The 115,343-nt window shown below is 35.8% G+C and carries 70 protein-coding genes, 2 tRNA genes and 2 pseudogenes (1 of these 74 running past the window's edge); 40 read left to right on the forward strand and 34 right to left on the reverse strand.

The window, feature by feature from the left end; all coding sequences use genetic code 11:
- Positions 1-388 precede the first annotated feature (388 nt).
- The 5 genes from mnmG to rho all read left to right on the forward strand — a co-directional run bounded on the left by mnmG (position 389) and on the right by rho (position 8,901).
- Positions 389-2,290 carry a tRNA uridine-5-carboxymethylaminomethyl(34) synthesis enzyme MnmG gene (gene mnmG / locus ERCIKOCA2762_RS00005; RefSeq protein WP_157988197.1) on the forward strand — a complete coding sequence of 634 codons (1,902 nt, stop codon included), beginning with the start codon at positions 389-391 and terminating at the stop codon, positions 2,288-2,290.
- Positions 2,291-3,433: 1,143 nt separating this feature from the next.
- The gene (locus tag ERCIKOCA2762_RS00010; protein WP_157988198.1) at positions 3,434-5,086 is read left to right on the forward strand and encodes a CTP synthase; all 1,653 of its coding nucleotides are present in this window, start codon (positions 3,434-3,436) and stop codon (positions 5,084-5,086) included.
- Positions 5,087-5,171: 85 nt separating this feature from the next.
- The gene (gene eno, locus ERCIKOCA2762_RS00015; RefSeq protein ID WP_157988199.1) at positions 5,172-6,467 is read left to right on the forward strand and encodes a phosphopyruvate hydratase; all 1,296 of its coding nucleotides are present in this window, start codon (positions 5,172-5,174) and stop codon (positions 6,465-6,467) included.
- Between the two features lie 434 nt (positions 6,468-6,901).
- Positions 6,902-7,219: a thioredoxin TrxA gene (trxA, locus tag ERCIKOCA2762_RS00020; RefSeq protein ID WP_157988200.1), complete on the forward strand. Its 318-nt coding sequence runs from the start codon at positions 6,902-6,904 to the stop codon at positions 7,217-7,219.
- A gap of 422 nt (positions 7,220-7,641) precedes the next feature.
- Complete coding sequence (rho, locus tag ERCIKOCA2762_RS00025) at positions 7,642-8,901, forward strand: transcription termination factor Rho (RefSeq protein WP_157988201.1); 1,260 nt, start codon at positions 7,642-7,644, stop codon at positions 8,899-8,901.
- A gap of 1,021 nt (positions 8,902-9,922) precedes the next feature.
- Here the strand turns inward: rho and apaH are convergent.
- The 7 genes from apaH to tadA form a co-directional block, all read right to left on the reverse strand.
- A complete protein-coding gene (apaH, locus tag ERCIKOCA2762_RS00030; RefSeq protein ID WP_157988202.1) occupies positions 9,923-10,741 on the reverse strand; it encodes a bis(5'-nucleosyl)-tetraphosphatase (symmetrical) ApaH in 819 nt (272 codons plus the stop codon).
- 839 nt (positions 10,742-11,580) lie between these two features.
- Positions 11,581-11,925, reverse strand: a complete 345-nt coding sequence (gene rplS / locus ERCIKOCA2762_RS00035) for a 50S ribosomal protein L19 (RefSeq protein WP_157988203.1) — start codon at positions 11,923-11,925, stop codon at positions 11,581-11,583.
- A gap of 44 nt (positions 11,926-11,969) precedes the next feature.
- Positions 11,970-12,731, reverse strand: coding sequence for a tRNA (guanosine(37)-N1)-methyltransferase TrmD (trmD, locus tag ERCIKOCA2762_RS00040; RefSeq protein WP_157988204.1), 762 nt, complete (start codon positions 12,729-12,731; stop codon positions 11,970-11,972).
- A gap of 58 nt (positions 12,732-12,789) precedes the next feature.
- On the reverse strand, positions 12,790-13,338 hold the full coding sequence (rimM, locus tag ERCIKOCA2762_RS00045; RefSeq protein WP_157988205.1) for a ribosome maturation factor RimM: 549 nt from the start codon (positions 13,336-13,338) through the stop codon (positions 12,790-12,792).
- Positions 13,335-13,604 (reverse strand): 30S ribosomal protein S16, encoded by a 270-nt coding sequence (gene rpsP, locus ERCIKOCA2762_RS00050; protein WP_157988206.1) that lies wholly within the window; start codon positions 13,602-13,604, stop codon positions 13,335-13,337. The genes rimM and rpsP overlap by 4 nt, the downstream gene beginning before the upstream one ends.
- A 259-nt stretch (positions 13,605-13,863) precedes the next feature.
- A complete protein-coding gene (gene purL / locus ERCIKOCA2762_RS00055) occupies positions 13,864-17,751 on the reverse strand; it encodes a phosphoribosylformylglycinamidine synthase (RefSeq protein ID WP_232043111.1) in 3,888 nt (1,295 codons plus the stop codon).
- Between the two features lie 1,803 nt (positions 17,752-19,554).
- Positions 19,555-20,031 (reverse strand): tRNA adenosine(34) deaminase TadA, encoded by a 477-nt coding sequence (tadA, locus tag ERCIKOCA2762_RS00060; protein ID WP_157988207.1) that lies wholly within the window; start codon positions 20,029-20,031, stop codon positions 19,555-19,557.
- Between the two features lie 1,222 nt (positions 20,032-21,253).
- On the opposite strand from tadA, the gene rpiA reads away from it, so the two are divergent.
- From rpiA to purN, 5 genes are all read left to right on the forward strand, one after another.
- Positions 21,254-21,952, forward strand: coding sequence for a ribose-5-phosphate isomerase RpiA (rpiA, locus tag ERCIKOCA2762_RS00065; RefSeq protein WP_157988208.1), 699 nt, complete (start codon positions 21,254-21,256; stop codon positions 21,950-21,952).
- 208 nt (positions 21,953-22,160) lie between these two features.
- The gene (gene lgt / locus ERCIKOCA2762_RS00070) at positions 22,161-23,027 is read left to right on the forward strand and encodes a prolipoprotein diacylglyceryl transferase (protein WP_157988209.1); all 867 of its coding nucleotides are present in this window, start codon (positions 22,161-22,163) and stop codon (positions 23,025-23,027) included.
- A 1,047-nt stretch (positions 23,028-24,074) separates the two neighbouring features.
- A complete protein-coding gene (polA, locus tag ERCIKOCA2762_RS00075; protein WP_462804102.1) occupies positions 24,075-26,873 on the forward strand; it encodes a DNA polymerase I in 2,799 nt (932 codons plus the stop codon).
- Between the two features lie 252 nt (positions 26,874-27,125).
- Positions 27,126-28,163 (forward strand): phosphoribosylformylglycinamidine cyclo-ligase, encoded by a 1,038-nt coding sequence (purM, locus tag ERCIKOCA2762_RS00080; protein ID WP_415017146.1) that lies wholly within the window; start codon positions 27,126-27,128, stop codon positions 28,161-28,163.
- Positions 28,163-28,807, forward strand: coding sequence for a phosphoribosylglycinamide formyltransferase (gene purN, locus ERCIKOCA2762_RS00085; protein ID WP_157988211.1), 645 nt, complete (start codon positions 28,163-28,165; stop codon positions 28,805-28,807). Before purM ends, purN begins: the two co-directional genes overlap by 1 nt.
- 747 nt (positions 28,808-29,554) lie before the next feature.
- Here the strand turns inward: purN and tcdA are convergent.
- Both tcdA and ERCIKOCA2762_RS00095 read right to left on the reverse strand, forming a co-directional pair.
- A complete protein-coding gene (gene tcdA / locus ERCIKOCA2762_RS00090; protein ID WP_157988212.1) occupies positions 29,555-30,349 on the reverse strand; it encodes a tRNA cyclic N6-threonylcarbamoyladenosine(37) synthase TcdA in 795 nt (264 codons plus the stop codon).
- A 1,844-nt stretch (positions 30,350-32,193) separates the two neighbouring features.
- Positions 32,194-32,270: transfer RNA gene (locus ERCIKOCA2762_RS00095), tRNA-Met, on the reverse strand.
- Positions 32,271-33,020: 750 nt separating this feature from the next.
- On the opposite strand from ERCIKOCA2762_RS00095, the gene sppA reads away from it, so the two are divergent.
- Both sppA and ansA read left to right on the forward strand, forming a co-directional pair.
- Positions 33,021-34,883, forward strand: coding sequence for a signal peptide peptidase SppA (sppA, locus tag ERCIKOCA2762_RS00100; RefSeq protein WP_157988213.1), 1,863 nt, complete (start codon positions 33,021-33,023; stop codon positions 34,881-34,883).
- 127 nt (positions 34,884-35,010) lie between these two features.
- Positions 35,011-36,033 carry an asparaginase gene (gene ansA, locus ERCIKOCA2762_RS00105; protein ID WP_157988214.1) on the forward strand — a complete coding sequence of 341 codons (1,023 nt, stop codon included), beginning with the start codon at positions 35,011-35,013 and terminating at the stop codon, positions 36,031-36,033.
- A 4,749-nt stretch (positions 36,034-40,782) separates the two neighbouring features.
- On the opposite strand, the gene ERCIKOCA2762_RS00110 is transcribed toward ansA, so the two are convergent.
- From ERCIKOCA2762_RS00110 to atpB, 8 genes are all read right to left on the reverse strand, one after another.
- Positions 40,783-41,196, reverse strand: coding sequence for a F0F1 ATP synthase subunit epsilon (locus ERCIKOCA2762_RS00110; RefSeq protein WP_157988215.1), 414 nt, complete (start codon positions 41,194-41,196; stop codon positions 40,783-40,785).
- 76 nt (positions 41,197-41,272) lie between these two features.
- Entirely contained in the window at positions 41,273-42,658 is a 1,386-nt protein-coding gene (gene atpD / locus ERCIKOCA2762_RS00115) for a F0F1 ATP synthase subunit beta (protein WP_157988216.1), read from the reverse strand.
- A 168-nt stretch (positions 42,659-42,826) separates the two neighbouring features.
- Entirely contained in the window at positions 42,827-43,696 is an 870-nt protein-coding gene (gene atpG, locus ERCIKOCA2762_RS00120; RefSeq protein WP_157988217.1) for a F0F1 ATP synthase subunit gamma, read from the reverse strand.
- Positions 43,697-43,755: 59 nt separating this feature from the next.
- A complete protein-coding gene (atpA, locus tag ERCIKOCA2762_RS00125; RefSeq protein ID WP_157988218.1) occupies positions 43,756-45,297 on the reverse strand; it encodes a F0F1 ATP synthase subunit alpha in 1,542 nt (513 codons plus the stop codon).
- A gap of 12 nt (positions 45,298-45,309) precedes the next feature.
- Positions 45,310-45,843, reverse strand: a complete 534-nt coding sequence (locus ERCIKOCA2762_RS00130) for a F0F1 ATP synthase subunit delta (RefSeq protein WP_157988219.1) — start codon at positions 45,841-45,843, stop codon at positions 45,310-45,312.
- The gene (gene atpF, locus ERCIKOCA2762_RS00135) at positions 45,843-46,328 is read right to left on the reverse strand and encodes a F0F1 ATP synthase subunit B (RefSeq protein ID WP_157988220.1); all 486 of its coding nucleotides are present in this window, start codon (positions 46,326-46,328) and stop codon (positions 45,843-45,845) included. Before atpF ends, ERCIKOCA2762_RS00130 begins: the two co-directional genes overlap by 1 nt.
- A 114-nt stretch (positions 46,329-46,442) precedes the next feature.
- Entirely contained in the window at positions 46,443-46,685 is a 243-nt protein-coding gene (gene atpE / locus ERCIKOCA2762_RS00140; protein WP_157988749.1) for a F0F1 ATP synthase subunit C, read from the reverse strand.
- Between the two features lie 101 nt (positions 46,686-46,786).
- Positions 46,787-47,608 carry a F0F1 ATP synthase subunit A gene (atpB, locus tag ERCIKOCA2762_RS00145; protein WP_157988221.1) on the reverse strand — a complete coding sequence of 274 codons (822 nt, stop codon included), beginning with the start codon at positions 47,606-47,608 and terminating at the stop codon, positions 46,787-46,789.
- 550 nt (positions 47,609-48,158) lie between these two features.
- Here atpB and gntK point away from each other — a divergent pair.
- The gene (gntK, locus tag ERCIKOCA2762_RS00150) at positions 48,159-48,707 is read left to right on the forward strand and encodes a gluconokinase (protein WP_157988750.1); all 549 of its coding nucleotides are present in this window, start codon (positions 48,159-48,161) and stop codon (positions 48,705-48,707) included.
- Positions 48,704-50,041: a gluconate transporter gene (gene gntU / locus ERCIKOCA2762_RS00155; RefSeq protein ID WP_157988222.1), complete on the forward strand. Its 1,338-nt coding sequence runs from the start codon at positions 48,704-48,706 to the stop codon at positions 50,039-50,041. Before gntK ends, gntU begins: the two co-directional genes overlap by 4 nt.
- A 546-nt stretch (positions 50,042-50,587) precedes the next feature.
- On the opposite strand, the gene rsxG is transcribed toward gntU, so the two are convergent.
- The 5 genes and pseudogenes from rsxG to rsxA form a co-directional block, all read right to left on the reverse strand.
- On the reverse strand, positions 50,588-51,220 hold the full coding sequence (gene rsxG, locus ERCIKOCA2762_RS00160; protein WP_157988223.1) for an electron transport complex subunit RsxG: 633 nt from the start codon (positions 51,218-51,220) through the stop codon (positions 50,588-50,590).
- On the reverse strand, positions 51,220-52,290 hold the full coding sequence (rsxD, locus tag ERCIKOCA2762_RS00165; RefSeq protein ID WP_157988224.1) for an electron transport complex subunit RsxD: 1,071 nt from the start codon (positions 52,288-52,290) through the stop codon (positions 51,220-51,222). Before rsxD ends, rsxG begins: the two co-directional genes overlap by 1 nt.
- Positions 52,291-52,735: 445 nt before the next feature.
- Positions 52,736-54,148 (reverse strand): annotated as a pseudogene (rsxC, locus tag ERCIKOCA2762_RS00170) (electron transport complex subunit RsxC); the annotation flags it as partial.
- Positions 54,142-54,720 carry an electron transport complex subunit RsxB gene (gene rsxB / locus ERCIKOCA2762_RS00175; protein ID WP_157988751.1) on the reverse strand — a complete coding sequence of 193 codons (579 nt, stop codon included), beginning with the start codon at positions 54,718-54,720 and terminating at the stop codon, positions 54,142-54,144. The gene rsxB and the pseudogene rsxC, both read right to left, overlap by 7 nt.
- Positions 54,720-55,301, reverse strand: coding sequence for an electron transport complex subunit RsxA (rsxA, locus tag ERCIKOCA2762_RS00180; protein ID WP_157988226.1), 582 nt, complete (start codon positions 55,299-55,301; stop codon positions 54,720-54,722). The genes rsxB and rsxA overlap by 1 nt, the downstream gene beginning before the upstream one ends.
- Before the next feature lie 1,669 nt (positions 55,302-56,970).
- Between rsxA and prmB the strand changes: the two genes are divergently transcribed.
- On the forward strand, positions 56,971-57,876 hold the full coding sequence (prmB, locus tag ERCIKOCA2762_RS00185) for a 50S ribosomal protein L3 N(5)-glutamine methyltransferase (protein WP_157988752.1): 906 nt from the start codon (positions 56,971-56,973) through the stop codon (positions 57,874-57,876).
- 793 nt (positions 57,877-58,669) lie between these two features.
- Here prmB and ERCIKOCA2762_RS00190 read toward each other — a convergent pair.
- From ERCIKOCA2762_RS00190 to ERCIKOCA2762_RS00205, 4 genes are all read right to left on the reverse strand, one after another.
- Positions 58,670-59,995, reverse strand: coding sequence for a basic amino acid/polyamine antiporter (locus ERCIKOCA2762_RS00190; RefSeq protein WP_157988227.1), 1,326 nt, complete (start codon positions 59,993-59,995; stop codon positions 58,670-58,672).
- Positions 59,996-61,334: 1,339 nt separating this feature from the next.
- On the reverse strand, positions 61,335-62,783 hold the full coding sequence (gene sbcB, locus ERCIKOCA2762_RS00195) for an exodeoxyribonuclease I (RefSeq protein WP_157988228.1): 1,449 nt from the start codon (positions 62,781-62,783) through the stop codon (positions 61,335-61,337).
- A 1,312-nt stretch (positions 62,784-64,095) separates the two neighbouring features.
- Positions 64,096-65,097 carry a zinc-binding alcohol dehydrogenase family protein gene (locus ERCIKOCA2762_RS00200; protein WP_157988229.1) on the reverse strand — a complete coding sequence of 334 codons (1,002 nt, stop codon included), beginning with the start codon at positions 65,095-65,097 and terminating at the stop codon, positions 64,096-64,098.
- Positions 65,098-65,424: 327 nt separating this feature from the next.
- Positions 65,425-66,441 (reverse strand): AI-2E family transporter, encoded by a 1,017-nt coding sequence (locus ERCIKOCA2762_RS00205; protein WP_157988230.1) that lies wholly within the window; start codon positions 66,439-66,441, stop codon positions 65,425-65,427.
- 1,223 nt (positions 66,442-67,664) lie between these two features.
- On the opposite strand from ERCIKOCA2762_RS00205, the gene ERCIKOCA2762_RS00210 reads away from it, so the two are divergent.
- Positions 67,665-69,368: a potassium/proton antiporter gene (locus ERCIKOCA2762_RS00210; protein WP_415017147.1), complete on the forward strand. Its 1,704-nt coding sequence runs from the start codon at positions 67,665-67,667 to the stop codon at positions 69,366-69,368.
- Between the two features lie 700 nt (positions 69,369-70,068).
- On the opposite strand, the gene dut is transcribed toward ERCIKOCA2762_RS00210, so the two are convergent.
- The 3 genes from dut to ERCIKOCA2762_RS00225 all read right to left on the reverse strand — a co-directional run bounded on the left by dut (position 70,069) and on the right by ERCIKOCA2762_RS00225 (position 73,867).
- A complete protein-coding gene (gene dut, locus ERCIKOCA2762_RS00215) occupies positions 70,069-70,527 on the reverse strand; it encodes a dUTP diphosphatase (RefSeq protein WP_157988232.1) in 459 nt (152 codons plus the stop codon).
- A 221-nt stretch (positions 70,528-70,748) separates the two neighbouring features.
- A complete protein-coding gene (locus ERCIKOCA2762_RS00220) occupies positions 70,749-73,604 on the reverse strand; it encodes a valine--tRNA ligase (protein ID WP_157988233.1) in 2,856 nt (951 codons plus the stop codon).
- Between the two features lie 178 nt (positions 73,605-73,782).
- A tRNA-Leu gene (locus ERCIKOCA2762_RS00225) sits at positions 73,783-73,867 on the reverse strand.
- Between the two features lie 2,068 nt (positions 73,868-75,935).
- On the opposite strand from ERCIKOCA2762_RS00225, the gene fieF reads away from it, so the two are divergent.
- Both fieF and pfkA read left to right on the forward strand, forming a co-directional pair.
- A complete protein-coding gene (gene fieF, locus ERCIKOCA2762_RS00230; protein ID WP_157988234.1) occupies positions 75,936-76,820 on the forward strand; it encodes a CDF family cation-efflux transporter FieF in 885 nt (294 codons plus the stop codon).
- Positions 76,821-77,243: 423 nt separating this feature from the next.
- Positions 77,244-78,206: a 6-phosphofructokinase gene (gene pfkA / locus ERCIKOCA2762_RS00235; protein ID WP_157988235.1), complete on the forward strand. Its 963-nt coding sequence runs from the start codon at positions 77,244-77,246 to the stop codon at positions 78,204-78,206.
- A 1,148-nt stretch (positions 78,207-79,354) separates the two neighbouring features.
- Here pfkA and cysE read toward each other — a convergent pair.
- The 4 genes from cysE to tusA all read right to left on the reverse strand — a co-directional run bounded on the left by cysE (position 79,355) and on the right by tusA (position 83,786).
- Positions 79,355-80,179 (reverse strand): serine O-acetyltransferase, encoded by an 825-nt coding sequence (gene cysE / locus ERCIKOCA2762_RS00240; protein ID WP_157988753.1) that lies wholly within the window; start codon positions 80,177-80,179, stop codon positions 79,355-79,357.
- A 49-nt stretch (positions 80,180-80,228) separates the two neighbouring features.
- On the reverse strand, positions 80,229-81,263 hold the full coding sequence (gene gpsA / locus ERCIKOCA2762_RS00245) for an NAD(P)H-dependent glycerol-3-phosphate dehydrogenase (RefSeq protein WP_157988236.1): 1,035 nt from the start codon (positions 81,261-81,263) through the stop codon (positions 80,229-80,231).
- Entirely contained in the window at positions 81,264-81,725 is a 462-nt protein-coding gene (gene secB, locus ERCIKOCA2762_RS00250; RefSeq protein ID WP_157988237.1) for a protein-export chaperone SecB, read from the reverse strand.
- 1,815 nt (positions 81,726-83,540) lie between these two features.
- Complete coding sequence (gene tusA, locus ERCIKOCA2762_RS00255; protein WP_157988238.1) at positions 83,541-83,786, reverse strand: sulfurtransferase TusA; 246 nt, start codon at positions 83,784-83,786, stop codon at positions 83,541-83,543.
- Between the two features lie 161 nt (positions 83,787-83,947).
- Between tusA and bamE the strand changes: the two genes are divergently transcribed.
- The 18 genes and pseudogenes from bamE (at position 83,948) to nuoN (ending at position 107,421) form a co-directional block, all read left to right on the forward strand.
- Positions 83,948-84,310: an outer membrane protein assembly factor BamE gene (bamE, locus tag ERCIKOCA2762_RS00260; RefSeq protein ID WP_415017148.1), complete on the forward strand. Its 363-nt coding sequence runs from the start codon at positions 83,948-83,950 to the stop codon at positions 84,308-84,310.
- 543 nt (positions 84,311-84,853) lie between these two features.
- Complete coding sequence (gene dapA, locus ERCIKOCA2762_RS00265) at positions 84,854-85,762, forward strand: 4-hydroxy-tetrahydrodipicolinate synthase (protein ID WP_157988239.1); 909 nt, start codon at positions 84,854-84,856, stop codon at positions 85,760-85,762.
- Positions 85,755-86,795, forward strand: a complete 1,041-nt coding sequence (bamC, locus tag ERCIKOCA2762_RS00270) for an outer membrane protein assembly factor BamC (protein ID WP_157988240.1) — start codon at positions 85,755-85,757, stop codon at positions 86,793-86,795. The genes dapA and bamC overlap by 8 nt, the downstream gene beginning before the upstream one ends.
- Positions 86,796-87,727: 932 nt before the next feature.
- Positions 87,728-88,441: a phosphoribosylaminoimidazolesuccinocarboxamide synthase gene (gene purC / locus ERCIKOCA2762_RS00275; RefSeq protein WP_157988241.1), complete on the forward strand. Its 714-nt coding sequence runs from the start codon at positions 87,728-87,730 to the stop codon at positions 88,439-88,441.
- Positions 88,442-89,670: 1,229 nt separating this feature from the next.
- Positions 89,671-91,017, forward strand: a complete 1,347-nt coding sequence (gene lysC, locus ERCIKOCA2762_RS00280) for a lysine-sensitive aspartokinase 3 (protein WP_157988242.1) — start codon at positions 89,671-89,673, stop codon at positions 91,015-91,017.
- A 1,235-nt stretch (positions 91,018-92,252) separates the two neighbouring features.
- On the forward strand, positions 92,253-92,660 hold the full coding sequence (ndhC, locus tag ERCIKOCA2762_RS00285; protein WP_232043099.1) for an NADH-quinone oxidoreductase subunit A: 408 nt from the start codon (positions 92,253-92,255) through the stop codon (positions 92,658-92,660).
- Between the two features lie 25 nt (positions 92,661-92,685).
- Complete coding sequence (locus tag ERCIKOCA2762_RS00290; protein WP_157988244.1) at positions 92,686-93,363, forward strand: NuoB/complex I 20 kDa subunit family protein; 678 nt, start codon at positions 92,686-92,688, stop codon at positions 93,361-93,363.
- Positions 93,364-93,517: 154 nt separating this feature from the next.
- Positions 93,518-95,317: an NADH-quinone oxidoreductase subunit C/D gene (gene nuoC / locus ERCIKOCA2762_RS00295; RefSeq protein WP_157988245.1), complete on the forward strand. Its 1,800-nt coding sequence runs from the start codon at positions 93,518-93,520 to the stop codon at positions 95,315-95,317.
- Positions 95,318-95,319: 2 nt separating this feature from the next.
- The gene (gene nuoE / locus ERCIKOCA2762_RS00300) at positions 95,320-95,835 is read left to right on the forward strand and encodes an NADH-quinone oxidoreductase subunit NuoE (RefSeq protein ID WP_157988246.1); all 516 of its coding nucleotides are present in this window, start codon (positions 95,320-95,322) and stop codon (positions 95,833-95,835) included.
- Positions 95,832-97,100, forward strand: a pseudogene (gene nuoF, locus ERCIKOCA2762_RS00305) (NADH-quinone oxidoreductase subunit NuoF); the annotation flags it as partial. The gene nuoE and the pseudogene nuoF, both read left to right, overlap by 4 nt.
- Before the next feature lie 149 nt (positions 97,101-97,249).
- Positions 97,250-99,982 (forward strand): NADH-quinone oxidoreductase subunit NuoG, encoded by a 2,733-nt coding sequence (nuoG, locus tag ERCIKOCA2762_RS00310; protein ID WP_415017149.1) that lies wholly within the window; start codon positions 97,250-97,252, stop codon positions 99,980-99,982.
- Entirely contained in the window at positions 99,979-100,953 is a 975-nt protein-coding gene (gene nuoH, locus ERCIKOCA2762_RS00315) for an NADH-quinone oxidoreductase subunit NuoH (RefSeq protein WP_157988248.1), read from the forward strand. Before nuoG ends, nuoH begins: the two co-directional genes overlap by 4 nt.
- A gap of 19 nt (positions 100,954-100,972) precedes the next feature.
- A complete protein-coding gene (nuoI, locus tag ERCIKOCA2762_RS00320; protein WP_157988756.1) occupies positions 100,973-101,515 on the forward strand; it encodes an NADH-quinone oxidoreductase subunit NuoI in 543 nt (180 codons plus the stop codon).
- 14 nt (positions 101,516-101,529) lie between these two features.
- Positions 101,530-102,087 (forward strand): NADH-quinone oxidoreductase subunit J, encoded by a 558-nt coding sequence (gene nuoJ / locus ERCIKOCA2762_RS00325; RefSeq protein ID WP_157988249.1) that lies wholly within the window; start codon positions 101,530-101,532, stop codon positions 102,085-102,087.
- Positions 102,084-102,386 carry an NADH-quinone oxidoreductase subunit NuoK gene (gene nuoK / locus ERCIKOCA2762_RS00330; protein ID WP_157988250.1) on the forward strand — a complete coding sequence of 101 codons (303 nt, stop codon included), beginning with the start codon at positions 102,084-102,086 and terminating at the stop codon, positions 102,384-102,386. The genes nuoJ and nuoK overlap by 4 nt, the downstream gene beginning before the upstream one ends.
- The gene (gene nuoL, locus ERCIKOCA2762_RS00335; protein ID WP_157988251.1) at positions 102,383-104,227 is read left to right on the forward strand and encodes an NADH-quinone oxidoreductase subunit L; all 1,845 of its coding nucleotides are present in this window, start codon (positions 102,383-102,385) and stop codon (positions 104,225-104,227) included. Before nuoK ends, nuoL begins: the two co-directional genes overlap by 4 nt.
- 203 nt (positions 104,228-104,430) lie before the next feature.
- Positions 104,431-105,951: an NADH-quinone oxidoreductase subunit M gene (gene nuoM, locus ERCIKOCA2762_RS00340; RefSeq protein ID WP_157988252.1), complete on the forward strand. Its 1,521-nt coding sequence runs from the start codon at positions 104,431-104,433 to the stop codon at positions 105,949-105,951.
- 6 nt (positions 105,952-105,957) lie between these two features.
- Positions 105,958-107,421, forward strand: coding sequence for an NADH-quinone oxidoreductase subunit NuoN (gene nuoN / locus ERCIKOCA2762_RS00345; RefSeq protein ID WP_157988253.1), 1,464 nt, complete (start codon positions 105,958-105,960; stop codon positions 107,419-107,421).
- A 100-nt stretch (positions 107,422-107,521) separates the two neighbouring features.
- On the opposite strand, the gene ERCIKOCA2762_RS00350 is transcribed toward nuoN, so the two are convergent.
- Positions 107,522-108,661 (reverse strand): IscS subfamily cysteine desulfurase, encoded by a 1,140-nt coding sequence (locus ERCIKOCA2762_RS00350; RefSeq protein WP_157988254.1) that lies wholly within the window; start codon positions 108,659-108,661, stop codon positions 107,522-107,524.
- A 1,898-nt stretch (positions 108,662-110,559) separates the two neighbouring features.
- Between ERCIKOCA2762_RS00350 and coaE the strand changes: the two genes are divergently transcribed.
- The 4 genes from coaE to rnc all read left to right on the forward strand — a co-directional run.
- Positions 110,560-111,165 carry a dephospho-CoA kinase gene (coaE, locus tag ERCIKOCA2762_RS00355; RefSeq protein ID WP_157988255.1) on the forward strand — a complete coding sequence of 202 codons (606 nt, stop codon included), beginning with the start codon at positions 110,560-110,562 and terminating at the stop codon, positions 111,163-111,165.
- Between the two features lie 903 nt (positions 111,166-112,068).
- Positions 112,069-113,868, forward strand: a complete 1,800-nt coding sequence (gene lepA / locus ERCIKOCA2762_RS00360; RefSeq protein WP_157988256.1) for a translation elongation factor 4 — start codon at positions 112,069-112,071, stop codon at positions 113,866-113,868.
- Between the two features lie 27 nt (positions 113,869-113,895).
- Positions 113,896-114,852, forward strand: a complete 957-nt coding sequence (gene lepB, locus ERCIKOCA2762_RS00365; protein ID WP_157988257.1) for a signal peptidase I — start codon at positions 113,896-113,898, stop codon at positions 114,850-114,852.
- A 181-nt stretch (positions 114,853-115,033) separates the two neighbouring features.
- Positions 115,034-115,343 carry the 5' end (the start) of a ribonuclease III gene (rnc, locus tag ERCIKOCA2762_RS00370; RefSeq protein WP_415017155.1) on the forward strand. Its footprint extends 359 nt past the window's final position, so only the first 310 of its 669 coding nucleotides appear in the window; the start codon lies at positions 115,034-115,036; the stop codon falls past the right edge of the window.

Genomic DNA, 115,343 nt, shown 5'->3' on the forward strand with positions numbered 1-115,343 from the left:
TTATCCACAGAAAACCAATCACTAATTATTATAATAATATCTCTATTTTATTATAGTTACCATTAGTTACCATTAGTTACCATTAGTTACCATTAGTTACCATTAGTTACCATTAGTTACCATTAGTTACCATTAGTTACCATTAGTTACCATTAGTTACCATTAGTTACCATTAGTTACCATTAGTTACCATTAGTTACCATTAGTTACCATTAGTTACCATTAGTTATTATGTTAGCGATGTTTGTGGTAGTATTTATTATAGTACTTTAAGCTATAGTATGACCGAAGGGTCATGTGGATATTGACCCCCCTTTATGTCGGCGCACGAATTATACCTTTTAGGAAAATATAGTAATACTACTTTGGCTTACGAGATTAGAGTGTTATGTTTTATTCGGAGTTTTTTGATATAATTGTGGTAGGTGGTGGTCACGCTGGGATTGAAGCCTCTATGGCTTCAGCTCGTATGGGTAGAAAAACGTTATTAGTCACTCATAGTATTGATACATTAGGACAACTATCTTGTAATCCAGCTATTGGTGGAATTGGTAAAGGTCATCTAGTGAAAGAAATAGATGCGCTAGGTGGTTTGATAGGAGTGGTCACCGATCAATCCGGCATTCAATTTAGAACTCTGAACGCTAGTAAAGGACCTGCTGTCCGTGCTACTCGAGCGCAAGCTGATCGTGTATTGTACCGTCAAGCAGTACGCGAGTTGTTAAAAAATCAAAAAAATTTATTAATCTTGCAGCAGGTAGTGGAAGATGTATTAATTGAGAATTGTTGTGTGATTGGCGTATTGACTAAAATGGGAGTGAAATTTCGTGCTAACGCAGTTGTGCTGACTGCTGGAACTTTTTTGGATGGTAAAATTTATGTTGGTATGCAAAGTTATGCTGGAGGTCGTGAAGGCTCTCCTGCATCTATTGCACTTTCCCATCGTTTACGCGAATTACCGTTGCAAGTTGGTCGTCTTAAAACTGGGACTCCGCCACGTATTGATGCTAAAAGTATTGCTTTGCATACATTAATTCCGCAATTTGGGTGTGTTCCTCTACCTGTATTTTCATTTTTAGGAGATATACAGCAGCATCCCGAACAAATATGCTGTTATATTACACATACGAATGAGAAAACTCATCAAATTATTCGTGATAATCTTCATTACAGTCCGATGTACAATGGATCTCTTGAGAGCATTGGACCGCGGTATTGTCCATCTATAGAAGATAAAGTCATGCGTTTTTCTGATCGTAAAGCGCATCAGGTCTTCTTAGAGCCAGAAGGGTTGACAAGTAGTGAAATGTATCCGAATGGAATCTCTACCAGTTTACCTTTTAACATACAAATTGAAATTGTACGTTCTATACATGGTATGCATAACGCGACTATTACTCGCCCAGGTTATGCTGTTGAATACGATTTTTTTGATCCATGTGGTTTAAAGAAGACCCTAGAAAGCAAGTATATAACGGGATTGTTTTTTGCTGGACAGATTAATGGTACTACTGGTTATGAGGAAGCTGCTGCACAAGGTTTATTAGCGGGCCTCAATGCCGGCAGATTTGTAAGCGGTAAAGATGGCTGGGTCCCCAGGCGTGATCAAGCTTATTTAGGTGTTTTAGTGGATGATTTATGTACTAGGGGTATTACTGAACCTTATCGTATGTTTACAGCACGAGCTGAGCACCGTCTTATTTTACGTGAAGATAATGCTGACTTGCGATTAACAGCCATGGGCCGTCAACTAGGTTTAGTGAGTGATGCACGTTGGTGGCGTTTAAATGAAAAATTAGAAAATATTGAAAAAGAGCGTCAGAGGTTGCGGAGTCTTCGAGTGCACCCTAATTCATCTTATTTATCTAAAACTGCTGTTTTGACGTGCTCTTTATTCAGCCAGGAGAGCGGGTGTAAAGAGTTATTACAAAATCCAGACTTCGCGCATAAAAAACTAATGAATTTAGATACATGTGGTTCTAGATTTCCTGATACTGAAGCTTTAGAGCAAGTAGAGATCGAGATAAAGTACGAGGGTTATATTGCTCGTCAACAGAAAGAAATTGCTAAGCATATTCAAAATGAAAATACGTTGCTTCCTGTTAATCTTGACTACAATCAAGTTCGAGGTTTATCTAATGAAGCGTTAGTTAAGCTTAAATATCATAAACCGGAATCTATTGGTCAAGCATCACGTATATCTGGTGTTACACCTGCAGCAATTTCTGTTTTGATCATTTTTTTGAAAAAAAGAGGTCTTTTAAAATCTTTTAACGTTTTTAATGTTTAACTTATTACATCTATTCGATAATAATATCGATATTTTATTCTCATATCATTAGTAATGATTCTTTTAGAGATAATGTGATAATGGTAGTAATAGTATTACTTAATAAAAATTATAGTATTACTGCAGTAAAATGGTGATCATAGAAAGTCTTTTTTATTTTTTTATTTTTAGTATTTGCTTATTTTCGATTAAACATAGTTCATCGCGCAAGATTCAAAAATTCATTATGATTCATATTTGTTATGATGATACATATATGAAATCATGAATATGATTGGTGGAGCTGACAGAATATTTTTTTATTTTGATTCTACTTGATGATTTTTAATATTTATTTATTATTTTGCATTACATTTTCTAATGTAGTGTGATGAAGTGGATCGCCTATGTTTTTTGTAAAATTTAATACTTCAATTAATAAACATATTAGATTGAATTCACTCCTCTCGTATTTTACACAAGATCGTGATTCTTTAGAAAATAATTGGATTTGATGAGATCGATTAACCGAGCGTGCAAATGTATGCGGGCTTTTTTAATCAAGAAAGGTGCTTATTATAATCCATTATAATAAATGTAAATATCTCATAAGTTGTTTATTTGTTTACTTGTTTATTTGTTTACTTGTTTATTTGTTTACTTTTTTATCATGAGTCGTGTTATTTTATATTTTTTTAGTGTGGGTGGTAATTGGTTAATTTTTAATAGAAAGATGGTGTTTCCTAATATGGATTCTCATTCACCAAGGGGAATCTTAGATTATACGAGATAGAGTCATAAGGCTGGAGATATATGGAAGATTTCTATTTTGATTTTGATGTATACATTAAAAAAACTTTCTAATGCATTTTTAATATATTCTGCATTATTAGTACATTATGTTAAATCAAAAAGCATATTGTATATGTAGGTTATTTTTATGGTAGTAGTGATATAGAATTTGTGACTCAAAGTCTTTTTCAGAATACATCATTACGCCTAGTTTATAAGATCTATTTACTATCATTTAGAGTAGAGTATTAAGATCATCGTCTCAATTGGATCGAATTAAATCTATTCAGGAGTCATGGATATTCTTAATAATTTTTAGATATACTGTTATTCTTTTTCGATATAGATCGTATTATTATTCTTAGGTTAAGTATGACAACACATTATATATTTATAACTGGTGGAGTGGTTTCCTCTTTAGGAAAGGGTATTGTTGCAGGTTCTTTAGCTGCCATCCTTGAAGCGCGTGGTTTACGAGTCACTATTATAAAATTAGATCCGTATATTAATGTTGATCCAGGAACTATGAGTCCGACACAGCACGGTGAAGTGTTTGTCACAGGTGACGGTGCGGAAACTGATTTAGATCTTGGGCATTACGAGCGTTTCATTCGTACACGAATGGGTCGTCGTAATAATTGTACTACTGGTCGTATTTACTCAGGTGTTTTACATAAAGAAAGACGCGGGGAATATCACGGTGCTACCGTACAGGTAATTCCACATATTACGAATGCTATTAAAGAGCAGATTATTGAAGGCGGTGACGGATATGGTATAGTGCTAGTAGAAATTGGAGGAACGGTGGGTGATATTGAGTCACTACCGTTCTTAGAGGCCATTCGACAAATAGCAGTAGATGTGGATCGTTCGAATACTATGTATATTCACTTAACTTTAGTGCCGTATATGGCTGCGGCAGGTGAAGTAAAAACAAAACCGACACAACATTCAGTCAAAGAACTGTTATCAATTGGCATTCAACCAGATGTGCTGATTTGTCGTTCTAGCTTTACGGTACCCGTAAATGAACGTGCTAAAATTGCACTGTTTTGCAATGTATCTGAAAAAGCCGTAATTTCTCTCAAAGACGTGAATTCTATTTATAAAATCCCAGGTATGTTACAATCACAGGGATTAGATGATTATATTTGTAAACGTTTTCATTTAGACGTACCAGAAGCTAATCTATCAGAGTGGGAGCAAGTTGTTTATCAAGAGGCTAATCCGAGCGGTGAATTGCGCATCGGTATGGTAGGAAAATATGTTGAATTACCAGATGCCTATAAATCAGTAATTGAAGCTCTTAAGCATGCCGGGTTAAAAATTCGTATGAGGGTCAATATTAAGCTCATCGATTCACAGGATATTGCATTTCATGGTATTACTCTCTTAAAAGATTTGGATGCGATTTTAATTCCTGGTGGTTTTGGTTACCGCGGAGTAGAAGGTAAATTAATTACAGCACGATATGCTCGTGAACATCAGGTACCTTATTTAGGTATTTGCTTAGGAATGCAAGTAGCGTTAATTGAGTTTGCACGTAATGTGCTCTATATGAAAGACGCTAATTCCACAGAATTTGTACCTGATTGTCGATACCCAGTAGTTGACCTTATTGCTTCATGGCGCGATTCGAAAGGCAATATTGTACATCGTACTGAACAGAGTGATTTAGGTGGAACAATGCGACTAGGTAGTCAACGGTGTCAATTAGCAAATAATAGCTTAGTACGTCGTCTTTATGGTTCGGAGATGATTATTGAGCGTCACCGTCATAGGTATGAAGTGAATAAGATGTTTTTAAAACAAATTGAAGCAGCTGGATTGCATGTCACGGGGCATTCTGGAGAGAATCAGTTAGTGGAGGTTATTGAGATTCCTTCCCACCCCTGGTTTGTTGCGTGCCAATTTCATCCAGAATTTACTTCTACGCCAAGGGAAGGGCATCCACTATTTATTGGCTTTGTAAAAGCTGCCATGTTATATCAGCAACATAATAAAAATAATACTTTGCAGAGGTAGCTGAACACATTGTAAAGATTGTATGATATGTTGTATAGTTCACATGCGTTGTCACTGATGTTCTTATGTACATACAGGTGTAATAATGTCTAAAATAATTAAAGTCCTTTCCAGAGAAATCATCGATTCTCGAGGATATCCGACAGTAGAAGCCGAGGTGCATTTGGAGGGTGGTTTTGTGGGGCTTGCAGCCGTACCTTCGGGTGCTTCTATTGGTGTACACGAAGCATTAGAATTACGTGACGGAGATATGTCGCGTTTTTTAGGCAAAGGTGTCAAGAAAGCTGTTGATACCATTAACGTGCTTATTGCTAAGGCTATTAAAGGCCACGATGCTAAAGATCAATCTTATATCGATCATATAATGATCGATTTAGATGGAACGGAAAATAAATCTAGACTAGGAACCAATGCAATTCTTGCTGTTTCCTTAGCAACGGCTAAAGCTGCTTCTGCTTCTAAGGGAATGCCATTTTATGAGCATATATCAGAATTAAATGGTACATCAGGAAAATTCTCCATGCCTTTACCAATGATTAATATTATAAACGGGGGAAAGCACGCCGATAATAACTTGGATATACAGGAGTTTATGATTCAACCTGTTAGCGCAAAAACACTAAAAGAAGCAGTGCGTATGGGTGCTGAGGTATTTCATGCATTAGGAAAAGTTCTACGTTTAAAGCACATGAGCACTACAGTGGGAGATGAAGGTGGTTACGCGCCCCGCATGCAAACTGCTTGTCATGTATTAGATATTATTGCTGAAGCAGTAGAGGTCGCAGGTTATAAATTAGGTCGTGATATCGCTTTCGCGATAGATTGTGCAGCCTCTGAGTTGTATGAAAATGGTAAATATATATTACATGGGGAGAATGATAAATCTTTGTCTTCAGCTGAGTTTACACATTTTCTTACGGACCTGACTAGAAAGTATCCTATTATTTCTATTGAGGATGGTCTGGGTGAATCTGATTGGTCTGGTTTTTTATACCAGACACAAGTGTTAGGAAGTAAAATTCAATTAGTTGGCGATGATATTTTTGTAACTAACACAAAGCTTTTACAGGAAGGAATTAAGAAAGGTATTGCTAATTCTATTTTAATTAAATTTAACCAGATTGGTTCGCTTACTGAAACATTAGCAGCAATTAAAATGGCAAAAGATGCAGGTTATACTACTATTATTTCTCATCGTTCTGGTGAAACTGAAGATGTAACAATTGCGGATCTTGCAGTTGGTACCTCTGCAGGTCAAATTAAAACTGGTTCTATGAGTCGATCGGACCGTGTGTCTAAATATAATCAACTGATTCGTATTGAAGAAGTGTTAGGTAAGCGCGCACCTTTTTATGGGATAAAAGAAGTTAAAAATCAATGATTAATTTGTGAGAAGCGTGATCCTTATCTATTAGACGCGAAATAGATAGTGTTTGTACATGTACGATATAAGTTTAAAAGGTATGTATGGTGCGCATTGATAGTGATCAATGTACAGGTAATACTAGGTGTAGTAATATACCGTATAGAGTAGATGTTTTTGTTCAGTTACGTATGTTGATTATCTAATACACAGACATCTTACTGAATATGCGTCAATTTTGATATCTACTGTATAGTAGATTTACTGATATATCTAAATACCTACTAACATTGTAATGATATTAAAATAACTATGCTTTTATAATATTTTTATATACGTGTAAATTTATCTTTTAAGGAACATGTATGTCATAATATAGCACTTTGCTTTATGTGACTTATATGATATATGATTGAGATGCACAGATATCTTTCAGGCTATAGGAGCGTAAAATGACTGACTTAACTGACTTGAATTTTGATAAAGTAGTTCTGCAAGCAGAGGGATTGATATTAGTAGATTTTTGGGCAGAATGGTGTAATCCATGCAAAATGCTTGCTCCTGTGCTGGATGAATTGGCTATCGAATATAAGGAAAAGGTAGTAGTGGTAAAATTGAATATTGATCAAAATTCTGAGGTGACATCAAAGTATAGCATTCGTAGTGTTCCTACTTTATTATTATTTAAGAATGGTCATGTAATTGCTACTAAGGTTGGTATTGCATCTAAAGGCCAACTGAAGGAATTTCTAAACGCATATTGCGGGTAAAATATTAATTGTATTGAAAAAATCTAATGACCTGATAAATTTTTCTCTGGCCGCTAGACGGTCAGGATGAACCGTGTTATTGTTACTTACACCATACATCGTACGGTGTAAGATGTACGATATTAACTGTTTAGCCTTGATCTAAACTTCACATTATATAACAAGCTCTGGATTCAGAGGGTGTCAATTTTAATTTTGACTAACATTCAGAAACCTGACGGTTGGAATGCGCTATCTTTACTTTAATTTTCTGACCACATCTCATTATTTAGATATGTACTTTTCTATACGCTATCGTTGAGCGGACTTCAAACTAGGAACTCATAGTCATACAGTACATAGGCGTAGATTTTTTTAATCTTGCTGCTAATGACTAATTACTCGATATATACCCCAAGCTTAAGAAACAAGAATCCACCATTATGAATCTTACCAACTTAAAAAATACTCTGGTTTCTGACTTAATTGTTCTTGGTGAGAATATGGGTCTCGAAAATTTGGCCCGCATTCGAAAACAGGATATTATTTTCTCTATACTCAAACAGCATGCAAAAAGCGGCGAAGATATCTTTGGGAACGGGGTTCTAGAGATATTACAGGATGGATTTGGTTTTTTACGTTCTAGCGACAGCTCGTATCTTGCTGGCCCGGATGATATTTATGTTTCCCCTAGCCAAATTCGACGATTTAATCTTCGCACTGGTGATACGATCTCCGGTAAGATTCGTCCGCCAAAAGAGGGTGAGCGCTACTTTGCATTGTTAAAGGTTAACGAAGTTAACTATGATAAACCGGAAAACGCACGTAATAAAATTCTTTTTGAAAATTTAACACCATTACATGCAAATTCGCGTTTGCGTATGGAGCGCGGTAATGGGTCTACTGAAGATTTAACAGCGCGTGTACTAGATTTAGCTGCGCCTATTGGCCGTGGACAACGTGGTTTAATTGTTGCTCCGCCTAAGGCAGGTAAAACGATATTACTGCAAAATATTGCGCAAAGTATTGCCTATAACCATCCCGAGTGTGTGTTAATGGTGCTATTAATTGATGAACGCCCCGAGGAAGTCACTGAAATGCAGCGTTTAGTTAAAGGTGAGGTTATTGCATCTACTTTTGATGAGCCTGCTTCACGTCATGTGCAAGTTGCGGAAATGGTGATTGAAAAAGCTAAACGTTTAGTAGAACATAAAAAAGATGTGATTATTTTATTAGATTCTATCACGCGCCTAGCACGTGCATACAATACTGTTGTACCTGCTTCAGGTAAGGTTTTGACTGGAGGTGTTGATGCTAATGCTTTGCATCGCCCTAAGCGTTTTTTTGGTGCGGCACGAAATGTAGAAGAAGGTGGTAGTCTAACTATCATTGCTACTGCGTTAGTAGATACTGGTTCTAAAATGGATGAAGTTATTTATGAAGAATTCAAGGGCACAGGTAATATGGAATTGCATTTAGCGCGTAAAATTTCTGAGAAACGCGTTTTTCCTGCTATTGATTATAATCGTTCTGGCACTCGTAAAGAAGAATTACTCACGTTTCCGGAAGAATTACAAAAGATGTGGATATTGCGTAAAATCATTCATCCTATGAGTGAAATTGATGCTATGGAATTTCTTATGAATAAATTATCTATGAGTAAGACTAACGATGAGTTTTTTAATATGATGAAAAGGTCATGATCAATCATCACTAGCATTCTTCAGTATAAAAAGAAAGATTTGGGTTATCTGTAGTTATGTTTTTACTTTCATATAGTAATATGCTCCTTTCGTAAAACATGTCAGGTATTTCTAGATGATGAGATGATCAGAATATTGTATAACAAATACATATATGATTTCCTCATGATGCATATTTTATATCAATATATTGTAAATATGTACTTAACAACTGAATAGTACTGGATGTTGTTAAGAGAACAATTCTTTTAATCATGTGATACTAAAATTTTTAGTGAAAAGGTATATTAATTTAAAAATGAATTACGATAGTGCAGATATTTTCTTTAAAAGACTGAGTCAAGCATGACTGATTTTATAGGAGGGTATATGTATAGAATTTTCTATCAAACATGATTGCTGTTGTTTTGTGTTACCGGACAGTTACTTCTATATGCTATTTCATACAGTGAGTTAACTAACTTTATATATATGTGTGTATTCAACGCATTTTTTTAAAGAATAATGATATATTTCATGTGGTACATAGGATGATCAAGTTTATATTTTAAATACAAAAGCAGAAGATTTTCGTACTAAAAATAAAACACAATTGCATTTCGTGATGCTTACATTGGTTGTTTTAAACCAAATACACAGTGATACATTTATGACCAATTGATAATTTTATGATAGATTATGTATCAATAAAAATTCATTTTAGTGTTAAAGTTCAGAGTAATGACTTATCGACAGTAAAGAGAATGGCGTTCTAATCTAGAAAAAATACTCAAAGATTACGAAATATTGTAGTCTAATAAAATTAGATACGGAGTCTGTATAATACATTGATGTAAGTACCAGTTATTTGATTGGATAATTATAAAAATTTATCTTCAACGTATAAAGCTTAATGCAAATTATAAATCCATTTGATACGTCGAAACATATTTAATCTGAGGTCTTTTATACCACATTATCAAGATATTGTATAAGGTATAGGTATATAGAGACGTAGTAAAATAACTGTCACAGGCATTTGTTATCTTTTGTTTAGAGAGGCTTGCACGAATATTTTTTTATCTTCCCAGCGTAATATTGTTAGATGCCCCCCCCAACAACAGCCTGTATCTAACCCAATAACGCCTTGCGGAAGGCCTTTTCCGGCTAAGGCTGCCCAATGACCAAATATGATAGTATAATCTCTTGTAATTAAACTAGGCATATTAAACCAAGGTTGAAGAGGAAATGGAGCACGGTCTGGTGGTGTTTTGGCAACCATATCTATATGGCCATCAGGAAAACAATACCTCATGCGTGTTAAAGCATTAGAACTAAAGCGTAAACGTTCGAAGCCAGCTAAGTCTTGCGACCAAAAATTTGGAGTATCCCCATACATAGATTCCAGAAATTTTACATAGGACTTGCTAATTAATACTTCTTCTACCTCACGCGCACACATACGTACTGTTTCCATATCCCATTGAGGTGTGATGCCTGCATGAGACATAATAATCTTGTTCTTTTCGTCGACTTGAAGTAGAGGTTGATGTCTTAGCCAATTGAGTAATAATTGTACGTCATGAGCTTTTAGTAAATTTTTGAGAGGGGCTTTTGGTTTCTTATAGCTTTTTCCAGCATACATAGCTAATAAATTTAGATCATGATTACCTAATACCATTTTAATGCAATGCTTAAAGGCATACAATAAACGTAAGACTTCAAGAGAATGTGGACCACGACCCACTACATCACCTGTTATCCATAATTTGTCTTCACCAGGATTAAACTGTATCTGCGAAAGTAATAACTGTAATTCATGATAACATCCATGGATATCACCAATCAAGTACGTGCTCATTGATAAACCACTAGAGACAAAATAGACAAGAAGAGATAGATAACATATCTACCAGATGCACATAATGTATGAAAACTATAGTATCTGCTTCTTATATGTTTTTTTGATAAAAGCAGTCATTATATGTTATAGATGGCAGCTTATTATTTTATTTATATCATTATACATAATATATTAATGTATGGAGTGTATCTAGATATATCTGATCTTATTTGTGTCATATTCCAATATCTATTCACAGAAATCATAAATTATAAAAATTTTATGCAAGTGCATAGTAGAAATACGTTAAGTAGTTCATGGTAGCCGTCATGATGCATGTATCGTAAAATACCTGACATGTAGTATCGAATATTAATTTATAACGTTAATAATAAAAATTATTTTTGTAATCGAGCTCAGAGCCCATATCGTTTTTATTCTAATTTTTACACCTTATAATTCACAGAGAATAATTTTAAAGTTATTTGATGAAGAATGAATATCTTGGTATATGCGTTAAGAGCACATAGAGCTTTGCTATATCAATGCAAGTGTCAACATACAGATGTTTGTGCGATAGTTACATAATAAATTAGATTATCGTGCTGATGCTCAATATAATATTGACATGGTAAATCAGTGGTTAATATATTTATTAAAGCATACAAATATTACACTATGTCGTATATGAATATGTATTTTATATTTTCTATAGTATTTTATGCGCTTTTTTAGAGATGGTGTAAATATTTTTATCGGTGTCCTATCTTATATTTTTAACTACAGATCTTTATCTTACACGATCAAATGGTGTACATATGCCTTGTCATGTAATGCGTAGTACGCGCAGCGTCTTATTACAGACGCTCTTTGATCCGCGCAGCCTTACCAGTACGTGTACGTAGGTAGTATAACTTAGCTTTTCGTACTGCCCCGTGACGTTTAACTGTCATACTATTAATCATGGGTGAATGTGTTTGAAAAACACGCTCTAATCCCTCTCCGTTAGAGATTTTACGTAGTGTAAACGCAGAGTTTAACCCTCTGTTACGAATAGCAATCACCACACCATCAAAAGTTTGTAAGCGTTTCTTGATACCTTCAAAAACCCATACTACTACTTCTAGTGAATCGCCAACACGGAATACAGGGACGTCTCGTTTTAGTTGTTCCTCTTCAATCTTTTTAATTATATCACTCATGATTGTATCTCTAATAGTAGATAAGTGAACGCCATAAGGAATTTTTAATCCTTTGACAATTGGTTAATATTATGATTCTCAGCCTGAAACTCAGTCAGTAATATTTTTTGTTCTTCTGTTAAAAATAATTTTTTTAGTAGTTCTGGTCGACGCAGCCAAGTACGACCAATGGATTGTTTCAGGCGCCAACGACGAATTTTCTCATGATGTCCTGACAACAACACAGAGGGGACCTGAGCTCCTTCTAACTCTTCTGGTTGAGTGTAGTGTGGATAATCGAGTAAACCATTACAAAATGAATCTTGCATGGCGGAATCGTGTTTGCCGAGTACACCGGGCAATAATCTAGAAATGGCATCAATAAGTATCATAGCTGGTAACTCTCCTCCACTTAGTACATAATCACCGATAGACCATTCTTCATCAATATCATTTTGAATCAGTCGTTCATCGATTCCTTCATAGCGACCACATACTAAAGTCAGGTTGAGATTTTTGGCTAATTCAGATACACCATTGTGATCGAGTGTACGCCCTTGAGGTGAGAGGTAGATGACCTTATGGTGTACACCTGATGCATTTTGAGCGGCACGAATAGCATCGCGTAACGGTTGTAGCATCATCAGCATTCCGGGACCTCCACCATATGTATGTCCATCGACGGTGCGATGTTTATCACATGTAAAATCACGCGGATTCCAGATGTGCAGTTTTATTAAACCGTTCTGTATTGCTCGTCTAGTGACTCCATGGTTAGTAATGGCACAAAACATTTGAGGAAATAGACTAATCACACCGATCCACATATTTGTCTCTAGATCATAATATTTATATTAGCTAATCGAATCATGATTTTTAGAAATCTTAATCCCAATCAACATAAATCATACGAGTTTTCAAGTTTATATTTTTGATCACCTTTTGATGAAGAAACGGGATTAACCGTTCTTTTATCTTATCACGAACTGTAAAATTAGTATGTACGATAAGTACATCATTGGAACCAGTTTCGATAATTTGAATTACCACGCCTAGCACAGTATCTTGAGTATTTATAACTTGACACCCTATAAGGTCTTTCCAGTAATATTCTCCTTCTAAAAGAAGAGGAAGCTGGTTATTGTGTATAATTATTTTTTGGTTAGTTAATTGTTCTTTGGCGATCTCAGGATGATTTATGCCCTTAATTTTTACAATTATTTGATGATGGTGCAGTGTCCATCTTTCAATCTCTACAATACTCCATTTCCCTGCTTTATGTATAAACCAGGGCTGATAAGTAAAAATATTAGTTTGAACTTCAGTGGAAGAAAAAACTTTCAGCCAACCATAAGTACCATGAGGAGAACCAATTGTCCCGATAATTAATGCATGAATGGGGTGCTGTTGGAGTTCAGAGAGCACTGTGTTCATTTAACGGTTTGTAGGTTATGATTCTGTTTTTTTGCTCTTTTAATTAGCGTGTGGACACGATTAGATACATTAGCGCCCTTACTTGTCCAAATATCAATGCGGTCTAAATTTAGATGTAGTGCTGTTGCATGGTTAGAAGAGATGGGGTTAAAAAATCCAATTCGTTCAATAAAGCGACCATCGCGTGGATTACGATTGTCTGTGACGATGACTTGATAAAACGGACGTTTTTTTGCGCCATGACGCGCTAAGCGAATTTTTACCATAAAACCCTCTTTAATAAGTTAAAATTAATTATCTTTATCACATAATAAGATTCTGTGTGAAGCAGAAAACCCATTGTTCAATAACATATTCTGTGATGTGTTATTATGTTCAGTCGTCAGCAGTCTATATCTCTGTGATTATGAAGTGAATGGGATAGCATCTATTATCACTGATAATTATGAGTAATATCAGACTTTTATATGTGTCTTTATCACAATAGGTTAATAAACTTTGCTCAGCTTGCTATGTATAGCACACTTAGCCTAATTGTTTACGGGCGTTACGAAATATACGCATCCATGGGCCATCTACCCCCCATTTTTCTGGATGCCATGAATGAGTAATTGTACGATATACTCTCTCTGGGTGTGGCATCATAATCGTCACGCGTCCGTTTTCACTAGTTACTGCTGCAATTCCTCGCGGAGAGCCGTTTGGATTAGCTGGATACTGTTCAGTGATATTACCAAAATTATCTATAAAGCGTATCGCTACTAATTGTTTTTTTTCTAATTGTGTTAGTTGTGTGTCGTGACGAACTTCCGCGTAACCTTCTCCATGTGATACTGCGATAGGCATTCGCGAACCAATCATTCCCTCCAGTAAAAGAGATGAGCTGTTGGATATTTCAACAAGACTAAATCGACTTTCAAAGCACTCTGATTTATTATGGACAAAGCGAGGCCAGTCTTGGCTGCCTGGGATGAGTGCTCTTAAATTAGATAGCATTTGACACCCGTTACACACACCCAGTGTTAAAGTCTGTGGGTGTTGGAAGAATTGTGAAAACTCATCATGTAGGCGATGATTAAGTAAAATAGACTTGGCCCACCCTTCACCCGCTCCTAGTACATCCCCATAAGAAAATCCTCCACAGGCCGCTAGAACGTGGATTCCTCTTAGGCTCCGAGACCCCGATATGAGATCACTCATATGTATATCGATAGCTTCAAAACCAGCTTCGTGGAAAGCAGCGGCCATTTCAACGTGAGAATTAACACCTTGTTCACGTAATACGGCTACTTTTGGTCGCGATCTACTTGTTATAAATGGTGCTGCAATATCTTCTTGCGGGTCAAAGGTAAGGAGAGCATGAAGTCCTGGATCTTGGTTATTCATCTTACTGATATGCTCTTGATCTGCACAGATTGGATTATCTCGAATGCGTTGTATTTGCCAAGTCGTTTCTGCCCACCAGGTACGTAGAGCGATGCGACTCTCGCGATATATGACGGATTGACCCTGCGATATGCTAAAGATATCACCTGGAGTAGCTTTTCCAAGTATATGCACACACGGCATGAGATGAGAGTCTTCGAGCACTTTCTTGACTGCTGTTAGGTCGATAGATTTTACCTGAATTACTGCACCTAGTTCTTCATTAAATAATACTGAAATGACGTGATTGCTCATTGTTGTAATATCCACATCAACACCGCAGTGACCAGCAAAAGCCATTTCTGCTAATGTGATGAAAAGCCCGCCATCTGAACGATCATGATAAGCTAGTATATAATTCTTAGAAAGTAATGTTTGCATGGCTTTCCAAAAATTTGCTAGTTGTGTTACATCTCGTATATCTGCTGGTTTATCTCCTAACTGACGATAGACTTGTGCTAATGCTGTAGCACCCATGGCATTACAACCATTACCCAGGTCAATTAGTAATAGGGTATTATCACAGATCTTGAGTTGCGGTGTGACAGTTTTGCGAATATCTTCTACGCGTGCAAATGCAGTAATTATTAGGGACACAGGAGCGGTTATTATGTGTTCTTCGTTGTTATCATTCCAGCGTGTTTGCATAGACAAAGAATCTTTACCGACTGGAATGGTAATACCTAGTTTGGGACATAACTCATTGCTCACTGCTTGAACTACTTCGTATAAACCAGCATCTTCACCCGGATAAGAGGTGGCGGCCATCCAGTTTGCTGATAGTTTTACACGAGTGATTGGACCAATCTGTGTTGCCACAATATTAGTGAGAGCTTCACCTACCGCTAAGCGACCAGAAGCGGCATAATCTAATAAAGAGACTGGAGCTCGCTCTCCAATTGCAATAGCTTCACCACAATAGCAATCGCGTTCTAAACTAGCGCTGGTGACCGCACAGTCAGCAACAGGTAGTTGCCATGGCCCAACCATTTGGTCACGCACAACCATTCCTCCAATAGAACGATCGCAAATTGTAACTAAGAATGTTTTTTCTGCCACTGCAGGTAAATGCAATATACGATATACCGCGTCAGCAAGAGAGATGCCCTCAGATATTAGCGGTGTGCTGGTCCTTTTTAATGTGGAGACGTTACGCGTAAGTTTGAGCGTGTGGTTAAATAGGACATCGATGGGAATATCAATGACAGTGGTGTCAAAATGATTGTCAAAAAGCGATAGATTTTTATCTGTAGTAGCTTCTCCAATCACGGAATATGGTGTACGTTCACGTTGACATATTGTATCGAAGAGTGGTAATTGTTCACTAGAGATAGCTATCAAATATCTCTCTTGTGATTCATTACACCATATTTCTAATGGACTCATACCGGGTTCATTACTTAAGATGTGACGCAAATTAAACATACCACCACACTGACTATGATGCAGCATTTCTGGTAAAGCATTGGAAATGCCACCAGCACCTATATCATGAATAGATAAAATTGGGTTTTGGTTCTTTAATTGCCAACAACGGTCAATGACTTCCTGGCATCGACGTTCCATTTCGGGGTTATCACGTTGTACGGATGCAAAATCATTATCTGCATTGGACTGCCCGGAGGTTACTGAAGAAGCTGTGCCTCCACCTAAACCAATTTTCATTGCCGGACCACCTAAAATAATAATTTTGTCGCCCATTTTAATTTTGCATTTCTTTACATGATCCGCACGAATATTACCAATACCCCCGACAAGCATGATTGGTTTATGATAGCCACGTATTTCAAAACCATGATGACTTTGAATGCGTTCTTCATAAGTACGAAAGTATCCGCTCAGCATCGGCCGACCAAATTCATTATTAAATGCAGCTCCACCAAGGGATCCTTCAATGATGATATCGAGTGCATTACTAATATTATTTGGCTTTCCAAAGTGCTCTTCCCATGGTTGTTGAAACCCTGGGATGCATAGGTTAGATACAGAAAAGCCTGATAATCCCGCTTTAGGTTTGGCTCCACGTCCAGTTGCGCCTTCATCACGAATTTCACCACCTGCACCAGTGGCAGCTCCCGGCCACGGGGAAATAGCTGTTGGATGATTATGTGTTTCTACCTTCATGACAATATGTGTGATTTCCGGATGAAATTCATAGCAACCCTGTTGATTAGCATAAAATCGACCAATTCTAGATCCTTCCATAACTGCTGCGTTATCTCTATAAGCTGACAGAATGTAATCTGGAGTTTTTGTGAAGGTATGTTGAATCAGCGCAAAGAGTGATTTATTTTTTTTCTTACCATTAATAATCCAATGAGAATTAAAGATTTTATGACGACAGTGCTCAGAATTCATCTGTGCAAACATATAAAGCTCAACATCTGTTGGGTTGCGTTGCAGGTGGTTGAACACTGCCATAAGGTAATCAATTTCACCTTCCGAAAGTGCTAGATTGAGCATTTCGTTAGTTTGTACTAGTATTTCTCTTCCTTGATGTAGTGTGTCAATATATTCAAGAGAGCATGGAGAGTGATGTATAAATAAAGATTTCGCGTCGTGCAGGTCGGTTAAGATGCTCTCTGTCATGGGATCATACAGTAATTTTCCTATCTCTTGCCACTGAGTGGCGGTCAAGGATGATGGTGCGATATAGAAGGTTTTTCCACGCTCTATACGTTGGATTGCAGTTAATGAGCAGTGGTGTGCAATCTCAGTGGCTTTTGAAGACCACGTCGAAAGAGTGCCGGGTCGTGGAGTTACAATTAATATTTGACCTTCCGGCACACACTGATCTCGAGTAGGGCCATATTGTAAGAGATGCTGTAAAATGGTCTGTTGGTGTTGGTTGAGAGGTGCGCTCATGTGTACAAAATGGGTGTATTCCGCATAAATCTTACTCACCGGAAGATTTTTTTTCTGAAAGCAGTTTAGTAATTTTTTAATCTTGCTGACGGATAGTGCGGGTGGACCTGGCAGAATTTCTATCATCATGAAAGGTCTCTTAAATTTTCAAAACTCATAGGTGGCTATATTTACTAGATCTTAGGAAGACGCATTGTTATTAAGATGGCTAGTGTATTTAAAATCTGTTTATGTAATCGCTGATTTATATAGATTGTGGAAGACAGACACAAAAACAGTAGAACATTGGACAGATCAAGAAGTTGAAAAACTTGGATTAGAAATCAAATTCTCTCTATTGTAAAATGACCAAGAGGTTGTGACAGAGATACCTTTAGGGTAATTCTACGAGAGACATCTCATTTAGATATTATCACGTGTACTAACCAAGATTGTTATTGGATCAATATAAATTCATGCTGTTAGTTATTAGTGGTTATAGTAGTCATCGTAGAGGTGATTTAACTAATCTTTTTTGATTTCAAGGAAATTTTGTCTTTTTTTGAGAACCCCAGTGTTTTAAATAAGTATAACTATAAATCACGGTTGGTGATTTTTGCGGTTATTGTGGATCAGCTAGCATCACTTCAAAAATATTATCTTTCTCTGGCTAGTAAAATATTGTCGTTTTAAAATAAGTACTGTGTATTTTATTGCAATAGAATGCACTACATGATTTAACTTAAGAGTCTTCCTCATAATAGGAATAGCCTGTATAATAAATATTATATAAGATGCTGTGTGTTTAATGGTTGGTGAGCTTAATGGTGACTTAATGAATACCAGATTAAATATTAATAACTGTATGTGGAGAGACCTACAATAAACAATATTTTTCTCATATATTTATCTATATACACGCGTCACTTTATGTGAGATAAAAAGCGAGTATGCATGTTATTCTTAAGATTGTCATATGGTTATTAAAGACGGACTCTTAGCATATAGTATAATACTTGTTCGTAATATTGTATAGGGGGTATTAACTCTCTAGAGAACTATTATCTAGGAAACGAACGGACTCTCTACTCATAGCGTTTGGTTAACTACAGTAATTAAAGCTGTTGCAAAAATGCATTTTTTTCATAATTTTATAGCAGAACTATTTTCAGTATAGTCGCACTCTATTTTAATTACTACAATATGATCTATTTTCATCTTGTATATATTATAAATATTTTTATTATTTTATTAAGACAAGCGAGTGAAAAATTCAGGTGTTATGATATACGAAACAGTATACTATAAAAAATAGTATATGACTATCGATGTTATACTTAGATATAAATTTGCTTTTTAAAGGAATATGCTAAAGTTTTTGTGTACAAAAACAATATGATCTATATTATGGGGTATTTAATCAATCTATATAAATATAAATCAATATTTTGAGAATTTTATTATAAAAATTCTGCTGAGGAATGCAAAGGGCATTCTACATCATAAAATGTATTTACTAAACATAGATCGCATATATATCGTTAGGAATAATTGATTTCATCATCACAAATACTGCAAATCTAAACAACATGCATATATAAAATATATGTGTTCAACTTTTATGCATAACCATATTCGTATATACGGATACTTAGGCATGACATGAGGATGTATGACAAGTTGCTATGTTGCTATATAAAATAGTATATTGTAGTAATGCTTTTACCTGATGTCTCTGAGGGGATATGAATAATATTCATTAGTGATTAATAGATATTGTGTATCTATATTAACTAATTCTATATATAAGAATATCATTATTTTGATTTTTCATCTTAAATAGTTATCCTAGAATAGGGAATGTTGTTCTAATTAGATATAAATCTATAGATGCACACATAAAGCATTGAGTCAGATCAGATGAATGTTACTGATATTAAGGTGGCATTATTTATCCGTTAGTTTTTTTTGTGTTCGTTTTTGATAAAAAAAGTGAGTGAGAAGATTAGAGCACTCTTTGTGTAGTATACAACACTGGACCTGTACACGATGATTCATTTCTGCAGACCCTAATATATTTAGACAGGAACTTGTTGCACCAGTTTTAAAATTATGGGCCCCGTATACTAGTCGACTTACGCGACTATAAACTATTGCACCAGCACACATAGCACAAGGCTCAAGAGTGACGTATAGAGTAGTTTCTGTTAGACGGTAGTTACGTAGTATTTGTCCACCTTGGCGTAATGCTATTATTTCAGCATGCGCAGTGGGATCATGGGATTGAATCGGTTGGTTCCAACCTGTACCAATTATTTTGTTTTTTAGTACTAAGATGGCTCCAATGGGAATTTCGCCCTGATTTTGAGCATAATTTGCAAGTAGGATAGCGTGATGCATCCAGTGCTCGTCATTATCATACATCCATGCAAAACCTCGAGTAATATAGATAGTTTAAATATGTTTCTATGTAGTTATTTATAGAGTCATTTTATGAAGTAATAAAATTTTATAGCAATTTAGCATTATTTTCAGATTTTATATGCTTAGTATCGCTACATGTATCAGAGAAGGAAATCAATGATAAATTGTTTTTTTTCAAAATATTGTCTAGTAGGTTTTTTGTGGTCTTTGCGTTAAACAAGGTAGATTGTGGCTATGTGCTATAAAACGAAATGTACTCCATAAGGAGTATATAGGTGCATTTTTTATAAGTACAATATTGTGATATAATCATAGTATATAGTCTCTGACTGAGAGAATGTTCATTCTATTAGATATATAGGTGTTTTTTGAGGTTTGTTTTTTAGGATGTCAATATGGAAGTAAAGAGATGTCTATCAACATCAACATCGTGGACAAAACATACAGATAACTATAATAAAGGATGGATATATTATCCGCGCTGAATAATGCCGAATCTATTCGTAATAGATGTTTGATCAATAGAGAAAAATTATTATTGTCGATGTCTTATTTTTACTTAATGAATTTTATGCGCATGATGTGAGAGATAATGTAACTTGCGATATTTTGTGTTTTTGTTTATTAGAGCACAGGCGTACCTGGTGTTTGTAATCACAAAGTGTGATACACCGTTATCTACGGTTTTAACTACTCATGTCCGTTGCAAGGTTGTCTATGGTTTATAAGTGTAGATGCATAGTAGTGATTTTCTAATGAGGACATAGGACAAAAATGTAGGCGTGGTGATATTCTAGTAAGAAATATCATAGAAGTATAATGATGATAGTTTCATTTTCTATCGATACGAATATACTAAGAACTATTTTCTTATTATAGATGCTTCAGTTATTTATAGTGTTAGTGAGTAGTGATAGGTATCTTATCATTCAATAAACATATAACATAAGCAGAGACTTTTATGTTATTTTTTGGTTTGTTTTCTTTTTTTTCTGCTATTTTACGATATTGTGTCGATTGGATAAAACCAGGAGTGCGTGTTGATTTTAGAGGTGGGGATATTAGAAATATGTTTGGTTTTATATTTAGCAATATAAGGTGTTTTTTATTTAGTGTCAATGGCTTTCCAGACACTTTATTGTATGTCTCCAATGTGCTTAGCTCCCTTTAATATGATATTCACAATTAAGTATAAGCAATATGCAGTTGGAAATCTATCACGATGCATGATGAGCTAAAAAAGAAAGCTGGCTGGGCTGCACTAAAATACGTTACGTCAGGCACTATTATTGGTGTAGGCACTGGTTCCACTATTTCATATTTTATTGATGCCTTGGCTTCCATGAAGCATGAGATTATCGGTGCAGTATCTAGTTCGGAGACATCAAGCGCTAGACTACAAGCATATGGTATTCCTGTTATGGATCTCAATGATGTGAATATTCTATCTCTTTATGTTGATGGTGCTGATGAAATCAACAAGCAGTTACAAATGATTAAGGGAGGTGGGGCAGCGTTAACTCGAGAGAAGATCATTGCAGCCGTTTCTGATTGTTTTGTGTGTGTTGTCGATTCTTCTAAGCAGGTTGATACCCTAGGGCGTGTGCCTCTACCGGTAGAAGTGATCCCAATGGCGCGCGCATATGTTGCTCGTCAACTGATCAGGTTAGGTGGGCGTCCAGAATATCGTCAGAATGTTGTTACTGATAATGGGAATATTATTTTAGATGTGTATCATCTTAATATGAGCCACCCGATTCAGCTAGAAAAATCCATCAATGCTCTAACTGGTGTGGTGACAGTCGGATTGTTTGCTCATAGGGGGGCTGATGTTGCACTTATTGGGAGGGCTCAGGGGGTGCAGGTGATCACAAAGACCACGCAGAATTCAGACAATATAATCTTTTACTCAGATGCTTGAAGATTCTCGTGTGTATAGCAATAATATGTTGACAGTTCAAGAGTGCTTGCGCAATGCAAGTATTTATCTTATCTATTCAGACTGAATTTTCTCCTACAAAACTATTTTTGTATTTTATTGGTGCCTATTTCTTAACCTTTTAGGTTGGTATTAGCTATGATTTTATTGGTATCAGCTGACTATGATAGCCTTCATGTGTAATTTTAAAATGCATCATTCTTATTTGCTTTTTCCTCCATTTGATCCAGTCATTTTGACTCTTGGACCAGTATCATTACATTGGTATGGATTGATGTATGTTATTAGTTTTATGTTAGTGCGATGGATGGCTAGACGTCGAGTGAATCTATATGATTATAGTTGGAACAAAGAAGATGTAGATCATCTAATTTATTTAGGGTTTTTGGGGGTTATTTTTGGGGGTCGATTAGGCTATACATTATTTTATAATTTTTCTGTATTTCTGCATCACCCTATGTGTGTTTTTCAAGTCTGGTATGGTGGTATGTCGTTCCATGGCGGACTCATAGGCGTTATGATAGCTATATGGATATTTTCCCGTCGTGCTCAATGTCATTTTTTTGCAGTCTCTGATTTTATAGCACCGTTAATGCCACTGGGGTTAGGTGCGGGTCGTCTAGGTAATTACATTAATGGTGAATTATGGGGGAGAGTGAGCCCTAACCTACCTTGGGCGATGTTGTTTCCTGGTTCGTATACTGAAGATATTAAGTTAGCAGTTCATCACCCGGAATGGCAGCAACTGATCATAGATTGCGGAGCATTACCGCGTCATCCTTCGCAGTTATATGAGGCTTTTTTAGAAGGTTTAGTCCTCTTTATCATTTTGCACTTTTTCATTTCTAATCGGCGCCGTCCTGTGGGTGCGGTTTCTGCTTTATTCTTAATATTATATAGTGTGTTTCGTATTTTTGTGGAGTTTTTTCGACAACCTGATCAGCAGATTGGTTTATTCTATGGTATTAGTATTGGTCAGGCTCTTTCATTTCCGATGTTGATTTCGGGAGTAGTCATGATGTTAATGGCATACAATGAGAAGAAAAGGCTCTTATAACACATGTTAAATCAATAAGGACAATTAAAGTGGATAGACAATATTATTGTGCAGACTTACCGTGATCTACATTGTCATGTACACGAATGAATTGCAATATACACTATCGTTTTATTAAGAAAAAGAATCTATTGAGATATATGGAGTTATTAAGATAAAAGAATATGAGCGATAGGTAAGTGGCGTTTAGGCATTTATCTAGACTCTTTATGGTGAATAAGATTTGTTGTTTACTTCGGTAAAGTGGCGATATTCTATTCAGTTCATGGTGAGTTTAGACTCAGCGGGTTTTAAGGTGCGTGTTCTAATGGTAATGTGGAGAGCACAATAGAAATAAAACATTTTTTTGATGTAGATAGGGTTTTGAGAGCAATCATGATAGAAATTATCAAAAAGGAGTAAGCGTAATTATGTAATGTGTTTAGTATGCACATACTAAAGTGAGGAAGGTTGACTTAATGAACGTGATCTTTCTCATACCTTATGACATTAATTTTGTCTGCGTTTTAGTTAATTGAGATTTCTGATCCTAGAATTTCATACACGTATATGATAAGATATCATGAAAGTAACGGTAATGTTTGAAAGAAAGAGAACTACCAAAAAATGAATCAGCTATTGGTTCTATTTATTATACTGCCTGCATGTGATCAGTACTGCGATATTAAACTTACATATTTAAAATTAATTCAGCTTAGATAATTATGACGGTTTGTTAAAACTATCAGTGTGTTAGTATATATACTATACACAGTGCATCTTGTAGTCGAGCTGGTCAGTATGATGAGAGGTATGAGTTAGAGATGGAACTAGTGATTTTTGATGATTATATGTCATATAAGTTGATGCGCATGAACAAAAAATCATAGGATGTATGGCAAGGCACTCCTAACTAGCTTGAGAAAAAATTTAAACATGTTGTAGATTGATGGTGTTATATGTTTTTTATAAAAAATGGTTTTGATAGTTAATAGATTGATCGCTAATTATGTAGCTCGAAAAAAACTTTTTTGCAAGTTAATGCAAAACTATTGTGAGAGCTCCTGAATAATGCATATTCGAGAAAAATCTTTGATTTTAGTAGACGGATCTTCGTATTTATATCGCGCTTATCATGCCTATCCCCGCTTAACCACTCATTCTGGTTTTCCCACTGGGGCTATGTATGGCACGCTAAATATGTTACGAAATCTGTTAATCAAGTATCCACACAGTCATGTGGCTGCTGTCTTTGATGCACAGGGTAAAACATTTCGTGATGAATTGTTTCCAGCATATAAATCTCATCGTCCATCCATGCCACTTGAGTTACAGATCCAGATTGAACCCTTACATCAAATTATTGAATCTCTGGGAGTGCCTCTATTAGTCATCCCTAAGGTGGAAGCAGATGATGTCATTGGCACCTTAGCATTAGCAGCAGAGAAATTAGGCCAAACTGTGTTGATTAGTACAGACGATAAAGATATGGCGCAGTTAGTCACAAAAAAAATTCATATCATTAATAGCATAGATGATGGGATCATTGGGCCAAAAGAGGTTGTGGAGAAATACGGTATCCCCCCTTCGTTAATAATTGACTTTCTTGCGTTGGTTGGTGATGTATCTGATAATATTCCAGGTGTATTGGGTGTGGGTAAAAAAAGTGCGCAAGCGTTATTACAGAGTATGGGTGGTATTCGGGATATTTACGACAACCTATATAAAGTGGCTTCTTTGCCTTTGCGGGGAGCTAAAAATATACTAACCAAGCTAGAAAAAAATAAAGATATGGCTTTTTTATCTTACAAGCTAGCCACAATTAAGACTGATGTACAGCTGATGCTTACTAGTCATCAGTTAACTTATAAAGAACCTCTTCTTTCGAATTTGCGTATATTATTAACACAATATGAATTTAATCAGTGGCTCTTGCATTTAGAGAATAAAAAATGGTGGCGATGGCATAATCAGGTGCAGAGCACCCTAAGTAAAAAAATGATCAAACATGTATCAGAAAAAGCAACAATGGAAAACAGCACTATTAAACCAACTACGTGCCTAGAAATTTACGATGAAGTGACTTTGACTTCTTTTATAAAAGAGTTGCAGAGTAGGAAGTATTTTGCATTGTATATAGAAACCGATTCGTTGAATGTATTTTCAGCTTATGTTATTGGACTATCATTTGCAATAAAACACGGTGAAGCTTTTTATGTGCCTGTATTTCATGACCACACTGTCTCATCTACTCGACTCAATGCTTTTGATGTTCTGGAAATATTTAAGCCAGTTCTAGAAAACATGACGATCGCAAAGATTGGATACAATCTTAAATTTTATCACGGAGTGTTAAAGAAGTATAATATTGACCTACAGGGTATTTATTTTGATATTTTACTTGAGTCTTATGTGTTAGATAGCATAGGACGTTGTCATGATATGTATCGATTGGCAAAGAAATGGTTACATGATGATGTCGTCACATTAACTCAGTTCGTGAAAAAAAAGAAGGATCCATTCAATATTAAGTGTGCTGAAATGAATAATGATAATAATCATTATTATGCAGCCATCCAGGCTGATATAACACTACAGTTGCATACTACGATGTGGAAAGAACTAGAAAAACATCAGGGTCTGAAATATATCTTCGAAGAAATTGATATCCCGCTGATTCCTGTTTTGTCACGCATAGAAAAAAACGGGGTGTTAATTGATAAAAATTTTCTCTATCAGTATTCTAAAGAGATAAGTCTTCGTATAGAAGCTCTAGAATCACAAGCATATAGATTGGCTGGAGAATCATTTAATCTGTTTTCCCCAAAGCAAATTCAAATGATTCTGTTTACAAAACATGGTATAAAGCCAATTAAAAAAACACCTACTGGCGACTTATCCACTAGTGAAGAAGTGTTGTCTCAGCTCTCCCCTGCCTATCCATTAGCACAAGTCATCTTAGATCACCGATGTCTTTCAAAAATTCAATCATCTTACACCCACAAGCTTCTTCAGATGATGCACCAAGATAGTCAACGTATACATACATCTTATAATCAAACAATAACAGTCACTGGACGTCTGTCTTCTAGCAATCCCAACCTACAAAACATTCCGGTGCGTAATAATGAAGGTCGACGGATTAGGCAAGCCTTTATCGCTCCTCAGGGTCATTCTATTATCACAGCAGATTATTCACAAATTGAATTGCGCATTATGGCGCATCTTTCGCAAGATTCTGGACTATTATTAGCTTTCTCTAAAGAGCAAGATATTCACTGTACGACAGCAGCAGAAGTATTTGGTGTTGATTTGCCCGCGGTTACTAAGGAGCAGAGGCAACGCGGTAAAGTAATTAATTTTGGTTTGATTTATGGGATGAGTGCTTTTGGTTTAGCGCGCCAGTTAAACATTCAAGTTGAAGAAGCAAAAAGATATATGGATCGTTATTTTGAGCGATACCCTGGGGTTCTTCAATATATGCGAAATACGCGTCAACAGGCTGCAGAACAAGGATATGTTTCAACATTGAGTGGACGTCGTCTGTATTTACCAGATATTAATGCTAGGAATGGTGTACGTCGTCAAGCAGCTGAGCGCACAGCAATAAATGCTCCTATGCAGGGTACTGCAGCAGATATTATTAAAAGCACTATGATTTCTATCGACAGATGGTTATCGCAACAGAAAACTCCATCATTTAGAATGATTATGCAAGTACATGATGAATTAGTGTTTGAGGTACAAAGTCATGCAATCAATGCCGCTTCTACACAAATTTGTGCATTGATGGAAAGCGGTATGCAGTTAGATGCGCCATTACGTATAGACATTGGTATAGGGGAGAATTGGGATCAGGCGCATTAATTACAATATATCATCTAATATATATAGCACTAGATTGATATAGTGATATTTTTATATTTTATTTTTTTGTCATTGTATTGTATTTCTTTTATTTTTATTCAGGTTTGTGTCAAATAGGTTGTATAAAAAATATATACTAATAAGACATGATAAGTTTATATAGAAAGGAAGAGTGTCAGAATATTTTTTGCGATCTCATGTTATATTTATTCTGCTCATTTTACTTTGTACATATGAGATGAGGATTACATAGTGGTGCATATGCCTTCTTTAAGCTATAAAGATTCTGGAGTAGACATTCATGCGGGAAATATGTTTATTCAAGGTATAAAAGAAATAGCAAAAAAAACACACCGCCCAGAAGTGATCAGTGGGCTAGGCGGTTTTGCAGGTTTGTGTGCTTTACCAAAGGGCTATCATGAACCCATTCTTGTATCTAGTACAGATGGCGTTGGTACTAAGATGAGATTAGCAATAAAAGCTCAATGCTATGATACAATTGGGATTGACTTAGTGGCTATGTGTGTCAACGACCTGGTAGTTGTAGGAGCAGAGCCAGTCTTTTTTTTGGATTACTATGCTACTAGTAAGTTAAAGATCGATACTGCATCCGCCATTATCCGCAGTATCGCGGAAGGGTGCTTACAGGCAGGTTGTGCGCTAATTGGCGGCGAGACAGCGGAAATGCCCGGTCTTTATAGTGGTGAAGAATATGATATGGCAGGATTTTGTGTTGGAATTGTAGAAAAAAACGAGATTATTAATAATAGCAAAGTCACTGAGAGTGATGTGTTGATTGCTTTAAGTTCTAGTGGTCTGCATGCTAATGGATACTCACTGATTCATAAAATTTTAGATTGTAGTCATGTGAACATACATACAACCTTCTTGCAAGGTAAATCATTAGCGGATCATTTGTTGGCACCTACTAGAATTTATGTTCATGCTATTCGTGCTTTAGTGCGGCAAGTTGAGATACATGCTATCGCTCATATTACTGGTGGGGGGTTGTGGGATAATATTCCACGTGTCTTGCCAGATAAAACACAGGCAATATTATATGAGTCTAGCTGGAAGTGGCCAAAAATATTCCAGTGGATACAACATGGCGCGAATATTAGTTGTTTCGAGATGTACCATACTTTTAATTGTGGTGTGGGCATGGTCATTATTGTACACGCACATGTAGCAGATAAGGCTTTACAAATATTGAATAATTTAGGTGAAATAGCCTGGAAGATTGGCGTGATAAAGGCTTTAGATAGTAATCATCGCGTCGTAATCAAATAATGAAACGTATCGTTGCATTAGTCTCAGGTGATGGTAGTAATTTACAGGCTATCTTAAATGCGTGTAAAAAAAATGAGATCCCTGGAAGGGTAGTTGCTGTTCTGAGTAATAATAGTCAAGCATTTGCGATAGAACGTGCTCGTACAGTGCATATTGCAACTCATGTGTTAGTGCCTTTACATTTTCGTACAAAAAATCTATTTCATCAGAAATTGATGCAAACAGTAGATTTATACTTTCCTGATTTAGTTATTTTAGCCGGTTATATGTGTATACTGAACACAGAGTTCGTCACATCTTATTTTGGACGAATACTTAATATTCATCCCTCTTTATTACCAAAATATCCCGGACTTTATACGCATAGCAAGGCAATACAAAATAGTGATGTCCAGCACGGATCTTCAGTACATTTTGTCACGGAAAAGCTAGATGCAGGTCCAGTGATTTTGCAAGCTAGAGTGCCAGTATTGCTCAATGATACTGAGCATGCTCTTGCAATGCGAGTTAAGAGACAGGAGCATAGGATTTATCCTCTAGTGGTGAAATGGTTTACGGAGGGTCGTTTAGAAATGCATGACGATGCAGCTTGGTTAGATGGGTCTAAACTACCTAAGTCAGGGTATATGGGGTTCATTAAGTAAGGGTCTTCATGTAGCGCAAGAGTTCGTAGAGTGGATTAAATCACACGCTATTTTAAAATCTTTTTATTAGTTGTTTTAAAAATACTTGTGTTTAATCTCATCGCTTGAATCATAAAGCTGAATTTTGTTAGTGATATTTAAGTTGCTCTATGGTTTCAATCTATATACAGACAGTAAATAGCATGGAGAATACACGCTTGTAAGTATCAGTGTATGTTGTAATGAAGAAATAGTAGAATAGGGCATATCCTTGATGTATAGAGAACTTTCATGACACTAGCTATATTCCAGGGATATTCAGTATGAAGAGTAATAAGTGATGCATATTTTGCAATTGTTATCATATATTGGTTTTTCTTCATACTGCTTTATGTGTGTATATATTATGTTTGTTTTTATTTGAATTATATATCAAGGATAGCGTAGAAATCTGATGATCGTGAGCGTTTAGTAGAAATAATGTATGGCATATGTGTATAGTAATGTTTATTTCATGCAATACATACTAGTGTTGGTGGCATCTTAGGTGATAATTTCACATATACTATGCATGTGTTTTTCTATGGTAATGAGCAATGATGTGTCCTGTCTCAATATTTATGGCAGAAGACGACAACAAGAAACTGTATTTTAATAAGCTATAGGGTGCGAGGAAAGTGTTTTCGGGATGTATTGACAGTCTGCCATTTTATTGACAGTGGAAGCTTGTTAGGAGTGAAATGTGTGTCAGTACAACGGTTAAGATAATCACATATTTTTTTTTAAGGTTTCTTTTAAAATATGCGAGGAAGCAATCAAACCAAATGAGGCAGTAACCATAGTAACAGACCCTAATCCTTGTTCACAATCAAGATGTTCTAGGGTGTGTGTTTTATCACGTGATATACATACTGATCCGTCGGTTTGTGGGTATAACATAGGTTCGGCAGAAAAAACACAATCAATATTTAGGTTGCCATTTTTATTTTTAGTTATCTGAAAACGATCTCTAAGTCGTCTACGTAATGCAGCCGATAGCGGATCGTGTACTGTTTTTGATAAATCTGATACTTGTATTTTCATTGGGTCAATTTTTCCACCAGAACCTCCAATAGTGACTAGCGGCACGTGATTATAATAACACCACGATACAAGCGCTGCTTTTACTCCTACATCATCAATTGCATCAACGACATAATTAAAGTTATGATTAAGCAATGTATCAATGTTTTGAAGGGTAAGAAAATCATCGATGCAGTTTACGTGGCATTCTGGGTTAATATCTCTTATGCGTGCTGCCATAACTGTGTTTTTAGAGTGTCCAATACTGGTGTGCATGGTATGTATTTGTCTATTTGTATTAGTGATACAGATGTCGTCCATATCAATTAAAGTAAGCATGCCAATTCCACTGCGGGTTAATGCTTCTGCGACCCACGAACCAACTCCACCAATACCCACAATACATATATGTTTCTGAGAAAAGAGTGGTAATGCAAGTTGTCCGTACACACGTGATACACCGCTAAATCGTTTTTCCCATGCTGCAGACAGTATCTTCATTTTAATAGTATCCTTCTATAACGTCGCGATTTTGATAATCTATGATACCACTATATTAGTTATGGATAATGGATGCAGCTATTTATTTCAAAAAAATAGACATGCTATTTAGATCTAATGCCAAGAAGATCAGAGTTATAAATTCTAAAATAATACGTGAGGTAAAATGCATTATAGATGGCGAGTAAATGCAGATGATGGATGCGTTGTTTGTCTATCTCTAGATCTATAGCTCTGAATGTATATTTATATTATCTGATGGGTACTTTGTATTATTTTACATGAAACCGCTGTATTAGTGGTGTCTGATGGATTACCTATCATGGATAGAAGGCAAATTAGCGCTTAAGAATTATATAGTACAAAAAGAATTTTGCTACGTTAGGTTCACTACTGAGTATCTAATGGGTATAGAAAATCCTTTTAAACACGTTCTTATTTTTTATCACATATCGTAATGTTATAGAGCCTCAGTGTATTTCTTATAGATCTATCCCTCTCTTTTATAGCTTGATTAAATCTTTTTAATCTAACATCAGGTGTCTATATTCATACATATAAAAAGCGAATTTATATATAGAAAATATATGTCAAAATATATACTTGAGTGGTTATGGACAACACCTGTAAGGCAGAATCGGATAGAGTTATCTTTTATTTATCACTATATTATAGCAGTGGGTTGAGCACTATGACAATGTAATCGTAGATTAGACTAAAAAAATAGAGTCGCGGAAATTTATTATAATATAGAAAATAACATGGCATACGAGTATATAATTTCATATACTTTTATTATTCTGCGTTACTTTTCTATTTATCTATTCTTGATGGAGACTAATCGTTTCAAGATATAACATATTCACTGCTCTGTCATGACTAGCGTCTGGTGGTGTGTGAAATAATATTAATTATATTATAAGAATATTAACAGTAAGTGATATATGCGCATCACAAAGAAGCTCGTAGATGCTTGAGGGTTTAGTATATGTTTAATCATCCTTTGTATATCCTGTCTGTTGCTATAAGAGATGGATGTGATAATATGCCTATTCCCACAGCACAATTTTGTCTTATACTGTTACAGTATGGAACTGAACTGCTCTTTTTACTGTGACTGACATGTGGTTGTTTGGCCTGCATCCTAAATGCGGAGAAAACAGCCTATTTTATTTTCATGATAGACAACTCCATTGAGAGTTCTACGGGCTCTAGAGAGAGTATCTGTTTTTGGTAGCGATTAGCACTTTGTAATTTACAGCTTTAAACCAAGATTGGATAGTGATATATCATTTTTTTATACCTGAAGATGATGGTTATAAAAAACATATTTATATTTCTATATCACATTTCGGCTTTTATATCATATTAATATTTTTATAATTGGTTATACATCTTGTATTGATATTTCTTTGATTCTAATAGGTTCCATATACATCACAGGTTATCAGAGATTCTAGATGTATGTTTATGATAGTAATAATTATTATAGACAGACAAAAACGTGCAGGCTGCAACAGATACTCATGAAGATTGTGCGTATGTATTAGCCTTCACTATATTTCGTTGCATGAATCAATATTCTTTTTTTAGAATATATCTATGATTATACCTCATAACTGATCCATCAACATTAAGGTGTTTTAGTTTTACCGATTTTTTGAATATAATAATAGCCTGATTAGATCAGATTAAGGTGGATTGTTTTAAGAAATATTAGAACTATAATTTATACTAAACACTCAATACACATCTCTTGGTATGAAATGAAAATAAGCAGTAGTTCATATATTACAGTACACTCATAATATTTTATTTTATCTAGAAACAGAGTAGTGGTAGGTTGGTTGCGGGAGCTGGATTTGAACCAACGACCTTCGGGTTATGAGCCCGACGAGCTACCAAGCTGCTCCACCCCGCGTTTAAGTCGATACCACCATAATGTTATGTGATATCACTATCGCTCTAATATCACTATAAACTCATTATACATATAATATCAGTGTTATGGTAATGTTTTAGAATGTGAAGTATTTGCAATTAATTAACATAGAATCTTTAAGAGTATGCATGATGTTTTGAGCATCATTCTTATTATGTGGTAATTATTAGAAAGAATTTCTCCTTATTTTATAGAAAACATTAGATCTGCAGATACTAGATAATGCAGACGAATGTTATCTTCACACTGTTTTATTATGCATATTGCTGAGACAGTGCAGTAATAGTGGTATGGAGTTAGCTCTCCCGTCTCTTGCTAGTGATTGATTATGATTGGTTTTCTTTAAGTGCACTAAGTGTGTGTTAATGCTATATCGATGTCGTTTTATGTAAGGATCTTGTAATTACAAAATCAGAGCTCTTTTTCTCAGAAAAAGGTAAATACTGAACATATGTGTGACCAAGAGAGTTATTTTAACTATGACTTTTTCTGACTAAAGTCTACTTTCAAGGTCTAGATACTTAGAGTATGAAAATATATTATGTGATAACTTAAACATTAGAAATCGATAAAAATTATGAATTACACGCAAGTGGGAGGTATTGCTTACATATCGTTATAAGTGACAATCATGAGGATGTAGTATTCTTTGTTTTGCATTTGTTGGATTTCTCTTCTTAATGATGAGGTAAAGGCCTAAATAGTATCAATGTGTTTAATGGAGCGTTTATGTACGTGTTATGGCAAGTAATTCTTACAATTGTATCTGGGATATGGCGAGGAATAACGTTAGTTCGTCAATGTTTTGTAAATTTATTTTTTATATTAATAGTGGTTATCTGTGTTTGTTTTTGGTTCCAAAACAAAAGCACTCATTCAGTGGGTGATAGGCATAAGGGTGCATTAATTTTTAACTTACATGGTAAAATAGTAGACCAACCAGTTAATAGCTATGATTTTGTTGGTCAGTTTAGTCATCAGTTATTAGGGTGCCGGAATGAGCACGTAAAAGAGAATTCTCTTTTTCACGTGGTAAACATAATACGTCAAGCCAAGAATGATAATAATATTACAGGGATGGTACTTGATTTACGTCACTTTATAGGCGGAGATCAACCATCGCTTGAATACATTGGCAAAGCATTAAAAGAGTTTCGTAATTGTGGTAAACCAATTTTTGCACTTGGGATAAGTTATAATCAAGGGCAGTATTATCTAGCTAGCTTTGCCAGTAAAATTTATCTATCCCCACAAGGAAGAGTTGATTTGCAGGGTTTTACTGTAAATAGTATGTACTATAAAACGTTACTCAATAAGCTGAAGGTGAGTTCGTATATATTTCGAGTAGGCGCTTATAAATCCGCAGTAGAGCCTTTTATTCGTGATGATATGTCACAAAAAGCTCGTGATGCTAGCAATCAGGTGATTAGGGAATTATGGAATAATTATCTTCAAACTGTAGCACAGAATCGAAACATCAGCACAACACAGATCTTTCCTGGCGAAAAAAAGATTATAGAGAAATTAGAAAAGCTGCATGGCGATAGTGCTACATATGCGTTAGAGAGTGGGTTAGTAGATGCATTAGCTTCTGCGGCAGCAGTAGAAAAAGATTTAGTTCATATTTTTGGCTGGGATGAACATAAAAAGAATTATAATGGTATTACTATTTATGATTACAAGTTGAAAGATCGTCATGACACAGGAAACATAGGGGTTATAGTAGTTAGCGGTTCTATCATAGATGGTGAACAAAATCCTGAGCGTCTTTCGTGTGAAACCACTGCTTTAGAGCTTCGGATGGCACGTCTTGATCCCACCATTAAAGCAATTATTCTGCGCGTGAATAGCCCTGGAGGTAGCGTTACCGCTTCTGAGGTTATTCGGTCAGAATTAGAGGCTATAAAAGCTGAAGGAAAACCAATTGTAGTTTCTATGGGTGGTATGGCAGCCTCAGGAGGCTATTGGATTTCTACACCGGCAAGTTATATTATTGCTAATAAAAATACTCTAACTGGCTCTATTGGAGTTTTTGGCGTAATACATACTATAGAGAATTCGCTAGATGCGATTGGTGTACATACTGACGGTGTAATGACTTCAAGCTTATCAGAAACTACTACAACTAAGCCTCTTTCTGAAGATGCACAGAAAATGATGCAACTTAGTATTAACCATAGTTACGATACTTTTCTGAGGTTAGTTGCAGAAGCACGTCATAAGACTTTGGCTGATATTGAGAGTGTGGCCCAGGGTCGTGTCTGGATGGGTCGTGATGCCAAATTGCATGGGTTAGTAGATGCTCTTGGTGATTTTGATGATGCTGTGTCTAAAACTGCAGAGCTCTCACATATACAGCAACCGAGTTTAAAATGGTATCGAGATGAGCCTTGTATCTGGGGTGTTTTTTTTGATCAATGGTCTGATTCTAAGCAGCGCGATCTTGTAAACAGAGTTATGCAGATGTGGCTATCTGATCCAATACTAGATTTTGTTTCAGATATCATAAAACGACCAGGTGTGACAGCAGAGACTATGCATGATTCTCAGCATCACTATGCTGTGTGTCTGAGTTGTAGCGATATTAGATAATCTTTTGCGTCACATAATTTTCTATTATGTGACGTTTTTCTAAGCTGGATCTTCAGGTATTATTTTTTAAACACCATAGTAGATTTGTACTACAAAGACGAGAAACTTTATTATTTTGAGTGCACCAATGCAAAAAAAAAATATTTATATTGCGTATACTGGCGGTACTATTGGAATGCAGCAATCTAGAAACGGTTTTATTCCAGTTTCAGGCTATCTGCAAAATCAGCTTGCTAATACATTAGAGTTTCACAGGGAGGAGATGCCGAATTTTACTCTGCATGAGTATCAACCGTTAATTGATTCGGCAGATATGATGCCATATGACTGGCAGATCATGGCAGAAGACATTAGGCGCAATTATGATTATTATGATGGATTTGTGATTTTACATGGAACTGACACTATGGCATTCACTGCCTCAGCTCTTTCTTTCATATTAGAAAACTTAGCAAAACCTGTCATTGTAACCGGTTCTCAGATCCCGCTTGAACAGATGCGTTCGGATGGTCATCAGAATTTGCTAAACTCTCTATTTATTGCTGCTCGCTATCCAATTCATGAAGTTACATTGTTTTTTAACAACATATTATATCGCGGAAACCGCACTACTAAGGTTCATGCAAATGGTTTAAATGCTTTTGCTTCACCTAACTTAGCACCTTTACTAGAAGTAGGGACGAATATTAGATGGTTAAATACCCCTCCAGCTCCTGTGGGAGTTGGTGAGCTAGTAGTTCACACTATTACACCTCAGGAAATTGGATTGGTTACCATCTACCCAGGGATTTCCGCTACACTTTTTTATAACTTTATTCAGCAACCTATCAAAGCATTGATCTTACGTTCGTATGGAATTGGTAACGCACCGCAAAATAAAGAGTTTCTCAAAGCAATTAAAGAAGCTACGCAACGTGGTATTTTGGTGGTAAATTTAACACAGTGTATGTCCGGAAAAGTAAATATGCGTGGGTATACTACTGGTCATGCATTACACAATGTAGGTGTAGTGAGCGGGGCAGATCTTAGTGTGGAAGCCGCACTCACTAAACTATACTACCTTCTTAGTAAAAATTTAGATATCCACGAGATGCGTTATCTCATGCAGAAAAATTTACGTGGTGAGATTACGATGGATGAAACAATATGAATGTTGTGATAGACTGTATGGTATTTATGGTTTTATGACGTTTTGTAGTGGATTACAGAAAATAGTATTATTATCATTTATTTTAGAAGAAAGCCTAAAGTATGATTCTATATTAACTATTTTATTAGTTTATCTAAAATAGTCTTTTGTAGCTGTTGATTGTGTGATTATTGTATAATACGATGCATGATCCCTTCTACCATGTGTTCTATGTCTAGATGTTCTACTTCTTTTCGACATGTATTCAGGATAAAATGCTCACGCTCCGGAGCGTGAAACGTTATTCTAAACTGATGTTTTATTTTTGCTATAGTTAACGTTATTTCTAGTCATTCTACTATTATTCTGATTAGTTTTTTATCCAAAATATCGATTCTTTTTCGCAGATAATCTATATTAGTTTCCATATAATTATCTCTTTTACATGCAATATAAGATAAGGTAATATTGTTTAACAAAGAAGTAACCATTGCTATTTATTTATACATTTGGTGTGAACATGCAATGTTAACTAGAGAGTTTATGTATAGCAAAGACAATCTTGTATCACCACCATCATAGGGAAGTCTAGATATAGTTATTTGATTATTTCTTGAGTCTCAAGTCCATAATATCACCTATTTTCTAACATAGCACTAGCTATACAGTTGTACCAACTCACATGTATAAGTGTAGAGTAGTAATCGTGTATTCTCCATATGGTTTATGTATTTTATGCATCATCATTTTATAATATTATGTTACATTCTAAATCTTTAGTAGAGAAGATATTGAAAGATGACCTGAAAAATTTTATTTGTGAGACAAAAAGAATATAGTATTCAATACTATTGATGAAATGTGATCTCACATTACAAATGAAGTTCATCACTTTTATGCACTGTATGCTGCTATATATCTCCTAGTATACAAGGTATAAGATCGCAAAGTTTTGTAAATGTTGTGCATCAGTATCATAGATTATGGTACGACAGAAGTATGAGGGTTGACAATGTATTTCAGTCTCATGTTTTGGAGTTTAAGCTAGAAAGGTGATTGCTATCTCTATGTGAAATAATGTTAGTTTTTACAGAGTATTTTTGTACTGAAATGAGAGATAGTTTTATATAAAATTAGGATTTTAGGACTAGTAGTTGTAAGGATATAGTAGATCTATGATTTTTGATACATATACTTGAGTGGATATAATTGCATTTGAAATATATATCTTGATTGCAGCATGAAGTATATCTTTATATTGGCATTAGTATTTAGATTAGGTTTTCATGTGGATAGAATACCAGGAAGGATAGATGACATACGCACTGTTATTTTTTATATTTACTTTTTTTGTTTTTGTGTAAGTGATCATTTGAAATAATTGTATTATTTTGTGTGATATTATGTCATGTTCAGAAGTATGATTGAAATTTTTTTAGACATTCGAGTAACCGATCTAGCTTGTTTCTCTTTTTAGCTTGACAAAGAGGACGGGTTGTTTAATTTTATAGGTATCAATCGATTGTGGTAATTTATTTTTTAAATCATATATTGTAGCTTTAGCCTAATTGTATTAAATGATTGATATCATTAGCGTATATTACAATAGCTTCAAGTATGATTTTTTAGAAAGAAGGATCAAGATTATCATTGTATTTACATTACATGATCACGCCGATATTATTAATTATTTAGGTACCAGTATTTTATGCAAGAATTATGCGTGCTACAAACATGCATAGTCATTAAGTCTCTTTTTATAGAACTATTTAGTGTGACAACGTGTTGTGTATGTTAGGTGTTTTCTGGATGAGATCATCGACTTAATGGGTTAAGTCTGATATTTTTTTGCGTATGTGTTTCGTTCGTTAAATATAGACGTAGATTGCTTTTAGTTAAACTGTATTTTTGAACTGTTTATTGTATCCATGGATATGGTTTTTCTGCATCAATGATAATTTTTGCCTGAAAATTGATACTTGAAAGGATGAACGGGTCCCTAGCACGACGTAGATGTTAGCAAGGAGTTTGCTTATTTATGCAAGACAGCGATCGAAGATTGAGCATAAGAAATGAGGAGCACTATTTTATACCTCTTCTTCGTATCTATGTGTTTGAAGTTCTCTAGGTAAAGACACGTAGAAACAGTTTTTATAATATTCAAGATCATAGATTTCTTTTGTGTGTTTGTCAGTATGTAGTGGTTTTTTAGTCAGAAATATCATGAGTGTATGCCTTTTGTGGTAGTGTTGAGTAGTGTCTTTGTTTTCTGAGTATTCTGCTGTATCAGCATGCTGTGCAGTAAAAATATTGTGTTAGTCATTCAGAAGCTTTTTAAAGATTTTTTGCAATAAGAAGAGGTTTTCTTAACCCCAAAGTTAAGAGTGTGGATACGTACAGCTTGATATATGTGTTAGTATTGTATACAGACTATGTTTCTAAATTTTATTTTCTCGCCACGTGATCATTATTTCAGAGTAATTAGTTACCTGCTTACTATTTTGCAATGACTCTTCTTGCGTAATAGATAGAAATACATTCTTTTAGCAGGTTAAAAGAATATCGTTCTTAATATTCTGAATTTTTATGATCGATTTTCTGTCTACAATTATTGCGTAATTAATAATGTTACATTGATGAAATTTATTTTTTTTTAGCAGAAGATCTCGTTTATAGATCACATTAGCCTTTTATTTAAGATTTCTTCTTTTGTCTTATATGGTGCGTGTTATCTCTTGAAAAATATATAATATATTTGGTTGCATTGTAAAACTATTATGTATGAGCAGAATATATAGTTTTTATATTTCTTAATGGTATTTTGTTTTAAAATTAATGCCACTAATCATAGTTCTCTGGTGTATATCATAGAGTATTCGGTATATCCTGAAACTTATAATATACTTTTGATACTCTCTAACAGAGATGGTGACATGTTATTATTTTAATAGACAAAAAATAATTTCTTTGCTGTCCTAATAAGGACAGGTGCTACATATAGATACGATATGTAATAATTGTAATATAGGCGTTTACTTAAATCGTATTAGTCATTGATAATCATCATCAAGATGTAAAAGCGTTGATTTAAAAGTATGGTTATTGCACCGTATAGAAGATAGTATTGATATACCACCAAGTGGTATGAGAGGTCTCGTTTAATATTTTTCAAATATTGCGGTTATTGCAGTGGTAAAAGTATTAAAATTCTCTAAAAATAGTAATGTTACAGACAACGATTTAAAGATTTTTAAAGGAAATCAACATTGATAATGATTTTTTTGTCAACCAAGCGATAGAATTACAATGTGTTCTTGATGTTATAGCGTACTATATTATATACTAGTATGTGATTATAGTGTGATCTTGTTTTATAATAATTTATTTTATGCACGATCAAGATTAGTAGGGTTCAGAAGAAACAGAGTGTATTTGTGATACCATATGGATAGATTAATGTATCACACAGAATGACTTGTATACATGGTTATGTTGTATATGGTCTTATCAGAGGTGTGGGTATCAATTACATCAATGATATTTTCTCAGAAATAGTAAAAATGCAGAGAAACTCTCGATTCTTACAATCCATGTTCCTGATTAGATTAGAAGTACAATGTATATATTTTATGTATAAAAATTATGAGTCTAGAATCCCCCAGAGTATTTTAATTTAAATTTTGCATGTATGTATTTTTTATAGATAGCATAGAAAAAGATGCTATATATGTAGGTGTAATGTTTTTTCTATCCTGAGAGCAGTGATAATAAAATTACCTATGATAGTTAATTTTAAGAAATATATTGTTAATATCACTGTTTTATTGAGAGGAGTATTTTGTAGGATATTGCTCTGTTATTTGCATAGAGTGTCAACATTTTGCCATTCCTTCATATTATGACGAATACTAGTAAACTTAGATGTATTGGATGAAGTAATAGTATGTATCTTTGTATATGGTAGATTGACATAAACAAATATGACAAAATTTTATATGCTATGAGTGGTTCACAATATGATGAGTTTAGAGGTGGTATGATACATATGCTTCTATTTTGATAGCTCTATCTGGTGCAATATGTATTTTTTTCTTTGAGATTGGTATTATCAGGTACGTATTGTTAGTAAGCAGGCAAAGAATCTTCGAACTACGTTTATAACACTTACAGACATATTAGCTGATATTTGACAGAAACAGCATATACGATCAGTAATATATGTAACATTATCACAGCAGAAATACTTTCTATAGAAAAATTTAACCAATCTATTAAGCCAGACGAGCATTGATACGTGTATTATATTAACCTACCATCATACTGAAGTGTTATAACATAATGATGTTGACTCACAAACGTTGCGTTCTACTATATTTCAGAGACATCAACTCTGTTATTGGTACTGTGTAATCTATGCAACGATTTATGGATCCAGGTAGATTCAATGAATTTGCGTTTTATGTAGTTATGTCAGTAGTTATTAACGATTTTTAATTTGATACATATACCGATCGATTATTGAGTTAGGATATGGTAATAAAGTTATACCTGTAGGAGTATATGAAAGTATAGATAACTATGAATAGGGATAATCCGTAGCATCCCATCAATTGTCACGAAATGATGACTAAGAAGACGATCGTTAAGGAGACATCTCTTATTTAAGATAGTAATTGTTTCGCATATTAATAACGAGAATATTCATGTGCGCTATCTATAGAAGAGTGGTTTTCCGATGACCTATAGTCGCATAGATACCACTCTGATCATTTATACTGTATTTCGCATTAAGTCAATGACGCGTAGTTTAGCCAGTGTTTGAGCTAACTCTACAGACGCTAGAGCGACATCCATTTCATCGTTTTTTCTATTTAAGCGCTCTATTACCGCATTTTTTGCTTGTAAAATGAGATGTTCATCTAATTCACTACCGCGAATAGCGGTATCAGATAAAATGGTCACCATTGCGGGTTGTATTTCTAATATACCTCCGGAGAGATAGATGATTTCTTTGGTTTGATCTGTATGCACGATACAAACCATCCCTGGCTTAATCGTAGTTAGAAGAGGGGCGTGGTTCGGGTAAATACCCAGTTCGCCTTCGCTTCCTGATATCTGAATGCTTTTTACAGATCCAGAAAAGATTCGTAGTTCTGCACTTACTACATCTAGATAAAAAGTCATAGTGAACCGTTCACCTCTATTGACAAATTATAACTATGTGTATTGCATGTCATGCCTGTATGATTTCAGGCTTGTATTATGCTAGTTTTTTAGCTTTTTCTATTACCTCTTGAATCGAACCGACCATATAGAAAGCCTGTTCTGGAAGTGAGTCAAACTGACCCTCGATGATCCCTTTGAAACCGAGAATCGTATCGGATAATGTTACGTATTTCCCTGAAGATCCAGTGAATACTTCTGCGACAAAGAAGGGTTGAGATAGGAAACGTTGTATTTTACGAGCTCGTGTCACTATAAGTCTATCTTCTTCTGATAATTCATCCATACCAAGGATAGCAATAATATCTTTGAGTTCTTGATAACGTTGTAGGATAGATTGTACGCCTCGCGCTATATCATAATGATTCTTACCAACGACAACAGGATCTAATTGACGGCTAGTGGAGGTCAGTGGATCGACTGCTGGGTAAATCCCGAGCGATGCAATGTGACGGCTTAGTACTACAGTTGCATCTAAGTGAGCAAACGTAGTAGCCGGAGATGGATCAGACAAGTCATCTGCAGGAACATAAACAGCTTGTACAGAGGTGATAGAGCCCTTTTTTGTAGAAGTAATGCGTTCTTGTAACACACCCATTTCTTCTGCTAGCGTGGGTTGATAGCCCACTGCAGAAGGCATGCGACCGAGGAGAGCAGATACTTCTGTTCCAGCTAGCGTATAACGATATATATTATCAATAAATAGGAGGACTGCTTTGCCTTCATCACGGAATTTTTCTGCTATTGTTAACCCAGTTAATGCAACGCGTAGACGATTGCCAGGTGGTTCGTTCATTTGACCATATACTAAAGAAACTTTATCAATAACGCGTGATTCAGTCATCTCGTGGTAAAAGTCATTACCTTCACGAGTGCGTTCACCTACACCTGCAAATACAGAAAAACCCGCGTGCTCAGCGGCAATATTACGAATGAGCTCCATCATGTTGACCGTTTTTCCAACCCCAGCCCCACCAAACAAACCAATTTTACCTCCTTTAGCAAAGGGACACATAAGGTCGATGACTTTAATACCCGTTTCCAGAAGTTCTTGCGAGCTAGATTGTTCTTCATAGGACGGAGCTGGACGGTGAATGGCCCAACGTTCTGTTTCACCAATTGCGCCTTTCATGTCAATTGGTTCACCTAAAACGTTCATCATACGTCCTAGCGTTTTAACACCAACTGGAACTTGAATAGGGTGTTGTAAATCTAATACGGCTAGGCCGCGTTTTAGACCTTCTGAAGGGCCCATGGCAATAGTACGTACGACACCCCCACCTATTTGCTGTTGTACCTCTAAGACTAGGCGAGTATTTTGATTTTTGACTTCCAGCGCATGATATATCTTTGGAATGGCATGCGGAGGAAATTCGACGTCAATCACAGCGCCGATTATTTGGATAATCTTTCCAGTAGTCATTGTGACCTCCTATTGCTCTCTCTAAGTCATTATTGCTTTATGACTTTTGGAGTTGTATTCGTGATATGTAGTGTATGTGCACAGTGATGACTAAAGTGACTTATTAATGTCTGCTTGAAAGTTACTGGTTTCTGTTTTATTTTTGTATATTGTATTTGTCGCACGGGATTAAACCGCAGAGGCGCCCGCTACGATCTCAGTTAGCTCTCTAGTAATAGCGGCTTGACGAGCTTTATTGCATTCTAACTGTAGTTCGGTAATTAGGTTGCTACCATTATCAGTGGCGATTTTCATTGCCATCATGCGCGCAGCTTGTTCACATGCTAGGTTTTCCATAACACTTTGATATACTTGAGATTCAATATAGCGTCGTAGTATGATGTCTAAAAGTGTTTTCGGGTCCGGTTCATACAGATAATCCCAGGTTTTTTTAGGAGCGGAACCTATGGGGTTATAGCGTGATAATATAGGTAGTATTTGTTCTATACGTGGCGATTGAGAAATGGTATTAATAAATTTATTGCTAGCAATATATAGCTGACTAATGTTTTTTTTATCATATGCATGCAACATGACTTGCACCGGCCCGATTACATCAGATAAGGAGGGTTTATCACACAGATTATATGTTTGTGCTACTATATTGCTTTTAATAGATCTAAAAAATGAGATACCTTGCGAACCTATAATCGATAAATCACTTCCTACTCCTTGTTTGGACCAGGCAAGCATATCTTGTATAATTTTTTTAAAGAGACGTGTGTTTAAAGCTCCGCATAACCCGCGATTAGTAGATATAATTAGATATCCAATGTGTTTTTCCTGTCTTCGATCGAAATATGGGTGTTGGTATTCTAAATGACCTAAAGCCATATGATCAATCACTTTACGTATAGCTTCTGTATAAGGTCTGCTGATTTCTGCGCGCTCTTGTGATTTTTTTAATTTAGACGCAGATACCATTTCCATTGCTTTTGTTATTTTCTGGGTTTTCTGTACACAGAAAACCTTATTGCGTATTTCTTTTTCACTACTCATAAGTTTCTCCGTAATGCTCCGGACCTATACGTTGTTACACGTAGTAAACATCCATTTCATTACCAGGATTTGGTGGTTTTGAATCTTTCTAGTAGAGTGTGGAGCTGCTCGTGAATAGTATGATTATAATCGCCTGATTCATTAATTAAAGTTAAGAGTGGTTTATTATGATGATTAGCATAATCGAGTAGTGCGGTTTCGAATTTTTGAATATCAACAAGTTCAATATCATTTAGAAAGCCATGCTCAGCAGCAAATAGTATGATACTTTGTTGAGCAATAGACATCGGGGTATGTTGTTTTTGTTTGAGTATTTCAGTTACTTTTTGTCCGTATCTGAGTTGTATCCTGGTAGTTTCATCTAAATCAGAAGCAAACTGAGAGAATGCTTCTAACTCACGATATTGTGCTAATGCAGTACGAATCCCACTGGATAGTTTTTTAATAATGTGCGTTTGAGCGGCGCTACCAACTCGAGATACAGAAATGCCAGGATTTACTGCTGGACGAATGCCAGCGTTAAATAGATTGGTTTCTAGGAAAATTTGACCATCTGTGATCGAAATAACATTTGTGGGGACAAATGCAGAGACATCTCCTGCTTGGGTTTCAATAATCGGCAATACGGTGAGGGAACCGGTTTTTCCTGTTACTTTCCCCTGTGTAGCATTTTCTACATATTTTTCATTTACTCGAGATGCACGTTCTAATAGTCGAGAGTGTAGATAGAAGACATCCCCTGGGAATGCCTCACGACCTGGCGGTCGACGCAATAGAAGGGAAACCTGACGGTAGGCGACTGCTTGTTTAGATAGATCATCGTACACAATCAGTGCGTCTTCACCGCGATCACGGAAGTATTCACCCATTGTACAACCAGAATAAGGAGCTAGATATTGGAGTACTGCAGGTTCAGAAGCAGTGGCTACTACTACGATAGTATTAGATAATGCATCATGTTCTTCTAGTTTAAGAACTATATTAGCAATAGTAGATGCTTTTTGTCCAATCGCGACATAGATACATTTAATACCAGAGCTTTTCTGATTTATAATTGTATCGATAGCCATTGTCGTTTTACCGGTTTGTCTGTCACCAATAATAAGTTCACGTTGGCCTCTTCCAATTGGGATCATTGCGTCGATCGATTTATAGCCTGTTTGGATTGGTTGAGTTACCGATTTTCTGTCAACAACACCTGGTGCGATGACTTCTATGGGTGCTAACAGTTCATGGTCTATATCACCTTTTCCATCAATAGGAAAACCTAATGTATTGACGACGCGACCTAGCAAATTTCGACCTACTGGGACTTCAAGAATACGCCCAGTACATGTCACAGACATTCCTTCTATCAGGTCTGTATAGGGACCCATTACCACTGCGCCAACAGAGTCACGTTCAAGATTGAGAGCAAGAGCGTAGCGATTATTCGGTAGCGCAATCATTTCACCCTGCATGACATCAGATAGTCCGTGAATACGGATGATACCATCACTGACAGAAATAATAGTACCTTGATTATAGTGGGTGTGGGTAATATCAAATTGAGCAATACGTTGCTTAATAAGTTCGCTAATTTCAGTGGCATTTAGTTGCATATCTGATTTTCCTTAAGATAGCAAAACGCTAGTGAGTCTCTCGATTCGCGTGCGCACGCTGCTATCAATAACCATATCATCTGTCTTAAGAATAACGCCTGCTATGATAGATTTGTCTACTGTATATTGTAGTCTAATATTGGAAGTAAGACGTTTTTCCATAATTCCGCTTAGGGAAGCGAGTTGTGCATTAGTTAATGGTACAGAGGAGACGACTTCAATATTACAAATGGACTCGTGTGCAGCGCGTAACTTGATAAATTGCTGCAGAATGGTAGATAAAATAGGTAAGCGTTTATGTTCGGCTATGACTTTGATGAAGTTTACACAAGCGTCATCAAGTTGATTACCACAAATTTTGATGAATTTTTCAGAGAGTGATTCCGGCGCTAGATGTCTTTTCATCAGACTTTTGATTTGCTCTTGCGCTGATACTGCAGCTGCGAAGATGAGCATTTCTTGCCATTTTTGAATAACTTTGTTTTCGCGAGAAAATTGAAACGCTGCTGTTGAATACGGACGAGAAATCGTGATATCTGTAAACATTAGACTATTCCTTTTGCTAGGGAAGTGACTAATGTATTGATAATATCATTGTGATCAGTTTGATTTATTGAACGTGAAATTATTTTCTCGGCACCAGTGATAGTTAATAGTGCAATTTGTTTACATAAATCCTCGCGTGCTCGTTGGCGCTCATTATCAATTTGAGTTATTGCTTGTTTTACAATTCTTTTCCGTTCTTTCTCGGCCGCAATTTTTGCTTCTTCTAGAATTTGAGAGTAGCGATTATTCGCTTTTTCAATGATGACTTGAGCATCTTTTTTGGCTTCTTGAAGATAATTATTGGCAGCGAATTCTGCATTTTCTATATCTTTTTTAGTTTGTTCAGCAAACGAGAGGTTTTTGTCAATTTCTTTTTGACGTGCTTCAATGGCGGTGATCAATGGAGGCCATACATAACGCATACAAAACCAGACGAATAGGATGAATGCAACAGCCTGACCGAGGATAGTGGCATTAATATTCATATGACGATATCTCTTATTAAGTCAATTTTCTTATGTACATAGACAGTCAATGTAGAACAGAGAGTCTCACCGCTCATGATATCTACTATTCATAGCCCTGTGAACAATATTATATCATAATGCAACAGAGAACATGATATATAACCCCAGACCAACAGCAATCATTGGGATTGCGTCTACGAGACCCATGACAACAAAAAACTGTGTTCTTAGAAGGGGTACTAGATCTGGCTGACGTGCAGCGCCTTCTAAAAATTTCCCGCCAAGTATGCCTATTCCGATTGCTGCACCAATTGCTGCTAAACCCATCATTACAGCGGCAGCCATATATAATAGATCTATATTATGATGTTCCATCATAAATCTCCATGTTGTGAATTATTAAATATACCAAGGCACTATCAGTTTGTAAGCATATCAAGTATATACGTGGTTTGCTCAGTTGTCTCAAAGACCTATCAATGTTCTTCGGAGGCCATAGACAGATATACAATAGTTAATACCATAAAAAGGAAAGCTTGTAGAAAAATAATTAAGATATGAAAAATAGACCACGGTACATTTAGCACCCATTGCGACCACCATGGTAATAGACCGGCAATAAGGATAAAAATCAATTCTCCTGCATACATATTTCCAAATAATCTTAAGCCAAGAGATATTGGTTTAGATAGCAGACTCACGCCCTCTAAAAGAAGGTTAAGAGGTATAAAAATAGGGTGATTAAAGGGTTGTAGGGCAAGTTCTTTACTAAAACCCTTAAAACCTTTTATCTTTATGCTATAAAACAGCATTAAAATAAACACACCAAGAGACATGGATAAAGTAATGTTTACATCAGCAGAAGGGACAATCCGTAATGCTGGGAGGCTTAACCAGCAATGTTCTCCGATATAAGGAAGAAAATCGATAGGTAGTATATCCATAAAATTCATAAGGAATACCCATACAAATATTGTAAGAGCTAGCGGAGCTATTATTTTGCTATTTCCATGATACATTTCACGAACATTTTGATCTATAAAAGAAATGACAAGTTCTATTGCAGCTTGTAACTTGTTGGGTACACCACTTGTTGCTGATTGTGCCACGGTACGAAAAATAACTAAGAAAACACATCCTAACATTACAGAGAAAAATATAGAGTCAATATTGCAAATCCAAAAATTTATGGGAGCCTCATCCGGAGTAACTATCTTCAAGGTGCGAAGATTAAATTGTAGGTGATGAAGATGATGACCAATGTACTCTTTTGTAGATAATGCCTCTCCTACTGCCATGATATCTTGTATCCCTCTTCGAACAAATATTCAATAATTTTCAGTTGTTCTAATGCTTCAACTATAATCTTTGCTCTAGTTTAATCATATCATTATAACGTGATTTCTTTTACATTGAACAACATGAAGAACGTAAGAATACGTAAGATTTAGTCTATACCTGTACTTAATTTCATCCAAGAAGATTTTCTTTTAGTAATAGCTAATTATACTCAATTAACTCAATAATGCAATTAGTAAAGAATGTGAATAATGTACCATATTACTTACAATTTTGGTGCTTGTACTATGATCGATTCTCCTTGACGAGATGAGCTCCTTGAATTTTTGATGACAAATATTGCTTTTTAATGTTTATTAGGGTGATATAATTTTGCATATGTGGCACATGTCTATAATTTAACATATATGGTATTTACCACCTTTGTAATCCTAACACTCGATGGTTAGCAAAGACATGATTATTTTTATATGCTTTTGTGACTATAGGTTATGTCTGTTAAGAATGCGCTGAATCATCTGTTTTTTAATTTTGAATGGCGTAACAATGATTAATATATCTTCTCCATTACATCATGTGTTTATATTCATGGGTGTATCTGGTAGCGGTAAATCTACTGTTGCTAATGCGGTGGCACAAAAGTTAAATATTGCTTTGCTTGATGGAGATTATTTGCATCCACGCACGAATATTGCGAAAATGTCTTCTGGTCATCCATTAAATGATAATGATCGACTGCCTTGGTTGCAGGCTATAAATGATGCGGTATTTGCTATGCAGCGTACTAATGAGTCATCACTGATTGTCTGTTCTGCACTTACGAAAAATTATCGTAATCTTTTGCGACAAGGAAACCATAACATTGTTTTTATTTATTTAAAGGGTGATTTCAAGACTATTCAAGTACGCCTACAAGCGCGTAAAGGGCATTTTTTTCAATCTAAGATGTTAGCAACGCAGTTTGCCACATTAGAAGATCCTGATGAAGACGAAAAGGATGTGTGGATTGTCGATATTAATCAACCATTACAAAATGTTTTAAATGTTACTTTAGGCATAATAAAAGAAGTAAAAAGGAATTTTATGGAGGTTGTATGAATACTCTAACTTTGCTTATCACAGCAGTAGGTTCTGTTTTTTTACTGTTATTTTTAGTCATGAAAGCGCGTATGCATGCCTTTGTGGCTCTCATTCTGGTCTCGGTCTTTACAGCGATTATTTCTGGTATACCACTACAAAATATTGCTTCAATCATGCAAAAGGGTATGGGCGGTACTCTTGGATTTCTTGCTATTGTTGTAGGGCTGGGAGCAATGTTTGGTAAAATACTACATGAAACTGGTGTAGTCAATCAGATAGCAATTTGTATGTTAAAAGTATTTGGTGAAAGTCGTGCTGCTTATGCCATTGGCATAGCTGGACTTATTTGTGCTCTGCCGTTATTTTTTGAAGTTGCAGTTGTGTTATTAATTACTATTGTGTCTTCCGTGGTACACCGGACTGGCAATAATTTAGTAAAATTAGTGATCCCATTATTTGCAGGAGTTTCTGCAGCGTCTGCCTTTCTTTTACCAGGTCCAACACCGATGTTGGTAGCATTGCAAATGCATGCAGATCTTGGGTGGATGATTTTGTTAGGGGTAGGCGCGGCTATTCCTAGCATGCTTATAGCTGGACCAATTTTTGGTAGTTTTATTAGTCAATATGTTGAGTTCCAGAAACTTACTACGGATATAGAACCTCAGTTTGTTTATAGAAAAGTGCCGTCATTTAGCGTAAGCCTGTTATTAATGCTTTTCCCGCTTATCTTAGTTTGTTTAAAAACAATTGGCGTCTGTTTTAGCAACCCAGGGACACATCTATATGGGTTTTTAGAATTAATTGGGCATCCGTTTATCTCTATTTTATGTGCTTGTTTAGTAGCGATTTATGGCATTGCTCGCCCTCAAGGTATGGATAAAGAACGTGTGATGCAGATTTGTGCCTCAGCATTACAACCTGCAGGGATTATTCTTTTAGTGATTGGGGCCAGTGGTGTATTTAAGCAGGTTCTGGTAGATTCCGGTATTGGTGCGGCTTTAGGACAAATGCTTACAGGGTTTGGTTTGCCAGTTGCCGTAACCTCTTTTATATTGGCGAGTGCAATACGAGTGATTCAGGGCTCAGCTACTGTTGCCTGTCTGACTACGGTAGGTCTAGTGATGCCAATGATTGAATCATTGGATTATTCTGGTGCGCAATTAGCAGCGTTATCGATCTGTATTTCTGGGGGTTCAATTATTTGTAGTCACGTAAATGATGCTGGTTTTTGGTTATTTGGTCGTTTTACTGGCGCCACCGAGGCTCAGACATTACAAACATGGACTATCATGGAAACTATTTTAGGAACTATTGGAGCAACTATTGGGATAATAGCTTTTGCATGTTTATAATAATGATGCGGTATATGGTGTGTTGTATCAAATCAGATAATTATGATATACATGGTATGTATAGGATTAGTACTTTTGTATGGTTTTTCAATTATGATGTATGTTTTATCACGATTCTTAAGTATTAAAACTACAGTGGTTTTTAAGTGTTTCTTGATAGAAATATTGTTATTGTATCAGTCTGTATGAGGCATACAATAGCTGATGAATTATAGAGTAGGATATATCCAGATGAGATTATGATGATAGATGCCAGCGCTTGCATTTTAGTGCGAGAGATCTTGTATCTTTTTTAAAAGATATTATGGTTATATTGAGTTGGACCGCATGTACTTTTTCTTTTTGAGGCATAGGTTTATATTTAATAATAGATAAATTTGTTATTTTTAATCGTTTCATCATATAAAATATTAGTGAATGCTAGATTTTTATGCTGCATTTCTATTCCTCAAAACCGGTGATAATTTATTTTTGTAGGCGTGATAAAATATCACAGTATGCTCATCGTATCGTAAAGTAATACTATATGTGTATTGACACGTCTCTTTATTTCTCAGTAATTTCATAAAGAGGTAGCACAGACAGTTCTTTTGGTAGAGTTTGAATGTATAGTACGGTACGTTTCACTGCGTTCACCACTGCTCGTGGAGTAATAGTAGCACCAGTAAATTGATCAAAATCACCGCCATCTTTTTTTACTGCAAATTTTTCTGTGTGACCATTTATGATTTTCTTATTATGGAAGCTCTCAATCCAATTAGAAAGGCGTAATTCAATTTTATCACCTAACCCCGGAGTTTCATGATGCTCCACTATTCGTGTTCCGTACACAAAACCATCAAAGGTAGCACCAACAATGATCTGAATACTACCAGAGTATCCATCTGGTGCAGTGGTTTCAATGGCTGCCGCTATAGGTTTATCATTTTTTTTTGCTATGTATAGTCGGTGTTTTCTAGTATCACCAAGAGCAGGATTGCATACACTGTAACACGAGGATTGTATATTATTATTATATAGTATGGGTGGAAGAACCTCATCTAAAAGTTTTTGTTGTTTAAGTTCTGTTTGTAACTCAATCTCTGGTTGAGTGATTACGTGAATCATTGCTGTAAGACCTGTAGTAATCGCAGCAAATATTGCCAGAGTTACGCCGTTTTTTTTTATCACATCTAGCATTAGAGTATTCTCTTTTTCGTGTGTCCGTATACGCGTGGCTGTGTATAATGATCAATTAAAGGCACACAGATGTTCGCGAACAATACGCCAAAGGCTACACCATCTGGATAACCTCCATAACTACGAATTAACCACGTTAGCAAGCCAATGACTATCGCATAAGTCAAGCGACCATTATTAGTCGTAGAGGCGGTGATAGGATCGGTGGCAATAAAAAATGCGCCCAACATTGTAGCACCAGAAAGCAGGTGCAGAGTCGGTGGAAGCAGGGCAGATGGCGCGTAAAGCCATCCTATACTTGAAAAGAGTGTCAGCGAGACGAGAAATCCTACAGGGATATGCCAGCGGATTGTATGTGTAATTAAAAGAAAGATACCGCCTATTAGAAATCCAAGATTGATCCATTGCCAACAAGAGGTGTTTGTTAAGTAATATCGATACATAGGATTGGTAAAAATTTTATTTACCGCTAGACCTTCATGTAGGCTAGTTTTGAAGTAATCTAGTGGTGTCGCTTGAGTTATACCATCAACATTTGGGTGTAAGGTGGAAGGAATTGATTTAAGATCAATGTGGTTGCAGAGGATTATCTGGAGCGTATCAATCATGCTAGGAGTACAGTTTTGTGTGTTGTAAATCGGAAGCCAGTTAGTCATTTGGACTGGAAAGGAGATTAATAATACAACGTATCCCACCATAGCTGGATTAAAAGGGTTGTGTCCTAAACCGCCATATATTTGTTTAGCAATAATAATAGCAAACATGGTGCCAATAGTTGTGATCCACCAAGGCGAGAGAGCAGGTACGCTGGTGCCTAATATGATTGCAGTAAGGAGTGCAGAGTTGTCTTTTAAAGTTTGTATGATGGGGTAATTTCTGGCTTTGAGCATCACTGCTTCAGTGCTCAACGCAATACTTGTAGCAATTAATATTTGTATGAGGGTACCAAAACCAAAGAAGTAGTATTGCATAGCTATGCCTGGGATCATGGCGATTATAACTAAAATCATAATGTAACTAGTGTTGCTATTATTATGTGTATAAGGAGCAGATGCTATAGGAAAAATCATATAGTGTGTTCTCGGTTTTCTTCTGTGTATTATGTTTTTGTGTATATAATAATATAATTACTAGTTTCACCAGACATATTATGTATGGATTTCGACTGTGTCTACAGTAATTATTGTGGATTTCGCTCCAGTTTACGATTCGAAGGTTCTTTATATACCCTGCCCTCCTATCAGACAATATAATAATGCTATTATACCTATCACTTGTTATTTTTAAGAGATAGAAACCCCTTTTCTTTAGTTTCGTATCTTTAAATACTGATACGTATCTGATACGTAATCGGTTGAGATTATTGAGACTGGCATGGATGGTATTTATAAAAACTAAGTAGTGCGTTGATAGATTTTTTTATAACCAGTTGTGTTTTTTTTGCAATATGTGTTTCTATATAGCAACAGAATTTGTGTGACTATAAATAATTTAATACGCATGATTTTTATGGTTGACACGTTCGCGTAATAATCTTTTTTTTCGCGCTTCAAAGCGAGCTTTCGCAAGCTTAGAGCGTTGGTTTTCTAGATCTATTGCCTGAATCAAAGCTTTTTCTTTTTGATAGTAGTGTACTAGTGGGATATGACTTGGGCAGACATATGCACAGGCGCCACATTCAATACAGTCTGCAATATTGTATGCGCGAGCTTTCACATGATCATGGCCTTGACTAAACCAGTATAACTGTTGTGGTAGTAAAGAGACTGGACATACATCAGCGCATTTACCACAACGAATACAACTTTCTTCTTGTTTTTTTTGTTTCAGTTCTTTAGTGGATGGTGCCACAATACAATTAGTTGTTTTAACTATTGGAACGTAATAATTCTGTAGGTGTACGCCCATAAGTGCTCCTCCCATAATTATGATTTGCTGGATCTCTGGATATAAACCAGCATACTTAAGTAGGTGGCTCACAGGCGTACCTAGTCTTACCCAAATATTACCGGGACGCACAATAGAAGAACCAGTGATTGTTACTACGCGTTCAGTGAGTGATTCTCCATTTATTATCGCGCGTTTGACAGCAAAAGCAGTGCTGATATTCTGAACAATGATACCAATTTCAGGAGCGTGTCCACCACGAGGGATCTCCTTACCAGTAAGTACTTTGATTAGCTGTTGAGCACCACCAGATGGATATTTCGTTGGTATTACACAAAGACAGATGTCTGTAGTATGGCTGAGGGCTTTCTGGAGGGAAAGGATAGCCTGTGGTTTATTATTTTCAATTCCGATTAAGACTTCATTGGCTTGCAGGATCCATGCTAAAATGCGAATTCCCTCTATAACTTCTTTAGAGCACTCCTGCATTAATCGATCGTCAGCTGTAACATATGGTTCACACTCTGCAGCATTAATGATTAATGTTTTTACTTTATTTAACCCGAACTGAATTTTACGCGCGGTCGGGAACCCTGCTCCACCAAGCCCAGCTATACCAGATTGCTGTATCCGTTCTATAATTTTAGAACGGGCTATATCATGATAGTTACTTAATTGTGGTGTATTGCACCATTGATCTTCACCATCTGGCTGAATAAATAAGCATGTTTCTAACATAAGTGTATGTGCTGTCATATGCTGAGCTATTTTTGTGACGACACCAGAAGTGGGGGCATGAATTGGTAACATACGATCGTTACCAAAAGTGAGAGCTTGACCTCTTAAGACTTTATCACCTACTTTTATACCAATCTCGCTTTCAGGCCCTACGTGTTGCTGAATAGGTACAATAAAGCTCATGGGTAACGGTAGCCGACGTAGTGGCGTACTATTAGATTGAGCTTTCATATTAGGTGGATAAATTCCGCCCTTGAAGTCCCAGATCTTATTGTGTTTAATTTTATTAAAGAGGTTTAACATCGGGATTGTACCGGAATCATTTTTTCCACTGGGATGTTATTAATAGTCATGTGACGTGAAATATTGGTAGTGTATGTGACATACATCTCAATACAGTGAGTTGGACAAGAAGCCACGCACAAATTGCATCCTGTGCAAATGTCACTTACTACTGTATGCATCGTGCGCTTCGCACCAATAATGGCATCTACTGGACAAGTGTGGACGCATTTCATACAACCAATGCAGTATTCTTCACGGATCCATGCAATTTGATTCTTAGGTTGGCGTATAGATGTATCTCCTAGAGGTTGTGGTTCGATATTGAGTATGGCTGCTATAGCTAGCATGGTGTGTTCTCCACCAGGGACACATTTATTTATCATTTCATTTTTTTTACTAATCGCATGTGCGTAGGGTCTACATCCTGGATATTCGCATTGCCCACACTGACTTTGCGGTAAAATGGTGTCAATTTGATCAACAAGAAGGTCATCTTTTACCATAAATGTTTTTGAGGCATACCCTAGGAGACCGCCGCTAATTAAACTAATAATGCTTAAAACCAAAATCGCTGTCCCGATAGCACTCATCATACTTTAATAAGTCCAGTAAAGCCCATGAATGCCATTGCCATTAAACCCGCAGTAATGAGGGTAATCGCTGAACCTTTAAATGGTGCGGGTACGTTAGCAAGGGCTAAGTGCTCTCGTATACCAGAAAATAGCACGATCACCAGTAAAAAGCTCATGGAAGCGCTAAATCCATACAGAGCAGCCTGCATAAATGTATGATGAAGATGCACACTTAAAAGAGGCACGCCCAGAACTGCGCAATTAGTTGTGATGAGTGGTAGAAAAATACCGAGTAGTCGATAGAGATGTGGGCTTGTTTTATGAACTACTAGTTCAGTGAATTGGACTAGAACAGCAATAAGCAGAATGTATGTCGTAGTACGCAAATAAATGAGATCTAGAGGTACTAGAATCAAAAGATTGACCAACCAAGCACAGATGGAAGAAAGGGTAATCACAAATGTTGTCGCAAAACCCATACTAATTGCTGTCTCCATTTTTTTAGATACACCCATAAAAGGGCAGAGACCAAGAAATTTTACTAATACAAAATTATTGATTAGTACTGTGCTAAAAAAAAGAAGCAGATAATCAGTCATTATGTGCACCACAAAGAGCGAGATTTGGCTAACGTGTCTAACATTCTTATGTAATATAGGTTATGTATTTATAGGTTGCCATCTATACGGTGCTACACCTCATTAGCGTGAACTTAAAAGTACCATTTGCAGTAATATTGCAATATTTTTAGGGATATCATTAAATTTTTTGATGATGAATCAGTACGTATAATGTATATCTATTTTAGTGGTGTCAGCGTATTAGTCTGCGCTAATACATGTAAAATATCAAGGTAAGAGGGGAAATTAATGTGTGGTAAAAGATTTTTATATATGGTTATTACAAGATATTCGGTACATCGCACTTTAAAAAAAATCTAGTGTGTTCGGAGTGAAGTGAAATAACCTGAAGCTGATTATCAATCTAGAATCGCATGGCAGCTCGCATGTTTTTGTGTGTATACTAAAGGAACATATATAATATATGTATATGTCATATATAATATATGTATATGTAGTGCGTTACACTATATTCATTACCTTGCGCGCGTATTTTTAAGAAACCACCATTGCCATTATGCTCAAATCTCTTGAAACTATTAATTATACTATCCGTTTAAAAATAACTTATTTAACTGAGTTTACGTCTCATGCTTTAGGTATAATATGTTTTAGTTTGCATTCTATCTTACGTAAACATACAAAACCTAGTATGTGTTTTATCATAATTTTTATGAAAAAGAATTAAGTGTATGATAGTACAACACCCTATTAATTTCCTCTAATTTTTAATGGAGGTGAGAGCTCTATTCTGTGGTTACAGGTGTCTGAAAAGTATTTTCTTATTGGAAAGTGCATTTAAATTCAATACAACAGTCTATCCTCGTTGAGGAGTTTTCTACTGTACACCATGCTTTTTCATGTAGTTATTAAGCTGGTTAATTTGGTGATCTGTTTTTTTCTTCGTTTGCTCTGACATTTAGTGCAGTAGCATTCAGGCGATATCAACTACTTTAAAGTTCTGTTCGAATGGATAACATTATGTTTAAAGATCTGTAAAGAAAATTACCATGTCAGTAGTACGATAGGTTTTTTATGATGAGAGAGTTGATTTTTTGTGATAGATTTTACATTCAGATGGCTATATCTTGTAAAGAGGTAATGACACAACTGTCATTAGTGTAGGACTTAGTGTTTGTGGGTGTTTATATATGACAATGTTTCGTTATATTCTATAGGTCTCTAATAAAGGCATAGAAACAAAAATATATCAATGAGATATAGCTTTGGCCATGCATTTTTTATATATGAAGCAGGGTGATATTTATTTTCAATATAACACCAAGATAAAAATGTCCTAGATCATACTACGGTATGAAAAGTATATCGTTAGGGCTGAGTATATGCATGCTCATTGCGTTATATAAAGTGGGGTTATTAGTGAATATTTGAGTGAGGTGGCAGACTAAGGATTTTATTTGAGTGAGGGGATGTATTCATGTACCAAATGTTCATTTGGGTGTCACTAATGATGGTGTAGTTATACTGTAGAGGTGATGACGATACGTAATCAGAGTTTCACATCACTTACTGTGTGGTGATTAGATTTTATTAAGTTTTGGTATACGGACCTCGTTTGTGTTGTACTACTGAAGGTACAGTATCATATAGATGCGAGGTAGATGATAGTGTGTTTAGCGGAGGGAATTTGGATAAGGGTATTATTAATGAGGCGGTTAATGAACTTAAGACCATTAATGATATGTTACGATGGGCTGTCAGTTATTTTGCTTCTTCTAACGTATGTTATGGTCATGGCAGTGATAATCATTGGGACGAATCTATACAGCTGATTTTACCAACGCTCTATTTACCATGGGATTGTCCAGAAAGTCTATATACTGCCAGACTAACATATAGCGAGAGGCAGCGTATTGTAAAGCGTGTTGATCGTCGGGTGCGTGAGCGTATTCCTGTAGCGTATTTAACGAATAAGTCTTGGTTTTGTGGCTATGAGTTATACGTAGACGAACGTGTTTTAGTACCTCGTTCACCGATTGGTGAGCTGATTAGTCATAAGTTTTCAGGAATTCTTAAGAGTGAACCTAAGTATATTCTTGATATGTGTACGGGCAGCGGGTGCATAGCCATTGCCTGCGCCCTAGCTTTTCCACAGGCAGAGATTGATGCAGTAGATATTTCTAGTGCTGCGTTGGAGGTTAGCAATAAAAACATATATGCGTATGGTTTACAGAAACGTATACAATCTATCCATTCTGATTTATTTAGAGAACTGCCGCACAAGCAGTATGATTTAATTGTTACAAATCCGCCATATGTTAGTGATGAGGATATCAATGCTTTACCTAATGAATATCATCATGAACCTAGGGTGGGATTATATGGTGGTCAGGATGGTTTAACAATTACTTTGCGAATTCTTAGTCAAGCCACGCAGTATCTTAGTGAAGATGGTGTGTTGATTTGCGAAGTTGGTGGAAGTATGGATAATTTAATCAAAAAATGCCCACAAATGCCATTTACTTGGCTACAATTAGATCAAGGCGGTGAGGGAGTATTTGTGATGTCTAGAAAACAAATAATGGAGTGTTAGTGTTAAAAAGTTTCATTAGAGTGGTATCAGAGTGGTAGGTCGCTTGCACAGATTATGGCTCATACAGTGTTTTATAAGAATCTCAGAGACCAGATAAGATATATTATCGTATATCTTCAAATCAAGATTATGATAGTATTTAACATAGAAAATCTTAAAACAAGCAATCGAGAGTTAGTAACTTATATGCATAGATAAGCGCTAAAGGTACAGCGATGTATGATATAATATAACTTTCTAGTAATCCCGAAGATATATGGTTGATAACATGAACAATGATGAGTAAACAAGGTCGTATTATATTGTAGTGATATGCGAAGAGCATAGCTTATTGATCATGTGATTTAGCAGGTTGTAATGATTTCATACACGACAGGAATAAGGAGAATTATATTATCAACATGTAATAACTTAGCGGGATATCTCACTAATTATGTGCATGGCAGTTTGTCTTTTTTGATTATATCTGGTGAGCCTTGCCAATGCAAATATATATATTACCTATAAATTTTAATCTATATCTCAGATTCATATACACATGAGAGGTTTTTGTTATGTATTCTAGAATATTATCTGGTAATCCACTAAATATGATATTGTGATGTGATGATATAGCACGTAATAAGCAATTTGAGATGTAATGAATGCATTGTAGCGTGACGGATATGATGTGGAAATCAGACAACAATCAAATACGTTACAGCTTCATAAATGTCAATATTCAAAAGAAGGGCTATACTGTCTAGGTTTACTGAAATAGTTGGAAAATATTGCAAGATATTAATAGTATTCTTTAAACATTAATGCCATTGTCATCCTGTTTTTTGTGAGTGACTAAATATATTATCATACCAGGTACATAGAATAATAGTGATAGAAGTATGTTGAATGGCCCTGATGCGTATAGGAGCCAGATACCATAGGCGCTTGCACCAGCTGATATGAAACTTAGCATAGGTTTTTTTAACTCTTGCGTTACTCGAAAAAGATAAGCTCCAACTAGCAAGTATGGTACAAGTATCATTTCTGAAGCGATAGTTAACAAAGTACTATAATTACAATGTGTTACCCAAATTATAATTAAGCAAATCTGTACAGAGAGATCTGTTAGATATAGAGAAAATTTTGGAGCACTACAGTTATGTTGTAGTTGTAGCGGATGAATTTTACATGCGCTATTTTGTACGGCAATCAATGGGACTTCTGCGGCCATAATTGTCCAACTAAGATATGACCCGCATACTGAAATAATAAGACCAACAATTATGATAATGCTACCCCAAGGCCCAATTAAATAATTCATCAGTCCGGCCATAGATGGATTATGCATTGTAGCTAATTCACTGCGTGGTATAACCCCTAATGATAGCAGGCTAGTTAGTAAATAGATTCCTAAGGTTGCGAGAACGGCCATTATAGTAGCACGACCAATATCGTTTGTATCACGTGCGCGTGATGACATCACCACTGCCCCTTCAATGCCAATAAACACCCAGAGAGTGACTAACATACTGTCCTTAACTTGTTGCCATACTGATGTACCTAGGGATAGACCAGTAAAGTCAAAACAGAAACAAGGGTACTGAAAGGCATGAGCCGCTAACAGGATAAATAACCCCAAAGGAATGAGCTTTCCTAATGTTGCTATGAAGTTTATACTAGCTGCAGTGCGTAGACCCATTAAGACTAGTGCATGAATGAGCCATAATAATAATGAAGCAGACAGCAGGGATTGCCAAGTATTGCCATTGCCAAATATGACATGATTTGGAGAATCAACAAAAAAACCTATAGCAGAACACACAATTACAAGATAAGAAGCATTTGCAATCACTGTGCATAACCAGTATCCCCAAGCAGAACAGAAGCCAATGAATTTACCAAAACCTTCTTGTGCATAAATAAAAATACCTCCTTGCAGAGCAGGCTTCAGCCTGCTTAATAAAAGAAACACTAAGGCTAACAGTATTACACCACATCCCGTAATACCCCAACCTATTAGAAGCGCTGCGGGGCTGGCAACTTCAGCCATATTTTGCGGTAAATTAAAGATACCTGCACCTATCATTGAGCTTAGAACTAGGGCGGTCAGAGCACTTAAATCTAGCTTTTTATCCAAAGGCATACTCCAGACATAGAAAGTGCATGAGTCATATTGTTATAGTTTATTGCATCATGATTAGAGTTAGAGTGAATATGTGTACATTTATATAATCTATAACGGTTTGATATCATGAAGATGCTTCTAACGTGTATTGTGCTCGCTTACTGTGTTTTTTATGTTTTTTGAATCGGTAGGTCCTATCTATAATTGCACAGTAATGGATGTGTTACTTAATGATTAACTTATATTGTATTAGGTCATGATAATGTGTATCTGAATTGCAAGTGCTAGATGGTTATGTCATCTATAATTATGTGACCTATCTGAATATGGTGTAAGGTTTTGACCTATAAGTCAAGTGCGCGGCATACCTTAGAGTGCATAGCCAGTGGTATTCATTTTATGTCTATGGTGATGCTTGATACTAAAAGTTTGTAATAAGTCTTATTCCACCTCATAGTGTGGTTTTGAGGTTAACAGAGAATTGACAGAAATTGCATTCCTTATCAGCGTGCCTGTGCAAGTTCATTAAGTATTTTTAGCAAAAGATAGAACTCATCTAATGTTGATCTGTAAAGACTATTTAGCAAGAATAGTGTTATTCATTTGTTTAATGAACAAGTGTTGAATATTTAATTGAGTATGTTTTATAAGAAGATATTTGCATAGATTGTATTTGTAATGAATATACTTTCTTGGTGATTTTTTTTGATCAGTGAGCCGATGTTTAATGAGAGCCATGTATATTACATATTAGGTTATTAATAGTCCGTAAATATCATAAATGTGTATTGTACTAAACGCCTACACTATCGTATCGACACTACTATCCGATGCCTAGATTATAGATATGACTGCAATATGGTTTTTTAAATATTGCAGCATATGCATTTTTTTCTGGAATACTTATGATTCTGTCACGTGTTAATCCTATTATATTTTAGATAATTATTATACCAGATTCATATAGCGAATGAATTATCTTTCGTGACGAATTTTCTATTTTTGTGTAGACATAGTTCTACTGCAAAATTACTTATAGCCATTTTGGGTGTGGTAGTTTAAAAACGATCTGTGTTTGTTAAAAAGTCATGACTTAGTCGCATGTTGGAGATTGTAACATTTGCTGATGCTTTATGAGCAGCATGTAGAGATAAACGCTATCTCTAGCGACCATCTTATAATAATATATTAAGGAGTATAATACTTCTATTAGCTATGAGAGGAAAGAAAAAGTTTATCGTGTTCTTTCCTAATCATTTTTTGTAAAGAACTCGCACCCTCCTAATAAGCGTAATATATACGTGGATTATGTGATAGACATACAACGACGGATGTTTTTACATAGCCAGCACTATGCATAATCTGATAATGTATCATTTGTGTTTAACGAGGATGTCAATTTTTTTGCATACTCCAATAAATCTTGAAGCAAGATCTTCTTATCGTCGTGATCCCGATATTTCTCATAAAGTGTATGAATTTTTTTCACATATTCTTGCATGTATGTAGGATGAAAAACATTACGTCTATACTCTAGCCAATCTTGTTTTTCTGAAGAAGTCAGAGAAAATGGAAAATTGCGTGCGCGAAATCGAAATAATAGTTTTTTAATACGCGTATCGTATATTATTAGATTCAGATTACTTGTGTTTTCTATTGGGGTATGACGAATAACATCTATTATATGACGGTCGGCGTCGTTAAAGAAACTTTCATACAACTGTGTATCTACATTGTCTGACAGGAGGTGTTCTGGTTTTTTTTTATATAATTGCATTACGTTTTGTGAGATTTCTGGATGTTGGTTCAATCGTGCAAAATTATTAAGATAGAATGGAAGATCTGCTCCAATACGTTGCGCATCTGTATCACGAAGTGTATGGGCTGGTGCTATCATGGGGCATTTATTCATATATATGAGCTGGAGTGGTAAATCAGGAGCTTCATGAATCGCGTCATAAGCAGCTTGCACGTTCATGCTGACCATTTCGGAATTGAGAGCTATCAACGACGTAATATCCTTGCTGAGATCACAAGTGATGAGTGCATTCTGATTATACGGATGCCACGCAAGTGGAGAAACGCATGTAGCATTCCCTCTTTTTTTGCCGAATATGCTTGAGATATAGACTAGTATCTGCTGATGCGGTATCTTGATTAGTTTTTTCAGCTTATTTTTATGGCGGTGAGCATAGAAGAAATGATACAGTTTTGGTTGTTTTGATTTAATGAGTCGCGCTAATCTAATAGTAGCATATACATCAGATAGTGCATCGTGGGCATTCCGATGGACAATGTCATTTTCTTGTGTAATTCGTTCTAGGCGGAAGCTAGGAAATCCATCTTCATTTTTGGGCCATTTGATACCGTTTGGACGTAAGGCATAACATGCTCGCGTTACATATAGGAGATCCCATCGACTATTTTGATTTTTCCAGCTCCATGAATACGGATCATAAAAATTTCGATAGAAAAGATAACGACTGATTTCATCATCAAAATGTATGTTATTATACCCGACAATACAAGTATTTGGTACACAGAATATCTTATGAATCCGCTGAGCGAACTCTGCTTCATTGACCCCCCGTGCATAGGTTAGTTGTGGCGTAATTCCAGTGATTAAAACGGCTTCTGGTTGTGGAAGATAGTCATTAGCCGGCCAACAATAAATCACCTCTGATTCTCCGATAGGGTTTAAATTTATATCGGTGCGTATTGCAGCAAATTGTGCTGGACGATCCAATGATGGACTCGTTCCAAAAGTTTCATAATCATAAAATAAAAGAGTAGGTTGCATGGTAATAGTTGGGTTAAGTGCTGATACTTCACAAGTTATCTGTCAGTTGTATACCAGCGTAAGGTTCTTGTGTAGTGAGCGTAAGATCTGTTCGTGGAGTTAAATATTATTTTTTATATGCGTACTATCTTGTGTATAGCCCGCTTTAGCATAAATATAGCACAGTATTGCTATCATAATGTCAGATATAAGTAGAACGACTGATTTTTTTATAAAAATGTTATTAATGCTGTTTTTAGTGTGTTGATTTTAACACCTGAACCAACAGATATAGATCTTAGGCAATATATATAGATTAGTGTACCATCTTTAAAGAATTGTACTATTAGAGATAATATATGTTTATAGACAATCTGTCACTAGAAGCAAAATATTTATCACACTTGCAGTGTTAAGTGTTAATTATTCAATTATGTTAATAGCATACATTTCTATTTGTAAGCGATATTATAGCAGAATATGGTACAATAGTTATACATAAATATCACGTAATAGATTGTTTTATATTGGTGAGTGTATTAGACTTTTTTTATAAAAAATAAAGTATAGAGATTAGATATATGGGATAATAATAGAAGTGATATTGGTGTTTTTATGGTTAGACAATAGTACGATTTTGTATGTTAAATAGGTGTGGTTTATTGCTGCTATCATGGTTATTTCTTGGTGATACTTAATATAATTATACATAATATAGCAGAATTCCTATTCTCTATTATGTAATAGAAGGTTTAGCTCTGCTTGTTTATCACCTAGCAATGATCCCACAGTATCATGCAGGGATAAGCACCGTAATATATAACATTATTGTTAACAGAGGTTCATGAGTTTAAAGCATAAAGCAGCAGTGTTTTATCAGGGACGCTACACTATGGTGTTTACATTCTTGTAACATGCATATAACTATGATATGGAGTGATCATTGATCACAAAAAGTAATGTGTAGAAAATAAGTAATACACTCCTAATGCTCAATGCTAATAGGTGTGAATGTAGGAATTTTGTCTTTAGTGCTGAGTATTAGGACAGGTATCAAGGGTTGGTATTATGTGCGTGTCCAAAATATCATAACATTTTTTGTTCCGAAGTACAGTTTGTAAGATTCGTTAATGTAGCTTTGTTCGTTGATACTCACATTAATAGCTATTAAGCATCCATTATTTATTTTTATGACTAAGCGAAGTGAATATAGATACGTACAGTTTAATTTTTTAGAGATATGTTATTTGTAGTTATATGATCATTATATTCTACTTTAGACTGAACATATTATTGTATTTGATTATTTTTTAGTATTGAAAATAAATACCAATTAGTATGCGATGACTACTTTTCCACACATATGTCCCGCTAAAACTAATTCGTGTGCTTCTAAAAGTGTATCTATATTTAAACCATGAAGCTCTGTTTGTAAAGAGGTTGTGAATATTCCCTGATCCACCATGTACGATATCTTGTTAAGAATTTCACCTTGGCGACTAATATCTGGAGTATTAAAAAGACTTCTGGTATACATGAATTCAAAATGCAGTGATACACTTTTACGTTTGATTTCTCTCATGTTAAGAGGTGCAGAATTGTCTACTATGGTGCAAATTTTCCCCTGCGGAGCGATTATGTTACTCATGTCTGACCAGTGTGCGTCAATAGAATTTAGACAAAAAATATAATCTATCTGAGTTATACAATGTTTCGCGAGTGATTCTGGCATGCATTCATGATTAATCACTGTATCCGCTCCGCGACTTATACACCATTTAGTAGAGCTTTCACGTGAGGCAGTAGCTATTGTTTGTACTTGACTACACGATTTAGCGAATGGGATGGCGAGCGATCCTACTCCACCTGCTCCACCAATGATGAGAAGTTTTTTGTCGGCATCCGTGTGATTAAGACGTAGGCGGTCAAACAATCCTTCCCATGCAGTTAGTGCCGTTAAAGGTAGTGCTGCTGCTTGAGACCAGTTTAATTTTTTTGGTTTATGCCCGGCAATACGTGAGTCAATGAGTTGGTGTGTAGCATTACTACCAGCACGAGTAATATCACCGGCATAGAAAACCATATCTCCTGGTTTAAAATTCCGTACTAAGCTACCTATTGATATTACAATACCACTAGCGTCCCAGCCAAGTACGCGTGGTTTGTGCAAACCATTTTTGTTTGCTTGTTGTCTAATTTTTATATCAATTGGATTAACCGAAACCGCTTTAACCTCAACGAGCAAATCATACCCATGAGGGTGCGGCATTTGGTTCTCTAGTGTAATAAACTGAAATGGGTTTGCTGGATTCAGAGCAATTGCTATGTATGTCATAGGACGATCATTGAAAATTTCGAAATAATAAAGTAGATACTATCAATATGTCATGCTAGTCAGTGTGCTAGTCAAATAACTATCATGTGTGTTGACAGATTGTATTTGTATTATAACTGAAATCGATATGATGTCAAATCATAGATGAATGATCAGATGGTTATTATATGTAGTATGTCGATTCATCTAGTGAAAATGATAGGATTTTCAGTGTAAAATGATTTCCTTATTCAGTCATAATTATAGCAGATCCATAGTTTGAAAAGAGATTTCTGTCTATCATTATGATGTAGTTATTTTTGATTACAAGGGGGGTGCGTAGTTTTTTTAAACTAAATTGTCCTGACGCAACTCTGCCTTCATATATGCATAGTAAATAGGAGCGGCAATGACTCCTGATAGGCCAAAAGTAGATTCAAAGATTAGCATGGCTAATAGGATCTCCCAGGTTTTTGCATTAATACAACTACTAAAAATACGGGCGTTAATAAAATATTCTAATTTGTGAACTAGAATAAGATATATTAAAGAAATTAGTGCAGCTTCAAGGGATATAGAAAGTCCAATGAGTACAATCACTGCATTAGAAATCAAGTTGCCAATGATTGGTAATAATCCGGTAAAAAAAGTTAAAACTACAATGGTTTTAGCAAAAGGAAAAGGTGGTACAAACAGAGGAAGGATGGCAAATAAGAAACATCCAGTTAGTACGGTGTTAAATACAGATACATTAATTTGTGCAAAAATAACATGATGAAAAGCTTCCGAAAGAATGTGTAGTCGATCTAGAATTGCATCTTTTAGAGGTGCGTTAAGGTGATTCTTACTTTCTTTGCGAAGAGAAATCATGGCGCCTAGTACGACTCCAATCAGCATTGTCGCAGCAGTATGTGCTGCAGTATGTCCAAAAGTTTTCATTGCAAAGTTTGTATTTAACCAGCTTAAAATTTTCTGTTGTAATTCTGTCATATCTAATGGCAAGTAGTGAGTAATTAAGGGAGACAGCGTGCGTTGAGCATCTTGGAATAGTTGACTAACTGCCGTATGATAATCTGAAAGATTTTGGAAGTCATGTAGAAGGAATTTTATTAGTTGTTTTATCCCTAAGGCTATCACAAGGACTAACAAAATGCTAAGTAGCATAATACTAATCCAGCGCGCTATGGGTCCCTGAACTAAGCGTTCTACAAGAAGAGTTAACCCTAGGATAATCTCATATGTGAGAAATCCGGTTAAAAAACAAGGCAGCAAATGAAGGGGAAAGATAGCCAATAATGCGGTGAACACTAGTATAAAACTAATTGTTTTACAAAGTACAACGCCATTTTCATGCCTTTTTTCCATAATGCATCCTCATAATACCAGATAGATCTCTGTATACCTTTTAGTAGTATACTATGTGTATGATAGTATGATTATACGCATCAGTAGTATGATAGCTATATATTCATGTTTCTTCAGAAAGAAATCCATAGTGGTTTAGAAAGAAAGGTAGTCAACATTCATCAATACGCAGCGTTAGTTTGTTAAGAGTTTATTATAATATAAGTATACGTTATGTTCGTCTGATGAGTTAGGTGGTATATGATGACTGTGTCCCTCGATAATAATCTTGTATCTGTATTTGTAATTACTTCAATTTTAGACATAGAAGATGATTAGAAGATGATCATTTTATCTAGATGCATGAAAGCAGATCCTTTATTTTGGTTCATTCAGGATTACTGTTTGATCTTGGAGGGTTATATGAGCATTTAACATTGTGTCATGAATGTCGATATATTCCGATATAGCGAATGTATGAATAATCAGACAGAAAGTAAGGCGTGTATATTGTTCGGGAAGCTTAGGACTGCTTGTATCAATCCATATTTTTTGGACGATACGTATCATCGCAGAATGATATTCGCGTAATATGTGTACCGTTTTGTTTTTTTATGTGACGCAATCCTAAGCGTAGTAGTAAAAATATTTTTGAGTAGCATATGTTGAGAATAAGATATCATGTTCTTCCTTTAGAAGGAATATGATAGTTTTTATTGATTACACTGGTATTACTAGTATTAATTTTTTCAGAACTCATGCTGAGTACAATATGCATATTTGCGTTATGCTTTGATATATAATGTTACTGATAGTTTTACAGAAATTCTGTTACAAAAGATAAGTTATCCGCAATCTATTTTATTTTATATGATCTGACGTGATAGGACGGAACTGTGCGTCTGACTCTCATGATCTTATTTTTCTATGTGTTTTCATTTTAGTATGCATCCTGCCAATTTCAAGAGATATTTTGTTCATATCAGGAAAAAGGTATTATACACCCTAATAGCGTAGTGTAGATCATGGCTCCAATAATCTATTATAACAACCATACTATACATTTAGAATCACAATGGATTACTTACAGTAGTTCTCTGCATATGCTGTGCCTTATCTTGCATTCATAATTGTCTGTGGTATGACTAATGTGCTTTTTAGCATTCTTAAAACAACGCATTTTATATAATTATGTAAATTTTGAATTTTTCATATAGGAGAAATATCTATTGGAATCTAGTGTCATGCATAGTCTGTTTATAATTGGTGCAATGCTAGTAGCTATAAGTATCTTACTAAGTTCGTTTTCATCAAAATTAGGCATTCCTATACTGGTTATTTTTCTAGCTATTGGTATGTTAGCTGGAGTTGATGGTATAGGTAAAATTGCTTTTGATAATTATCCAGCAGCTTACTTAATTAGTAATCTTGCTTTAGCTATTATTCTCCTGGATGGCGGTATGCGTACTCAGATTAGTTCTTTTCGAGTGGCTTTAGGTCCAGCGTTATCATTAGCTACAATCGGGGTTCTCATTACTGCTGGCTTAACTGGGGCAGCTGCGTCATGGTTATTTAGCCTTAATCTATCTAATGGTTTTTTGATTGGATCTATTATTGGTTCCACAGATGCTGCAGCAGTATTTTCTCTTTTAGGTGGAAAAGGTCTTAACGAGCGTGTTAGCGCCACACTAGAGATTGAATCAGGCAGTAATGATCCCATGTCTGTTTTTCTTACTGTAACTCTTATAAACATGATCCAAAGTCACAATAGTGGCGTGCATTTAATATTAGTAGTACAACTTATGCAACAATTTGGGTTGGGTATAATTTTTGGCCTATCTGGAGGTTGGGCGTTGTTGCAGTTGATTAATCGTGTATCGTTAGCTAGCGGCTTATATCCATTATTAGCTGTTAGTGGGGGGATTCTAGTGTTTTCCTTAACCACTACATTAGGAGGTAGTGGTATTCTTGCGGTATACTTATGTGGTTTTATCTTAGGTAATCGCCCGATTCGTAATCGTCATGGGATCTTACAAATTTTTGATGGAATGGCTTGGTTAAGCCAAATTGGTATGTTCTTAGTATTAGGTTTACTAGTCAATCCTGGTGACCTTGTGTTAATCGCGTTACCAGCTACTTTGTTGTCTTTATGTTTGATCATCATAGCTCGTCCACTCTCTATTATGATTGGGTTGTTACCTTTTCGTGGTTTTCATATTCGGGAACGTATATTTATAAGCTGGGTTGGATTACGTGGTGCATTGCCTATTATCCTTGCAGTATTTCCAATGATGGCGGGGTTGCCACAAGCTACGCTATTTTTTAATATTGCTTTTTTTGTAGTGTTAGTATCACTAATGGTGCAAGGTACATCTCTTGCCTGGGCTGCGCGTAAAGCGCGCGTAGTAGTACCACCCTTGGCATCGCCTATTGCTCGTATTGGGCTAGATATTCATCCCCAAAATCCATGGGAGCAGTTTATTTATCAACTTAGCGCAGATAAATGGTGCGTCGGAGCAGCACTGCGCGACTTACGTATGCCGTATGAAACACGTATTGCTGCTCTATTCCGTGAGAATAGATTAGTACATCCATCTGGAAGTACACGCTTAAAAGAAAATGATGTTTTATGCGTTATTGGTCGTGAACGGGATTTATCCGCACTTGGTAAACTATTTAGTCAGTCTCCACCTGTGTCTGATCAGAGGTTTTTTGGTGATTTTATTTTAGAAGCAGATGCTCTTCTACAAGATGTTGCACAAATTTATGGCATTGAACTAGATGCCGAAACAGATACTCAGCAAACACTTGGTAAAATGGTTTCAAGCATTATCGGAGCAACACCTGTCGTAGGGGATCAAATTGAGTGGAAAAATATCCTATGGACTGTGGCAGAAAAAGCCGAGCATGGGATTATTAAGATTGGTGTGAGAGTACAAGAGGGCTAACTTAGTAGTTTACTATGTATTAAAACATACATTTTATGTATATAATGTTAAAGACTTGGAGTCTCATTTAGATTTAAAATTTTGATATTCTCATGTCCTTATTGGGACTGTGATAAACAGCGAGCCACCTTTCTATGCTTCATTAATTTGAAGGGAAAGGATGTATGTTTTATGGTTTTTTTAAAAGAATGATCTGTTTTTTATTGGTGTCTGGATGATGTTTCATTATTAGATAGTTGAATTTGTAATAGATCGTACTGTTATAAATTGCGCTTGCCCTGTATCTGTAAATGCTTTGCGTAAGCAAAGATATTACGAACGTTCGTGAGTGTAGTATATCATTTACATGCAAAATATTCACGTTTTTTATGTTGCGCAAATCTGATTAAGACATGTCATCATAATACGAGATAGCTGTTATGTGTTATTTAGCAAATGAATCACCACTTATTTGGAAGTAAATAAGTGGTGATTTAAAAATTTTCTCAAAAAAACTGCGACGCTAAGGTCTATGGTTTATCTTTAATAGATTGTTCGCTAGAAAATAATTGCGTATTTTTTTAGACAGAGTTATAGAGAACATTAGCTAGAAGATAGTTGAGCGGTGTATGCGTATTCCACGACATTATAGTCATAATAATTCTCACGGTCTATTGATATCTATACATAGTACAGGGTTTTAAATAACCATATGCACAAGTTAATGACGTCCTGTATGCCCAAAACCACCGGATCCTCTGATGCTAGAATTAAGGTTTTCCACTATATTAAATTCTACCTGGATGATAGGCAGGAAAATGATTTGAGCAATACGTTCACCAGGTGTAATAAAAAATGGACCTATGCCGCGATTCCATGTTGAAACCATAATCTGTCCATGGTAATCAGAGTCAATTAAGCCTACGAGATTGCCTAACACAATGCCATGTGTGTGTCCTAGTCCAGAACGTGGTAATATGAGAGCAGTAATCTGTGGGTTAGAGATGTCTAGAGCTAAACCCGTGGGGATTAAACAAGTACCTCCAGGACGCAAAAGCATTTTATTATCTATACATGCTCGTAGATCTAAGCCAGCAGAACCGGCAGTGGCATAGGTTGGCAGAGGAAATTCGATGCCCATTCTGCTATCTATCACTTTAATATTAATTTTATGTGCCATTTTTTCGCATTATTAACCAGAAAACAGTGATTGAAAAGGTGTGTTTTAGATCACACTGGGGTATTTAACATATGTCGCTTGAGATGTTAGTTAGTATTAAAGAAGAAGCGGTGTTATACATATCACCAATGACGTCATTAACGTTTATGAGCAGTGCTAGAGTATGAATTGCATTAGTATTATGGTCCATTATCGACAATAGGGTAGATAGTCACAGACTATTATGCAGATAGTATTTTATCACGTGTCTCTATTAGTTTAGCTAGTTTGAATGTGTGGTCTCGTAGATGTTGTTTTTCTTTAATAATAATTGCTTCTGGAGCCATCCTGATAAATTCTTTATTATCTAGTTTGATACGGATTTTATTTATTACGACCTCTAACTTTATTATTGCTTGTGTGGTGCGGTCTAGTTCAATCGTTTTATCTACTACATCAACTACAGGAATGAATATTTCTGTCTCATCTATTAATTGAGTAAAAGAAAGCGGTGGTTCTGTATGGGTAGGCAGAATTTGGATTGTTTGTAAATAAGAAATTGCTTGGATTAATTGACTGTTATCATGCACGCGACGTATTATATTAGCGCAACTAGTACGAATTAATACATCTAATGGATGAGTTGAAGAGATATGATTTATCTTACGCATACTGCGTATGGCAATAATGACTTTTTTAATCCATTCCATATCCTCCAAAGCTGTGTCATTTACTTGACTTATAGAGAATATAGGTACTGCTTGCAACATAATAGTCTCATCTTTAATATTTTGGATAATTTTTACTCGCTGCCAAATAGTTTCAGTAATAAATGGAATCAGTGGATGTGCTAAGCAGAGTAAGTTTTTTAATATGTTTATTAAAGTATTACGTGTACCTCGTAACTGAGTTTTACTACCGTTTCGTAAGACTGTTTTTGTTAATTCAAGATACCAGTCACAAAATTGATTCCATATAAACTCGTACAGAATATTCGCAGCCAGATCAAAACGATATCTCTCTAAGGCTTCATGCCAAGCTTGTACTGTGTAGTTGAATTTTGCAAGGATCCAATGATCAGGTAAAGAGAGTTCTAGTTTTCCGCCATAAAAACCACAGTCATAGTTTTCGGTATTCATAAGCACGAACCGACTACCATTCCAGAGTTTATTGCAAAAATGACGGTAACCCTTTAGACGTTTCATATCCCAATTAATATCGCGTCCAGTAGATGCCAATGCTGCTAGGGTAAATCGCAGGGCATCGGTTCCGTGTGCCGCTATACCGTTTGGAAACTGTGTGGTCGTACGCTTATGAATTATTTCTGCTAACTTTGGTTGCATCATATTATTAGTACGTTTCTGGATTAATTCTGTGAGTGAGATACCATCGATCATGTCTAGTGGATCAATAATGTTTCCTTTTGATTTTGACATTTTCTGTCCTTCATCATCCCGGATCAAGCCAGTAATATAAACGATTTTAAATGGTATTTGAGGTTTTCCATTGATATCTTTTATAAAATGCATAGTGAGCATGATCATACGGGCAATCCAGAAAAAGATAATATCGAAACCGCTTACTAATACATCAGTGGGATGAAAGGTTTTTAGCTCTTTAGTATGGTGTGGCCATCCAAGGGTGGTAAATGTCCAAAGACTGGACGAGAACCAAGTATCTAAGACATCCATATCTTGGGTAAGGATCACGCTTGAGTTGAGATTATACTCTTTTCGCACCGTTTCTTCATCATGGGCAACGTAAACATTTCCAGACGTATCGTACCAGGCTGGGATGCGATGCCCCCACCATAGTTGTCGTGAAATACACCAATCTTGGATATTGTACATCCATGCGAAATACATATTCGTATATTTTTGTGGTACAAATTTAATATCCCCTTTTTCCACTGCCTCGATAGCTACCTTCGCCAGAGGGGACATGCGCACGTACCATTGTGTAGTTAACATGGGTTCTATTATAACACCACTGCGTTCCCCATGTGGAATTATGAGATTATATGGCTGGATATTGTCTAGTAGATTTTGTTTTCGTAGAGTATCGACAATGCTACTTCTAGCCTCAAATCTATCTAGTCCACGAAAATCTGGTGGTATATCAGAGGAGTAGACAGTAGATTTTTTACCAGTAGCATCATAAACTTTGGCATGGTTACGAATTTTCCCATTTTTTGTAAGGATATTAATCATCGGTAAGCGATGGCGTTGACCGATATCATAATCATTGAAATCATGACCGGGTGTGATTTTCACACAACCTGTGCCTTTATCTATATCCACATATTTATCGCCAATAATTGGAATGTGACGATGTAGTATGGGTAAAATTAAAAATTTTCCAATGAGATCTTTATAGCGTACATCTGATGGATGGACAGCTACCGCAGTATCGCCTAGTATTGTTTCTGGTCTGGTAGTGGCGATAATGACATATTTTTGATTACTTGAAGTTTTGACACTATTGGCAAGCGGGTAACGAATATACCACATAGAGCCTTTTTGTTCAATGTTTTCTACTTCTAGGTCGGAGATAGCAGTGCATAATATTGGGTCCCAGTTAACTAAACGTTTACCGCGATAGATAAGTTTTTCTTTATATAGACGAATAAACACTTCTTTTACTGCATGAGTGAAGCCTTTGTCCATCGTAAATCGTTGACGCTCCCAGTCAATAGAATTACCTAAGCGGCGCATTTGATGGGTAATTGTATTTCCAGACTCTTCCTTCCATTTCCATATTTGTTCAATTAAAGTATTACGATCATAATTTTGTAATAGTTTATTGTTTTCGTTTTTCAGCTTGCGTGTGACTAACATTTGCGTAGCAATGCCTGCATGATCAGTACCTGTTTGCCATAGGGTATTTTTGCCCTGCATTCGATGGTATCGGATCATAGTGTCTATGAGGGTATGTTGGAAAGCATGACCTAGATGTAAGCTACCTGTTACATTGGGAGGTGGTATCATTATGCAAAAATTTTCTTGAGATGGGTTATTATATGGTTTAAAATACCCTTTTTTTTCCCAAAATGTATAAATTTTTTGTTCAATGTCTTGTGGATTGTATTTCTTTTCCATTTTTACGATGTCTTAGAACACATGTAGTGTGTCTATGTGTTAGTCGATGTAAGCTGAATAAATATGCATTCCACTTTAATTATTACACGTAGATGCATGTTATGTCCGTAATAAATAGTATCATAGGTAGGTTTTTTACTTTATCTTTCCCCTATTTTTAGATAAGAATATTACTTTATGGTGCCGAAGGCCGGAATCGAACCGGCATACCTATCGGTGGTTGATTTTGAATCAACTGCGTCTACCAGTTTCGCCACTTCGGCTATTTGCAGGAAATACACACATGACCATATTGTCTATCGTATTATTTTTTCTTATTAGCTGCAACTTAATTTGATGTTTTAACTGGTGAATATTTATGATTACTTATAAGTAACTCATCATATGCGAATGAGGAAGAGATTAAATTAATGATTAAGTATTGCAAAAGACTATCATGGATAATTTTAAAAGTCCTTGCTGATATTATATCTCTGTAATGCATTTTAATCACAACCCTGAATTGTATCTAGATTATGCGCTATGAGATAGCGGCTAAAATTATATATTATATTAAGACATATTTGAGAGTAAGACGGTACCAAATTTTATTTGGTGTTGCACTGTGTTTCATGATTAACAGGTGTTATGTAAAGACAGCTGTCATATTTTTATTCAACCATATAATGGTTGAAGTACAGCTGAGAAAGTTTAAAAAAACGTGTCTATACTTAATAAGTATTCTCGATTTTGTGCAGAAATAGCGTATTAGAAAATGATTTTTCTACTTAACAAAGCTCAATACAGTATACTGAACCTCTGTTTGTAATTTTTAAAATTTGTCTGTTGTTATTATAAGGATATTCTTGGTTCAGAATCCAAGAAAACAGGTAGTAGAATACAGGGTTATTTATTATAATTATAGTTATCATGTTTTAAATGATCGTATCAGCATACTATTTAATATGTTTGTTTGACAGTATTTGAAAGTCAAGGGATACAGTTCTTATTAAAGATTTAGAAGCTATCACCAGATATGTAAGGTTTGCTGCGAACTGCTCTATCATTTCTTATATCAAGATAGGATTGCGTTTAGTGATACAAAAGTTTTAATCTATAGGTCTATAATTTTAATTATTAGTACATAGATGAGTATGCTTATCTCTCCTATAAATTGATAGTTATCACGCTATATAGAATGAAAATATTCTATATATTGCCGCAAATACATGACTATTAATAGAATCCTATAGCCACTGGAGAGAATAAAAATGCTATGTGCATACGATAAATTAAATATTTAGCATTGTAAGGATCTAGTAGATTTTTATCGTTTTTCATTAGACATGATTTAGTGCCATGTCCTTAAATTATAGCCTCGTGATTGCTAGTCATAAGTCTGGTGTTTTTATCAATAGCTGTTTAAAGCAGTGTTTAAAATTTTATTACTGTGGAAAAGATTTTTATATCTAAAATCAATTCTGAAATGGTTGTGCTTGACCTTTTCACCCATGGGTTCTCCAGTTCTAAGATAAAATCTTATTTTCCATTATATGTTTAATGGTATGAAACAACCATGCTTCTACCCGTTGATATTTACGACTATCTTGATTGGAACCAGTTGTCTCTGTATTGCTTATCATGTAATGGAAATAAGTATAAAGTAATATATTATAGTGTTTGATTTCTGTCGGAGTATGCTATGCTATGCTAGCGTGCGATAGATGCCACCTAAGTTCATTCAGTTTAAATTGAGATTGCTCATCAATGATCTAGAGTCGACCATAAAAGCATATATTATTATGTGCCAGTTACGTTAAAGTATGTACCACACCTTAAGGCGAGTATTGTATAGAATCAGCTGCTTATAGAATTATAGAGTAGAAAACTAATGAAATGAAAAATCATAATAGTTTATTAGGGTAGATGCCATACATAGATATTTATTATTCAAGGTACTTAAGGTAAACAGTTGCAATATACGATATGTTATATCAGATTTTTATTGCGTAGCATGTTACACCTTCATAACCGTGCACAGTAGATAGTCTATGTGTTTTTAGGAAAATAATTTCTATACATCTCATATAGGTGTATATAGATCACGTAGATGTTCTTCATTGGTGTTTAGATTTATGTGTACGGCATCTTGTATTGATTTGGAACAGATGTTGTTTATTAATGCTAAAGTGATACATTGTGAGGTTTTTAGACAGTTAAGCATATGTACTCATTACATGAATTTACTCCACGATTACTGCACATTAAAAAACATTTAATGCCTTTTATCGAAGGAAGATAATTTCTTGTATATCTAGATAGCTTATTTATAAAATTTGGTGGATAGCCGCTATGCATATACAATATACAAGAAAGGTTTTTACGGCGGCTATAGCGGCTATAGTTCTCGCGTTTTTTTTGTTAATTATTAAACTGGGTGCGTGGTGGTACACGGGATCGGTGAGTGTCTTAGCCGCCTTGGTTGACTCGTTAGTGGATATTGCTGCTTCATTAACTAATTTATTAGTAGTGCGCTACGCTATGCAGCCCGCTGATGCTGAGCATGCGTTTGGTCACGGTAAGGCAGAATCTCTCGCAGTACTTGCTCAAAGCATGTTTATTTGTGGGTCAGCTCTTTTTCTTCTTTTGACAGGTTTGCAGCACATTTTTTCTCCTCGAGAACTAAAGGAACCTATAGTATTAATTATAGTCACAATGCTATCTCTTGTGTCGACATTATTGCTAGTCACTTTTCAGCGCTGGATTGTACGTCAGACTCAGAGCCAGGCTATACGTGCAGACATGCTACATTACCAATCAGACGTCGTTATGAATAGCGCTATCTTATTAGCTATTGTTTTAAGTTGGTATGGTTTTTATTGGGCGGACTCCTTGTGTGCGCTTAATATTGGTTTATGGATTTTATATTCTGCATGGCACATGGCTTATGAAGCGATTCAGGTTTTGTTAGATCGCGCTTTGCCTGTCGCCGAGCATGAGGCGATTGTGAATCTTGTATCAACGTGGCCGGGTATATGCGGTGCGCATGATATTCGTACTCGTCAATCGGGTCCAACACGTTTTATTCAGTTTCATTTAGAAATGGATGATGAATTGCCGTTATTGGCAGCGCACATGCTATCTGATCAGATTGAACAAGCATTATTGGCTAAGTTTCCTGGTTCTGATGTGCTTATTCATCAGGATCCTCGTTCCGTGGTATCTCAAGATCTGTGAAGGTGTATGTTAGAAATACCAGTTTTTATGTATAATAATGTCTAGCTTTATATTATTGGTAATCATTATCGGTGGAGTTATGGTTAGAGCGTGTAAGTTAGCATCGACTGATTGTAGGTAGTAAAAATATATTATGAAGTAGAGAAATGGTATAAAATTAATACAATTGATTGTATCAATCTACATTATTACATTAATGACATTCACCCCCAGGATATTTTACTACACTGAGTATTTTTAGATGAGAACTCTGGAGCTTTAATTTTTATCTGTTGTAGTCTAGTTCGTAGAAGTTTAGGTGTTTAATATGATGATTGTTTGTGCTTTGAATGAGTTAATATTATTAAATACAAAGGTTTTAACGTATGCCTATTTTTTGTCATCCATCTGTAAATTGCTTGCATCTTTAAACAAAGAGGTTTCATGATCAATAAAATCGGTATATTAACTAGTGGCGGAGATTCTCCAGGTATGAATGCGGCTATTCGAGGTGTTGTGCGTACCAGTGTTAGCGCAGGGCTAGAGATTTTTGGTATTTATGATGGTTACCTAGGGCTGTATGAAGATAGGATGGTCATGCTGGATCGATATAGCGTATCAGATATAATCAACAGGGGTGGAACATTTTTAGGATCTGCGCGTTTTCCAAGTTTCTGCTCTAACGATGTGCGCAATATTGCAATCAGTAATATGAAAAAACGCGGTATTGATGCTTTAGTAGTGATTGGCGGTGATGGTTCGTACATGGGCGCGAGATCTTTAACTGAAATGGGCTTTCCTTGTATAATGTTACCAGGCACTATCGATAATGATGTCGCTGGTACTGATTACACTATTGGATATTTTACCGCACTCGAAACGGTAGTTGAGGCGATAGATAGATTACGCGACACCTCCTCCTCTCATCAACGGATTTCTATTGTGGAGGTGATGGGGCGATATTGCGGCGATTTAACTTTAGCAGCTGCAATTGCGGGTGGTTGTGAATTAATTGTCTTACCGGAAATCCCTGAGACCCGTGAAAAATTAGTACATGAGATACAGGATGGTCTTTCTAAAGGGAAAAAGCATGCCATTGTAGCTATTACAGAGCATATTTGCGATATCAATCAGTTAGCAAGCTATATTGCAAAAAAAACTCAGAGAGAAACACGTGTTACGGTGCTAGGGCATATTCAGAGAGGCGGTGTACCAGTGGCTTATGATCGTATTTTAGCATCAAGAATGGGGGCTTATGCCACTGAATTGTTATTAAGTAATTGTTTCGGTTATTGTGTTGGAATACAAAATGATCAGATGGTACACCATACTCTGAATGGTATGGTTGAAAACATGAAGCGCCCATTTAAACGTGATTGGTTGGAGATTGCTAAAAAATTATATTAATGCATTATGATGTAATGTTGTTGAAGGAAGTGTTATTATATAGATATTTTTAGTGTTATTAGTTTTGATACTTCATTCGCCTGCACACTCAACAGTAATAATTATACCAAAATTCTTTTATTTAAAGATATGATTTTTATCATACATAGCACATGAAGATATTTTTCGATAATTCTGTGTCATTATCTGATTATGCGCTTTTAAGCATAAAGACTTAAATGCTATTATCTTCATTGAATAGCATGTTACTACAATAAGAGATTTGTGTACTGGGGTTGATATGGTTTTTAATGATAGAATCTGGCGATTTATAAATTTATGAATAACATAGTTTTATAATGCATTAAACATAAAATTTACATCGATTCTAACATACATGATACAGGATGTCGGATGAGGGAAAAGGTTATAAAATTGTATTTTATGTTTTGATGTATGATGTTGAATAAAGATTGTATCATTTACTAGATGATATGTTTTAGTTTTAATTAAAATTTTAGGAGTTAGGTGGAACATAAGAGTTTTTGTTTTATTTTTTCAAACGGAATGGTTGCATAAAATAGCTAAGATGTATGATAATAAATCATGTGCTTGATATATCACCAGCGCGAGAGTGTATTATAATATACAAATTTTATTTTGTATTGTTTGTGATATAGACATGCAGTCTAGATATGTCTATGTTTTCGTAGTGTATTATGTGTGTTAATATTTTTTGATATGATACTACATCATCATTCAGATTAATACATCGTTATTTTTTCTAGTTATATGTGTTGATTTTATCTTTACCCGTACTGATGGTAAAATACAAATTATTTGATTATACATGATAACATCATCATCATGGAATGCCATTGGATATATTTATTTTATTTTTTGTAATATTTATATATTTTTAATAAAATAATATAGTAACACTAGTGGTGAGTCAAGCATAGTTTTTTATTAGACTCTAGGATGAGCACATTAGAAGCAATGAGCGCATTAGAAGATAAAGATATTGAAATCTCCTGTTTTATAGGGGTGCTAGAACGCGGTGCTTCATTGAAATTTTGTATAATATTCAAAAGAGAGATATTCTCAGTATGATTTTCATGTATATGAGGTTTTTACTACTAACGATAGTATGCTCTAGTTAGTTTTTTTTAAATGCCGTCACCAAATTCAAATCCTGGAAATGCTTTATTAAAGTGTGGATCGATTTTAATCGATTGCATGTTATTATTTTGTTTTTTTCTCACAATATTCGCTGGGACACCAGCAACAGTCGTATGAGGAGGTACTGGTTGTAGAACTACGGATCCGGCTCCAATTTTAGCCCAACGTCCTATTTCAATATTTCCAAGAATCTTAGCACCTGCACCAATCATGACCCACTCATGTATTTTTGGATGACGATCCCCGCTATCCTTGCCTGTTCCTCCAAGCGTGACTGATTGTAGAATGGACACATTATCTGCGACAATGGCAGTTTCACCTATAACAATTCCGGTAGCATGATCAAGCATGATGCCTCGGCCAAGTTTTGCTGCAGGGTGAATGTCCACAGAAAAGGACACGGAAGTTTCGTTTTGAAGATATCTGGCAAGATCACGACGACCTGTATTCCACAGCCAGTGGGTAATACGATACGCCTGTAAGGCGTGGAATCCTTTGAAATATAGTATTGGTGTGGAATATTTATCAACTGTCGGGTCGCGGTGACGTGTTGCATAAATATCATAGGCGGCGGACATAATCATAGATTGATCTGTTTGATATGCATCCTGTATGATTTCACGCAGAGTGGTTGCTGGGATAATGGGGCTTGCCAGTTTATTAGATAGCATATAGCTCAAGGCATGACCAAGATCTGTATGTTGTAATAGAGTGGTGTGATAAAATCTACTTAGCATTGGCTCGGATGCAGATAACTTATATATTTCTGTTTTGATATGATCCCAAATATGTTTAGGTTCTACATATAACATCACTGTGTTCTCCAAGAAAAATTTAGCATCCTCCGCTATTGATGTTGACTCAGTAGCTTTCATTATAGCCGCTATTATTTTCATCTTTACTTTTACGACAAAGTAAACTGTATGCAGCCTCTCTTGCATTTTTTCCACAGTATAATACTCGGTAGACTTGTTCGGTAATTGGCATTTCAATGTTATGGCGTATAGCAAGTGTATAAATCTCTTTTGTGTTGTGCCAACCTTCAACAATCTGTCCTATAGATTTTTTAGCGTTATGAATATTACTTCCTTGACCTAACAGAATGCCAAATCGCCGATTACGAGATTGGTTGTCTGTGCAAGTTAACACTAAATCCCCCAATCCTGCCATACCCATAAAAGTAGAGAGATTAGCATGTAAAGCTAAACCTAATCGACTCATTTCTGCTAAACCTCTTGTTATTAATGCAGCGCGGCTATTTGCACCAAATCCCAAACCATCAGACATCCCAGTGCCAATAGCAATTACATTCTTTACTGCTCCACCCAGTTGAACACCTATTAAATCTGGATTACTATACACACGAAAGTTTGTATTAGTGTTGAATAACTGCTGTATTTCTGCAGAAAATATCTTATCGGTTGCTGCTAGAGTCATTGCGGTTGGTAAACCTTCTGCAACTTCTTTAGCAAAAGTTGGGCCTGATAATACAGCTAATGGAATAGTATCTCCGAGTATTTCCGATGCGATGTTTTGTAGCAATCGCCCTGTGTTGTGTTCTAACCCTTTTGTTGCCCAAATTATACGCGAATCAGCACGTAGATATGGTTTTATTTTTTGTAACATGTCGCCAAACACATGGCTTGGGATAACTAATAGTACATTCCGACTAGACGCGATGGCTTTCATTAGGCTAGTTTCGATTAGTAATGTTTTTGGAAAAGGTACATTAGGAATGACATCTCGGTGAGAGCGATGCACTTGTAATTGTGTTTGGTGAGATGGATTGTGCCCCCAGAGTGTTACTTTTTGGCCATTACGGGCCAGTGCAATCGCTAATGAACTACCATACGCACCAGCGCCAATAATGCTTATTATAGATTGATAATGGTTCATTTATGTACCTGCGGATGGTGTTGTATTTGTTGTGTTGTGTGTGTTGTTAATAAAAAGCTCCTCAAAATTAATTGGTTCTAGGTGCAGAACGGGAAAAGTACCACGTCCGATTAAGTTAGCGATGCATTCACGAGCATATGGAAACAAGAGATTCGGACAGTATGCACCTAAGCTGTGTGCTATTTCTTTTTGTTCCATGTTTCTAAGAGAGAAAACACCACCTTGTTGTACTTCACACAGAAACGCGGTGTTTGCAGAAATATTAGCGATAACAGTGATTTGTAATACTACCTCATACATGTCATCCATTAACTGAACAGAAGTGGTGTTTATATTTAATTTAATTTCAGGATTCCAATAGCTCTGAAAGATTTGGGGCACGTTTGGCGCTTCAAAAGAGATGTCTTTAGTGTAAATACGATGGATCTGCACACATCTCTTATTAGGATGTTGTTCTAACATAGCAATGTATAACCCTATTATATTTAATAGATGCATAGGAGGTCGCAGAGTGCGAGCACACAAGTACGGTACTATTTTTCGTTTTGCATGTAGCCATGCTTATATTGCATGTATTTGATTTTTTAATGCAAGCATTAAGATAGAGTTATTGCAATAGGTATCGGATGAAGGATGCAAGTTATCTACTCACAATTTTAATCAAATAGTGCTTAAATAATGGTTCATTTGTTATAAAAACGCATTTTATATATTAAATGATAGTTCGTATCCACATTACTACTTGACTCTATATTTAGAGTATATCGAGATATATACAGTTAGCCATTTACTAGTGCTTTTATTTGTTATATGTCACATCTGGCTTTCCTTATTAGTAGTACAAGCATGTATGGTGCATCTTTGTAATAGAGATTACAATCGGGACAAGACTATCTACCGTCATCATATGATAGTATTAAGAATACAAAATAGATTATCTTCTAAAAGAAGAGTTTATTTATATAAAGATTTTGTATTGACATTCATAAAATAAATACATATTAATGATCTTGATATGCTTTGTGAAATGTTTAAATGTTAGGTGTAAATAACGATCAGATAATAGTATTTTAGACAACTCTCACAGAGATGTATTTCATGAATTACAGGATTATTGAATAACTCATATTAGTATATGTTATGGTGATAGCGATCAGGTCAATAATTTAATTTATTATATACATAGGGTATGGCTAAAGCATTCATAGAAATATATGTGCTTCTAACATAGATTAATGATCTAGATCGTTGCATAGATCATATCGATATTATAGTCGTGCGTTAAGACAAAACATGATGTAGGGGGTCTTTAAGATAGATCCGTTAAGGGTGTATTGGGTAGGCTTAGAGAGTCTATGTTGAGAGGGGGTTACTGGTGTGCATAGATGGTCCAGGATGGCAGATTAGAATGTCTACAATAAAATATATGATATACGAATTCATAAAGTGGGAATTATGATATAATGATATACGAAAAAATGATGATATTTTTATTAGACTATAACGCTCATTAAGATTTAATTAACTTTAGTACCAGAGGTATACTGAATAGATCAAAAAAGTGGTGACATTTTTAAATATAAATGATTTTACGTAATGACCTCTCTCATCTCTGTTCATATCTTTTTAAAAAATATTATATATTATATATAGTTGATTGATAGTACTATGAAATATGTTGAAATTTGTTGTGCATGTGGAAGAGAGTCTCTTTGATGATACAAAATAGAGGACCAAATAGTTGCATCTCTAAAAGTATTTTGAGAGAGTCATGTCTTTAAAATATTTTATACATGGTTGTACATGGTATCCCTAATACTTCAGGAGTATTACGCAAGAGTATATACCTCTCAGGCAATGGGGGGATAAGGTAGTAAATTTCCGGACATATAAATATATGTACGATCAATAACATTCCACTCAAACATTTTAATTTTTGGACGCTAATGGTAATATATTCTATATTGTGTCTAGATATCATATATTGGATTGTAGAGCACTAGTACTCAGTACTCATTGTTTAATCATGATGTATTTGGTGATAAAATACATCAGATTAGAATATATTGTGTCTATAGACATTTTGAAGGTAAATTGGAGTACTATCATACAATAGTGACAAGGTTTCGCATCAGTGAAACGCATTAATAATGGCTATGATGATAGCAATTGTTTCTTTCACAAGCAGAATTCTTCAAAAAAACTGAAGATACGCCTCAGTATCAGGTGGTTTTTTATGTTATGATAGCGGGATCCCACTGAGTTTTTAGATTATTACTATCTACCTTTCTTGATAAGAAACTTATATGGCAGTATCTCCACAGATGTCGCCACAAGAGAATGCTCCATAAAGCGACAAAAATTAGGAATATCATGTATAGTAGCGGGATCATCTGAAAGAATAAGTAAGATATCTCCATCTTTTATATTACGCATAGTTTTGCGTATCATCATTAGGGGCTCTGGACATCGCAGACCCTGAGTATTAAGGGTGAATTGATGGGTCATGAATAGATCTTTCATTTTTATCCTTACATGTTAGTCATTAATAATTACTAGTTGTTATGTTAATAAGACATGCAAGCAAGAGAATAATTCAGTATAATTGCTATTTAATTTCGGATCTTCTCGTTAACGCAACTGATAGTTTGTGGAATCACTATAACCACAAAGGAATAATATGTATGATACGTTATACAATTTTGACATTGATGGCAGTATATCTGATCATTACTGGTGGTTGCTCTACTGTAGAGAAAGTAGTCTATCATCCGGATATTATACAGGGTAATTATTTAGTAGATAAGGATGTTAAAAAAATTCATATTGGTATGAGTCAAAAACAAGTGCTTGATATCCTAGGAACACCTAGTGTTAAAGACATTTTTGGTAAAAATATCTGGTATTATATTTGCCATATACCACTGAGGCATCATCCCATACGTCGACAAAAACTGACTTTAACTTTTAATAATAATGGGATCTTAACTCATATTAATGATTTGTGTATTGATTATAATGATCATAAATATCATGAGGAATCCTGAGTATGACCTGTGGAGGGTGACTATGGAGTTATATCAAGAAATGCCAAGTTAATCAATCCTCGAATTATACCATGTTTATCTATACAATATGAAAATATTTTGATATGTAAATACATAACTAAAACTAATGCACTTATTATACTGATAATAAAATTATCAAGTGATCGTCAGGGTTTTTATCTTCTCTAAGTGTTAGTATTATTTTCTTTTATGCATGTAAATAATTATAGTTATCTATTTTGTCTAGGGTAGATGTCTTACATAGATTTCTAGTCATCAAGAGGATATAGCAATGCTGTAAAAGATCAAAATATTCTTAAGGACGCCTCGATCCTTATGATACTATCTTAACATAACATAATATGTGGATGCTTTCACGCTATATGGATACAACGAGAGTACTGGGTCTGAGTCTCAACACATGAATTGATGTGTGTATTGATTGAGTGAATGTTCATTGTACAAGATGAGTACTATATTCAATTATAATCACAATACATCTGTTATTGGCAAGAATGCAATTGTATACGCAGAGGATCAGTGATGTTCACAGGAAGTATTGTAGCACTTTTGACGCCAATGGATAAAGCAGGTAAGGTATGTAAACACAGTTTAAAAACGCTAATTAATTATCATATTATGAATGGCACTTCTGCGATAGTGTCTTTGGGAACTACTGGAGAAGTAGTCACTTTAACTGACATTGAGCGTCATGATGTAGTTTTGTTGACATTAGAGATTGCGAATGGTCGTATTCCTATTATTGTAGGCACTGGGGTGCCTTCAACGACAGCTGCGGTTGTTTACACTCAACGCTTAGAAAATCTAGGCGTATCAGCTTGCTTAACTGTAACCCCTTATTATAATTGTCCCACCCAGGAAGGTTTGTATCAGCATTTTAAAACAATTGCTGAAAACACAAATCTACCGCAGATATTATATAATATTCCATTGCGTACTGGCGTAGACCTTTTGCCATCGACTATTGAGCGTCTTGTGCATTTTAAAAACATTATTGGTATTAAAGATGCGACTGGAAATTTATCACGTGTCACTCAGCTTCAACAATTACTTACAGAGGACTTTATGCTATTTAGCGGTGATGATTCTACTGCATTAGACTTTATAAAGTTAGGGGGACATGGAGTAATTTCTGTAACAGCAAACATTGCTGCGCGCCAGATGGCACAAATATGTGCTTTATCCAAGCGTGGTAACTTTTCTGAAGCATCTCTATTAAACCAGCAGCTAATGACTCTGCATCATGCGTTGTTTATTGAATCCAATCCTATTCCAGTAAAATGGGCTGCACAAAGACTAGGTTTAATAGAAACTGATACATTGCGTTTACCCATGACGCCATTAACTCACTCTAGCCGTGCGGTGATGGAGAAGGCACTGCAGAATGCTCAGCTTATATCAGTTCCGCGAGGGGTACCTTATTATGGCTAAAACAGGATATCAATATATTATTATACTGCCTTTAGTACTAATATGCACAATGTTTTTTTCTGCGTGTTCTACTGATCCTTATAAAATACATAAAGAAGTGCTTAGTAAATCTGAATCATCTTCCGGTCATTTGAAAGAGTTAAAATCTCCGCCTGGTATAGTCTTACCGATAACAAATGATTTTTGGTATGTTCCTTTTGTGCACCTTATCAGGAAACAAGATGCGCCGATAGATCTTCAACCTCCTCGACAAACCCTGACATCAGGGCATGATAACCACATGCATGTGTTTGGTAATGTGGGTACATTGGTGATTAATAACGCTGTTGGATCTAGTTGGCTACAAGTCGTAGATAGCATAAAAAAAGCGCATATATCTATTGTAGATCGTCGAGATGACCGACAAATTTTGTATACTGATTGGATACAGTGGCATGATGCGGCAGATACACAGTACTTCGGACGCTATAAAATTAGTGTGCACCGACATGGGAATCAAAATATTATCGTAGTAACTCTGGTGCATTTGAGAAAAAAAGACAATTCAGTGTATTCTTCTTCAAATATTCAGAAGTATACTGCACAAATGTTACATTATATCTCGTCAAGATTAGAACTGTATCAGGCCTACCATCCGGTACTAGAAAGTCTTTCGCGTAATGGTTTTCAAGATCGTGTTTATGTGACCAGTGGTACTGATTATGCTGGATTGCCTAATCTTATTCTACATGCTCCGTTTGATCACGCCTGGAGATGGTTACCGCATACTTTACAGAGCTTGGGTATGACCATAAAAGAGGATCATTATACGCAAGGACTCATGCAGATCAAATATAAATCCCTGCATAAGCAAGGATTTCATAAAGGCGTTGATGTGGATATGCATTTGAAAAATGGTGATTATAAAATACAGATCGGCGATTTAGGGACTCATAGCAGTATGCAATTCTTTACTATCGATGGATACCCATTATCTCGATATCAACATGAGGCATTAGTTAATGTTTTACAACAACTGGCATTGCAAAAGTAAATATTCGATACAGTTTATATCAGAGGGTCTCTGACACATCGATGTGCTATATACTTGGATTTATTTTCTGTTGTATTTTATGCATAAGATTGTATCATTTACGTAATTAACTACATAATTAGGATGTAACAATGCTGATATATCATATTACTCTTAAGCATTAAGCTCTTATTATTACATTGTGCACAATACCGATTGTATTGAGATAATTAAATATTAATATCAGTGCATGGAATATTTATTTCAGTTTATGGTAAGTTGCTCTTGAGTGTGTATATAGTACAGGTTCTAAACATAAGACATTCCGCTTAAGAATCATCGTGAACTTAATTTTGACAGAGTGCTCTAGCACTAATGGTTTTTGTTATCCGAGTACTGAAGATAATATTATGTATAGGTTTTTCTTTTTGATGTAGTTTTTGCAGACAAAAAACCAATTCTACAGATAATATACCAATGCATGATATGATTCTCTCAATGATTACTATATTGAGTGTTACAGCGTGTAAGAGGTATTTTATGATCTTTTTGTATAAAAATTTCTATTAATTAGCAAGACAATGAAGGTACATCTTCACCATAACTACATAATATAAATTATGATGTAGTAGCTTATAATGAGATTTCAGCATGTAAACATGATGCCATGGTAGTTCTTATATGTTACTAGAATATAATTTAGTCATGGTGTGAGATGGAACAACGATCTGCATAGCTTGGTATTAGAAAGCACTGTAAATTGCTTCTATAAATCCAATGCGCACGATCGTCTCGAGTCTATCAAACACCATTATCTCTTCACTCAGAGACGTAATTACGATCAAGAATATCTAGATTTTAAAGTGCAATCCATGCAAGACAGAATGTCTGCAGTAGATAAGAAATTTATTATTTGTTATTTATTATTTATTATTTAACGCTGAGTGCAAATCATGCAAAAAAAAGATGAGTTGTATCGAGGTAAAACAAAAACACTGTATCGTACTGATCATCCGCAGTTATTAATATTGGAATTTCGTAATGAAATTTCCGCGTTAGACGGGAAGCGCATCGATAAGTTTAAGCGTAAAGGACTTATCAATAATAAATTGAATTATTTTCTTATGTCCATATTACAACAAGCTGGCATACCTACCCAGATAAAAGAACTGTTATCTCATAGCACAACATTAGTCAAACACTTAAAGATGTTTCCTTTAGAATGTGTAGTAAGAAATTGCGCGGCAGGATCGTTAGTAAAACGTTTAGACATCCAAGAAGGTTTACCTCTCAATCCTCCAATTTTTGAGCTATTCTTAAAAGATGATCTCAGAAGTGATCCTATGATAAACACTTCTTACTGTGAGTCATTGAAATTAATAGACACTCAATTTTTATTGCAAGTTCGCACGCTAACACATCAAATTAATCGACTATTAAGTAAGCTTTTTCTTGAGAAAGATTTAATATTAGTGGATTTCAAGTTAGAATTTGGTTTGTTTAGAAATGCAGTGGTATTAGGCGATGAATTATCGCCTGATAGCATGCGCTTATGGGATAGAGCAACCTGTAATAAAATGGACAAAGATCTTTATCGTCAGAACCAATTAGGTCTAATGGAGGCCTATGCAGAGGTTGCAAATCGTTTAGGTGTAAAATTAGACTAATTTATTGTCATGTGAGGTGAAGTTCTCAATCAATGGTTGTGTAGGTATATAGTATGAGATAGTTTGGTTGAAGCGTTAGTGAGTTGCAATTAGTAATGTGAGAAAACAATAGATCAAGCAAAGAAACATATTGAGTCTCGTGATGCTGAGATATACACTTCATGATGTTGAGGGTATTAGTAAAAAACGAGGGCCTGAAGAAGAGTATCTGTACTATAAATAGGCTGGTAGTATTATTAATACGATTAATGTTTTTATGCTATATACGCTGTGTACAATATATCTGTTTCTTTTGATCTGTATTTTTATATACATGCTTCCGAGTTCTATATCATCATGGTATTGTTCACTTACAATATAGGATTAAAAAAATGGTTGGACATAATCCGCCAATAACTGGACGATGTACATCGTAATACTGATCAGCTGATGCAATCAAACATTAGCATGTATGATAATGCATAAGATGTTTTCAAATTGTGTGCGGATATTCTATATATAATATGATGATCCTCATAAAAATATTTTTATGGATTTTTATAATGAAACAAGCAAAGAAAGAAAAGAGCATATGACGTTTTTATTAAAAATAAGGTTAGCTTCATATCTTGACAAACACAGATTAAAGTATCTCTGTTCTAGATATTTATTTTATAAAAATTGGTAGTGGGCAGTAATAGACATTGTCATTTTATTTATCTTGTATAGTTTCAAAATGCGATTGACTTAGTGTATCGGCATAAAATGGTTTTTACATGAATGTCATGAGATTTAATTAAGATGTGTTTATACATGAATCTAAACGCTTTACTGATCGCTTTTAAATTTAAAGTTCAAGATAGTTGCTCAATATACTTAAGTGTATGTGGCAAAATGTCAAACAAGAGTGCATATTATTTACTGAGAGCGATGTAAGAGCGAATACACTCTAATTGATAACTATTCTTGAAGAGGTTTAAATGATTTATTTACTACGAATAAACATCTATTTATGTCGTTACTTGTAAGTAAAAATGTTGTAATGAGCATACTAGTTGATGATGTTACGAAATAACTCTTAAAAATTTTACTTAGTGCTGATAAGTATGATATTTATAATTAAAAAACCCGATGCGTAAATTTAGTGTCTAATAGATTTTGGTATTAACCACAGCAGGTTTCTCTTTGTTATAGTTTTTCTTTTTGTTTAGATGATCTAATACACACTCATACGAGTTTGGCTATCCTATATGTCTCAAAATCTTATCATAGCGAAATTTGGCGGTAGTAGTGTAGCTGATTATATAGCCATGAATAACAGCGCTGATGTAGTATTGTCTAACCCGGCGATACGCCTAGTAGTATTATCCGCATCCTCTGGGGTAACGAACCAGTTATTGATACTAGCGACAGGTCAAAATAAGAAGAAACGACTTAATGTATTGACTGAGATTGTTCGTATTCAATATTCTATCCTTGAGAAGATGCCTCATCATGCATTCATCTATGGTAAAATAAATGATATAATAGAGAAAATTAAGATTTTGTCTAGTATTGCAGAACGAGTCACTTCTTCTGAACTGACAGATGAGTTGGTAAGCTGTGGTGAATTAATGTCCAGTTTACTTTTTGTAGAGGTTCTGCGTCAGCGTAGAATGGACGCAGAATGGTTTGATGTACGCAGAGTAATGCGTACTAATGCGTGCTTTGGTTGTGCTGAGCCGGACATTGGAATTTTAGGAAAATTAGTAAAGCAGCAATTAAAACCGCTTCTTGAAGAAGCATTAATTGTAACACAAGGATTCATTGGGCAAGACAAAAAAGGTAGAACTACTACTTTGGGTCGTGGGGGAAGTGATTATACTGCAGCAATCTTAGGTGAAGCGCTACAAGTTAAAAGAATCGATATCTGGACTGATGTACCAGGTATTTATACGACGGATCCACATTTAGTTCCGTCTGCTAGACGGATTGATGAAATCACGTTTTCAGAAGCTACAGCGATGGCAATGTTTGGTGCTAAAATATTACATCCAGGAACTTTATTACCAGCAGTCCGTAGCGATATATCTATATTTATCGGCTCTAGTAAAAATCCGAAAGCTGGTGGAACAATAGTATCGCATAAGACTCACCATTTACCTACATTTCGCGCCTTAACATTACGTCGTAAACAGATTTTGCTCCAATGTCATGGCCTTAAGAGGTTATCAAGAAATTTTTTAGAAACAATATTGAAAATATTTATAGACTATCAGATTTCTATAGCATTTATGACGATTTCTAATGTAAGTTTATTATTAATGGTGGATATGAGCTATGCGTCTACAACAATAACTAGTCTACTTCGCAAATCACTTTCTTCAGAACTTTTATCATCATGCCGATTAGAAGTGGAAGATAATCTAGCATTGGTTTCAATCATCGGTAATTCAGCGTTTCAGACCCCTCGCATCAATCAAGAAGTATTACGTCTATTGGATTTCGTGAACATACGTATATTAGATGATGGTAATTTATCCGTGCTGTGTTTGCTGGTGCAAGATTATGATTCTGAACAAATAATAAAAATATTACACCGCAAGATATTTGAATAATTACTTGTGTATTAATACATATCTATTATGAGTTATCGTGCCTAATTCATTGATGATAAGTGATCTATTATCATGTATTGTTTAATATAATCTATGAGAGATATTTTGAATAAGAGTGTTCTTTCTACTACAATCGTTTCAAATTTTCACTATGGTGGATTTATCAGGTCTTTTTATCAAAGTATGAAATTCTTGAAGAATTCATCCATTTAAAATTATATGTCTGATCGTACAAGATACATATGATGTATCATTGTCTTTATATTAAGGTTTTGGTAGCATCAGTTGCAGTAGAATTTTTACTTATTTTAAATGCACAGCTATGTTATCTGAAGGTTGATGGCAGAGATGCAATGCAAGTATGATAATTTTTTTGATGTTTGGATTATGACGTGATGTATTATGTATGCATGTATTGCGATTAATTTTGTAGTATAGAAAATGTAAAATTGCTTCTTGCTGTGATAAGCGATAGAGTATTAAGAGATGGTATCATGATTTAGTAGATTAGATAGAAAAATGCTGTGCCAGAAATTAAGATTTAGTAACGTTGATGATAATGCAGAAGAATGTTGTTGTTATGGTTTAGAGAATGCGATGACCTGTGTAGACTAGATGTCTTAGAACGCTCATAATATAGTGATTAGGCGGTCATGTAATTTTTTGGTGTTATTTTTTTGGATAGCAGCATAGGTATTCTGTGTGGTTTTTAGTGTAGAAAAATATTTTTATTCTCATGAGCTCAATGAGTACGTAAGAATTTTATCTGCATATGTAGAATGATTATTCTAAGCACAGATACTAAAAAATGATATCTAATTTTTTTGATTTCACGGAAAAGTTTTATCAAACGAGATGGATTTGCAAATAGATTTCCCTGAACTGGATAATCAGATCTATTTCATGTGTTAAAAATGATTTTCTCTTAAGTATGGATGGTGGATGTTGTGTATATTATGTGATATGTCCGTTAGGAACGGTTCCATAGATAACAAGGTTATCGTAAAATAAGTTAGTCATCACCTTATGACATTAGAGATTATTTATATATCAACGTATGAGTGATCTATTAATTCAATATAGCGATACTTGAGATATAAAATGTTAAAAAAAATAGATGTGAACATCTTCTCTAATATGATGAACAGCACTTACAGTGTTAACTTTTTGAGTTCGTAAATATGTCTCCAATTATAGAAAGGGTTTTCAGCCAGTGTATATTTAGTGTGTGTTTTATGGTCGTAGCATGCTTCGGCTTGACTCTCTTGGCTATATCATGGTTTTTAGGTGAGAAAACAAGCGGACGATATACGCATACACCATTTGAATCTGGTATTGTTTCTGTAGGCAGCGCTAGGTTGTGTTTCTCTGTGAAGTTCTATTTAGTCGCTATGTTTTTTGTGATTTTTGATGTTGAGGCTTTATATCTGTACGCTTGGTCAACTTCTATTCGTGAAAGCGGTTGGATGGGATTTACTGAAGCCACTATGTTTATTTTTGTTTTACTTGTTAGTTTATTTTATCTAATACGTATTGGCGCCCTTGACTGGTCTCCAATGAGTCGCACAATAGATATAAAGAAAACAGCTATATCGCATGATTTATCAGATACTGCACATACTCATACATACAAAGATTCATGAATTTAGATTCAGAAGGGCACAGCATATGGATTATACTTTAACGAGACCTGATCTCAATGGCGAGAACAATCGTTATCCTTTGCATCACAAAGAAGTAGGCGTCACTGATCCATTAGAGAAATATGTACATAAGAATATTTTTCTTGGAAAGCTATCACATCTTATACATGACACAGTCAATTGGGGGCGAAAAAATTCTCTTTGGCCATTTAATTTTGGTTTATCTTGTTGTTATGTAGAAATGACTACGTCATTTACTGCAGTGCATGACATTGCTCGATTTGGGTCGGAAGTGATTCGTATATCACCACGACAAGCCGACTTGATGATCATAGCAGGTACTTGTTTCATTAAGATGGTTCCAGTCATACAACGCTTATATGATCAAATGCTTGCACCAAAATGGGTTATTTCCATGGGGGCCTGTGCAAATTCTGGTGGTATGTATGATATATACTCAGTAGTACAAGGTGTAGATAAATTTCTACCAGTAGATGTATATATCCCGGGTTGCCCACCACGTCCAGAATCTTACATACAAGCGTTATTACTATTACAAGAATCAATTGGTAAAGAGCGGAGACCATTATCATCTATAATGAGCGATCAAGGTGTTTACCGTGCTAACATGTCATCAGAGCGAGATAGAAAGAATGCAGAACGTATTGCTATGACAACTGCACGTATACCGGATGAAATTTAATTCTATACACAGATGATGGTGTCGATATGTATTAATAAAATTACATTTTTAATTTTTAGCATATTGTGTGACGAAATAGGTAAGATTCTGATATTAGTAGCATGATGTGCATATGACATGTAAGTTGAGTGAACTAGAAAATAGTGAATAATCTATGAGAGATTCAAGTAGAAAAGATTTTGTACAGACAACATGGAGGAATAAGGATCATCAAGATGATCCGCTAATCAGTGAACTCCATCACCATTTTGGCGCGCATGCTTTTATTCTACAAGCTACGCGTATCGGTATACAAGTAGTTTGGGTGCAACGTGAACAGTTTCTCAAAATTATTGCATTTCTTTATAAGTTATTTAAACCATATATACTGTTGTATGACTTACATGGAATGGATGAGCGCCAAAGAATGCATCGTATTGGTTTGCCGCAAGCAGATTTTTCTGTGTTTTATCATCTAATTTTGATCAAACAAAATCGAGATATAATACTTAAAATAGCGTTATTTGAAAATGATTTACATGTGCCAACTATTAGTAATATTTTTCCAAACGCTAATTGGTATGAACGAGAAACATGGGAAATGTTTGGTATCAATATTATTGGCCATCCTCATCTCACGCGCATCCTCATGCCACAAAGTTGGCAAGGACATCCACTACGTAAAGATTACCCAGCTCGTGCGACTGAATTTGATCCCTTTGAGCTTACTAAACAAAAAGAAGATTCGGAAATGCAATCTCTGCTTTTCCATCCAGAACATTGGGGCTTAAAGCGCTCTAACGCTCATGAGGATTTTATGTTTCTTAATCTTGGCCCGAATCATCCTTCAGTGCATGGAGCGTTTCGTATTATTCTTCAGCTTGATGGCGAAGAAATTATTAATTGCATACCAGACATTGGTTACCACCATCGCGGTGCAGAAAAAATGGCTGAACGCCAGTCTTGGCACAGCTACATTCCTTATACTGATCGTATTGAATATCTCGGTGGTTGTGTTAATGAACTACCTTATGTTTTGTCAGTAGAAAAATTAGCTGGTATTAGTGTGCCAGAGCGCGTTGAAGTCATGCGCGTGATGCTATCGGAGTTATTTCGTATTAATAGTCATTTATTATATATCTCGACTTTTATTCAAGATGTTGGCTCTATGTCACCAGTATTTTTAGCCTTCACGGATCGTCAAAAAATTTATAATATAGTGGAGGCAATTACTGGCGCACGTATGCACCCGGCTTGGTTTCGAATAGGGGGAGTGGCAAACGATCTTCCTAAAGGATGGGAGCAACTACTTCGTGATTTATTGAATTGGTTACCCAAACGTTTGAGAACATATGAGAAGGTTGCTTTAAAAAATTCCATATTAATCGCGCGTGCTAAAGATGTGGCTGCGTATAATATGGAGGAAGCATTAGCTTGGGGTACTACTGGTGCAGGGCTGCGGGCTACTGGTTTAGATTTTGATGTACGCAAGTGGCGCCCTTATTCTGGTTATGAAAAGTTTGATTTTGAAGTGCCTATTGGTCATGGTGTCAGTTGTTCTTATACTCGAGTTCTCCTTAAGATGGAAGAAATACGTCAGAGTATGCGTATTTTAGAACAATGCTTGCATAATATGCCAGAGGGCTCCATTAAAGCTGATCATCCACTAACCACACCACCACCTAAAGAGCGAACTTTGCAGCATATTGACACTCTCATCACTCATTTTCTTCAGTTGTCATGGGGTCCGGTAATACCAGCTAATGAATCTTTCCAGATGATAGAGGCGACGAAAGGGATCAATAGTTATTATTTAACTAGTGATGGAAATACGATGAGTTATCGTACTCGTATTCGTACACCAAGTTTTCCACACTTACAACAAATTCCATCGGTTATTAAAGGAAGTTTAGTGTCAGATTTAATTGTGTATCTTGGTAGTATTGATTTTGTTATGTCAGATGTGGATCGCTAATTATGTATAGTAAAAGGATTAAAATTCATACACTGTACGAATCTGATGATAGTACGATCAGCGATCGAGAGCGTGATTCTATAATGCATGAGAAGGATTTCTATGAAGATACGCGTGCGATTGTAATTGAAGCGTTAAAGATTATACAGAAAGAGAGAGGCTGGGTATCCGATATTCTGATTAAAGATATCGCACATATTTTAGATCTTCCCGTCAGTGATGTAGAGGGGGTTGCAACGTTCTATAGTCAAATTTATCGTAGACCAGTCGGTCGTCATATTATTAGATACTGTGACAGTGTGGTGTGCTATCTTATGGGATATGAGATTATTTTGTCTACGCTCGAAGACTGCTTGCACATTCAGCCTGGACAGACTACAAACGATCAGCGTTTTACATTACTACCAACTTGTTGCTTAGGAAATTGTGACAAGGCACCAACAATGATGATTGATACAGCAACATACGGAAATCTTACGTCTGAAGATATTAGTATACTACTGGAAAAGTACGAATGAAACAGGTGAAGCGTACTGCTTATACCCATCCTTTAACTTGGCGTATGCGAGAAGATAGGGGTCCCGTTTTTCTAGATGAATACCGCAAGAAAAAAGGGTATTATGCTGCAGAAAAAGCGTTAACAGTGATGACGGCCAGTGCAGTGGTTGCATTAGTACATCAATCTGGTTTAAAAGGACGTGGTGGTGCAGGTTTTCCCACTGGATTGAAATGGCGTCTCATGACAAAAGATGTATCAGGCAACTTTAGATACTTGTTATGTAATGCAGATGAAATGGAGCCTGGAACTTATAAAGATCGTTTACTCATGGAGCAAATGCCACATCAATTAATAGAAGGGATGTTAATTAGTGCTTATGCATTGCATGTATATAGAGGGTATATTTTTCTTAGAGGTGAGTATGTTCAAGCCGAAGTAAATTTACGTCGCGCTATTGCAGAAGCAAAAGAAGCAGGATTTTTAGGAAATGATATTTTCGGCACTCACTTTCATTTTGATCTTATCATTCATACTGGAGCGGGTCGTTATATTTGTGGCGAAGAAACAGCCTTAATCAATTCCTTAGAAGGGCGTCGCGCGAATCCAAGATCTAAACCTCCCTTTCCATCCGTAATAGGGGTATGGGGTAAACCAACATGTGTGAATAACGTGGAAACACTTTTTAATATTCCAGCAATTATTGATCATGGTGTAGAGTGGTATACAAATCTCTCAAAGAGCCCTGATGCAGGAACAAAACTGATGGGTTTTTCTGGTCGAGTCAAATATCCAGGCGTATGGGAGCTTCCGTTTGGTACGACTGCACGCGAAATCCTTGAAGAGTATGCTGGTGGTTTGTGTGACGGATTCAAACTTAAAGCATGGCAACCAGGGGGCGCGAGTACTGATTTTCTTATTGAAAAGGATCTGGATTTACCTATGGAGTTTTCAAGCATTAGTCATGCTGGCAGTCGTCTAGGCACGGCGCTGGCAATGGCTGTGGATCATAAGATCAACATGGTATCTTTAGTGTATAATATAGAAAAATTCTTTTCTCGTGAATCGTGTGGTTGGTGTACACCTTGTCGGGAGGGATTGCCTTGGAGCGTAAAAATCTTACGAGCTTTAGAGCAGAAGAAAGGGCAATCTGGAGATATTGAACTGTTATTATATCTTTGCAGACATCTGGGACCTGGTAAAACTTTTTGTGCCCACGCTCCTGGTGCTATTGCCCCATTGCGGAGTGCTATTAAATATTTTCATGAAGAGTTTGAAGCAGGTATACTATAGGCATATCAAGAAAGTCAATATGGTGAGATGCGTGTAATTTGTGTGATGTACACTTACTTAATCAATGTCATATTGAAATTGTGCCATATAAATCGCGCGGAGTGCTTGAACGTGTATGATAGAACTAGTTTGGTGGAAGTATAATGATGCCTACAATTATTTATGTAGATGGCACAGCATACCATGTGAATTGTAAAGATAATGTATTACAGGCTTGTTTATCCCTAGGGTTAGACATTCCTTATTTTTGTTGGCACCCTGTTCTTGGTAGTGTTGGTGCTTGTCGTCAGTGTGCAGTTAAGCAGTATCAAGATACTGCAGATCTTCAGGGACGTCTGATAATATCTTGTATGACTCCAGTGACTAACGGTATTCGTATTTCAATTCATGATAAAGAAGCACAAGAGTTTCGTAAAAGTATCGTAGAATTATTAATGATTAATCATCCGCATGATTGCCCCATATGCGAAGAAGGTGGTCATTGCCATCTACAGGATATGACTGTAATGAATGGTCATATGTTACGTCGTTATCGCTTTACTAAACGGACTCACCGCAACCAGGATTTAGGTCCATTTATTGCTCATGAAATGAATCGTTGCATCACTTGTTATCGGTGTATACGGTATTACAAAGACTATGCAGATGGAAAAGATCTTGGTGTTTATGGAGCTAGTGATAATATTTACTTTGGGCGTACTGAAGACGGATGTTTAGATAGTGAGCTATCAGGAAACTTAGTAGAGATTTGTCCTACGGGAGTTTTTACAGACAAAACTCATTCTGAGCGTTATAATCGCAAGTGGGACATGCAGTTTGCGCCTGGAATTTGCCAGCAATGTAGTCTTGGGTGCAATATTAGCCTTGGTGAACGATACGGCGAACTACGCCGTATCGAAAATCGCTATAATGGTATGGTTAATCACTATTTTCTTTGTGACCGTGGAAGATTTGGGTACGGCTATGTGAACCTCAAAGATCGTCCAAAACAGCCTATGCAGCGTCAGGGTGCGGGGTTAACCTCAATCAATGCAAATACAGCGGTACACAATGTAGCAGAGGTATTGCGGCAAGCAAAAAAAGTTGTCGGTATCGGGTCCGCACGCGCTAGTATAGAAAGTAATTTTTCTTTATTGTCATTAGTGGGAAAAGATAATTTTTCTACTGGTATACTAGCGAGTGAGCAGGTGTGTCTAAATTTGATACTAGAGATATTACGTAAAAGCGGGGTACGTACTCCTACACTTCGTGAAATTGAAAGTTATGACGCGGTCTTAATTTTAGGTGAAGATGTAACTCAAGTCGCTGCACGAATGGCATTAGCAGTGCGTCAGGCCATCAAAGGTAAATCACGTCAAATAGCTAAAGCACAACAAGTAGATGATTGGCATAGCGCAGCAATTATGAATAGTAGTATAGAGGCTAGGTATCCTTTATTTGTCACTAATGTGGATTGTACCAGATTAGATGATATTGCCACTTGGAGTTATTACGCTCCGGTAGAAGACCAAGCTCGTCTTGGGTTTGCTATTGCGCACCGGATAGATCAAAGCGCTCCAAGAGTGATTGGTGTGCATACCTCGCTAGATTCTCAGATTAATCTCATCGCAGATGCTTTATGCAATTCTAAAAAACCACTCATTATTGCAGGTACTAATGCAGGGAGTGTAGCCCTGCTTCAGGCAGCAGCGAATATAGCTAAAGGATTGATAGGGCATGTACAAGAAGTGGGCATCAGCTTTCTTACTTCAGAAGCTAATAGTATGGGCTTAGCGTTAATGGGTGGGCGTTCACTAGACGTGGCATTAGAGGAGTTGTCAGACGGAACAGCAGATGTAGTAATTATTTTAGAAAATGATCTATATCGTTATATGCCACGTCATATCATTCAGAATGCATTAAGTAATGCGACACATGTCATTCTATTAGATCATCAAAATACCAACACTAGTCAGCACGCCAATCTTATTTTTTCTAGTGCCAGTGTTGCTGAAAGCGACGGGACTGTCATAAATCAAGAGGGACGCGCTCAGCGTTTTTTTCAAGCATATGACCCAGCTTATTATGATACAAAAATAGAGATGTTGGCAAGTTGGCGCTGGCTTCACGCGTTTAAGCAAAAAAGGAATAGTCAGGTCATAAATTGGAATCAACTAGATGATGTAATTCATGCTTGTGTAGAGGAATTTCCAGAATTATCTGGTATCAAAAAAGCAGCGCCAGATGCTTCTTTTCGCATGTATGGTCAAAAAATAGCACGTTCTCCACATCGGGCTAGCGGACGTACTGCAATGCGCTCTGCTATCAGCGTTCATGAGCCTCGACAGCCACAGGATCCAGATAGTATGTTTAGTTTTTCCATGGAGGGCTATCAACAGCCCTGTGAGGAACATTCACAGATTCCGTTTGCTTGGTCGCCTGGCTGGAACTCGCCACAGGCTTGGAACAAATTTCAAAGCACGATAGGTGAAAAATTACGTGGAGGGGATCCAGGAGAGCGTCTGATAGAGGCAAGCACGATGTTACTTGATTGGTTTACAGGTATTCCGTCTTCTTTTAAGGCACGAACTCATTATTGGCGTGTAGTCCCTTATTTCCATCTTTTTGGAAGTGAAGAAATGACGCAGCGTTCCGATGTAATTAAACAGCGTATGCCGGAGCCATATTTAATCATCAATGCGCAAGATGCAGAGCAATTAGGTGTCCGTGAAGGTGATTATATACAATATACGCATCATTGTGAAGAGTGTTCTCTTCCTGTATTCTTATCCTCTTACTTACAGGTGGGGCAAGTAGGCATACCGATTGGTTTTCCAGGTTTTTGTTTATCTCTACGTGGGGAAGATGTGTATAATTTGCGGAAGGTGGAAAAATGAGGTTGTTAGCAGGAGACAGTACTTCCATAATAGCTTCTGTCATTAAACCCTTAGTTATTTTATGCGTAGTAGTGGGATGCGGTGTTTTTATGAGTTTTTTAGAACGACGCTTGCTAGGTTTATTTCAAAATCGTTATGGACCAAATCGTGTAGGCTGGGAGGGGTCATTGCAGATAGCAGCCGATATGATTAAAATTTTATTTAAAGATGATTGGGTTCCTATATTTTCTGATCGTAGAATCTTTATTTTAGCACCAGTTATTTCCTTTTCTGCCTTACTTATGGTGGCTATTATAGTCCCCTTGACGCCGACTTGGATAGGAGTAGATTTTAACATTGGTGTTTTATTTTTTCTTATGATGGCTGGTTTGTCAGTATATGCAATCTTGTTTGCTGGTTGGTCTAGTAATAACAAATATTCACTTTTAGGCGCTATACGTGCTGCTGCGCAAACACTGAGCTATGAAGTTTTTTTAGGATTATCTTTAATGGGTGTAGTGGCACAGGCTGGATCTTTTAATATGCTTAGCATTGTGAGTAACCAAACGCAGATGTGGAATGTTATTCCACAATTTTTAGGTTTTATAGTTTTTTTAATTGCTGGTTTAGCTGTATGTCATCGTCATCCATTTGACCAACCGGAAGCTGAACAGGAGTTAGCTGATGGTTATCATGTGGAATATTCTGGAATGAAGTTTGGTTTATTTTTTGTTGGTGAATATATCGGTATTTTTATTGTGTCTGCACTCATTGTAACTTTATTTTTTGGTGGATGGCATGGTCCATATTTATTACCAGCTATTTGGTTTAGTATAAAGATATCTTTTTTTATAGGTTTTTTTATTTTGCTTCGCGCCGCCCTACCACGTCCACGCTATGATCAAGTAATGTCACTTGGTTGGACTGTGTGCCTACCTTTAACACTCTTGAATCTTCTAGCCACTGCTGCAGTGATTTTATGTATGGAATAGCTCAAAGGGCGCACATATGATGACACTAAAAGATGTTATTGTTGGATGTAGTACCATTTTACGCAGTATCTGGTTAATTGGTGTCAATGCTTTTGCAAAACGCGAAACGTTAATGTATCCAGAGGACCCTGTGTCTATGCCTCCGCGTTATCGTGGGCGCATTATTTTAACACGTGATCCGGATGGTATCGAGCGTTGTGTAGCGTGTAATCTGTGTGCAGCAGTTTGTCCAGTAGATTGTATTTCTTTACAGAAAGGCGAGAGGGCAGATGGACGTTGGTATCCAGAGTTTTTTCGGATTAATTTTTCACGCTGTATTTTTTGTGGGCTATGTGAAGAAGCTTGTCCGACTACAGCAATTCAGTTAATTCCAGACTGTGAGATGGGAGAGTTTAAGCGCCAAGATCTAGTATATGAAAAAGAAAACTTATTAATTGCCGGTGTAGGAAAGTGTCCACAATATAACTTTTACCGAATATCTGGAATGTCTATTGCAGGTAAAGATAAAGGATGCGCAGAGCAAGAAGCACGACCTATTGATGTTAAGAGCTTGTTACCTTAATTAAGGGTTTCGGTATGGAATATATATTTTATATCTGCGGGTTTGTGTCTGTTGTCTCGACTATACGAGTGATTACGCATATTGAACCCATACATGCACTACTATATTTAATTACTTCATTATTAGCAGTGTCTGGAGTCTTTTTTTCACTTGGTGCATATTTTGCTGGTGCTTTAGAGATTATTATTTATGCTGGTGCTATTTTGGTGCTTTTTGTGTTTGTAGTGATGATGTTAAATTTGAGTAGTATTGTAATAAAACAGGAAAAAGACTGGCTGAAGCCCTCTATGTGGCTTGGTCCAGGATTTTTATCGTTCTTACTTTTTCTCACTTTATTGTATGCTATTTTTTTAAATCATGACACAGTAATACCTTGGGCTATTATCGATGGTAAGCAGGTGGGTATAAAGTTATTTGGACCATATATGCTAGCTGTGGAATGCACTTCAATGCTTCTTGTATCAGGATTAGTCATTGGGTATCATATGGGGTATAAACCTCGACTACCAGGAATACCATTGATAGATGAATCCTTAGTTACTGCCACAACGGATGAGGAGCAAAAGATTTGATTCCTTTAAAGAGCGGATTAATTTTAGCTACAACTCTATTTTGCCTTGGTTTAACTGGTTTAATTGTTCGTCGTAACTTACTGTTTATGTTAATTAGTCTTGAAATCATGGTTAATGCTGCATCATTAGCGATGGTAGTAGCAGGGAGTTATTGGGGTCAGGCAGATGGGCAAGTCATTTTTGTTTTTGCTATTAGTCTAACGGCAGTTGAAACTAGCATTGGTCTAGCTTTATTGCTACATCTCTATCGCCGCAGTAAGAACCTTAATATTGATATACTAAGTGAGATGCGTGGATGAATATTTTTTATTTAACTATACTTTTTCCACTACTCGGATTTTTATTTCTATCTTGTTCTGTAGGCCGCTTGTCGGAAACGATCAACTCTATTATAGCTCTTACATCAGTTGGATTAGCAGCAATTGTTGTAGGATACATCTGGTTTGATTTCTGGAAAAGCGATCAACAGGTTTTTCATCAGATCCTATGGACCTGGATGCAAGTGGATCAATTGAGGATTGATATTAGTTTTATGTTAGATGGACTCTCTTTGACCTTACTGACCATCGTAATAGGAGTAGGCTTTCTGATTAGTTTATTTTCCTCTTGGTATATGCGAGACCAAGAGGGCTATTCAAGATTTTTTGCTTATATGAATTTATTTATTGCTAGCATGGTCGTGTTAGTATTAGCTGATAATTTGGTTTTAATGTACCTTGGTTGGGAAGGGGTAGGGTTGTGTTCTTACTTATTGATCGGTTTTTATTATACGAATGCATCTTATATGCGATCGGCAATGAAAGCATTTGTGATCACGCGTATTGGTGATGCTTGCCTCGTTATTGCATTATTAATGCTTTATAATGAGATGAATACATTCAGTCTCTGTCGCATCACGGCTCTAGCTTCTTTATATCCTTTTTCTTATACCGGGCATGTATTGCCATGGATTACGCTGATGATTTTAGGGGGAGCAGTCGGGAAGTCTGCTCAAATACCATTACAAACTTGGCTAGCAGATGCTATGGTAGGTCCTACTCCGGTTTCTGCGCTTATTCATGCTGCTACTATGGTTACTGCCGGGGTATATCTGATATCCCGTACTCATGTCTTATTTTTACTAACACCAGCGGTTCTGCATTTGGTAGGTATTGTTGGGGCAATCACTTTATTGTTAGCCGGGTGTTCTGCTTTAGTGCAAACTGATATTAAGCGCGTGTTAGCTTATTCTACTATGAGTCAAATAGGTTATATGTTTGTAGCTTTAGGGGTGCAAGCGTGGCAACCGGCGATATTTCATTTAATGACTCATGCGTTTTTTAAAGCATTGCTTTTTCTCTCTGCTGGGTCAGTAATTCGTGAATGTAATCATGAACAAAACATGTTTAAGATGGGGGGGTTGCGTTATCGTATGCCTCTTGTTTATATTTGTTTTGTAGTAGGTGGTTCGGCCTTAGCCTCTTTTCCGTTAATAACCTCCGGTTTTTTTAGTAAGGGGGCTATTTTATCAGGGGCTTTATCTCATGGGGATATAAATTTAATGTTAGCAGGTTTAGTCGGGGCGTTTCTGACATCGCTTTATACAGGTAGAATGATTTTTCTGGTATTTCATGGTCAAGAAAGATTGATTTACACACAGACACAAAAGACTATTGCCTATCACGTACCGCTAATGGTTTTATTGATGCTTTCCACAGTTGTAGGAGCCTGGATTACACCTCCTTTACAAGGGGTATTACCAGCAAATACACCATTACTGAATGGTTCCAAAGCTATATTAGAAACGCTTTCTAGTGTATTAGTAGTCATGGGTGTGGTCATATCGATTTTCTTATGGGTAGGAAAACCTGTGTGGCTAAATATAGTTTCATGCGGTAAATTAAGTGGTTTGGTTCGCGTTTTATTTTTAAGGGGATGGGGTTTTGATTGGTTATACCAGAAGATATTTACGAACAGCTACTTAATGATTTCTCATATTTTATCACGAGATCCATTAGCTGCGGTTGTTAATAGCGCAGGTTTACTAGCGTTTATGACAAATCGCGTATTAATTCTTAGTGTAAATGGTTATCTACGATGGTACCTTTCCGTTATGATATTGGGTGTGGTGTGCATCTTAGCATGTACGATAATAATCTAAAAGATCGCGATAGACTATGAGTCCATAGTAAAAACGATTATTATGTTTTATGTCGCTCGCTAGGAACATATAATCATCTCTTAAAGTACATCTCTGTAATTATGTCGTAAGTGTATACGCATTTGGTGACACATTCGTATAATGCAATACAAAAATATAATGATAACCATAAGGGTTTTATAAAAACTATAGAAGATACTATAATGTTATTACTTTGGTTAATTGCAATACCATTGACAGGCGGCTTATTTTGCTGGCAATCCGAACGTATAAGTATTATGTATCCGCGCTGGATTGCTCTTATTACAATGAGCTTCACATTTCTTGTTGCATTGGTACTTTGGGTAGACTCTACACACATCACCTTATTGAGAAATAATAATCTGGAGTGGATCAGTGAATTTTCAGTACCATGGATCCCGCGATTCGGTATTGATTTTCATTTAGCCCTTGATGGGCTGTCCTTGTTAATGATTGTTCTTACCAGTTTATTAGGAATAATGGCGATCTTGTGTTCATGGAGAGAGATTGAGCAATGGCATGGTTTTTTTCATCTAAATTTACTCTGGATTCTGGGAGGGGCGATAGGTGTTTTCTTATCTATGGACCTTTTTTTATTTTTTTTGTGTTGGGAAATGATGTTAGTTCCGATGTATTTTTTAATTTCATTATGGGGTCATAAATCTTCAGATTTGAAGACGCGCGTTTCTGCTGCTACTAAGTTTTTCCTGTATACTCAAGCAAGTGGGTTTTTAATGTTAATTTCTATTGTAGGCTTAGTGTTTTTACATCACTCTTCCACTGGAAATTTAACTTTTAATTATGAAGCTTTACTACACACCCCGATGTTACCTCAGGTTGAAAAATTATTAATGATGGGTTTTTTTATTGCTTTTGCAGTAAAAATGCCAATTGTACCTCTGCATGGATGGTTGCCCGATGCGCATAGTCAGGCTCCCACTGCAGGATCAGTTGATTTAGCGGGTATTTTATTAAAAACAGCAGCTTATGGACTACTACGTTTTACATTGCCTTTGTTTCCGCATGCATCAATTACCTTTGCGCCTGTTGCTATGTGTTTAGGAGTTATGAGTATATGTTATGGAGCCTGGATTGCTATTTCTCAACATGACATGAAGCGTTTAGTGGCTTATACGTCTGTTTCTCATATGGGGTTTTTGTTGATTGCAATCTACACAGGTAGCTTGATAGCATATCAGGGGGCAGTGATTCAGATGATTGCACATGGTCTTTCGGCTGCAGCATTATTTATTATATGTGGCCAAATCTATGAACGTTTGCATACTCTTGACATGCGCAAGATGGGTGGTTTATGGTCACGGATACAATGGTTACCAGGATTGTCTGTATTTTTTGCTATGGCCAATTTGGGTATCCCCAGCACAGGGAACTTTATTGGTGAATTTATGATCTTGACGGGTAGCTTCCAGATAGCGCCTCTGATTAGTGTATTAGCTACCTGTAGTCTAGTATTTTCTGCAGTATATTCATTAGTTATGTTACAACAAACGTACTATGGTGAAGCAAAATCAGACGAGAAATTACGAGGTATGTCTATACGTGAGATTAGCATACTCGTAGTATTAGTAGTTCTTTTATTACTTTTGGGTTTATATCCTCAAATTATATTAGATACCTCTTATTTTTCTATGAGTCATCTTCAACAGTTGTGGACTTCCTCACTGTTAACTACAAGGTTGTAAGTTTTTATGATATTTAATTATCAACAATTCATTGCGTTATTACCGGTATTCATTCTTGCATTCATAATAGTCATTATGATGGTGAGCATTGGAATTAAACGTAATCATAGAATTAATGCCACTATTGCTATTATCGGTTTGAGTTTAGTGCTATTTTCTTTATATTTTATCGCAAAGGTTGGAGTAGTAGATCTTCCTCCCTTACTGCGGGTAGATAGACCGTCAACTTTTTATGCAAGTTTGGTCATTTTAGTGAGTTTGTTGACTTGTTTGTTTGCTTATCCATGGTTATCTAGCATTCAAGAAAATCGCGAAGAATTTTATTTACTTTTAATGATTTCTACGTTAGGAGGCGTCGTACTAGCTAGTGCTAATCATTTCGCCGCTTTATTTCTGAGCATGGAATTAATGTCGTTACCGTTATGTGGTTTGATAGGATACGTGTTTAAGAGTCATTGCAGTTCGTTAGAAGCGGCGTTTAAATACACTATTTTATCAGCAATCGCATCAGCATTTTTTCTTTTTGGGACGGCGTTGTTGTATGCAAATACAGGAACATTAGATTTTAGCGAATTAGGAAATACTATACATAGTAGCCAAATAGTTCAGCCACTACTAATTGCTGGTTTTTGTCTAATACTAGTAAGCTTTTGTTTTAAACTTTCCTTAGTGCCATTCCATTTATGGACGCCGGATGTGTATCAAGGCTCTGCTTCTCCAGTTGGGATGTTCTTAGCAAGCGCCAGTAAAATAGCAGTCTTCGGTGCTTTTATGCGTTTATTAATATGTGCTTCAATCAAGAATATTCCAGGAATAGGGGCCGTATTAAGTGTGATTGCGGTGGCGTCTATGTTACTGGGAAACTTAATGGCGCTTAGACAAAATAACATAAAACGCGTGTTGGGCTATTCTTCTATTGCGCATTTTGGGTATATTTTAATTATATGCATTGCAATGCAAGATACAAAACAATTACTAGAAGCAGTTGCTATATGTATAGTGAGTTATCTATTTAGTAGTGTAGGTGCTTTCGGTATTCTGTCTTTAATGAAAATGGTAATTGTTAATCAAGACACTGACTTGATTGGATCTTATCGTGGTTTATTTTGGAAGCATCCTCTGTTAGCGGTACTCATTACAGTAAATATGTTATCATTGGCTGGTATGCCTATGACCATTGGTTTTATAAGTAAGTTTTATCTCCTCTCTCTAGGAATATCTTCTCACTTATGGAGTTTAAGTGGCGCGCTTATTCTCGGTAGTTCTATTGGAGTATATTATTATCTACGGATCATTATTATCTTATACCTACCTCCCAGAAATTTTATGGATTATCATCCACTAGCATATAGCTGGGTCAGTACCCCCAGGGGTATTGTAGTTTGCTTTTTAGCTGCGTGTTCTTTTGTGTTAGGAGTTTACCCACAACCAATGATTGAGTTAGCTCAATTCGTAGTACTGAATGCTTGACACTCTATAGTCTATGTTTGCTTATGATGTAGCTACTTGTGACATGAATAATAATTGATTTTGGTGTATATGCTGTTATATGGCATAATGTTGTGCTTTTCTATTGAGTCATCATTTTTCTAATTACTTGCGCCGCGTGAATAATTTCTTCATCAGTTGTAAACCTACCAAATGAGAATCGTACTGAACTATATGCGAGCTTTGAGCTGATACCCAAAGCTCGTAAAACATAAGAAGATTCTATTTTGCTAGAACAACAAGCAGAACCAGTAGAAATCGCTAGATCTTTGAGTGCAATCATCAATGTGTCGCTATTGATGCCTTGAAAGCTGATATTTAGAATATGACTAATACCATGGCTAATAGATCCGTTGATTGAGATTGCTTTGATGTATTTAATACCACTCCATAGTGTGTTACGTAATGAATAAAAGTGCATTATGTCCTGAATCATTTGATTTTTAGCAATGAAACACGCTTCACCCATACCTACAATTTGGTGTACAGCGAGTGTACCGGATCGCATATTGCGTTCGTGACCTCCACCATGCATTTGTTTGGAAAGATAGACAGGTGGTTCGTTTCTTACAAAAAGAGCGCCGATCCCCTTCGGGCCATAAGTCTTATGAGCAGAAAAGGACATCAGGTCCACTGGGAGTTCTTGGAGTTTAATCGGTAATTTTCCTATACTCTGTGTAGCATCAACGTGGAAGAGTACATTCAGTTTGTGACATAGTTTTCCTATAGAAGCAATATCTTGTATCACACCAGTTTCATTATTGACATGCATCACAGATACTAATAAAGTATCACGTTGTATTGTTTTTTCTAATTGATGCAGAGAGATTTTACCATTATTTTGCGGTTGAAGATACGTAATTCTAAAGCCTTCCTTTTCTAACTGCGCGCAAGTATCTAATACCGATCGATGTTCAGTGGTCACAGTAATTATATGACGGCCTTTGTTTTGATAAAACATCGCGGCGCCTTTAATTGCTAAATTATTAGATTCAGTAGCCCCAGAAGTAAAAATAATTTCTCGTGACTCCGACCCAATCAGATCTGCAATCTGATTTCTTGCAACGTCTACTGCTTCTTCTGCTTGCCAACCAAATCTATGTGAACGGGAAGCTGGGTTACCAAATTCACCTTCTATAGTCAGATACTGTAACATCTTTTCTACTACACGTGGATCCACTGGTGTAGTGGCGGCGTAATCTAGATAAATGGGTAATTTCATTACTTTTCTACCATGAAAATGAATGATATGTAAATAGGTTAATGCAGTATCTGGATGTATGTTGTCTATGAGGTGTGTAGCATGTCATAGAGCTAGATACAATCAGTGATTATTAGGCATACAAGTGGAGGTTTTTCTTTTTATTTTAAATTGCTTTGCTCCTGTATATAAGCATTGTCTATCAATTTAAAATAAGTAAAATATCTGGATGTTGAATACAATCTATTAGCGTTATATATTTTAGACACTTAGTATTTAACCTGTTTAGCAAATGACACTATAAAATATGAATGAAGCTGAGTTTCTGTTTTGAAAACTCTCTCCTGGACACTGAGTAACATCTACGGAATCATTGCCTACGATTATAATAGAATTTACAGAGATAGCCTTATATATTTTTGAAAGCATAAATAGTGGTCCTGTTAGATCTTAGAGATAGCTTATTGTTCTTAAAATACTTATGGTAGGTACTCTCTAATTAATATTGATACTGGAGCAAAAATCTATAGCAAGTATGTTAGTTATCGCGTAGCTACTTGTGAATATAAGTTTCATAAGCTACCTCATTCTACTTATGATTTGACTTAGATTTACAGTAACGCAACACAGATAGAAATTACTATATACTATTTCACTTCTAATGAAGATAATCAAGCGCCTCAGTTCTTTCATGTAATTCAATGGTAATGATTGCTGATAATGATCTTGCGATTTTGTAAGATATTGATTTGTGCGGTTTATAGAGAGGTCGTGTTATATGTTAATACCAGCATGAGGTAGTGAGAAGAAGCTCCAAGTATTTTTTATATGCTGCTTGTCTTCTAAGTTGTGATAAAAATCGTATTTTTATAATTACTGTTAATCACGTCTGATACTGTAGATTTGTCTTGTATGTGAAACAGTTGTAAACTGCTTGAACGTTAAACTTTGAATTGAGATGTCATGAGAGGTTCTTTCTAAAGATTTGCAGTAATTGTGATGCGCTTTTGTATTTTATAGTTAATAGATATTTCTGTTATTCTTGTTTTCTAAGAAATTAATATCTAATGTTATTTATGCCAGACATTTATATCTAAATAATTTTCCTCTGCAGCCTTAGTTATGGATTAAAAAAAGAATGTATATAGTGTATTTTCGTATAAGTTATTAGAAGTTTTTATGCCACCCATTAGGACAGAAAATATTTATATCCTTATGAGTTCGAGGTGTGGTTTTAGATGTTTTTAGGGGATAACATTTTGATAAATACTTAAGTTTGTGATGTTAATTTAGTGTGCTGTGCCAGTTTAAAAAAATAAATAATGTTAAGAGAAATGACGGAGCGGAAGGACCTTTGTATCCAAAATATATTGTGTTAAGTGTTAAATAAATAATGATGTGATAAATAGTTAGACGAATTCCTAATGATCATATATGTATGATCGCTCTTACCTAATTAACGCATATTACCTATTAGAGATGTGATATAGATAATCTTATGATTTGACATCATATGTTGTATGTATTGTTTTTTGTTTATTCATACATGTGAATGTGTTTAGTAGAATATTTTAGAGAGGAGTTTGTAATTCACTGATAGGTAGAATATCTTATTTAGAAAACTTGGGATTGTTATATTGTATATGCTACTTCAAATAATATTTTAGTTTGTATTTTATTGTTTTATGCATGCGAAGTTTATCAACAAGAAACACGGAGAGTAAATAAAGTACTTCTTCTGGATATCATGAGAAAGTCAGTGACAAGTAATCATGCATTGTAAATTAATACTAATAGATTTTGCATGATCGTAATTAGTAACAGCATGATTGTTCCTATCACAGGAGAAAAATTCATATCGGTGTATAACCTATGGATTTTTCATATATTTTGAGAACTTTTAGAGATAACTAAAATTTATGTGTTACATTGTAGGGTTAACAGGAGGTATTGGTAGCGGAAAAAGCACTGTTGCAAATATGTTTGCTCAGATGGGTGTAGATATTGTTGATGCTGATATTATCGCTCGGGAGATTATGACTGCTCATAAACCAGTTTTGCAAAAGTTATATGCACATTTTGGAGATGAAATTTTTATGCAGAATGGTGTATTAAATCGTGCCGCGTTACGACAAAAAATGTTTAGTTCTGTAGATGATAGATTGTGGATCAACAATTTATTACACCCTATCATTCGCCGAGTATCTCGTAAGAAGTTAGCACTTGTGCGCTCTGCATGGTGTTTGTGGGTTGTGCCATTATTAGTAGAAAATAATCTTACATGTTATGCAAATCGTATTTTATTAACTAACGTAGATTATATGGACCAAATTATCAGAGCTTCTAAACGTGATCATATTAGTCACGAAGCAGTGGAAAAGATTGTTCTAAGTCAATCTAGACTTTCAGTACGTACTGCAATGGCAGATGATATTATAGATAATAGAGGGTCTCTAGATCTGCTCAGGAAGCAAGTAGCTATTTTGCATAAACGTTATCTCGCTTTAGCACGTGCTACAGGTTAGTGGTCTGGGTCTTTGTTTAATTCAGAATGATGATGGTTTTATATCCTCTTGGTCAGCATGTATAGATACTACTGTTTGTTTTTTTTTGGGCACTGAAAAGCACTGGTTTACCGTATGCAGAGTAATCACTTTGTATTTCATGTAGATAGTCTACCAGGTTCTATTTTTAGACCATGTACCTTAAATAGTGTTATTTTTTTATTTCATTATTACTTATATAAATTTTATAAATGTATTGAGTTTGGTTTTTTAAAGATCTCTGTATCATATTGAGGTAATTATCATAGTGTGAGAATATAGATGTTTTAATCTATCTGACTTGAGCTTTTTGGAATTGGTTTTTTGTATGGGTCCACTATGTGAATGTATATGAGGGAGTAGCTTGATTCCTAGATATATAGAGAGAGGTAAAAAGGAGCAGTATAAGTGCTCTGTCTATCTGTAGAATACCCCTACTAAATGTTAGTATAGCGTCCGTCATATATACTCCATAAATCTTAATACAGGAATGCGAATTTTCCGATCAATATCTATAACTAAACTAGAGTCATAGTGAATTTTATTGCATTACGGTTGAAATTTTATATTTTGTATGCTCAGTATAAATTCAAGTGAAATTGAGCCTATACGCGATATTTTTAGTAACATACTTATAATATATGAATATACTAGTAATAGTGAACGACATTTTTATGTGTATAATTTATTTTCAGGTTCAGTAACCATATCCTCATTTATAGTCATATCCTTTCTAAGCACTGAAGAAATTAGTGGCTTTATTGTCTTTTATGTACATAATTTTTAACACACATTAGGATCTATTTTCTAGAATTAAGAATTAAATATTTTCCATATATTTTTAGAATATAGTTTCAAACTATTACAAGCGTAAGCAGCATACCCATGAATCATATACGAAATTTTTCTATTATTGCCCATATTGATCACGGAAAATCAACGATCTCTGATCGTTTAATTCAATTATGTGGAGGTTTAACAGAACGTGAAATGGCCGATCAAGTCTTAGACTCAATGGAGTTGGAGCGCGAACGCGGTATTACAATTAAAGCACAAAGCGTTACTCTTTCATACCATGCAAAAAACGGTCACACTTATCAACTTAATTTTATTGATACTCCAGGGCATGTAGATTTTTCTTATGAGGTTTCGCGTTCATTGGGGGCTTGCGAAGGCGCGCTTCTTGTGGTCGATGCTGTGCAAGGGGTAGAAGCACAAACAGTAGCCACTTGTTACTCTGCTACAGAAATGAATTTAGTAGTTGTCCCGGTTCTGAATAAAATAGATCTTCCTGCAGCAGATCCAGATAGAGTATTAAAAGAAATTGAAGATATTATTGGCATTGACACGACAGATGCTATACGTTGTTCAGCAAAAACTGGTATGGGCATATCTGAGATACTGGAACGTTTAGTACGTGATATACCACCTCCTGCCGGTAGATCTGACAGTCCATTACAAGCGCTAATCATTGACTCTTGGTTTGATAATTACCTTGGTGTTGTTTCTTTAATATGTATTAAAAATGGCACTGTACACAAAGGAGAAAAAGTGATGGTGATGAGTACGGGTCAGGTACATATAATCGATCGTTTAGGTATTTTTACCCCAAAACGTAAAGACACCAATGTGTTACGTTGCGGCGAGGTGGGGTGGTTAGCATGCGGGATTAAAAATATCTTTGGGGTTCCAGTTGGAGATACACTGACATTAGTAAACAATATGGCTTGTCAAGCATTACCTGGATTTAAAAAATTTACTCCGCAGGTTTACGCCGGGTTATTTCCATTGGAACCTCATTCTTATGAGGCTTTTCGAGACGCGTTAGGAAAATTGCGCCTCAACGATGCTTCTTTGTTCTATGAACCTGAAAGCTCTACTTCCTTAGGGTGTGGTTTTCGTTGTGGATTTCTGGGTTTACTCCATATGGAAATTATTAAAGAGCGTCTTGAGCGTGAATATAACCTCGCACTTATTACTACTGCTCCTACTGTCATGTATGAGGTGCACACTAGTGATGGAAAGATTATATATGTAGATAATCCCGCTAAGCTACCATTAGGTCATCACATCGTAGAATTACGTGAACCAATCGCTGAGTGTCAGATTTTAGTTCCTCAGGAGTGTCTTGGTAATGTAATAATGTTGTGTATTAAAAAACGTGGCGTTCAAACTAGTATAGTTTATCATGAAAAACAAGTCGCTTTAATGTATGAGATACCTTTAGCGGAGGTAATACTCGATTTTTTTAGTAGTCTACAATCTAGCACTCGTGGATATGCCTCATTAGAATATCATTTTAAAAAATTTGTGGCTTCTAGTATGGTGCGGGTTGATATCATACTGAATGCAGAACGCATTGATGCATTGTCCCTCATTACTCATCGTAACCACGCGCAGCTTTATGGGCGTGAATTAGTCAAAAAGATTACTGGTTTAATTCCACGTCAACAATTTGAGATCGCTATTCAAGCGGCGATCGGGAACAACGTGATTGCACGAACTACGGTGAAGCCGTTGCGTAAAAATGTGCTTTCTAAATGTTATGGTGGTGATATTAGTCGTAAGAAAAAACTGCTACAAAAACAGAAAGACGGAAAAAGGCGTATGAAAAATATAGGACGTCTTGAGCTACCTCAAGAAGCTTTTCTTGCAATGATGAATATCGATACAGACAATAAATAAAATTCTATAATTTTAGAGGTCATAGACATGGCTTATACATTCACATTATTTTTAATCATTGCAACGATTAGTAGCGGTGTACTTTGGTGTATCAGTGTTCTTCAGCGTGTACGTATGCAACGTTTGCAAAATATAGACCATTACTCTACCAAGATAAAGAGAACTAAAAAGAACACATTGATAGGATGGATAGATAATATAGCATCTCTATTTCCGGTGTTTTTTTTAGTATTATTGGTTCGTTCGTTTATTTATGAACCATTCCAGATTCCTTCTGGGTCTATGATGCCTACTTTATTAATCGGTGATTTTATTTTAGTAAAAAAGTATGCTTATGGCATTAAAAATCCAATTACACAGAATACCTGGATTAGCACTGGACGTCCTAAACGTGGTGACGTTGTAGTTTTTAAATACCCCCATGATCAGAGCCAGGATTATATCAAACGCGTGATTGGTTTACCAGGGGATGTAGTCACATACAACCCTTGTAAAAAAACTTTATCCGTACAACCGGCCTGTATTGATCAGAAGAATTGTCAAAATTTACTAGCGGTGACTTACTCTGATGCTAGTCAGCATGACAAACAGGTTTTCATTGATTCTATAGATAAGGACATTAGCAATAGTTTTGATGCACAAATTTTTAAAGACCCTAGGATAGGTGACCCGTATTTAGTAATACGCACTGAAACATTAGGAGACGTAAAGCATCAAATTTTGTTAATGATCGGAGAGAGATATGTGAGCGAAGATTGTAATCAGCAGACAATTAAACAAAAAACAATAACTTGGCTAGTTCCAGAGAATATGTATTTTATGATGGGTGATAATCGCGATAATAGTTCAGATAGTCGTTATTGGGGTTTTGTACCTGAACATAACTTAGTTGGTCAAGCCATCGCTGTATGGATGAGCTTAGATAAAAAGCAGGGGCAATGGCCAACAGGATGGCGTCTCAATCATCTCGGTAGTATTCATTAACATAGATCCGTAATCTACATAATGAACATTGTGTTTGTTAGTTAGTATTAGTGGTGATGAAATAGAAAACGGATGCTTTTTTGAAACTAATACCTATTTACTTAAAAGGTAATGCTTATTTATTTTTGGTAAAAGGATAATGCTTATATCTAGCTAGTGGTCTTATATGAATTTATCAACAATGTATCAGTTGCTGCAAAGAAATATCGATTATGATTTTAGGAATATTGAGTTGTTGCAGCAAGCACTAACACATCGTAGTGCTAGTGGTCAGAATAACGAGAGATTAGAATTTCTGGGGGATGCCATTTTAAGCTATGTGATTACTTATGCCATCTATCGACGTTTCCCGTATGTGAATGAAGGTGATATGAGTCGCATGCGTTCCACTCTAGTGCGTGGTTATACATTAGCAGACCTGGCAAGAGAATTTGATCTTGGGTCTTTTTTGTATCTTGGTCGTGGGGAATGGAAAAGCGGTGGATATCTAC

Origin of the sequence: Candidatus Erwinia haradaeae (assembly GCF_900698935.1) — a bacterium.
Lineage (GTDB): Bacteria > Pseudomonadota > Gammaproteobacteria > Enterobacterales > Enterobacteriaceae > Erwinia_E > Erwinia_E haradaeae_D.

Excerpts from the sequence above, each read along its gene's own strand:
- mnmG (WP_157988197.1), top strand. The coding sequence starts at position 389 with ATGTTTTATTCGGAGTTTTTTGATATAATTGTGGTAGGTGGTGGTCAC.
- ERCIKOCA2762_RS00010 (WP_157988198.1), top strand. The coding sequence starts at position 3,434 with ATGACAACACATTATATATTTATAACTGGTGGAGTGGTTTCCTCTTTA.
- eno (WP_157988199.1), top strand. The coding sequence starts at position 5,172 with ATGTCTAAAATAATTAAAGTCCTTTCCAGAGAAATCATCGATTCTCGA.
- trxA (WP_157988200.1), top strand. The coding sequence starts at position 6,902 with ATGACTGACTTAACTGACTTGAATTTTGATAAAGTAGTTCTGCAAGCA.
- rho (WP_157988201.1), top strand. The coding sequence starts at position 7,642 with ATGAATCTTACCAACTTAAAAAATACTCTGGTTTCTGACTTAATTGTT.
- apaH (WP_157988202.1), bottom strand. The coding sequence starts at position 10,741 with ATGAGCACGTACTTGATTGGTGATATCCATGGATGTTATCATGAATTA.
- rplS (WP_157988203.1), bottom strand. The coding sequence starts at position 11,925 with ATGAGTGATATAATTAAAAAGATTGAAGAGGAACAACTAAAACGAGAC.
- trmD (WP_157988204.1), bottom strand. The coding sequence starts at position 12,731 with ATGTGGATCGGTGTGATTAGTCTATTTCCTCAAATGTTTTGTGCCATT.
- rimM (WP_157988205.1), bottom strand. The coding sequence starts at position 13,338 with ATGAACACAGTGCTCTCTGAACTCCAACAGCACCCCATTCATGCATTA.
- rpsP (WP_157988206.1), bottom strand. The coding sequence starts at position 13,604 with ATGGTAAAAATTCGCTTAGCGCGTCATGGCGCAAAAAAACGTCCGTTT.
- tadA (WP_157988207.1), bottom strand. The coding sequence starts at position 20,031 with ATGTATGATAATGACGAGCACTGGATGCATCACGCTATCCTACTTGCA.
- rpiA (WP_157988208.1), top strand. The coding sequence starts at position 21,254 with ATGCATGATGAGCTAAAAAAGAAAGCTGGCTGGGCTGCACTAAAATAC.
- lgt (WP_157988209.1), top strand. The coding sequence starts at position 22,161 with ATGCATCATTCTTATTTGCTTTTTCCTCCATTTGATCCAGTCATTTTG.
- purN (WP_157988211.1), top strand. The coding sequence starts at position 28,163 with ATGAAACGTATCGTTGCATTAGTCTCAGGTGATGGTAGTAATTTACAG.
- tcdA (WP_157988212.1), bottom strand. The coding sequence starts at position 30,349 with ATGAAGATACTGTCTGCAGCATGGGAAAAACGATTTAGCGGTGTATCA.
- sppA (WP_157988213.1), top strand. The coding sequence starts at position 33,021 with ATGTACGTGTTATGGCAAGTAATTCTTACAATTGTATCTGGGATATGG.
- ansA (WP_157988214.1), top strand. The coding sequence starts at position 35,011 with ATGCAAAAAAAAAATATTTATATTGCGTATACTGGCGGTACTATTGGA.
- ERCIKOCA2762_RS00110 (WP_157988215.1), bottom strand. The coding sequence starts at position 41,196 with ATGACTTTTTATCTAGATGTAGTAAGTGCAGAACTACGAATCTTTTCT.
- atpD (WP_157988216.1), bottom strand. The coding sequence starts at position 42,658 with ATGACTACTGGAAAGATTATCCAAATAATCGGCGCTGTGATTGACGTC.
- atpG (WP_157988217.1), bottom strand. The coding sequence starts at position 43,696 with ATGAGTAGTGAAAAAGAAATACGCAATAAGGTTTTCTGTGTACAGAAA.
- atpA (WP_157988218.1), bottom strand. The coding sequence starts at position 45,297 with ATGCAACTAAATGCCACTGAAATTAGCGAACTTATTAAGCAACGTATT.
- ERCIKOCA2762_RS00130 (WP_157988219.1), bottom strand. The coding sequence starts at position 45,843 with ATGTTTACAGATATCACGATTTCTCGTCCGTATTCAACAGCAGCGTTT.
- atpF (WP_157988220.1), bottom strand. The coding sequence starts at position 46,328 with ATGAATATTAATGCCACTATCCTCGGTCAGGCTGTTGCATTCATCCTA.
- atpE (WP_157988749.1), bottom strand. The coding sequence starts at position 46,685 with ATGGAACATCATAATATAGATCTATTATATATGGCTGCCGCTGTAATG.
- atpB (WP_157988221.1), bottom strand. The coding sequence starts at position 47,608 with ATGGCAGTAGGAGAGGCATTATCTACAAAAGAGTACATTGGTCATCAT.
- gntU (WP_157988222.1), top strand. The coding sequence starts at position 48,704 with ATGAATACTCTAACTTTGCTTATCACAGCAGTAGGTTCTGTTTTTTTA.
- rsxG (WP_157988223.1), bottom strand. The coding sequence starts at position 51,220 with ATGCTAGATGTGATAAAAAAAAACGGCGTAACTCTGGCAATATTTGCT.
- rsxD (WP_157988224.1), bottom strand. The coding sequence starts at position 52,290 with ATGATTTTTCCTATAGCATCTGCTCCTTATACACATAATAATAGCAAC.
- rsxB (WP_157988751.1), bottom strand. The coding sequence starts at position 54,720 with ATGAGTGCTATCGGGACAGCGATTTTGGTTTTAAGCATTATTAGTTTA.
- rsxA (WP_157988226.1), bottom strand. The coding sequence starts at position 55,301 with ATGACTGATTATCTGCTTCTTTTTTTTAGCACAGTACTAATCAATAAT.
- sbcB (WP_157988228.1), bottom strand. The coding sequence starts at position 62,783 with ATGCAACCTACTCTTTTATTTTATGATTATGAAACTTTTGGAACGAGT.
- ERCIKOCA2762_RS00200 (WP_157988229.1), bottom strand. The coding sequence starts at position 65,097 with ATGACATACATAGCAATTGCTCTGAATCCAGCAAACCCATTTCAGTTT.
- ERCIKOCA2762_RS00205 (WP_157988230.1), bottom strand. The coding sequence starts at position 66,441 with ATGGAAAAAAGGCATGAAAATGGCGTTGTACTTTGTAAAACAATTAGT.
- ERCIKOCA2762_RS00210 (WP_415017147.1), top strand. The coding sequence starts at position 67,665 with ATGCATAGTCTGTTTATAATTGGTGCAATGCTAGTAGCTATAAGTATC.
- dut (WP_157988232.1), bottom strand. The coding sequence starts at position 70,527 with ATGGCACATAAAATTAATATTAAAGTGATAGATAGCAGAATGGGCATC.
- ERCIKOCA2762_RS00220 (WP_157988233.1), bottom strand. The coding sequence starts at position 73,604 with ATGGAAAAGAAATACAATCCACAAGACATTGAACAAAAAATTTATACA.
- fieF (WP_157988234.1), top strand. The coding sequence starts at position 75,936 with ATGCATATACAATATACAAGAAAGGTTTTTACGGCGGCTATAGCGGCT.
- pfkA (WP_157988235.1), top strand. The coding sequence starts at position 77,244 with ATGATCAATAAAATCGGTATATTAACTAGTGGCGGAGATTCTCCAGGT.
- cysE (WP_157988753.1), bottom strand. The coding sequence starts at position 80,179 with ATGTTATATGTAGAACCTAAACATATTTGGGATCATATCAAAACAGAA.
- gpsA (WP_157988236.1), bottom strand. The coding sequence starts at position 81,263 with ATGAACCATTATCAATCTATAATAAGCATTATTGGCGCTGGTGCGTAT.
- secB (WP_157988237.1), bottom strand. The coding sequence starts at position 81,725 with ATGTTAGAACAACATCCTAATAAGAGATGTGTGCAGATCCATCGTATT.
- tusA (WP_157988238.1), bottom strand. The coding sequence starts at position 83,786 with ATGAAAGATCTATTCATGACCCATCAATTCACCCTTAATACTCAGGGT.
- bamE (WP_415017148.1), top strand. The coding sequence starts at position 83,948 with ATGATACGTTATACAATTTTGACATTGATGGCAGTATATCTGATCATT.
- dapA (WP_157988239.1), top strand. The coding sequence starts at position 84,854 with ATGTTCACAGGAAGTATTGTAGCACTTTTGACGCCAATGGATAAAGCA.
- bamC (WP_157988240.1), top strand. The coding sequence starts at position 85,755 with ATGGCTAAAACAGGATATCAATATATTATTATACTGCCTTTAGTACTA.
- purC (WP_157988241.1), top strand. The coding sequence starts at position 87,728 with ATGCAAAAAAAAGATGAGTTGTATCGAGGTAAAACAAAAACACTGTAT.
- lysC (WP_157988242.1), top strand. The coding sequence starts at position 89,671 with ATGTCTCAAAATCTTATCATAGCGAAATTTGGCGGTAGTAGTGTAGCT.
- ndhC (WP_232043099.1), top strand. The coding sequence starts at position 92,253 with ATGGTCGTAGCATGCTTCGGCTTGACTCTCTTGGCTATATCATGGTTT.
- ERCIKOCA2762_RS00290 (WP_157988244.1), top strand. The coding sequence starts at position 92,686 with ATGGATTATACTTTAACGAGACCTGATCTCAATGGCGAGAACAATCGT.
- nuoC (WP_157988245.1), top strand. The coding sequence starts at position 93,518 with ATGAGAGATTCAAGTAGAAAAGATTTTGTACAGACAACATGGAGGAAT.
- nuoE (WP_157988246.1), top strand. The coding sequence starts at position 95,320 with ATGTATAGTAAAAGGATTAAAATTCATACACTGTACGAATCTGATGAT.
- nuoG (WP_415017149.1), top strand. The coding sequence starts at position 97,250 with ATGATGCCTACAATTATTTATGTAGATGGCACAGCATACCATGTGAAT.
- nuoH (WP_157988248.1), top strand. The coding sequence starts at position 99,979 with ATGAGGTTGTTAGCAGGAGACAGTACTTCCATAATAGCTTCTGTCATT.
- nuoI (WP_157988756.1), top strand. The coding sequence starts at position 100,973 with ATGACACTAAAAGATGTTATTGTTGGATGTAGTACCATTTTACGCAGT.
- nuoJ (WP_157988249.1), top strand. The coding sequence starts at position 101,530 with ATGGAATATATATTTTATATCTGCGGGTTTGTGTCTGTTGTCTCGACT.
- nuoL (WP_157988251.1), top strand. The coding sequence starts at position 102,383 with ATGAATATTTTTTATTTAACTATACTTTTTCCACTACTCGGATTTTTA.
- nuoM (WP_157988252.1), top strand. The coding sequence starts at position 104,431 with ATGTTATTACTTTGGTTAATTGCAATACCATTGACAGGCGGCTTATTT.
- nuoN (WP_157988253.1), top strand. The coding sequence starts at position 105,958 with ATGATATTTAATTATCAACAATTCATTGCGTTATTACCGGTATTCATT.
- ERCIKOCA2762_RS00350 (WP_157988254.1), bottom strand. The coding sequence starts at position 108,661 with ATGAAATTACCCATTTATCTAGATTACGCCGCCACTACACCAGTGGAT.
- coaE (WP_157988255.1), top strand. The coding sequence starts at position 110,560 with ATGTGTTACATTGTAGGGTTAACAGGAGGTATTGGTAGCGGAAAAAGC.
- lepA (WP_157988256.1), top strand. The coding sequence starts at position 112,069 with ATGAATCATATACGAAATTTTTCTATTATTGCCCATATTGATCACGGA.
- lepB (WP_157988257.1), top strand. The coding sequence starts at position 113,896 with ATGGCTTATACATTCACATTATTTTTAATCATTGCAACGATTAGTAGC.